This window comes from Micromonospora sp. NBC_01655 (genome assembly GCF_026339755.1).
Classification (GTDB): domain Bacteria; phylum Actinomycetota; class Actinomycetes; order Mycobacteriales; family Micromonosporaceae; genus Micromonospora.
This window is the reverse complement of sequence record NZ_JAPEQF010000001.1, coordinates 1904751-2012500: the sequence shown is the minus strand read 5'-3', so window position 1 is coordinate 2012500 and position 107750 is coordinate 1904751. Positions and strand designations below refer to the sequence as shown.

Annotated in this window: 117 protein-coding genes and 3 tRNA genes (1 of these 120 only partly in view); 70 read left to right on the top strand and 50 right to left on the bottom strand. The window is 73.2% G+C overall.

Features of this window, described 5'->3' with window-relative positions; all coding sequences use genetic code 11:
- Positions 1-453 precede the first annotated feature (453 nt).
- Positions 454-681, top strand: a complete 228-nt coding sequence (locus tag OOK41_RS09660; RefSeq protein ID WP_117670964.1) for a hypothetical protein — start codon at positions 454-456, stop codon at positions 679-681.
- Between the two features lie 35 nt (positions 682-716).
- On the opposite strand, the gene OOK41_RS09655 is transcribed toward OOK41_RS09660, so the two are convergent.
- The 6 genes from OOK41_RS09655 to OOK41_RS09630 all read right to left on the bottom strand — a co-directional run bounded on the left by OOK41_RS09655 (position 717) and on the right by OOK41_RS09630 (position 6186).
- Positions 717-1514 (bottom strand): carbon-nitrogen hydrolase family protein, encoded by a 798-nt coding sequence (locus tag OOK41_RS09655; RefSeq protein ID WP_117670962.1) that lies wholly within the window; start codon positions 1512-1514, stop codon positions 717-719.
- A 97-nt stretch (positions 1515-1611) separates the two neighbouring features.
- On the bottom strand, positions 1612-2916 hold the full coding sequence (clpX, locus tag OOK41_RS09650) for an ATP-dependent Clp protease ATP-binding subunit ClpX (protein WP_117670959.1): 1305 nt from the start codon (positions 2914-2916) through the stop codon (positions 1612-1614).
- A gap of 210 nt (positions 2917-3126) precedes the next feature.
- The gene (locus OOK41_RS09645) at positions 3127-3789 is read right to left on the bottom strand and encodes an ATP-dependent Clp protease proteolytic subunit (protein ID WP_117670958.1); all 663 of its coding nucleotides are present in this window, start codon (positions 3787-3789) and stop codon (positions 3127-3129) included.
- A 14-nt stretch (positions 3790-3803) separates the two neighbouring features.
- Positions 3804-4445 carry an ATP-dependent Clp protease proteolytic subunit gene (locus tag OOK41_RS09640; protein WP_117670956.1) on the bottom strand — a complete coding sequence of 214 codons (642 nt, stop codon included), beginning with the start codon at positions 4443-4445 and terminating at the stop codon, positions 3804-3806.
- 170 nt (positions 4446-4615) lie between these two features.
- Positions 4616-5968, bottom strand: coding sequence for a trigger factor (gene tig / locus OOK41_RS09635; RefSeq protein WP_117670954.1), 1353 nt, complete (start codon positions 5966-5968; stop codon positions 4616-4618).
- Between the two features lie 144 nt (positions 5969-6112).
- Positions 6113-6186, bottom strand: a tRNA-Pro gene (locus OOK41_RS09630).
- A gap of 381 nt (positions 6187-6567) precedes the next feature.
- On the opposite strand from OOK41_RS09630, the gene OOK41_RS09625 reads away from it, so the two are divergent.
- The 4 genes from OOK41_RS09625 (at position 6568) to OOK41_RS09610 (ending at position 9312) form a co-directional block, all read left to right on the top strand.
- Positions 6568-6641, top strand: a tRNA-Gly gene (locus tag OOK41_RS09625).
- Positions 6642-7032: 391 nt separating this feature from the next.
- Complete coding sequence (locus OOK41_RS09620) at positions 7033-7548, top strand: hypothetical protein (protein ID WP_266264056.1); 516 nt, start codon at positions 7033-7035, stop codon at positions 7546-7548.
- Positions 7549-7913: 365 nt separating this feature from the next.
- The gene (locus OOK41_RS09615; protein WP_266264054.1) at positions 7914-8315 is read left to right on the top strand and encodes a hypothetical protein; all 402 of its coding nucleotides are present in this window, start codon (positions 7914-7916) and stop codon (positions 8313-8315) included.
- On the top strand, positions 8299-9312 hold the full coding sequence (locus tag OOK41_RS09610) for a caspase family protein (RefSeq protein WP_266264052.1): 1014 nt from the start codon (positions 8299-8301) through the stop codon (positions 9310-9312). Before OOK41_RS09615 ends, OOK41_RS09610 begins: the two co-directional genes overlap by 17 nt.
- 37 nt (positions 9313-9349) lie before the next feature.
- Here the strand turns inward: OOK41_RS09610 and OOK41_RS09605 are convergent, their stop codons facing one another.
- Both OOK41_RS09605 and OOK41_RS09600 read right to left on the bottom strand, forming a co-directional pair.
- Positions 9350-10816, bottom strand: a complete 1467-nt coding sequence (locus OOK41_RS09605; RefSeq protein ID WP_266264050.1) for an ATP-binding protein — start codon at positions 10814-10816, stop codon at positions 9350-9352.
- Between the two features lie 11 nt (positions 10817-10827).
- Positions 10828-15366, bottom strand: coding sequence for a hypothetical protein (locus OOK41_RS09600; protein WP_266264048.1), 4539 nt, complete (start codon positions 15364-15366; stop codon positions 10828-10830).
- Positions 15367-15603: 237 nt separating this feature from the next.
- Here OOK41_RS09600 and OOK41_RS09595 point away from each other — a divergent pair, with 237 nt between their 5' ends.
- Complete coding sequence (locus tag OOK41_RS09595; protein ID WP_266264046.1) at positions 15604-18312, top strand: Hsp70 family protein; 2709 nt, start codon at positions 15604-15606, stop codon at positions 18310-18312.
- 159 nt (positions 18313-18471) lie between these two features.
- On the opposite strand, the gene OOK41_RS09590 is transcribed toward OOK41_RS09595, so the two are convergent.
- Both OOK41_RS09590 and OOK41_RS09585 read right to left on the bottom strand, forming a co-directional pair.
- On the bottom strand, positions 18472-20352 hold the full coding sequence (locus OOK41_RS09590; protein WP_266264045.1) for a propionyl-CoA synthetase: 1881 nt from the start codon (positions 20350-20352) through the stop codon (positions 18472-18474).
- Between the two features lie 270 nt (positions 20353-20622).
- A complete protein-coding gene (locus OOK41_RS09585; protein ID WP_117670940.1) occupies positions 20623-21171 on the bottom strand; it encodes a hypothetical protein in 549 nt (182 codons plus the stop codon).
- 111 nt (positions 21172-21282) lie between these two features.
- Between OOK41_RS09585 and OOK41_RS09580 the strand changes: the two genes are divergently transcribed.
- On the top strand, positions 21283-22515 hold the full coding sequence (locus OOK41_RS09580; RefSeq protein WP_266264042.1) for a GNAT family N-acetyltransferase: 1233 nt from the start codon (positions 21283-21285) through the stop codon (positions 22513-22515).
- Positions 22516-22587: 72 nt separating this feature from the next.
- Positions 22588-22911: a hypothetical protein gene (locus OOK41_RS09575; RefSeq protein ID WP_266264040.1), complete on the top strand. Its 324-nt coding sequence runs from the start codon at positions 22588-22590 to the stop codon at positions 22909-22911.
- 33 nt (positions 22912-22944) lie between these two features.
- Here OOK41_RS09575 and OOK41_RS09570 read toward each other — a convergent pair whose 3' ends face one another.
- The 4 genes from OOK41_RS09570 to OOK41_RS09555 all read right to left on the bottom strand — a co-directional run bounded on the left by OOK41_RS09570 (position 22945) and on the right by OOK41_RS09555 (position 25803).
- A complete protein-coding gene (locus tag OOK41_RS09570) occupies positions 22945-23412 on the bottom strand; it encodes a ribose-5-phosphate isomerase (protein WP_117670934.1) in 468 nt (155 codons plus the stop codon).
- Positions 23413-23533: 121 nt separating this feature from the next.
- Positions 23534-24733 (bottom strand): DUF1015 family protein, encoded by a 1200-nt coding sequence (locus OOK41_RS09565; protein ID WP_117670932.1) that lies wholly within the window; start codon positions 24731-24733, stop codon positions 23534-23536.
- Between the two features lie 11 nt (positions 24734-24744).
- The gene (locus OOK41_RS09560) at positions 24745-24996 is read right to left on the bottom strand and encodes a hypothetical protein (RefSeq protein ID WP_243639992.1); all 252 of its coding nucleotides are present in this window, start codon (positions 24994-24996) and stop codon (positions 24745-24747) included.
- A 183-nt stretch (positions 24997-25179) separates the two neighbouring features.
- The gene (locus OOK41_RS09555) at positions 25180-25803 is read right to left on the bottom strand and encodes a disulfide bond formation protein DsbA (protein ID WP_266264037.1); all 624 of its coding nucleotides are present in this window, start codon (positions 25801-25803) and stop codon (positions 25180-25182) included.
- A 224-nt stretch (positions 25804-26027) separates the two neighbouring features.
- On the opposite strand from OOK41_RS09555, the gene pepN reads away from it, so the two are divergent.
- Complete coding sequence (gene pepN / locus OOK41_RS09550) at positions 26028-28577, top strand: aminopeptidase N (RefSeq protein ID WP_266264035.1); 2550 nt, start codon at positions 26028-26030, stop codon at positions 28575-28577.
- 85 nt (positions 28578-28662) lie between these two features.
- Positions 28663-29073, top strand: a complete 411-nt coding sequence (locus OOK41_RS09545; RefSeq protein WP_266264033.1) for a Uma2 family endonuclease — start codon at positions 28663-28665, stop codon at positions 29071-29073.
- 134 nt (positions 29074-29207) lie between these two features.
- Here the strand turns inward: OOK41_RS09545 and OOK41_RS09540 are convergent, their stop codons facing one another.
- The 14 genes from OOK41_RS09540 to OOK41_RS09475 all read right to left on the bottom strand — a co-directional run bounded on the left by OOK41_RS09540 (position 29208) and on the right by OOK41_RS09475 (position 42180).
- Complete coding sequence (locus OOK41_RS09540) at positions 29208-29615, bottom strand: DUF5130 family protein (RefSeq protein ID WP_266264031.1); 408 nt, start codon at positions 29613-29615, stop codon at positions 29208-29210.
- The gene (locus OOK41_RS09535; protein ID WP_266267762.1) at positions 29602-29886 is read right to left on the bottom strand and encodes a hypothetical protein; all 285 of its coding nucleotides are present in this window, start codon (positions 29884-29886) and stop codon (positions 29602-29604) included. The genes OOK41_RS09540 and OOK41_RS09535 overlap by 14 nt, the downstream gene beginning before the upstream one ends.
- A 72-nt stretch (positions 29887-29958) precedes the next feature.
- On the bottom strand, positions 29959-31422 hold the full coding sequence (locus OOK41_RS09530) for an amidase (RefSeq protein WP_266264029.1): 1464 nt from the start codon (positions 31420-31422) through the stop codon (positions 29959-29961).
- A 49-nt stretch (positions 31423-31471) separates the two neighbouring features.
- The gene (locus OOK41_RS09525; protein ID WP_266264028.1) at positions 31472-32569 is read right to left on the bottom strand and encodes an amidohydrolase family protein; all 1098 of its coding nucleotides are present in this window, start codon (positions 32567-32569) and stop codon (positions 31472-31474) included.
- On the bottom strand, positions 32569-33093 hold the full coding sequence (locus OOK41_RS09520; RefSeq protein ID WP_117670920.1) for a 3-hydroxyanthranilate 3,4-dioxygenase: 525 nt from the start codon (positions 33091-33093) through the stop codon (positions 32569-32571). The genes OOK41_RS09525 and OOK41_RS09520 overlap by 1 nt, the downstream gene beginning before the upstream one ends.
- The gene (locus tag OOK41_RS09515; RefSeq protein ID WP_117670918.1) at positions 33090-33512 is read right to left on the bottom strand and encodes a RidA family protein; all 423 of its coding nucleotides are present in this window, start codon (positions 33510-33512) and stop codon (positions 33090-33092) included. Before OOK41_RS09515 ends, OOK41_RS09520 begins: the two co-directional genes overlap by 4 nt.
- Positions 33509-34282 (bottom strand): 2-keto-4-pentenoate hydratase, encoded by a 774-nt coding sequence (locus OOK41_RS09510; RefSeq protein WP_117670916.1) that lies wholly within the window; start codon positions 34280-34282, stop codon positions 33509-33511. The genes OOK41_RS09515 and OOK41_RS09510 overlap by 4 nt, the downstream gene beginning before the upstream one ends.
- Positions 34279-35352 carry a 4-hydroxy-2-oxovalerate aldolase gene (dmpG, locus tag OOK41_RS09505; RefSeq protein ID WP_117670914.1) on the bottom strand — a complete coding sequence of 358 codons (1074 nt, stop codon included), beginning with the start codon at positions 35350-35352 and terminating at the stop codon, positions 34279-34281. The genes OOK41_RS09510 and dmpG overlap by 4 nt, the downstream gene beginning before the upstream one ends.
- Positions 35349-36335, bottom strand: a complete 987-nt coding sequence (locus OOK41_RS09500) for an acetaldehyde dehydrogenase (acetylating) (RefSeq protein WP_266264023.1) — start codon at positions 36333-36335, stop codon at positions 35349-35351. Before OOK41_RS09500 ends, dmpG begins: the two co-directional genes overlap by 4 nt.
- The gene (locus OOK41_RS09495) at positions 36332-37126 is read right to left on the bottom strand and encodes a 2-keto-4-pentenoate hydratase (protein ID WP_266264022.1); all 795 of its coding nucleotides are present in this window, start codon (positions 37124-37126) and stop codon (positions 36332-36334) included. The genes OOK41_RS09500 and OOK41_RS09495 overlap by 4 nt, the downstream gene beginning before the upstream one ends.
- Complete coding sequence (locus tag OOK41_RS09490) at positions 37123-38604, bottom strand: 2-hydroxymuconic semialdehyde dehydrogenase (protein ID WP_117670995.1); 1482 nt, start codon at positions 38602-38604, stop codon at positions 37123-37125. The genes OOK41_RS09495 and OOK41_RS09490 overlap by 4 nt, the downstream gene beginning before the upstream one ends.
- Positions 38605-38627: 23 nt before the next feature.
- A complete protein-coding gene (locus OOK41_RS09485) occupies positions 38628-39965 on the bottom strand; it encodes an NAD(P)/FAD-dependent oxidoreductase (protein ID WP_266264020.1) in 1338 nt (445 codons plus the stop codon).
- Positions 39962-41263, bottom strand: coding sequence for a kynureninase (kynU, locus tag OOK41_RS09480; RefSeq protein ID WP_266264018.1), 1302 nt, complete (start codon positions 41261-41263; stop codon positions 39962-39964). The genes OOK41_RS09485 and kynU overlap by 4 nt, the downstream gene beginning before the upstream one ends.
- Before the next feature lie 14 nt (positions 41264-41277).
- Entirely contained in the window at positions 41278-42180 is a 903-nt protein-coding gene (locus OOK41_RS09475; RefSeq protein ID WP_266264017.1) for a tryptophan 2,3-dioxygenase, read from the bottom strand.
- Between the two features lie 144 nt (positions 42181-42324).
- Between OOK41_RS09475 and OOK41_RS09470 the strand changes: the two genes are divergently transcribed.
- The 3 genes from OOK41_RS09470 (at position 42325) to OOK41_RS09460 (ending at position 44348) form a co-directional block, all read left to right on the top strand.
- A complete protein-coding gene (locus tag OOK41_RS09470; RefSeq protein ID WP_117670905.1) occupies positions 42325-42783 on the top strand; it encodes an Lrp/AsnC family transcriptional regulator in 459 nt (152 codons plus the stop codon).
- Positions 42784-42973: 190 nt separating this feature from the next.
- Positions 42974-43498 (top strand): hypothetical protein, encoded by a 525-nt coding sequence (locus OOK41_RS09465; protein ID WP_117670903.1) that lies wholly within the window; start codon positions 42974-42976, stop codon positions 43496-43498.
- Between the two features lie 10 nt (positions 43499-43508).
- Positions 43509-44348, top strand: a complete 840-nt coding sequence (locus OOK41_RS09460; protein WP_266264014.1) for a class F sortase — start codon at positions 43509-43511, stop codon at positions 44346-44348.
- A gap of 67 nt (positions 44349-44415) precedes the next feature.
- Here OOK41_RS09460 and OOK41_RS09455 read toward each other — a convergent pair whose 3' ends face one another.
- From OOK41_RS09455 to OOK41_RS09445, 3 genes are all read right to left on the bottom strand, one after another.
- Positions 44416-44958 (bottom strand): HNH endonuclease, encoded by a 543-nt coding sequence (locus OOK41_RS09455; RefSeq protein WP_117670991.1) that lies wholly within the window; start codon positions 44956-44958, stop codon positions 44416-44418.
- A 1205-nt stretch (positions 44959-46163) separates the two neighbouring features.
- Entirely contained in the window at positions 46164-46466 is a 303-nt protein-coding gene (locus OOK41_RS09450; protein ID WP_266264011.1) for a DUF6342 family protein, read from the bottom strand.
- Between the two features lie 360 nt (positions 46467-46826).
- Positions 46827-47132, bottom strand: coding sequence for a hypothetical protein (locus OOK41_RS09445; protein ID WP_266264010.1), 306 nt, complete (start codon positions 47130-47132; stop codon positions 46827-46829).
- A gap of 324 nt (positions 47133-47456) precedes the next feature.
- On the opposite strand from OOK41_RS09445, the gene OOK41_RS09440 reads away from it, so the two are divergent.
- The 3 genes from OOK41_RS09440 to OOK41_RS09430 all read left to right on the top strand — a co-directional run bounded on the left by OOK41_RS09440 (position 47457) and on the right by OOK41_RS09430 (position 50675).
- Complete coding sequence (locus tag OOK41_RS09440) at positions 47457-48542, top strand: mechanosensitive ion channel family protein (protein ID WP_266264009.1); 1086 nt, start codon at positions 47457-47459, stop codon at positions 48540-48542.
- 254 nt (positions 48543-48796) lie between these two features.
- Positions 48797-50167 carry an MFS transporter gene (locus OOK41_RS09435; protein WP_117670899.1) on the top strand — a complete coding sequence of 457 codons (1371 nt, stop codon included), beginning with the start codon at positions 48797-48799 and terminating at the stop codon, positions 50165-50167.
- Between the two features lie 85 nt (positions 50168-50252).
- Complete coding sequence (locus tag OOK41_RS09430) at positions 50253-50675, top strand: globin (RefSeq protein WP_117670896.1); 423 nt, start codon at positions 50253-50255, stop codon at positions 50673-50675.
- Positions 50676-50811: 136 nt separating this feature from the next.
- Here the strand turns inward: OOK41_RS09430 and OOK41_RS09425 are convergent, their stop codons facing one another.
- The 4 genes from OOK41_RS09425 to ettA form a co-directional block, all read right to left on the bottom strand.
- Positions 50812-51396, bottom strand: a complete 585-nt coding sequence (locus tag OOK41_RS09425; protein WP_117670894.1) for a YbjN domain-containing protein — start codon at positions 51394-51396, stop codon at positions 50812-50814.
- A gap of 131 nt (positions 51397-51527) precedes the next feature.
- Complete coding sequence (locus OOK41_RS09420; RefSeq protein WP_266264005.1) at positions 51528-52280, bottom strand: hypothetical protein; 753 nt, start codon at positions 52278-52280, stop codon at positions 51528-51530.
- A complete protein-coding gene (locus OOK41_RS09415; RefSeq protein ID WP_117670890.1) occupies positions 52277-52735 on the bottom strand; it encodes a thioesterase family protein in 459 nt (152 codons plus the stop codon). The genes OOK41_RS09420 and OOK41_RS09415 overlap by 4 nt, the downstream gene beginning before the upstream one ends.
- Positions 52728-54404, bottom strand: coding sequence for an energy-dependent translational throttle protein EttA (gene ettA / locus OOK41_RS09410; protein WP_117670888.1), 1677 nt, complete (start codon positions 54402-54404; stop codon positions 52728-52730). Before ettA ends, OOK41_RS09415 begins: the two co-directional genes overlap by 8 nt.
- Positions 54405-54871: 467 nt before the next feature.
- On the opposite strand from ettA, the gene OOK41_RS09405 reads away from it, so the two are divergent.
- Both OOK41_RS09405 and otsB read left to right on the top strand, forming a co-directional pair.
- Positions 54872-56272, top strand: a complete 1401-nt coding sequence (locus OOK41_RS09405) for a trehalose-6-phosphate synthase (RefSeq protein WP_117670886.1) — start codon at positions 54872-54874, stop codon at positions 56270-56272.
- Complete coding sequence (gene otsB / locus OOK41_RS09400) at positions 56269-58875, top strand: trehalose-phosphatase (protein ID WP_117670884.1); 2607 nt, start codon at positions 56269-56271, stop codon at positions 58873-58875. Before OOK41_RS09405 ends, otsB begins: the two co-directional genes overlap by 4 nt.
- A 91-nt stretch (positions 58876-58966) precedes the next feature.
- On the opposite strand, the gene cobA is transcribed toward otsB, so the two are convergent.
- From cobA to cobC, 3 genes are all read right to left on the bottom strand, one after another.
- On the bottom strand, positions 58967-60220 hold the full coding sequence (gene cobA / locus OOK41_RS09395) for a uroporphyrinogen-III C-methyltransferase (RefSeq protein ID WP_117670882.1): 1254 nt from the start codon (positions 60218-60220) through the stop codon (positions 58967-58969).
- 127 nt (positions 60221-60347) lie between these two features.
- Positions 60348-61418 (bottom strand): nicotinate-nucleotide--dimethylbenzimidazole phosphoribosyltransferase, encoded by a 1071-nt coding sequence (gene cobT, locus OOK41_RS09390; RefSeq protein ID WP_266264001.1) that lies wholly within the window; start codon positions 61416-61418, stop codon positions 60348-60350.
- The gene (gene cobC / locus OOK41_RS09385) at positions 61418-62500 is read right to left on the bottom strand and encodes an Rv2231c family pyridoxal phosphate-dependent protein CobC (RefSeq protein WP_266264000.1); all 1083 of its coding nucleotides are present in this window, start codon (positions 62498-62500) and stop codon (positions 61418-61420) included. Before cobC ends, cobT begins: the two co-directional genes overlap by 1 nt.
- Positions 62501-62633: 133 nt before the next feature.
- On the opposite strand from cobC, the gene OOK41_RS09380 reads away from it, so the two are divergent.
- From OOK41_RS09380 to OOK41_RS09370, 3 genes are all read left to right on the top strand, one after another.
- The gene (locus OOK41_RS09380; RefSeq protein ID WP_117670878.1) at positions 62634-64766 is read left to right on the top strand and encodes a transglycosylase domain-containing protein; all 2133 of its coding nucleotides are present in this window, start codon (positions 62634-62636) and stop codon (positions 64764-64766) included.
- A gap of 127 nt (positions 64767-64893) precedes the next feature.
- Positions 64894-65715, top strand: a complete 822-nt coding sequence (locus tag OOK41_RS09375; protein WP_117670876.1) for an SURF1 family protein — start codon at positions 64894-64896, stop codon at positions 65713-65715.
- Positions 65716-65834: 119 nt separating this feature from the next.
- A complete protein-coding gene (locus OOK41_RS09370) occupies positions 65835-66758 on the top strand; it encodes a hypothetical protein (RefSeq protein ID WP_266263998.1) in 924 nt (307 codons plus the stop codon).
- Positions 66759-66828: 70 nt separating this feature from the next.
- On the opposite strand, the gene OOK41_RS09365 is transcribed toward OOK41_RS09370, so the two are convergent.
- The 4 genes from OOK41_RS09365 to OOK41_RS09350 form a co-directional block, all read right to left on the bottom strand.
- Positions 66829-68409, bottom strand: a complete 1581-nt coding sequence (locus tag OOK41_RS09365; protein WP_117670872.1) for an ATP-dependent DNA ligase — start codon at positions 68407-68409, stop codon at positions 66829-66831.
- Positions 68410-68541: 132 nt separating this feature from the next.
- Positions 68542-68748 carry a hypothetical protein gene (locus OOK41_RS09360; protein WP_117670870.1) on the bottom strand — a complete coding sequence of 69 codons (207 nt, stop codon included), beginning with the start codon at positions 68746-68748 and terminating at the stop codon, positions 68542-68544.
- A gap of 77 nt (positions 68749-68825) precedes the next feature.
- On the bottom strand, positions 68826-70178 hold the full coding sequence (locus tag OOK41_RS09355) for a dipeptidase (protein ID WP_266267761.1): 1353 nt from the start codon (positions 70176-70178) through the stop codon (positions 68826-68828).
- Positions 70179-70214: 36 nt separating this feature from the next.
- Positions 70215-70859: a hypothetical protein gene (locus tag OOK41_RS09350; protein ID WP_266263994.1), complete on the bottom strand. Its 645-nt coding sequence runs from the start codon at positions 70857-70859 to the stop codon at positions 70215-70217.
- A 125-nt stretch (positions 70860-70984) separates the two neighbouring features.
- On the opposite strand from OOK41_RS09350, the gene OOK41_RS09345 reads away from it, so the two are divergent.
- Positions 70985-71386: a rhodanese-like domain-containing protein gene (locus OOK41_RS09345; RefSeq protein WP_117670984.1), complete on the top strand. Its 402-nt coding sequence runs from the start codon at positions 70985-70987 to the stop codon at positions 71384-71386.
- A gap of 28 nt (positions 71387-71414) precedes the next feature.
- Here OOK41_RS09345 and OOK41_RS09340 read toward each other — a convergent pair whose 3' ends face one another.
- The 5 genes from OOK41_RS09340 to ssb all read right to left on the bottom strand — a co-directional run bounded on the left by OOK41_RS09340 (position 71415) and on the right by ssb (position 76827).
- Positions 71415-72476, bottom strand: coding sequence for a hypothetical protein (locus OOK41_RS09340; RefSeq protein WP_266263992.1), 1062 nt, complete (start codon positions 72474-72476; stop codon positions 71415-71417).
- 286 nt (positions 72477-72762) lie between these two features.
- Positions 72763-74307 carry a cobyric acid synthase gene (locus tag OOK41_RS09335; protein WP_117670980.1) on the bottom strand — a complete coding sequence of 515 codons (1545 nt, stop codon included), beginning with the start codon at positions 74305-74307 and terminating at the stop codon, positions 72763-72765.
- The gene (locus OOK41_RS09330; RefSeq protein ID WP_266263989.1) at positions 74304-75323 is read right to left on the bottom strand and encodes a cobalamin biosynthesis protein; all 1020 of its coding nucleotides are present in this window, start codon (positions 75321-75323) and stop codon (positions 74304-74306) included. Before OOK41_RS09330 ends, OOK41_RS09335 begins: the two co-directional genes overlap by 4 nt.
- Before the next feature lie 179 nt (positions 75324-75502).
- A complete protein-coding gene (locus tag OOK41_RS09325; RefSeq protein WP_117670862.1) occupies positions 75503-75892 on the bottom strand; it encodes a VOC family protein in 390 nt (129 codons plus the stop codon).
- A gap of 98 nt (positions 75893-75990) precedes the next feature.
- On the bottom strand, positions 75991-76827 hold the full coding sequence (ssb, locus tag OOK41_RS09320; protein WP_266263988.1) for a single-stranded DNA-binding protein: 837 nt from the start codon (positions 76825-76827) through the stop codon (positions 75991-75993).
- A 397-nt stretch (positions 76828-77224) separates the two neighbouring features.
- Here ssb and OOK41_RS09315 point away from each other — a divergent pair, with 397 nt between their 5' ends.
- From OOK41_RS09315 to OOK41_RS09300, 4 genes are all read left to right on the top strand, one after another.
- Positions 77225-77647 (top strand): HPF/RaiA family ribosome-associated protein, encoded by a 423-nt coding sequence (locus OOK41_RS09315; protein WP_117670858.1) that lies wholly within the window; start codon positions 77225-77227, stop codon positions 77645-77647.
- Between the two features lie 96 nt (positions 77648-77743).
- Entirely contained in the window at positions 77744-78793 is a 1050-nt protein-coding gene (locus tag OOK41_RS09310; protein ID WP_266263985.1) for an alpha/beta hydrolase, read from the top strand.
- A gap of 127 nt (positions 78794-78920) precedes the next feature.
- Positions 78921-78996: transfer RNA gene (locus OOK41_RS09305), tRNA-Arg, on the top strand.
- Between the two features lie 110 nt (positions 78997-79106).
- Entirely contained in the window at positions 79107-79994 is an 888-nt protein-coding gene (locus OOK41_RS09300; protein WP_266263983.1) for a tyrosine-type recombinase/integrase, read from the top strand.
- Positions 79995-80025: 31 nt separating this feature from the next.
- Here OOK41_RS09300 and OOK41_RS09295 read toward each other — a convergent pair whose 3' ends face one another.
- Positions 80026-80643 (bottom strand): hypothetical protein, encoded by a 618-nt coding sequence (locus OOK41_RS09295; protein WP_266263981.1) that lies wholly within the window; start codon positions 80641-80643, stop codon positions 80026-80028.
- A 154-nt stretch (positions 80644-80797) separates the two neighbouring features.
- Entirely contained in the window at positions 80798-81250 is a 453-nt protein-coding gene (locus tag OOK41_RS09290) for a helix-turn-helix transcriptional regulator (RefSeq protein WP_266263979.1), read from the bottom strand.
- A 194-nt stretch (positions 81251-81444) separates the two neighbouring features.
- Between OOK41_RS09290 and OOK41_RS09285 the strand changes: the two genes are divergently transcribed.
- From OOK41_RS09285 to OOK41_RS09075, 43 genes are all read left to right on the top strand, one after another.
- Complete coding sequence (locus OOK41_RS09285; protein WP_266263978.1) at positions 81445-81717, top strand: helix-turn-helix domain-containing protein; 273 nt, start codon at positions 81445-81447, stop codon at positions 81715-81717.
- Positions 81714-81947: a hypothetical protein gene (locus OOK41_RS09280; RefSeq protein WP_266263977.1), complete on the top strand. Its 234-nt coding sequence runs from the start codon at positions 81714-81716 to the stop codon at positions 81945-81947. Before OOK41_RS09285 ends, OOK41_RS09280 begins: the two co-directional genes overlap by 4 nt.
- 69 nt (positions 81948-82016) lie before the next feature.
- Positions 82017-82634 (top strand): hypothetical protein, encoded by a 618-nt coding sequence (locus tag OOK41_RS09275; protein ID WP_266263975.1) that lies wholly within the window; start codon positions 82017-82019, stop codon positions 82632-82634.
- Positions 82631-83035, top strand: a complete 405-nt coding sequence (locus OOK41_RS09270) for a hypothetical protein (protein WP_266263973.1) — start codon at positions 82631-82633, stop codon at positions 83033-83035. The genes OOK41_RS09275 and OOK41_RS09270 overlap by 4 nt, the downstream gene beginning before the upstream one ends.
- Positions 83022-83231: a hypothetical protein gene (locus tag OOK41_RS09265; RefSeq protein WP_266263971.1), complete on the top strand. Its 210-nt coding sequence runs from the start codon at positions 83022-83024 to the stop codon at positions 83229-83231. The genes OOK41_RS09270 and OOK41_RS09265 overlap by 14 nt, the downstream gene beginning before the upstream one ends.
- Positions 83231-83557 carry a hypothetical protein gene (locus tag OOK41_RS09260; protein WP_266263969.1) on the top strand — a complete coding sequence of 109 codons (327 nt, stop codon included), beginning with the start codon at positions 83231-83233 and terminating at the stop codon, positions 83555-83557. The genes OOK41_RS09265 and OOK41_RS09260 overlap by 1 nt, the downstream gene beginning before the upstream one ends.
- A complete protein-coding gene (locus OOK41_RS09255; protein WP_266263967.1) occupies positions 83554-84132 on the top strand; it encodes a hypothetical protein in 579 nt (192 codons plus the stop codon). The genes OOK41_RS09260 and OOK41_RS09255 overlap by 4 nt, the downstream gene beginning before the upstream one ends.
- Positions 84129-84617 carry a hypothetical protein gene (locus OOK41_RS09250; protein WP_266263965.1) on the top strand — a complete coding sequence of 163 codons (489 nt, stop codon included), beginning with the start codon at positions 84129-84131 and terminating at the stop codon, positions 84615-84617. Before OOK41_RS09255 ends, OOK41_RS09250 begins: the two co-directional genes overlap by 4 nt.
- Positions 84614-84943, top strand: coding sequence for a hypothetical protein (locus OOK41_RS09245; RefSeq protein WP_266263963.1), 330 nt, complete (start codon positions 84614-84616; stop codon positions 84941-84943). The genes OOK41_RS09250 and OOK41_RS09245 overlap by 4 nt, the downstream gene beginning before the upstream one ends.
- Positions 84940-86271 carry a hypothetical protein gene (locus OOK41_RS09240; RefSeq protein WP_266263962.1) on the top strand — a complete coding sequence of 444 codons (1332 nt, stop codon included), beginning with the start codon at positions 84940-84942 and terminating at the stop codon, positions 86269-86271. Before OOK41_RS09245 ends, OOK41_RS09240 begins: the two co-directional genes overlap by 4 nt.
- Positions 86268-87872 carry a UvrD-helicase domain-containing protein gene (locus OOK41_RS09235; protein WP_266263961.1) on the top strand — a complete coding sequence of 535 codons (1605 nt, stop codon included), beginning with the start codon at positions 86268-86270 and terminating at the stop codon, positions 87870-87872. Before OOK41_RS09240 ends, OOK41_RS09235 begins: the two co-directional genes overlap by 4 nt.
- A complete protein-coding gene (locus OOK41_RS09230) occupies positions 87865-88131 on the top strand; it encodes a hypothetical protein (RefSeq protein WP_266263959.1) in 267 nt (88 codons plus the stop codon). The genes OOK41_RS09235 and OOK41_RS09230 overlap by 8 nt, the downstream gene beginning before the upstream one ends.
- Positions 88131-88349 (top strand): hypothetical protein, encoded by a 219-nt coding sequence (locus OOK41_RS09225; RefSeq protein ID WP_266263957.1) that lies wholly within the window; start codon positions 88131-88133, stop codon positions 88347-88349. The genes OOK41_RS09230 and OOK41_RS09225 overlap by 1 nt, the downstream gene beginning before the upstream one ends.
- On the top strand, positions 88346-89041 hold the full coding sequence (locus OOK41_RS09220) for a hypothetical protein (RefSeq protein ID WP_266263955.1): 696 nt from the start codon (positions 88346-88348) through the stop codon (positions 89039-89041). The genes OOK41_RS09225 and OOK41_RS09220 overlap by 4 nt, the downstream gene beginning before the upstream one ends.
- Positions 89038-89313, top strand: coding sequence for a hypothetical protein (locus tag OOK41_RS09215; protein WP_266263953.1), 276 nt, complete (start codon positions 89038-89040; stop codon positions 89311-89313). Before OOK41_RS09220 ends, OOK41_RS09215 begins: the two co-directional genes overlap by 4 nt.
- Positions 89314-89392: 79 nt before the next feature.
- The gene (locus OOK41_RS09210) at positions 89393-90277 is read left to right on the top strand and encodes a hypothetical protein (RefSeq protein WP_266263951.1); all 885 of its coding nucleotides are present in this window, start codon (positions 89393-89395) and stop codon (positions 90275-90277) included.
- Complete coding sequence (locus OOK41_RS09205) at positions 90274-90471, top strand: hypothetical protein (protein ID WP_266263950.1); 198 nt, start codon at positions 90274-90276, stop codon at positions 90469-90471. The genes OOK41_RS09210 and OOK41_RS09205 overlap by 4 nt, the downstream gene beginning before the upstream one ends.
- Positions 90468-91064: a MazG-like family protein gene (locus OOK41_RS09200; RefSeq protein ID WP_266263948.1), complete on the top strand. Its 597-nt coding sequence runs from the start codon at positions 90468-90470 to the stop codon at positions 91062-91064. The genes OOK41_RS09205 and OOK41_RS09200 overlap by 4 nt, the downstream gene beginning before the upstream one ends.
- A gap of 10 nt (positions 91065-91074) precedes the next feature.
- Complete coding sequence (locus OOK41_RS09195) at positions 91075-91338, top strand: hypothetical protein (protein WP_266263946.1); 264 nt, start codon at positions 91075-91077, stop codon at positions 91336-91338.
- Between the two features lie 15 nt (positions 91339-91353).
- Positions 91354-91953 carry a hypothetical protein gene (locus OOK41_RS09190; protein ID WP_266263944.1) on the top strand — a complete coding sequence of 200 codons (600 nt, stop codon included), beginning with the start codon at positions 91354-91356 and terminating at the stop codon, positions 91951-91953.
- Positions 91950-92117: a hypothetical protein gene (locus OOK41_RS09185; RefSeq protein ID WP_266263942.1), complete on the top strand. Its 168-nt coding sequence runs from the start codon at positions 91950-91952 to the stop codon at positions 92115-92117. Before OOK41_RS09190 ends, OOK41_RS09185 begins: the two co-directional genes overlap by 4 nt.
- On the top strand, positions 92114-92293 hold the full coding sequence (locus OOK41_RS09180; protein ID WP_266263940.1) for a hypothetical protein: 180 nt from the start codon (positions 92114-92116) through the stop codon (positions 92291-92293). The genes OOK41_RS09185 and OOK41_RS09180 overlap by 4 nt, the downstream gene beginning before the upstream one ends.
- Positions 92290-94221, top strand: a complete 1932-nt coding sequence (locus OOK41_RS09175; RefSeq protein ID WP_266263939.1) for a DNA cytosine methyltransferase — start codon at positions 92290-92292, stop codon at positions 94219-94221. The genes OOK41_RS09180 and OOK41_RS09175 overlap by 4 nt, the downstream gene beginning before the upstream one ends.
- Positions 94222-94246: 25 nt before the next feature.
- Positions 94247-94381: a hypothetical protein gene (locus tag OOK41_RS09170; RefSeq protein WP_266263937.1), complete on the top strand. Its 135-nt coding sequence runs from the start codon at positions 94247-94249 to the stop codon at positions 94379-94381.
- Between the two features lie 333 nt (positions 94382-94714).
- Positions 94715-95311: a recombinase family protein gene (locus OOK41_RS09165; protein ID WP_266263935.1), complete on the top strand. Its 597-nt coding sequence runs from the start codon at positions 94715-94717 to the stop codon at positions 95309-95311.
- Between the two features lie 50 nt (positions 95312-95361).
- Positions 95362-95745 carry an endonuclease domain-containing protein gene (locus OOK41_RS09160; RefSeq protein ID WP_266263933.1) on the top strand — a complete coding sequence of 128 codons (384 nt, stop codon included), beginning with the start codon at positions 95362-95364 and terminating at the stop codon, positions 95743-95745.
- Positions 95746-95782: 37 nt separating this feature from the next.
- Positions 95783-96037 (top strand): hypothetical protein, encoded by a 255-nt coding sequence (locus OOK41_RS09155; RefSeq protein ID WP_266263931.1) that lies wholly within the window; start codon positions 95783-95785, stop codon positions 96035-96037.
- Positions 96038-96108: 71 nt separating this feature from the next.
- Positions 96109-96378, top strand: coding sequence for a hypothetical protein (locus OOK41_RS09150; RefSeq protein WP_266267760.1), 270 nt, complete (start codon positions 96109-96111; stop codon positions 96376-96378).
- Positions 96379-96569: 191 nt separating this feature from the next.
- Entirely contained in the window at positions 96570-96842 is a 273-nt protein-coding gene (locus tag OOK41_RS09145; RefSeq protein ID WP_266263930.1) for a hypothetical protein, read from the top strand.
- Positions 96843-97170: 328 nt separating this feature from the next.
- Positions 97171-97356: a hypothetical protein gene (locus tag OOK41_RS09140; RefSeq protein ID WP_266263929.1), complete on the top strand. Its 186-nt coding sequence runs from the start codon at positions 97171-97173 to the stop codon at positions 97354-97356.
- Complete coding sequence (locus tag OOK41_RS09135) at positions 97353-97559, top strand: hypothetical protein (RefSeq protein WP_266263927.1); 207 nt, start codon at positions 97353-97355, stop codon at positions 97557-97559. Before OOK41_RS09140 ends, OOK41_RS09135 begins: the two co-directional genes overlap by 4 nt.
- Before the next feature lie 162 nt (positions 97560-97721).
- On the top strand, positions 97722-98189 hold the full coding sequence (locus tag OOK41_RS09130; protein ID WP_266263926.1) for a hypothetical protein: 468 nt from the start codon (positions 97722-97724) through the stop codon (positions 98187-98189).
- Complete coding sequence (locus OOK41_RS09125; protein ID WP_266263925.1) at positions 98140-99255, top strand: hypothetical protein; 1116 nt, start codon at positions 98140-98142, stop codon at positions 99253-99255. Before OOK41_RS09130 ends, OOK41_RS09125 begins: the two co-directional genes overlap by 50 nt.
- Entirely contained in the window at positions 99252-99833 is a 582-nt protein-coding gene (locus OOK41_RS09120; RefSeq protein ID WP_266263924.1) for a hypothetical protein, read from the top strand. The genes OOK41_RS09125 and OOK41_RS09120 overlap by 4 nt, the downstream gene beginning before the upstream one ends.
- Before the next feature lie 12 nt (positions 99834-99845).
- Entirely contained in the window at positions 99846-101255 is a 1410-nt protein-coding gene (locus OOK41_RS09115) for a phage portal protein (protein WP_266263923.1), read from the top strand.
- The gene (locus tag OOK41_RS09110; RefSeq protein WP_266263922.1) at positions 101239-102918 is read left to right on the top strand and encodes an ADP-ribosyltransferase; all 1680 of its coding nucleotides are present in this window, start codon (positions 101239-101241) and stop codon (positions 102916-102918) included. The genes OOK41_RS09115 and OOK41_RS09110 overlap by 17 nt, the downstream gene beginning before the upstream one ends.
- The gene (locus tag OOK41_RS09105; RefSeq protein ID WP_266263921.1) at positions 102915-103052 is read left to right on the top strand and encodes a hypothetical protein; all 138 of its coding nucleotides are present in this window, start codon (positions 102915-102917) and stop codon (positions 103050-103052) included. Before OOK41_RS09110 ends, OOK41_RS09105 begins: the two co-directional genes overlap by 4 nt.
- A 51-nt stretch (positions 103053-103103) precedes the next feature.
- Positions 103104-103628 carry a hypothetical protein gene (locus OOK41_RS09100; RefSeq protein WP_266263920.1) on the top strand — a complete coding sequence of 175 codons (525 nt, stop codon included), beginning with the start codon at positions 103104-103106 and terminating at the stop codon, positions 103626-103628.
- A gap of 58 nt (positions 103629-103686) precedes the next feature.
- Positions 103687-104409, top strand: a complete 723-nt coding sequence (locus OOK41_RS09095) for a hypothetical protein (protein WP_266263919.1) — start codon at positions 103687-103689, stop codon at positions 104407-104409.
- Positions 104409-105473 carry a major capsid protein gene (locus OOK41_RS09090; protein WP_266263917.1) on the top strand — a complete coding sequence of 355 codons (1065 nt, stop codon included), beginning with the start codon at positions 104409-104411 and terminating at the stop codon, positions 105471-105473. The genes OOK41_RS09095 and OOK41_RS09090 overlap by 1 nt, the downstream gene beginning before the upstream one ends.
- Complete coding sequence (locus OOK41_RS09085; RefSeq protein ID WP_266263915.1) at positions 105473-105805, top strand: hypothetical protein; 333 nt, start codon at positions 105473-105475, stop codon at positions 105803-105805. Before OOK41_RS09090 ends, OOK41_RS09085 begins: the two co-directional genes overlap by 1 nt.
- Before the next feature lie 61 nt (positions 105806-105866).
- Positions 105867-106250 carry a hypothetical protein gene (locus OOK41_RS09080; protein ID WP_266263913.1) on the top strand — a complete coding sequence of 128 codons (384 nt, stop codon included), beginning with the start codon at positions 105867-105869 and terminating at the stop codon, positions 106248-106250.
- 3 nt (positions 106251-106253) lie between these two features.
- Complete coding sequence (locus tag OOK41_RS09075) at positions 106254-106682, top strand: hypothetical protein (protein ID WP_266263911.1); 429 nt, start codon at positions 106254-106256, stop codon at positions 106680-106682.
- On the opposite strand, the gene OOK41_RS09070 is transcribed toward OOK41_RS09075, so the two are convergent.
- Positions 106656-107039 (bottom strand): hypothetical protein, encoded by a 384-nt coding sequence (locus tag OOK41_RS09070; RefSeq protein WP_266263909.1) that lies wholly within the window; start codon positions 107037-107039, stop codon positions 106656-106658. The two genes, OOK41_RS09075 and OOK41_RS09070, sit on opposite strands and share 27 nt — an antisense overlap.
- Before the next feature lie 43 nt (positions 107040-107082).
- Here OOK41_RS09070 and OOK41_RS09065 point away from each other — a divergent pair, with 43 nt between their 5' ends.
- Positions 107083-107750, top strand: the 5' portion of a protein-coding gene (locus OOK41_RS09065) for a hypothetical protein (protein ID WP_266263907.1). Its footprint extends 88 nt past the window's final position; 668 of the gene's 756 nt are visible here — the first part of the coding sequence; the start codon lies at positions 107083-107085; the stop codon falls past the right edge of the window.

The following is a 107750-nucleotide window of genomic DNA, read 5'->3' as shown; positions in this document are numbered from 1 at the left end:
GGGCAACCTCTCCAACTTACCCGATCGATTCTTCGCAGTCAACCTCGTTGCCGAAGTTTTTTGCCGATTCGATCGACCCCACGTCGACGCACGCCGAGACCGGCGGTCGTTGCTGTCGTGGGAAGCCGCAGACCGGCCGATCGCCGCTTCGCGGCCATCCGCCCGGCTCCTGCCGGCTTCAGCACTCTACCCGGCCGGCTTCGCGATCGCAACTCCGTCTCACCGGTGTTGCGTGCACCACCCAGGTTTCCAGCCTCGCTCGGCGTCTCCGCCCCGAGCCTGGTGCCCGCTCTCGGCCGGTTTGTCCGGCCTCCCGCTTGCAGAGAGAAAGTTACGCGTACGGCCAACGGAAGGCAAATCAGTCCCCGTCGATCTCGCGGCGAGGTCGCGTCGCCGGGGACCGTCCGAACGGCTCCCCCGCACACCAGGCACCGGCGTGCCAGAGTGTCTGGCATGGATGACGCTCCCGCCCTCCCGGCGACCACGCTCGCCGAGGAGGCACTGCTCGGCCTGCTGATGCCCTTCTGGCAACTGGTCATCGGCGCCGTCGTACTGGTCGTCATCCTGGTGTCGGTCGGTCGGCTGGCCCGTCGGGGAAGGTCCCGGATGACCACCGCTCTCCTGGTCACCGCCGCCGCCATCGCCGGCCTCACCGTGATCGGCGTCCTGCTCCAGGGCTGACCACCGGACAGGCCCCGGCCGCCCTGGAACTGCCGTCAGAGGCGGCGGTTGGCCAGGCTCGGCAGCTCGGCCCGGATCGTCCGGAGCCGTTCCAGGTCGAGGTCGACGACGGTCAGGCCGGGGCCGTCCGGCACCTGGCCGAGGACCGTTCCCCACGGGTCGACCACCATGCTGCGGCCGAAGCAGGTGCGCCCCGGCTCGTGGTCGCCGGTCTGACCGGCCGCCGCCACGAAGCACTGGTTCTCGATGGCCCGGGCCCGCAGCAGGACCTCCCAGTGGTCCCGCCCCGTGTGCAGCATGAACGCCGCCGGCAGTACCAGCAGCTGCGCGTCCCCGTCCGTGACCAGTTGCCGGTAGAGCTCGGGGAAGCGCAGGTCGTAGCAGATCGACAGGCCGACCCGGACGCCCTCGACGTCGACCACCACGGGCTTCTCTCCGGGTGCGACCGTCGCCGACTCCAGATAGGAGACCCGCCCGGGAATCTCCACGTCGTACAGGTGGATCTTTCGGTAGCCGGCGACCAGCGTGCCGGACCGGTCGAAGACCAGCGACGTGTTGAAGGTGTGTTCCGGATCCGGGCCCACCTCGTGGAAGGACCCCGCGACCAGCCAGATCCCGAGCCGGCGGGCCACGTCGGCGAAGAACCGGCCCACCGTGCCGTCGACCGGCTCCGGCGCGGGCAGACCGGCGGCGGGGCCCAGGTAGTCGACGTACTCCGGGAGGACGGCCAGGTCCGCGCCGGCCGCTGCGGCGCGGACCAGCAGGGCCTCCGCCGCCGCGAGGTTGGCCGCCCGGTCGTCGCGGGCGTTGAGCTGGCAGACGGCGACACGCATGGCCCTCAGCGTACGGCCGGAAGAGCCCCCGCGACAGCCTCGGACTGCTCCGGGGCCGCCGCGGGAACGCCGCTCCCCCGATCCGGGGGAGGATGAGTCAGGCGGACTTCTCCTCGCGGTCCCCGCGGTCCCGCCGGGCCCGGCGGCCGTTGAACTCCCGCGGCACGATCGTCGGGTTGACGTTCTCCAGGACCACCTCGCGGGTGATCAGCACCCGGGCGGCGTCGGGGTTGCTCGGCACCTCGTACATCGCGGAGAGCAGAACCTCCTCGATGATGGCGCGTAGGCCACGGGCGCCGGTGCCGCGCAGCATCGCCTGGTCGGCGATCGCCTCCAGGGCCGGCTCGTCGAACTCCAGCTCGACGCCGTCCAGCTCGAAGAGGCGCTGGTACTGCTTGACCAGGGCGTTGCGCGGCTCGGTGAGGATCCGCACCAGGGCCGTCCGGTCGAGGCTGCGCACGTTCGTGATCACCGGAAGCCGGCCGACGAACTCGGGGATCAGCCCGAACTTCAGCATGTCCTCCGGCATCACCTGGCTGAAGATGTCGTCGGTCGACCGGTCGGAGATCGACCGAAGCCGGGCGCCGAAGCCGGTGCCGCCGTGGCCGGTGCGGGCCTCGATGATCTGGTCGAGACCGGCGAAGGCGCCACCGCAGATGAACAGCACGTTGGTGGTGTCGATCTGGATGAACTCCTGGTGCGGGTGCTTCCGGCCGCCCTGCGGCGGCACGTTGGCCACCGTGCCCTCCAGCATCTTCAGCAGGGCCTGCTGGACGCCCTCGCCGGAGACGTCCCGGGTGATCGACGGGTTCTCCGACTTACGGGCGATCTTGTCGACCTCGTCGATGTAGATGATGCCGGTCTCGGCGCGCTTGATGTCGTAGTCGGCGGCCTGGATCAGCTTGAGGAGGATGTTCTCCACGTCCTCGCCGACGTAGCCGGCCTCGGTCAGCGCGGTGGCGTCCGCGATGGCGAAGGGGACGTTCAGCATCCGCGCGAGGGTCTGTGCCAGGTGGGTCTTGCCGCAGCCGGTCGGCCCGAGCAGCAGGATGTTCGACTTGGCCAACTCGACGGCGTCGCTGCCGGAGCCCGGCGCGCCGGCCGCCTCGGCCTGGATGCGCTTGTAGTGGTTGTAGACCGCGACCGCGAGCGCCTTCTTGGCCTGGTCCTGGCCGACCACGTAGTTGTCGAGGAACTGGCAGATCTCCATCGGCTTGGGAAGCTCTTCCCACTTCACCTCGCCGGACTCGGCCAGCTCCTCCTCGATGATCTCGTTGCAGAGATCGATGCACTCGTCGCAGATGTAGACCCCTGGGCCCGCGATGAGCTTCTTGACCTGCTTCTGCGACTTGCCGCAGAAGGAGCATTTGAGTAGGTCGCCGCCGTCACCGATCCGTGCCACCTACGTTCTCCCTGCACTCATCGGCCGGTGCACCGGCCATGACTTGCGGACGCTGCGCTCCGTCCGTCTCTGTTCGCCCGCCGGACCGACCCGACGCAGCGGTACCGATCCGACGTTACCCGCTGGCGGGGGTTTCTCCGACCCCCAAAACGGGCGTGTCAGAGGCCGGCCGGGAACCCGCCCGGCCGGCCTCCGACCCCGATGCTGGCCTCAGCCGGCCGCGTTGGCGGCCAGCAGGCCCTTCTTGCGGCTGGTGAGGATCGTGTCGACCAGCCCGTACTCGCGGGACTCCTCGGCCGTCATGATCTTGTCACGGTCGATGTCCTTGCGAACCTTGTCGACCGGCTGGTTGCAGTGCCGGGAGAGCATGTCCTCCAGCTGCGTCCGCATCCGCAGGATCTCCCGGGCCTGGATCTCGATGTCCGAGCCCTGCCCGTAGCCGCCCTCGGTGGCCGGCTGGTGGATGATGATCCGCGAGTTCGGCAGCGCCATCCGCTTGCCCGGCGTACCGGCGGACAGCAGCACGGCGGCCGCGCTGGCGGCCTGGCCGAGGCAGACCGTCTGGATGTCCGGCCGGACGTACTGCATGGTGTCGTAGATCGCCGTCATGGCGGTGAACGAGCCACCGGGCGAGTTGATGTACATGATGATGTCGCGGTCCGGATCGGTGCCCTCAAGCGTCAGCAGCTGCGCCATCACGTCGTTGGCGGACGCGTCGTCCACCTGGACGCCGAGGAAGATGATCCGGTCCTCGAAGAGCTTGTTGTACGGGTTGGACTCCTTCACCCCGTACGACGTGCGCTCGACGAACGACGGCAGGACGTAGCGGTTGTGCACGGCCGCGAACTGGGGCGGCAGGCTCAGGTCGGTCATCGTCAGCTCCTCGCTCAGCTCAGGGTCCCGGCGCCTTCCGGAACCTGCGTGGCCCCGGTGATCACCTTGTCGATGAAGCCGTAGTCCATGGCCTCCTGGGCGGTGAACCAGCGGTCGCGGTCCGAGTCCGACTCGATCTGCGCCTGGGTCTGGCCGGTGTGGTGCGCGACCCGCTCCTGGAACATCCGCTTGGTGTAGAGCATCTGCTCCGCCTGGATGGCGATGTCGGAGGCGGTGCCGCCCATGCCGCCGGACGGCTGGTGCATCATGATCCGCGCGTGGGGCAGGGCGTACCGCTTGCCCTTGGTGCCCGCGCAGAGCAGAAGCTGGCCCATCGAGGCCGCCATGCCCATCGCCACGGTCGACACGTCGTTGTCGATGAACTGCATGGTGTCGTAGATCGCCATGCCGGAGTAGACCGAGCCACCCGGCGAGTTGATCCAGAGGTTGATGTCGCGGTCCGGGTCCTCCGCGGCGAGCAGCAGCAGCTGCGCGCAGATGCGGTTGGCGACCTGGTCGGTCACCTCGCTGCCCAGGAAGATGATCCGCTCCTTGAGCAACCGGTTGTAGACCGAGTCGTCGAGGTTGCCAATGTTGTCGCCACCGCGGGCCTCGATCGCCCGGAGCGGCTTCGCTGGGATGTGCATGTCGGTCATGGCAGCCCTTCGCTCTCCGTACCGTCTTCACCGACACTAACCGCTCGCCCGGGTGGCATAGTCCCGGTCGGGGCGCTTTTCGCTCTCAGCGCAGCCCCTCGCAGACGTACCCGGAAAAGGGTTTCGGCCGCCGCCCACCGGGACCGGTGGACGGCGGCCTCACCCGACGATCAGTGCTCGTGGTCGTGGTCGTGCGCCCCGTCGCTCTCCGCGCGGATCGCGTCGAGGCTCACCTCGTTGCCCGCCGAGTCCTTGATCTTGATGCGCTCCATCACCGAGGCCAGCGCCTTGCCCCGCCGAACGTCGCCGAAGACGGCACCCGCCGCGCCGGAGCGGACGAGCTGGTCGTAGTACTGCTGCGGGGCCATCCCGGCGCGCTGGGCGCGGTGGACGATCTCGTGGCCGAACTCGTCGTCGGAGACCTGGACGTCCTCGGCGTCGGCCAGGGTGTCCAGCAGCAGTTGGATCTTGACCCCGTCGGTCGCCGCCTCGTTCAGCTCGGCGTCGATCTGCTCCTCGGTCTTCTCCTCGGCGGCGAGGTACTCCTCCAGGGAGGCGCCGATCCGCTCGAGCTGGTCGATCATGGCCTGCTTGCGGCTCTCGACCTCCTCGCGGATGACGCCCTCCGGCGCCGGCACCTCGGCGGCCTCGACGAGCTGCTCGAGGGCCTTGTCCCGGGCCGCGTAGATCTGCTCGACGCGCTTGCCCCGGGTGACCTTCTCGCGCAGGTCGTCGCGCAGCTCCTGGATGGTGTCGAACTCGCTCGCCAGCTGCGCGAAGTCGTCGTCGAGCTCGGGCAGCTCCTTCTCCTTGACCGTGCGCACGGTCACCGCCACCTCGGCGTCCCGGCCGGCGAAGTCGCCGCCGACGAGCTGGGTGGTGAAGGTGGTGCTCTCGCCGGCGGCGAGGCCGACGACGGCCTCGTCCAGGCCCGGCAGGAGCTGCTTGCTGCCGACCTCGTGGGAGATGTTGGTCGCCGAACCGCCCGGGACGTCCTCGCCGTCGACGGTGGCGTTCAGGTCGATCTGGACGTAGTCGCCCTCCTGGGCGGCCCGCTCCACGGTCTTCAGGGTGGCGAACCGCTCGCGCAGGTTCTTCACCTGCTCGTCGATCTCGCTGTCGTCGATCTGGAGCTCGTCGACGGTGACCTCGACGGTGTCCAGGTCCGGCAGGGTGATCTCGGGCCGGACGTCGACCTCGGCGGTGAAGTTCAGCGAGTCACCGTCGTTGAACTCGGTGATCTCGACCTCGGGGCGGCCGAGGGTCTTCAGGTCGTGCTCACGGACGGCGGCGAGGATGTTCTGCGGGATCGCCTCCTGCACCGCCTCGTTGAGGACGGTGCCCCGGCCCACCCGCTGGTCGATCACGGCGGCCGGCACCTTGCCCCGGCGGAAGCCGGGCACCTGCACCTGCGAACCGATCTCCCGGTACGCCTTCTTGAGGCTCGGCTCGAGCTCGACGAACGGCACCTCGATGGCGAGCCGCACGCGCGTCGGGCTCAGAGTCTCGACGGTGCTCTTCACAGGCGTACTCCTTGACGGATCTCAGTTGAGTCTGGGCGTGATTCAGCCCATCGAGTGTAGGCGAGCCGGCGCGGCCCTCCGGCAGCGCCCGGGGGACCGCGCGGAATACGGCGGCTCCCGGGGCGCCCCGGCCGCGGACGACAGTCGGGGTGGCGGGATTTGAACCCACGGCCCCTCGCTCCCAAAGCGAGTGCGCTACCAAGCTGCGCCACACCCCGTGGCGACGAGAAGTGTATGCCTTGGCCGCCTGCCCGGAGTGCCGGGGCGTCACCCGACACCCCGAACCACCCCGACGTGCCACCGGCACCCCGATCAACGTACGCCGCCCCGCCACCCGTCACCCGCCACCTGCGGCCCGCCACGGGTCACCCGGCGGGCCATCGGGTGAGCACCGCCGTCCCGTGGTCTCCCCCCGAAACCCGACCACCGATGCTGCCGAAACGCCACCGCGCCCCGGTGACGACGCACGCGCCTCAACGCGACCCGCGACGCCGCGCCCCCGCGACCGGGTGGGGACAGTGAGGTGAGGTGAGATACGGATGCGCGGCGGGCGCGGGCACCGGGTAGGCTGTCGGCGCGCCACGTACACCGGGGCGCACGCGGGCGTAGCTCAATGGCAGAGCTTCAGTCTTCCAAACTGACGGTGCGGGTTCGATTCCCGTCGCCCGCTCCACACCTTCCGGCCCAGGTCAGCGGCGTGATCGCCGGGCCTCTCCTGCTCAGGTGGGTAGGGCGAATGGGTGACCGCGGCCGGGTTTGCGTCACGTGCCCTAGGGTCACGCAGGCGCGCACCGCGACTCGGCGTCCAGGGCGGTGAGCTTCCCGCCGGATCGCCGCGGCCAAGCGACTACGACTGGTGCGAGGCCGCCTGGCCGCCTGCTGATCAGCACCGGCCAGCTATTCCCCTGCCGCGGTACGGGCCGGTTCGAAGTCAACCACCGTCGCGTCGTCGTGTTTCCTCCCGCGCTGCTCAGCGTCGGCCGGGCCACCTCGATCCAGCACGGCTTCGCCGGCCGTCGACTCGAAGTTGGTCACGATTCGGGCATCGGCTAGCGTGCGCGCTCGTGAAGCGTTTTCGGGCTACCTGCGCTCTGTTGACCTGCGCCTCCCTGCTGGCTCTCGCCGCGTGTGGCGGGGAGGACACCGCGAGCACGGCCGGGTCCGCGCCGTCCGCCTCCACGGCAGCCCCCTCTGCGGCCACCTCCGTCTCCTCGGCGCCGTCCTCGACTGCTGCGGCCGGCACCACGGGCGGCGCGAGCGACAAGAAGCTCTGCGAGGCCGCGAAGAAGGCCGGGGACGCCATGAAGGCGGAACTCGTCGCCGCCCTGCGGTCCGGCAGCGAACCGTCGCCGGCCACGTTCAAGAAGATCCTGACCGGTCTGGACGAGAAAATGACCACGTTGGCCTCCACCGGGGGCGACAGCAAGGTGGCCACCGCGCTGAGGAAGTTCGGTGCGGAGGCCACCAAGGCGGCATCGGCCACGAACCCGGCGGACGCCGCCGACAACCCCGCCTTCGAGAAGGCCGGCGCGGACGTCACCGCCGCCTGCAAGGCCGCCGGCGTCAGCGTCGACTTCTGACGGCACGGCCCTCAGCGGCCGGTCCGCCACCGTCGCGGCTGTCGCCGCAGGACCTCCGGGACGCGCGGTGGCGAATCGGCGAGCACGTCGTTTCCGGCGCGCCGACCGGCGAGGTCCCGACCGGGACGGACGAACGCTCGGCAGGCCCAGATCCGGGTCCGACTCTGTCGCCCGTTCCATACTCGACCAACGTCGTCGCTCGGCGGAACGCGGCGGCCGAAGGCTTTTCTTCTCGGCGCGCCGCAACCGACGCGACGAGAGTCGGAGATCAGTCACTCGGCCCGGTCTCCCACGGCCTTCGGAACTGCCACCGTTGGTCGGCCTCGGCTAGCCTGGATCACACGTGGTCGAAGCCGGGAGGCGCGATGGAACTGTGGCTCAGAATCGACAACGATCCGGCCGGGACCGCGGCGACGACGCTCTATCGTTGGCTCGCCCGCGACCGGCAACTCGCCCGGAACGTGCGGCTCTCGCCGACGACCGGGGAACCGGCGGACGGGGAGATGACCGGCGGCTCGTTGGAAACGATCAACGTCGTTCTCTCCAACAGCATCGCACTGGCCAGCCTGATCACCTCGATCGTGGCGTTCCGCAAGGCGCAGAAGCAGCAGCGGGACAGCTCCGGGAACCCGATCGTCGTGTTGCTGGAGCGGCCGGGCAGGTCCGTCGCCATCGACGACGACTCCACGGCCGAGGACGTGGGCGAACTGCTCGACGCGGCGGATCCCGCCGCGGCCGGGGTGGCCTCCGATGGCGACGCTCGCTGACCCGACCGCCTCCCGCGCCGTTCTGGTGGGAGTGCCGGAGTACCGCTCGCTGCCGCCCCTGCCGGCCGTGGGCGAGAACGTCAGCGCGCTGCGCCGGCTGCTCGCCGACCCGGCGGTGTGGGGGTTGCCCACCGAGAACATTCTCGTGCCGGACCTGTCCGGGCCGGACCCGCTCGACGCCGTGCTGGGCGGGCTGCGCTCGGCCGCCAGGGAGGCCACGGACACCCTGCTCGTCTACTACGCCGGTCACGGCCTGACGAACCCCCTGACCGGGGAGCTCATCCTCGCCCTGCCCGGCGCCGAGGACCTCGACCGGTACTGGCGGGTGCTGCTCTTCGACCACATCCGGCGCGAGCTCACGGACCCCACCCTGGCCGCCACCCGCCGGGTGGTCGTCCTGGACTGCTGCTACTCGGCGCTGGCCCTGGCCGGTGACATGGGACCGGCGCCGGACCACACCGACGTGGCCGAACTCACCGAGGTCAACGGCGCCTTCGTGCTGACCGCCTGCGCCGAGTCGGAGACGGCGAAGGCGCCGCCCGGCGCGCGGTACACCGCCTTCACCGGTGAGCTGATCACCGCCCTGGAGGACGGTGTCGCCGACGGTCCCGAGCTGCTCGACCTGCACACGCTCTACCGACACCTCGCCACGGTCCTGGCTGGGAAGCGCTGGCCGGTGCCCCAGCAGCGCAGCCGCAACTCGATCGGGGACCTGGCCCTGGCCCGCAACCGGGCCTGGTCGGCTCCCGCTGCCGCCCCCGTCGAGGGGAACGACGCGGGGCGGGGCGGACCCGTCCGCCGGAGTCTCGCCGTCCCGGCGACCGAGCGCGCCCGCCTGCTGCAGCGCGTGGGCAACTTCCCGGGTGCGGCGGCGGCACTTCGCGAGGCCGCGGTCGACCAGGAGCCCGAGGCGCTACGCCAGCACATCAGGCAACTCCGTCGCGCGAATCGGCACTCGGAGGCCGCCGCGCTGTGGCGGCTCACCGAGGGCGTGTAGGGCGACGAGGGCACGCTCGCCGGGCCGGCGGGCCCGGTCAGGCCGACGGTAGCCCGTCGAGGCTGCGTTCGGCCCGGCGGCGCAGGTCCGCGTCCAGCGGAGTGCCGCGATCGGCGGCCTGCCGGGCCTGCGTCACCGCTTCCGCGCGTTCCTTCCAGGCGGCCGGGTCACCGCCGAGATGGGACTCGAACAGGTTCCAGTTCAGCAGCACGAGTCCGATGACTTCGGCGGTGTCGAGGCGGTCGAGCGGGTCGAGCAGGTCGACCGGGACGAGCGGGACGCCCTCCGGCCCGCCGTGCCAGCGCCCGGCGTCGACCGTGGCGCTCCCGGCCCGACGGCTCAGCTCCGCGCCCCAGTCCTCACCCCACGAGCGGGTCAGCCGTTCGCGGACGTGGGCGCGCAGCGCCAGGTCCCGGTCGATCCACCAGCCGTGCAGCGTCCCGGTCAGCACCATGCGGCGTACCTGCTGGGCGAATTCCGGGGACAGCAGCGCCACCGTGGCCCCGTCGGGGCGGATCAGGCCCAGCCGGCGCAGCAGCGCGACGTCCTGCGAGTCGATCGTCAGGTAGGTCCGGGTGAGCACCTGGTACAGCAGGTCTCCCCCGCGTCCGCCGGTGTCGGCGTTGAGGTTCGTGATGGAACGGGTGAACTGGTCGCGGAACTGCGATTCCACCTGCTCCCAGGCCAGCCCCACGTCCAGCCGATCGGTCAGGTGCGTCTCCACGAGTTCGTGGCAGAACAACTCGATCAGGTACGGGTGGTTCCCGGCCCGCTTGACGATCTCGGTCCGCAGGCCGGTGAGGTCGACGCCGGCGTCGCCGGCGCGGGCCAGCATCGCGGCGACCTCGTCGTCCCGGAAGGGGCCGACCGGCCGCCGCATCCCCATCACCCCGTCGAGCGTCGAGTGGGCCACGGCGGCCAGCTCGATCGACTTGATCGACCGGCGGGACAGGGTCACCAGCCCGGCGGAGTAGTTCTTCTCGCTGACCAGGTCCCGTAGGAGCTGGAACTCGACGCGCCGGAAGGCCTCCGCCTGGTCGAACTCGTCGAGGATGACCCCGACCCCGACGCCGGCGCGGTACAGGGCGGTGAAGAACGCCTCGAAGCACTCCTTCAGGTCCAGCCACTCGGTGCTGCTGTGCACCGACAGCTCGATGTCGTTGAGGCCGGCGAGCCAGTCGGGCGCCGCGCCGTCCCCCGGCTGGTTGAGCCGCTCGGCCTCCTGGCGCACCCGGGCGACGACGGCCCGGAACACGTCGGCGCCGCTCTCGTACGCGGCGACGCTGAGGTAGACCACGAGCAGGTCGGGCCGATCGACCGCGAACAGTTCCTGGGCGCGGCGGACCACGCTGCTCTTGCCCATCCGGTGGTTGCCCTGAAGGCTCAGGTTGGCCGGGCGCGAGCCCCGCCAGGAGTTCTCCAGCAGTCGCAGCAGGTCCCGCCGGCCCACGAACCGTTCGGCGGTGGCCACCTGCCCGACGCCGAGGTACGGATTGACCGTCATGGCTGCCGACCCTAGCGCCCCAGCTCGATGGACGCCCCGACATGGTGCATCAGCAGCCAGTCCTGGTAGAGACGGACGACGATCCGGTACGCGCCTCCCTCCTTGCGGACCACGTCCCGGATCACCAGGTCGTTGAGCAGCTCGGTGAGGTTACCCGTGCCGAGGTAGCTGGCCTGTACCCGTTCGATGGTGGCCAGTCCCTGGCGGGAGGCGACCGCCACGGCCAGCAGGACGGGGCGGAAGTGTTCGGCGGTGGGGGCGTCCGGTTCGGTGTAGCCGGCGGTCTCCAGGTTGTCGAAGTCCTCCTCGCCGAGGGAGTCCAGCAGTTGCTCCCGGACGAGTTCCACGTCGGCCTCGGTGACCAGCGGGGCCCGGTTGAGGTTCATCTGCTCGACCAGGGAGAAACAGAACTTCTGGATGTAGAAGGCGCTGCCGCCGGTCAGCTCGACTATCCGGTCCACGGCGTGCTGCCGGTACCGGCTGTGCCCGTCCCGGCCCCCGATGAGGATGGGCCGTTCGATCAGCTTCCGGGCGTTGATGTCGTCGAGGTAGGTTACCCGCTCCCGGGCGAACACCACGAAGACGTTGGCGTGCTCGCGGATCACCCGTTCCAGCGCGTCCTGGCCCACCACGACGAGGTGGAAGACGCGCCGCTCGATGATCGCCTTCAGCGCCTGCATGAACGACTGCGGCAGCAGGCCCTTGCGGATCCACTCGTCGAAGTACTGGAACTCGTCGATCAGGACGACGATGTGTGGTGGCCGGTCGAGCGTGGCGAAATAGTCCTCGATGATGGAGATGAAGTCCACCACCGGCTGCGGGCTGGCGGCGAACTGTTCCCGGGTGATGTGCTCGGCCAGGCGGGGCCGGCCGGCGCCGGCCGGGTCCTCGAGCAGTTTGCGGCCCGTCCGCTTGAGGATCTCCCAGAGCAGCTCGCCGAGCAGGGCGTGCGCGCCGCGGCCGAGGTGGCCGACCTCGGGGTTGAAGCTGCCGATGTTGCCGAGGTCGACCACGATGAGGTTGTTGGACTCCCGCCGCTCGCTGAGCCGGTCGATCAGCCGGAACCGGATGGAGGACTTGCCGGCCCGCTTCTGGCCGAAGATCGCCACGCCGGTGCCCGGCACCGGGGCGAGCCGGAGCCGGCGTTCGATGTTGTCGAGCAGTTCCTCCCGGCCGAAGAACATCTCCGGGTCCTGCACCGGGGCGCCCGTGGAGCCCTGGAAGAACGGGTTGTGGATCTCCTCGAACTTCGACGGGTCGGCGAGCTGGACGGCCAGGCTCGCCTCCACCTGGTCGTACTCGTCGTCGGAGCGGGACCGGTAGAGGAGGGTCACCGGCAGCGAGAACGCGCCGGCCCGGACCCCGCTGTCGCTGACCCGCAGCTTCACCACCAGCACCCGGTGCTGCCCGCCGCTGACCGCGCTGGTCAGCCGCAGCACCTCGTCCTGGGGGATGAACAGGTCCGGCTCGCTGCGGATCCGCAGCTCCCCGGACTCCAGCGGGGCCATGCCCTCCTTGTTGCGGATCTCGATCTGCACCGTGACCAGCCCGTGCTGGTCGCGGTTGCTCTCGGCCAGTGCGAGCGCCAGTTCGGGCTTGGGGCGGCGCTCGGCCAGCAGGTGGTCCTGCGCCTGCTCCACCAGCGAGGCGATGCGGACGGCGATCGGGTCGACGCCCTCGACCGCGAAGCTGGTGGGTGCCTTCGCCACCTCGCTGCGTACCCCCTTCATGGTGTCCGTCACCCGGCGCAGCGAGGCGTCGCGCTCCTCGAAGGACTCGGCGTAGATGAACTGGAGCAGCTCGCGCAGGGCGTCTTCGATCCGGCTGAGGCTCTCGCTGTCCGAGTCGACCTCCGGGCGCACCTCGGAGAGCCGGACCAGGGCGGTCTTGATGACGTCCTCGGCGATCGTCAGTTCGTGCAGGGGCGCCAGGGCGGCGACCATCCGTCGCTGCTCCCGCCCCCAGGCGGCGCCGTACCGCTGCCACGCCTCACGCATCACCTCGAAGGTCGGCCGGCCCGACGGGTGCTCGTCGGACCAGTCCTCAAGCAGGTCCCCGTCGAGGTAGCCGCGGTCGCCGAGGTGCCTGACCGCGGCGGTGCGCAGCTCCGGGTCGTCGTGGATGACCGCGGTGACCCGCTCGGCCGCCACGTCCGTCTGGGCGACGAGCTGCGCCACCAGCGGGAAGATGGCGTTGCCGTGCTGGTCGAGCTGTTTGCGCAGGATCGGCGCGATGACCTCGTCGAGCGGCGCGCCGTCGGGGGTGGAGTCGCGGCGCCAGCTCAGCGCCGGCCGCCCGTCGAGGGAGAGGAAGAACCGGCCGATGGCCAGCCGGGCGTCGCCGCCCCGGGCGGGGTTGCGCAGCCGCTCGGAGGCGGCCAGCGCCTCGCAGTACAGGTCCCGGGCGGCCTCGCTGGCCTGGCGGTCCAGCACCAGGTCGGCCAGCGCGGTGAGGCCGCTGCACAGCCAGCCGTGCAGCTGGTCCTCGTCGTCGTCGCGCCCGTTGGCGCCGTACTCCCGCAGGATGGCGGCGGCGGAGATGTAGCCGTCGGCGCTGTTCTCCCGCTGGTACCCCCGCGAGTGCCCGGCGTTATCGGCCAGCCGCATCGCGTCCCGGAAGATGGGCTGCTTGTTCTCCCGCTTGCGCTGGTCCTTGATCCCGGCCGCCTGCTCGGAGTACCGGTCCATCACGTAGGCCACCAGGGCCGAGGTGAACAGGCGGTCGATGAACTTGGGCGTGCTGAGGGACAGCTCGTTGCCCTGGCGGATTGCGGCGACCTGGCGGCGGATGTCGTCCGCCCGCTCCGTGCTGTCGTCGCGGATCAGGTTCTCGGCCTCGTCCAGGCTCGCCGAGGTCCGCTGCTGCACGTACGCCATCGCCAGGCCGCGGCGGACCGCGGGGTTCGCCGGGGTGGCGTCGAGCAACGTCTTCCACTCGGGGATCGAGTCCTGCCCGGCGGAGAACTTCACGAACGCGATCTGGTGGAGCAGGTGCCGTCCCTTGGAGCTGGACGGGTCGCGGGAGGCGAGCTGGCGGTGCAACGCCTCCAGCGCGTCGCGGTACCTCCCGGCGGCGATGTAGAAGTCGATCAGGATGTTGTCCAGGGAGTCGCCGGGCGGCACCACCCCGGGGAACTCGACCTCCAGGATCCGCAGCGCGGCCTCCGCGCCGTCGAGCCGTTTGGTCAGCCAGGCGAGGTCCTTCACCGCGCTCTCGCGCTTCGGCCCGCCCGACCGGATCTCCTCCCGGTACGCGTCCTTCGCCCCCTCGAAGTCGCGCTTCTTCTTGTTCAGGTGGTCGGCGCGGGCGAAGTGGTCGCTGGTCGACCGCGCGGGGGCGGCGGGTGCCCGGGGCGCGGGATCGGTCGGCTTCTCCACGGTGCCGCGCGGGGTGGGCAGGAGCCGGCCGGGTGTGCCGAGGCGCCCCGGCGCACCCGGCCGGACGGCCGGTGGGAAGCCCGCGGCCCGGAACCGGATCGGACGCGGCTGCGCCCCCTCGGGGCGCGCGCGGGGCTCCGGTGTCACGCCGCCGGGGCAGGCCTCCTCCACCGCCCGCCGGGTGATGGGCGGCAGGTTGGGGGCGAGGAGCAGGTCACCCAGGGGCGCCCGGGAGCCCGCTGCGTCCAGCACGCCCAGCAACGCGTGCCAGGCCGCCGAATCGATCATCGGGGTGATGTTCCGGAAATACCGGAGCAGGGCGTACACCACGGCGTCGCGGTCCGCGTGCTTCGCCGCGGCGACGGCCAGCAGCCGCCAGCTCTCCGGGTCGGCGGTGAGGTCCGCCGCCGTGGCGAAGTACTGCTGGGCGGTTGCCGGGGCGGCGTTGAGCAGCTCGATGACCCCGATCAGGTGGTAGAGGTCGCCGTTGACCGGGTCCGCGGTGAGGATCCGGCGCAGGCCCGTCGCGATCTGGCCCAGCCGGCCGAACTTGGGCGCCAGCTCGTTGATGTTCGCCGCGTTGCGGTACCGCTGGTACTCGGCGTGCAGGCCGCTGTACTGGTCCCGGGGGACGTCGATGTCGAAGGACACCTCCACCGGCAACGAGGCCACGGCGCGCAGGGCCAGGTCCGAGGTGACCGCGGTGGAGGCGGCCGGCACCTCGACCGGGACGACCGGCGGGTCACTCCCGGGCGCGGGCATCGCCGGCTGCGGGGGTTGCTCGACCGCCGCCGCCGGGACGGGATCGTCGGCGGCCGGTGGCGGCTGCGGGGCCGGTGCCGGCGGCTCGGCCGGCGGCGGAGCCACCGGAGCGGCCTCGGCCGGAGCGGCCGCCGCCGGAGCGGCCTCGGCCGGCGGGGCCGGCGGGGCCGGCGCGACGGGACCGGCCGGCGGCGCCGCCGGGGCCGGCTCGGCCGGGGGCGTCCCGACCAGGGTTCGCAGCCCGAGAATGCCCGCGAGGGCCAGGACGGTCCGCCCACCGTCCGCTTGCTGGAGTACGAGCCGGTTGAGCGTCAGCTCCACGAGCTGACCGACGAACGGGTCGCCGGTGATGAGACGGACCTCGACATGGTCGCCGACCCGCGCGACCGACTGGACAAAATCAGCGTCCATCACACTCCATTGTCGAATCGCGGCCCGGCGGATGATCCGTCTATCAGCTAGCCGGACCACGGCGGCGGCGTCAAGCGCAAAGCCGACAGTAGGTCGCGGGCGGCCGGGACCCTTCGGTCGGCCCCGGCGCGGACGCCCGCCAGGGGTCCCCCGGCGCACGGTGCCGGCCGGGCGGGTGTTGCGCCTGCGTACGATGCGGGGCCGGACATTCCCTCGGCCCGGCGGAGGTAGCGGCAGATGGCAGGCCAGCACGAGGGCTTCGCCCTCGGCGTCGACCTCGGCACGTCCAACACCGTGGCCGTGCTCCGCTGGCCGGACGGGCGGACCCGGCCGCTGCTGGTCGACGGGCAGCCGGTCGTCCCCTCCGGGGTGTACGCCGACACCGACGGGCGCCTGCACGTCGGCCGGGACGCCCAGCGGCTGGCGCAGGCCGACCCGGGCCGCTACGAGCCGAACCCGAAGCGTCGGATCGACTCCCGGGCCGTGCCGCTCGGCGACCGCGAGTACGCCCCCGCCGACCTGCTGGCCGCGATCCTGCACGCGGTGGGCCAGACGGCGGTGGCCGCGGTCGGCTTCCTGCCTCCGGCGGTGCTGACCTGCCCCGCGTCCTGGGACGACGCCCGGCGTCAGGTCCTCGCCGACGCGCTGCTGCGCGCCGGCTGGCCCCAGGCCGCCGAGCACACCCTCTCCGGCCCCACCCCGCTGGGCACCCGGCTGCTGCGCGAGCCGGTCGCCGCCGCCCGCTACTACGCCCAGGTGCTGCGCCGGCCGGTGCCGGTCGGCGGCTCGATCGCCGTGTTCGACCTGGGCGGGGGCACCCTCGACGTGGCGGTGCTGCGCAACGAGGGCGCCGACCCGTGGGGCGACTCCGGCTTCACCGTGACCGCCACCGGGGGCGTGCCCGACCTCGGCGGGCTCGACCTGGACGCCGCCCTGACGGGCCGGCTCGGCGAGCTGGTGTCCGCGACCGATCCGGCGCAGTGGGACCGGCTGACCCGGCCGGCCGACGCCGGGCAGTGGCGGGACCGGCACCGCCTGTGGGAGGGCGTCCGCGAGGCGCGGGAGATGCTGTCCCGGGCCCCGGTCGCGCCGGTGGTCGTGCCGGGGTCGCAGCAGGTCGTCCAGCTCACCCGGGACGACCTGGAGCAGGTGGCCACCCCGCTGCTGGCCCGGGCCGTGGCCGAGACCGGGCGGGTGATCGCCGCCGCCGGCCTCACCCCCGACCGGCTCGCCGGCCTGTTCCTGGTGGGCGGCCCGACCCGGATGCCGCTGGTGGCCCGGATGCTGCACGCCGAGTTGGGCGTCGCGCCGACCGTGCTGGAGCAGCCGGAGCTGCCGGTGGCCGAGGGCGCGCTGACGGACCTGCCGGCTCCCCGGCCGCCGCAGCAGGCGTCGCCGGCCGCGCCGGCCGGCGTACCACCGACCGTGCCGGCGGTGGCCGGGGCCGGCGGCCTCCCACCCACCCGGGCGGACGGCCCGCCGGGGTCGCCGCCAACCGTGCCCGCCGGGTCGCCCGGGATGCCGGCCACCGCGTGGGGCGGACCCGTCTCCGGTACGCCGGCGCCGCCGGCCCCACCGCGGCGGCGGCGGGCGCTCTGGATCTCGGTCGCGGCGGCCCTCGCCCTCGCCGGGGTGGCCGGCGGCGGCGCCCTGTGGTACACCCGGGACCGCTACCCGGGGCTGGAGTTCCAGAAGACCCTGACCGAGGTCAAGCGCGTCCCCGCCGGGACGGACCGGCCGGCGGAGACCTTCACCGCGCTGCTCGGCGACACCGGCTACGCGGCGTACCCGCTGCCGGACGACCGGCTGGAGATCGTGGCGGTCGACGCGGCGACCGGCGCGCAGCGGTGGCGCAAGCAGACGACGCAGACGTCGCAGCGGTGGCGGTCGCTCGTCGCCGTACCCGGGGCGGTGGCGGCCTTCTCCGACGCCTTCGGCGACGGCGGCTCCCGCGAGGTGATGGTGCGCGACGCCTCCTCCGGCGAGCAGCGGTGGTCCCGGACGATCCAGGACGACGACCAGGTGTTCTTCGGCGAGGATGTGGCGGTGCTCGTCGACCGGGACGGCAACCGGCTGGTCGGCCTGCGGATGCGGGACGGCACGCAGGTGTGGGAGCGACCCAACCCGCGCGACGGGTCGGACGACGCCCGCAGCACCGTGCTGCGCGTCGAGACCGCCGAGGGGGCCGGCGGGCCGGCGTACGCCGACGGGGCGCCCCGCGACCCGTGGCGCGGGAAGGTCGACCGGCTCGTGCAGATCGGCGCGGACCGCTCGGCCCGGCTGATCGACCTGGACACCGGGTCGGTGCTGCGCACCTGGACCGGGGTCGCGGACCGCGACGACCTCCTGGTCGCCCGGGACGACCGGCTGTACGTGGTCGACGACTCCACCGTCGGCCGGTACCGGCTGCTCGGTTACGACCTGACCCGGGTGGCCCAGCCGACGGTCCTGCACAGCGCCACGGACGACGGGCGGCGGGCGGAGGCGCTGGTGGCCTGCGGCGAGCATCGGGCGTGCGTGCTGGAGGTGCCGACCGGCGACGCGGACCGCGCGGAGGTGGTGGTGGCCGCCGAGGGCGCGAGCCCCCGGCGCTGGGCGGCGCCGGGGGCGAAGGACCTGGTGCCGGTCGGCGAGCACCTGCTCGTGCGGCGCCAGTACCCGGAGCCGACGTCGACCCTGTTCGACCCGGAGGGCAGGGCGGTGCTGCGGGACCGGGACGGGGTGGCGGTCCGGCTGGACGCCGGCAACATCCTGGTCTTCGCCGACAGGATGAGCGGCAGCGAGTCGGACCCCAGCGTCGCCGGGATGGCGGTCGGCTCCCCCGAGCCGGCCGAGCTGGGCCGGGCCAAGGACGTGCGCGGGGAGTCCTGCTCGTGGAACACCAGCGTGCTGTTCTGCGGCGCGGCGAAGGACTTCGTGCTGTACCGCTTCGCCCCCACCCCCTGACCGGCCCCACGCCCTGACCGGCCCCACGCCCTGACCGGCCATTCTCCCCAACCGGCCATTCTCGCCCGACCGGTCCGGACACCCTGCCCCAGCCGCCACGGCCGGCGAGCGCCGCCCGGCCCCGACCGTCGGTGCGGTGCGGTCGGGGCCGGGCGGACGTCAGTCGGCGGCGGCCAGGTCCCGGAAGACGCCGAGTGTCGCGGGGTCGTCGATGGTGGCCGGGACCGGCTCGTCGCGCCCCTCCACCAGCCCGCGCATCGTCCGGCGCAGGATCTTGCCGGACCGGGTCTTCGGCAGGGCCGGCACGACGGTCACCCGGCGGAACGCGGCGACCGGGCCGATCCGCTCCCGCACCCGGGCGACCAGTTCGGCGGCGAGGGCGGCCGGCTCCACCTCGACGCCCGCCTTGAGCACCACGTAGCCGCTGGGCACCTGGCCCTTGAGCTGGTCCGACACGCCGATGACGGCGCACTCGGCCACCGCCGGGTGGCCGGCCAGCACCTCCTCCATCGCCCCGGTGGAGAGCCGGTGCCCGGCCACGTTGATCACGTCGTCGGTGCGGCCCATCACGTACAGGTAGCCGTCGTCGTCGAACCGGCCGCCGTCGCCGGTCAGGTAGTGGCCGGGGAAGGTGCTCAGGTAGGACCGGACGTAGCGCTCGTCGTCGCCCCAGAGGGTGGGCAGACAGCCCGGGGGCAGCGGCAACCTGATCACGATCGAGCCGTCGACGCCCGCCGGCACCTGCGCGCCCCGCGGGTCGACCACCCGCACGTCGTACCCGGGGACGGGCACCGACGGCGAGCCGGCCTTGATCGGCAGCGGCTCCAGCCCGCGCGGGTTCGCCGCCACCGGCCAGCCGGTCTCGGTCTGCCACCAGTTGTCCACCACGGGCACGTCCAGCCGGGCGCCGGCCCAGGCGAAGGTGTCCGGGTCGAGGCGCTCGCCGGCCAGGAACAGCGTCCGGAGGCTGGACAGGTCGTACCGGCCGATCCGGGTGCCGTCCGGGTCCTGCCGGCGGATCGCCCGGATGGCGGTGGGGGCGGTGAACAGGGCGGCGACCCGGTGCTGCGACACGACCCGCCAGAACGCGCCCGCGTCCGGGGTGCCGACCGGCTTGCCCTCGTAGAGCACCGTCGTCGCCCCGGTGAGCAGCGGGCCGTACACGATGTAGGAGTGGCCGACCACCCAGCCGACGTCGGAGGCGGCCCAGAACACGTCGCCGGGCCCGATGCCGAAGACGTTGGTCATCGACCAACGCAGCGCCACCGCGTGGCCGCCGTTGTCCCGGACCACGCCCTTCGGCCGGCCCGTCGTGCCGGAGGTGTAGAGGACGTACAGCGGGTCGGTGGCGGCGACCGGGACGCAGTCGGCCGGCTCGGCGCCGTCGAGGGCCTCGTCCCAGGTCAGGTCCCGGCCGGGGGTGAGCGGCGCGGGGTGCTGGGGGCGCTGCACGATGACGCAGCGCTCCGGGGCGTGCTCGGCCTCCGCCAGCGCCGCGTCGAGGATCGGGTGGTAGGGCACGACCCGGTCCGCCTCGATCCCGCACGAGGTGGCCACCACCACCTTCGGCCGGGCGTCGTCGACGCGGACCGCCAGCTCGTGGGCGGCGAAGCCGCCGAACACCACGGAGTGCACCGCGCCGATCCGGGCGCAGGCCAGCATGGCGACCACCGCCTCGGGGACCATCGCCAGGTAGAGCAGCACCCGGTCGCCCCGGCCGACCCCGAGCCGGCGCAGGGCCCCGGCGAACCGGGCGGTCGCGTCGCGCAGCTCGGCGTACGTGTACGTGCGGGTCGTGCCGGTGACCGGGCTGTCGTGGATCAACGCGGCCTGGTCGCCGCGGCCCGCCGCCACGTGCCGGTCCAGGGCGTTGTGGCAGGTGTTCAGCTCCCCGTCGGGGAACCAGCGGTACAGCGGGGCCCGGCCGTCGTCGAGGATCCGTTCCGGCGGCCGGTGCCAGTCGATGTCCGCCGCCGCGTCCCGCCAGAAGGCGGTCGGGTCGGCGATGCTCCGCTCGTACGCTGCTCGATACGCGCCCATCCCGCCATGGTGCGTCGTGTTGCCCGGCGGGCAGAACGGCCGGACCGCTCCGGTGCGCCGGACGCACCTGCCGGGTCGCCGAACGGTGGGCCGGACTGGCGAACGCCCGCGTCCGCCACGGATGAAGGTCCGCGGGGCGGGTAAGCAGAGCCGCCTGGTGAGGAACGGCCGGCGTCGCGGCGGACCGCGACTCCGACGCCCGGGCGGGACGGCGAGCCGCCCCGCCCGGGCGCATCACCGTCGCACCGGTGCGGTCCCGGCCCGACCGGGTCAGTTGCCGGTGACCCAGTTCCAGGCGGACATTACCCACTCGGTCTGCTGGAGGTAGGCGACCCCCAGGCCCACCAGGAAGATCGCCGTCACGATGTGGGCGCCCCGCGCGCTGCGCCGGACCCGCCCGAGCTGCCGCTCCCAGATCACCCGGCCGAGCAGCCGGGACAGCCCGAACAGGCCGGCCGCCACCAGCAGGCTCAGCACGAAGGTGAGCAGCGGCGCGCCGAGGTCCCCCCGCCCCGAGATGGCCCAGATGCCCCAGCAGACGAAGGCGAAGAGGCCCCCGGCGGCGCTCCACTCCCCGCCGACCCGCAGCCGGGCCAGGTGCCAGCTCAGCGGACGGCGCGGCGCCGGCACGTCGCCGGACCAGAGCCCGTCGTGCCCGCCCTGGTCGACGGTGGGGAACTGCTCGGTACGCGGGGTGCGCGGCTGCCCCACGGAGGCCACTCCCCGGCGGAAGGCGTCGCGCTGCGGCGGCACCCCGACACCCGGTTGCGGCGACACCTCGACGGTCCGCTCCGCCCACGGCTGTGTCTGGTCTGCCATCTCGTGTCCTCCCCATGACGTCGGCGCCGGCACCGGCCGGTCCCCATCTCCGAGGGTAACGAGCCGGCAAATCGGTCGCCCCGCCCGTGTCGCGTCCGGTAGACACGGGCGATGACGAATCCTCCGCCGCCGATCCGGGTCGGCCGGCCCGACGACTTCGACGACATGGCCCGAATGATCGAGATCACGTTCCACACCACCTTCGGCGAGGAGACCCGCGAGGCCGAACGGGGCATCTGGGAGCCGGACCGGAGCCTGCTGATCCGGGACGGCGCGGATCTCGTGGCGCACGTCTCGGCGTTCACCCGGGAGCTGACCGTGCCGGGCGCCACGCTGCCGGCCGCCCACGTGACCATGGTCGGGGTGCTGCCGACGCACCGCCGCCGCGGCCTGCTCACCCGGCTCGTGCGCCGGCAGTTGCGCGACGTCCGGGACGCCGGCCGGGAGCCGGTGGCCGTGCTCTGGGCCAGCGAGGGCCGGATCTACCCCCGGTTCGGCTACGGCCTCGCCGCACAGGAGTACGCCGTCGAGTGCGCCACCACCGAGTTGCGGCTGCCCGCCCCGACCGCCGCCGAGGGCCGGCTGTGCCTGGACCGGCCCGTGGCGCGGCGGGCCGACCTGGCCCGGCTGTACGACCGGCTGCGCGCCGAGCGCCCCGGCTGGTCCGACCGGGACGACCGGTGGTGGCGGTACGTGCTGGCTGACCCGGCCGACGAGCGCGCCGGCGCGACCGAGCGCCGGGTGGTGCTGCACGAGGGCCCGGACGGCGAGGTCGACGGGTACGCGTTGTGGCGCTCGCGCCGGGACTCCGACGCCGCCGGCCCGCGCGGCGTGACGATCGTCGAGGAGCTGGTGGCCGCGGCCCCGGCGGCCCGGCTGGCGCTGTGGCGGCTGTTGCTCTCGCTCGACCTGACCCGCCGGCTCTCCTACCGGGGGCCGGTGGACGATCCGCTGCTGCGCCTGGTCGACGAGCCGCGCCGGCTGGTGGCCCGGCTCTCCGACGCGCTCTGGGTGCGGGTGGTGGACGTGCCGGCCGCGCTGGCCGCCCGCCGGTACGCCGTCGACGTGGACGTCGTCGTCGAGGTCACCGACGAGTTGCTGCCGGAGAACTCGGGGCGCTGGCGGCTGACCGGCGGGCCGGACGACGCCCGGTGCGGGCGCACCGACCGGCCGGCCGACCTGGCCTGCGACGTGCGGGCGCTCGGTGAGCTGTACCTGGGCGGGACGGGGCTGGCGGCGCTGGCCGACGCCGGGCGGGTCCACGAGCGGCGCCCCGGCGCGCTGGCCGCCGCCGGTCCCGCCTTCGCCTGGCACCGGGCCCCGGCGGGGATGGGCATCTTCTGAGCGCCCCCGCCCCGCCGGCCGGCATCCGTAACGGGGCGGGCGCGGCGGCGGGGCGGGCGGTACGGTCGGCTGATGGGTGACGCGGATCGACGGCGACGCCGGCTGAGGCACCACCCCGACGCCGAGGTGCCCACGGTGGCCACGGCCGGGGCGCAGGACGTGGCCGAGCCGCCGCCCCGCCGCCGGAGCGGTCCGGCGGGCGAGGAGCGCGACGGCGAGCGGGGCCTGCGCAGCCTGGTCGGCCCCGGCTCCTCCCAGGTGGGGCCCCTGGCGGCGCTGCGGGCCCGGGACGCGGCCCGCCCGACCGAGGAGGACCTGGCCGAGGCGGAGGCCCGGGTGGTCGTCGTCCGGCGCAACTGGGTGCCCCGCGAGGACCTGCCCCGCTCCGGCCGCTGACCCGGCCGGCCCGCCGACCCCCGGCGCGCCGGCTCAGGGCAGCTCGGGCAGTTCCCGGCTCTGCTCGTACGCGGTGACCTGGTCGATCCGGCGGGCGTGCCGGGGGTTGCCGGAGAACGAGGTGGTCAGGAACGCCTCGACGATGGCGGTGGCCTCGTCCAGGGTGTGCTGGCGGGCGCCGACGGCCACCACGTTGGCGTCGTTGTGCTCCCGGCCGAGCTGGGCGGTGTCGATGCTCCAGGCCAGCGCCGCCCGGACCCCCGCGACCTTGTTGGCGGCGATCTGCTCGCCGTTGCCGGAGCCGCCGATGACCACGCCGAGGCTGCCGGGGTCGGCCACCACCCGGGCCCCGGTGTGCAGGCAGAACGCCGGGTAGTCGTCGTCCGGGTCGAAGGCGTGCGGGCCGACGTCGGCCACCTCGTACCCCTGCTTGGCGAGGTGGCTGGCCAGGTGCACCTTCAGCTCGAAACCGGCGTGGTCGGATCCCAGGTAGACGCGCATACCGCGCAGTCTGTCAGGCCGCCGTCCGCGCCGCCGAGCCGGCGGCGGCGCGGAGCCGGATTCGTCACAGGAATGCAGGTCACGCGGGTGCCCGCCGCGTCGGGCCGGCGCGTCGGGCCGCTCAGCGGGACAGTTCGGCCACCACCAGGCCGCCGCGGGCCTTCGGGGTGAACCAGGTGCTCTTGCGCGGCATCTTCTCCCGGGCCAGGTTGACCGCGACGAAGTCGTCCACGGTCACCGGGGCGATCAGCACCGCCAGCTCGGCCCGGCCCGCCTCGACCTCGCCGGTCAGCCAGCTCGCCGGGTAGTCCCCGCCGACATAGGTGATCCGCTTGTCGCCCGGGTCGAGGCCGAGCGCGTCGCGCAGCAGCACCCGCTCGACCAGCGCGTGGTCGAGGTTCTCCAGCCGGCCGCCGTCGACGTGCGGCAGGCGTACCACGTACCCCTGGCCGGGGAGCCGGAGCGCGACGGTGCCGCCGGTCGTCGGGACCTCGACCGGGCCGTCGACCTCGGTGACCTCGGCGCCCGCGGCGCGGAGCCGGTCGACCAGCTCCGCCGGGGTGACGGTCAACTCGCTGACCAGCCGGTTGTACGGCTGGATGGCGACCGAGGCGGGGGTGGTCACCACGGCCAGGAAGCGGGGCAGGCCACCGGTCTGGGCGGCGAGGCTGCGGTGGTTGCCGTCGGCGACCACCAGCTCGCCGCCGCCGGCCAGCGCGGTCAGCGCGTCCTGCTCCGGGCCGGGGCCGAGCAGCCAGACGGCGTGCGTGCGCCCGGCCTGGTCGGTGTCGGTCGCGGCGGGCGCCCCGGCCGACTCGGTCGCCGCGGCGAGCGCGGCGTGCAGTTCGTCACCCCGGCCGGTCTGGAGCAGCAGCACGGGCGAGAGCAGGTGGCCGAGCGCCCCGGCGAGGGCGACCCGCTCGCGGACCTTCGCGATGAAGACGTCCTCGTTGCGGATGACCAGGCCCGGCTCGTCGGCGCTGGTGGAGATCTGGTCGGTGTCGACCATGGCGAACAGCCCGTACGCGGTCTCCTCCCCCGGCGCGCTGATCCGGTAGAGGACCACCACCTGCTCGGCCGGGGTGTAGCTGCCGTCGGCCTTGGCCTCGGCGAGACGGGCCACGGCGTCGGGAAGCGCGTCGAGGAAGGACTTCCCGAGGCTCTCCGGCGCCCGGTGCGGCATCTCGATGCCGAGGGCACTGTGCGGGTTCGCCCCGATGATCGCGGTGATCTCCGCGTCGTCGGCGAACTCGTCGTAGTTCTGCGCGCCGGTGCCGCCAGTGGTGATCCAGGCCCGGGCGATCGGATGTACGACCGTCATGTCCGCTGACGCTACCGCCGCCCGGTGACCCCGCGCAGCGGGCCCCGTACCCGGTCCACCAGTTGAAAGGCGGCACCCGGCGGGGTCGCCCGGGAGGTGGCCACCACCCGGGCGACGCCGACCACGATCGGCGGCGCCAGCAGGTCGACCATCTCGGCCGGCAGCGTCGGCCGGACCGCCGGCCAGCCGGCGTCCGCCACGGACCAGTACGTCGCACCGGGATCCCCGGTCGCCTCGTCGGACGTACGGCGGTGCTTACCCATCGGATGCCTCCACGAGCTGCCGGGTTCGGCCCTGCGGGCCGTAGGCGGGACATCCGGTGGAACGACCCCCGCGCCGCCCGGTGACGCCCCCACGGCGCGCCGCCGGGGCCGCGTGGGTCCCCGGCGGCGCGGCGGGCAGGGAACCCGGTCCGCCGCAGGCGTGACGCGGGCCCTTCCCCACCCTCAGTCGAAGGTGGGGCCGATCTCGCGGGAGCGCTTCAGCTCGTAGAAGCCGGGCGTGCCGGCGACGAGCAGCACGCCGTCCCAGAGCCGGCCGGCGGCCTCCCCCTTCGGGCGCGGGGTGACCACCGGGCCGAAGAAGGCCACCGGCGTGCCGTCCGGGCCCGGGGCGTGGACGACCGGGGTGCCCACGTCGGTGCCGACCGGCCGCATGCCGGCCTCGTGGCTGGCCCGCAGGGCCTCGTCGTACGCGGTGCTCTCGGCGGCGGCGGCCAGTTCCGGGTCCAGCCCGGCGTCGGTGAGCGCCGCCGCGTACAGTTCCGGGCCCAGGTTCTCCTTGCCGAGGTGGATCCGGGTGCCCAGCGCGGTGTACAACGTGCGGACGGCGTCCTGGCCGTACTTCTGCTCGGCCGCGACGCAGACCCGCACCGGGCCCCAGCCGGTCCGCATCAGTTCCTGGTACTCCTCGGGCAGGTCACGCCCCTCGTTGAGCACCGTCAGGCTCATCACGTGGAAGCGGATGGTCACGTCGCGGACCTGCTCCACCTCCAGCAGCCAACGGGAGGTGATCCACGCCCACGGACAGATCGGGTCGAACCACATGTCGACGGTGGCACGGTCGGTCACGGTGCGGTTCCCTTCGCGACGGGAGGGCCGGGAAGCCGGCACCTCGTCCCCCGATCCTCCACCCCACCCGGCATCGACCGGTACCGGAATGAGAGCGTGACCTCGGCCACCGAGAGGGGCCCGCCCATGGAAGACTCGGATCCGACCGGCCGTCACGAGCGGACGGTGGGCTGGCGCCGCGGCGGCGCAGGGCGAGAGTGGGATGGAGACGAACAGTGCCGGGAGTGCGCAACCTGACCCAGGTCGAGGCCACCGAGCGGGCCCGCCTGCTCGAGATCGCCGGGTACGACATCAGTCTGGACCTGTCGACCGCCGTCCAGGCCGCCGACGCCCGGACCTTCCGGTCGGTGACCGAGGTCCGGTTCCGCTGCGCCGAACCGGGCACGTCCACCTTCATCGAGGCCGCCGCCGAGTCGGTGCGCTCGGCGACGCTCAACGGCGTCCCGGTCGACATCTCCGGCTGGTCGGCGGACCGCGGGCTGACGCTGACCGGGCTGGCCGCGGAGAACATCCTCGTGGTCGACGCCGACTTCGCGTACTCGAACAGCGGGCAGGGGCTGCACCGCACGGTCGACCCGGTCGACGGGGAGACCTACCTCTACAGCCAGTTCGAGACGGCGGACGCCCAGAAGGTCTTCGCCTGCTTCGACCAGCCCGATCTGAAGAGCGTCTACACCTGGCACGCCACCGTCGCGGAACACTGGCGGGTGGTGTCCAACATGCCGGTCGAGCGCGAGGAGCCGGCCGGCGAGGGGTTCAAGACCGTCCACTTCGTCCCCTCGGTGCGGATGAGCACCTACATCACCGCGCTCTGCGCCGGCCCGTACCACGAGGTGCGGGACAGCCACGACGGCATCGACCTGGGGGTCTACTGCCGGGCCTCGATGGCGCAGTACCTCGACTCGGACGACCTGTTCCTGATCACCAAGCAGGGCTTCGACTTCTTCCACCAGCAGTTCGGGGTGCGTTACCCGCTGCCCAAGTACGACCAGCTCTGGGTGCCGGACTTCAACGCCGGCGCGATGGAGAACTTCGGCTGCGTCACCCACGCCGAGTCGCACTACATCTTCCGCTCCCAGGTCACCGACTTCGAGTACGAGCAGCGGGCCAACACGATCCTGCACGAGCTGGCCCACATGTGGTTCGGTGACCTGGTCACCATGCGCTGGTGGAACGACCTGTGGCTGAACGAGTCGTTCGCCGAGTGGGCCAGCCACTGGTGCAACGCCAACGCCACCCGGTTCTCCGACGCCTGGACGACCTTCCTGTCCATCCGGAAGAACTGGGGCTACCGGCAGGACCAGCTCTCCTCCACCCACCCGGTGTACTGCGAGATGCCGGACCTGGAGGCGGTCGAGGTCAACTTCGACGGCATCACGTACGCCAAGGGCGCGAGCGTGCTCAAGCAGCTCGTCGCGTACGTCGGCGAGGAGCCGTTCCTGGCCGGGCTGCGGGCCTACTTCGGCAAGCACGCCTGGGGCAACGCCACCTTCGACGACCTGCTGTCGGAGCTGGAGACGGCCTCCGGCCGGGAGCTGCGCAAGTTCGCCGCCCAGTGGCTGGAGACCGCCCAGGTCAACACCCTGCGCCCCGAGGTGACGATCGCCGCCGACGGCGGCTACCAGCGGGTGGTGGTGCGGCAGGAGGCGCCAGCCGGGCACCCGACCCTGCGCACCCACCGCATCGGCGTGGGCCTGTACGACCTGACCGACGGCCGGCTGGTCCGCCGGGAGCGGATCGAGGTCGACGTGACCGGCGAGCTGACCGAGCTGACCGACCTGCACGGCGTGCGGGCGGCCGACGTGCTGCTGCTCAACGACGACGACCTGACGTACACGAAGCTGCGCCTGGACGAGCGGTCGATGGCCACGGTGGTGCAGCACATCGCCGGCTTCGAGTCGTCGCTGTCGCGCGCCCTGTGCTGGACGGCCGCGTGGGACATGGTCCGCGACGCCGAGCTGTCGGCCCGCGACTACGTGTCGCTGGTGCTGGCCGGGCTGCCCGCGGAGACCGACATCAACCTGGTCACCGCCACCCTCCGCCAGGCCACCACCACGCTGGTCTACTACGCCGACCCGGCCTGGGCGCCGACCGGCTGGGCCGAGCTGTACCGGACGGCGAGGGCCACGCTGGCCGCCGCCGAGCCGGGCAGCGGGTTCCAGCTCGCCTGGGCCCGCGCCGTCACCTCGGCGGCCCGCTCCGACGAGGGCCTGGCGACGCTGCGGGGCTGGCTGTCCGGCACCGACGTGCCGGCCGGGCTGACCGTCGACACCGAGCTGCGCTGGACGATCCTCCAGCAGCTCGTGGCCAACGGGGCCGCCGGCCCCGAGGAGATCGAGGCCGAGCTGGCCGGCGACCGCACCGCCAGCGGCGAGCGGGAGGCCGCGTACGCGCACGCGCTGGTGCCGACGGAGGAGAACAAGGCCGCCGTCTGGGCCCAGCTCACCGGTCCGGACGCGCTGTCGAACTGGCGCAACCGGGCGCTGTTGCAGGGCTTCGCCCCGTCCGTGCAGGCGGAGCTGGTCGCCCCGTACGGGGAGAAGTACTTCGCCGTGGTGGACCAGATCTGGGCGCAGCGGGACAGCGAGCCGGCGCAGGAGTTCGTCCAGCTCGCGTACCCGGACCAGCAGGTCTCCGAGGAGACCGTCGCCGCCACCGACGCGTGGCTGGCCGCCGGCGGGCAGCCGGCACCGCTGCGCCGGCTGGTCGCCGAGGGCCGCGACGCCGTCGTCCGCGCGCTGCGGGCCCGCGCCCGGGACGCCCACAGCGCCTGAGGTGAGTGTTACCCGGCCCGGGGCTGGCGTGGGCGAACTGTCCCGCCGGCCCCGGCCGTCATGGTTGGGCAGGGAGGCGGACGTGATGGCACAGCCGACGTACGAGTGGCACCCACCGGAGCGGGGTTGGCGCGAGCAGGACCTGTTCGACCTACCCGAGGACGGGAACCGCTACGAGACCATCGACGGAAGCCTGCACGTGACGCCACCGGCTGGTTACGCCCACCACGAGCTGGCGGACGAGATCCGGCTGACACTGCGCGCCGCGGCCCCGAAGGGGTGGCGGGTGATCCGTGGAGCCGGGCTCAGGGCGCCGGGCAGCAACCTGATCCCGGACCTGACGGTGTTGACGCCGGGCGCTCCGGCGGACGGCATGTGGATCGAGCCGTCCGACGTGGCGCTCGTCGTCGAGGTGGAGTCGCCCAGCAGCCGACGGCACGACCGGTTCACGAAGCCTTGGCCGATGACGCTCGACCCGAGCGCCTGGCCGCGCTGAGCGCGCCCTCCGGTCGACCCGCCCCCGAACGCACCGACACCCGGGCCGCCGTCGCGGACCGGGTGTCGTCGTCGTGCGGGCAGGCTCCTGCGGCGCAGGCGTCGTCCCTGCCGCTCAGCCCCCCGGCCGGGGGCTCAGCCCTTGCCGGCGTGGCTGGCGAGCTGGTCGAGGCCGTTGATGATGCCGCCGGCCAGGTCGCCGCCGCCGAAGGCCGCCACCATGGAGAGCGCGGCCAGCTTGGCGTACGTGTCGGGGATGCGCTTGCGGGCGTGCCGGCCGGTGACGACCTCCAGCTGGCGCTGGTTGGGCGACACCGCGATCAGGACCGACCGGTCGGGGTCGGCGAGCTGCCGGTGCAGCCGCTGGGCGTGCTCGCGGATCGGGTCGTCGAGGCCGCCGACGTAGACCGAGAAGACCAGCCCGGTCCCCTGGTCGGCCAGGCGGAGCGCCTCGTCGATGCGCAGTAGCTGACGGGTCGAGAAGGGCCCGTCGAGCACCTCGGGCGGTGTTCCCGTGCCGGCCTGCATCTCACCAACGGTCACTTGCGCCTCCGGTTCCCCCGGCCGGCGCCTCGATGCCGGCTTTCTCAAGCTTGTGGCTGGTCAGCGCCGGCGCCTGCGCGCCCGCGGTCAGCACGGTGCCGGCCGAGTCGGCCAGCTGCTCCGGACGGCCCAGGAACCAGACCGGAGTGAAGTCGAAGGGCCGGCCCGGCCGGTAGCGCCGGACGGCGCCGCCCCTGCCCGGGCCGCCGGCGAACGCCAGCGCGGTGATCACCAGCACCACGGCCGCCGGGATGCCGACGAAGATCAGCAACGTCTCGGTAACAGACAATCCCAACGCCCCCAGGCGGAAAGAGAGACCAGGAATTCCGGGTCGGGTGGACGATCATGACACCGACCGCCCGACTCCGCTCGTATTCACGTTAGCGGAGTCGACGGCCAGCCAGATTGCGGGGTGGCGATCCCACCCGTCACTGGCGTGCTCAAGCTGCGCGGCGGCCTCGATCAGAGTGGCGTCGGCACCGTACCGGCCGGTGAGCAGGACACCCACCGGCAGGCCCCCGGCGGTGCGACCGAGCGGCAGGGAAACCGACGGTTCGCCCGTGACGTTGAACACGGCGCAGTACGGCGAGAACCGCCGCTGCCGGTCGAAGTCGCGCTCCGGGTCGCCGTCGGCGGTGAACCAGCCGACCGGCGCCTGCGGCGCGGCCAGGGTCGGGCAGAGCAGCAGGTCGCACCCGGCGGTGCGGCGGGCACCCCGGCGCACCTGGGCCTGTAGTTCCCCGAGGGCGCCCATCAGCGCACCGGCGGAGACGGCCGCGCCCCGGGCCCGCAGGAACCGGGTCAGCGGCAGCAGTCGGCTCTCCCGCTCCGGCGTCACCGGGGTGAGCGCCAGGACGTACCAGACGGTCTCGAACAGCGGCCACGCCTCGGGGCCGAACGGCGCGGGGACCTCGACCACCTCGTGGCCGGCCTCGGCGAGCAGCGCGGCGGCCCGGTCGACGGCGGCCACGCAGTCGGGGTGCACCGGCTCGTCGGCGAGCATCGGGGTGGTGAACCGGCCGATCCGCAGCGGGCCGGGCGCAGCCCGCCGGGCCGCGCCGAGGTAGCCGCCGTCGGGCGCGGCCGGCGGCAGGTACGGCTCGCCGGGCACCGGCGCGGCCATGACGTCGAGCAGCGCGGCGACGTCGGCGACGGTGCGCCCCAGCGGCCCGTTGACCGGCAGGCCGAACGCGCCGAAGCCGAGCGGCCCACCGGGCACCGCGCCCCGGCTGGGTTTGTAGCCCACCAGCCCGCACAGGGAGGCGGGGATGCGCAGGGAGCCGCCGCCGTCGGAGCCCTGGGCCACCGGGACCAGCCCGGCGGCCACCGCCGCCGCCGCGCCGCCGCTGGACCCGCCGGCCGTGTACGCCAGGTCCCACGGGTTGCGGGCCGGCGGCGCGACCAGCCCCTCGGAGTACAGCGAGCAGCCCAGCTCGCTGGTGGTGGTCTTACCGAGGCTGACCAGCCCGGCGGCGCGCATCAGCCGGACCACGTCGGCGTCGAGCGGGGGCACCAGGTCGGCGAAGGCCGCCGAGCCGAAGGTGGTGCGCACCCCGGCGGTGAGGGTCAGGTCCTTGACCGCCGTGGGCACCCCGTGCAGCGGGCCCCGCCCCTCGACGGGCACCGCGTCGGCGGCCCGCGCCGCGTCCCGGGCCAGCTCGGGCGTGACGGTGACGAACGCGCCGACGGTGTCGCCGAGCGCGTCGACCCGGGCCAGGTGGTGCGCGACGAGCTCCAGGCTGGACAGCTCGCCGCGCGCGATCGCGGCGCCCTGCTCCAGCGCGGTCAGGTCGTGCAGCTCAGCCACCCCGCCATCCTGCCCTGTCCGGGCACCGGGCGCCGTCCGACACGGCCGGTCAACGCGCCGGGGACCGGTCGTCGTCGGGCGCGCCGGCCCGGTCGCGGCCGACCGGCGGCAGCTCCCGGGCGGCCACCCGCCGGTCGATGCCGAGGAAGCGCAGGGCGTTGGCGGACAGCAGCTTGTCGCGCTGCCGCGCCGTGAGGAAGTCCGCCTCGCGGACCACCCGCCCGGCCGGGCGCTCCCCCAGCGGGTACGGGTAGTCGCTGCCGACCAGCACCCGGTCCTCGCCCATGGTGTCCACCAGCAGCCGCAGCGCCGCCGGTTCGAACACCACCGAGTCCACACAGAACCGGTCGACGTACCCGCTGGGCGGCGCGGCGGACGCGCCCCGGACCAGGTCGCCCCGGCGGTGCCAGGCGTTGTCGGCACGACCCAGCCAGAACGGGAAGCTCCCGCCACCGTGCGCGAAGCAGATCCGCAGCGACTCCGGCACCCGGTCGAACACGCCGCCGAGGATCAGCGCCAGCACCGACAGGTGCGTCTCGGCGGGCATCCCGGTCAGCCAGCGGGCCATCCACCGGTCCAGCCGGGGCCCGCCCGGCATGTCCCAGGGGTGCACGAAGACCGGCGCGCCGACCTCGGCGCAGTGCTGGAGGAAGGTGACCACGCCCGCGTCGTCGAGGTCCCGGTCGCCGACGTGGTTGCCGATCTCCACCCCGACGTGCCCGGCCGCGAGGCAGCGGTCCAGTTCGGCGCAGGCCGCGTCCGGGTCCTGCAACGGCACCTGGCAGAACGGCACCAGCCGGTCGCCGCCGGCGGCGGTGACCTCCAGGGTGAGGTCGTTGAAGATCCGGGCCACCTTCACCGCCTGGTCGGCGGGGCGGTCGTAGCTGAAGAAGACCGGGGTCGGGGACACCACCTGCACGTCGATCCCGTCGGCGGCCATGTCGGCCAGCCGGCTCGGCGCGTCCCAGCACTGCGCGCCGACCGGCCGGAACTCCGTCTCCCCCACCATGATCATGGCGGCCCGCTCGGAGTCGACCCGCAGCCAGGGCCAGCCGGACCCGCCGCACGCCGCGCCGAGGTCCGGCCACCCCTTCGGTACGACGTGCGTGTGCACGTCCACCACCGGCCGCCCGGCGGACGCCCCCATCAGCCCTTGCCCGGGTGCAGCGTGCCGCACTCGCCGCAGGTGCGGGCGGCCTCGTCGGCGTAGAACGCGCCGAACACCGGGGGCAGGTCGGCGGCGATGTCGCGGACCTGCAACTCCACCTCGTGCACCTTGTGCCCGCACTCCGGGCAGTACCACTGGAACTTCTCCAGCGTGCCCTCCTCGCGGACCCGTTCGACCACCACGCCGATCGAGCCGGCCTCGGGACGCTGCGGCGAGTGCGGGGTGTCGCGCGGCAGCATCCACATCTGGCCCTCGCGCACGTGCACCGTACGCGGCCCCTGCGGGGTCATCAGGTTGATGTGCATGTTGCCCTTGACCTGGTAGAAGAACTCCTCGTACGGGTCGACGTGGAAGTCGGTGCGCTGGTTCGGCCCGCCCACCACCATCACGATGAAGTCGTCCCCGCCGGGGAACATCTCCCGGTTGCCCACCGGCGGCTTCAGCAGGTGCTGGTTCTCGGCGACCCACCCGGGGAAGCTGAACGGCTCGGCGATCTCACTCACGACTGACCTCCCGGCGGAAGAAGTGCCACGGCTTGCATCTCGACGAGCAGGTGTGGGTGCGGAAGCTGGTGCACCGCGACGGTCGTCCGGGTCGGCCCGGTGGCGTCGAAGAACTCCGCCCACACCTCGTTGTAGCCACCGAAGTCGTTCATGTTGACCAGGTACGACGTCACCTGCACCAGGTCGGGCAGGTCGGCGCCGACCGACCGCAGCACGTCCCGGATGTTCCCGATCACGGCCCGGGTCTGCGCCCGGATGTCGAGGTCGGTCGTGCCGAACTCGTCCACCGACACGCCGGCGAAGGTGTTGTCCGGCCGCCGGGACGACGTACCGGAGACGAAGACGAACCCGCCCGCGACCTTGACGTGCGGAAACGCCCCGCGCGGCACGGCCTTGCCGGCGACCACGCGGGCGGTCACGACGACGCCCGCAGCGACGCGGTGCCGAGCTTCTCCACCACGGCGCGGACGTGGGCGCCGGGGCGTAGCGGCACGGCGGCGGTGGCGGCTCCGGCCAGGAAGACCCAGCCGGAGCGGAGCCGCACGCCGTGCCGGCCGGCGAGGCGGAGCCCCTCGTCGAGGGTCCGGCGGGGGTCGCCGAGGATCGCGGCGGTCGAGCCGACCTGGGCGACCCGGCCGTCGATCTCAAGGAGCACGCCGAGGTTGTCCAGCCCGTCCGGGACCGGCGACCAGGCTCCGACGGTGAACGCGGCGGCGGAGGCGTTGTCGGCGATGACGTCGGGCAGGGAGAAGGTGAAGTCGGCGTACCGGGAGTCGATCAGCTCGATCGCCGGGGCCACCGCGCGTACCGCGTCGGTGAACGCGCCGACCGGCTCGCCCGGCTCGGGCAGCCGGTCCAGCAGGAACGCCACCTCCGGCTCGACCCGGGGGTGGATGAAGTCGGCGACATCGACGGCGCCGCCGTCGGGGACCCGCATCACGTCGGTGAGCCGGCCCCAGATCACCTCGTCCACCCCGACCTGGGCCATCTTCGCCCGGCTGGTCAGCCCCATCTTCAGCCCGACCAGGCGCTCGCCCCGGTCCAGCCGGCGCTGCACGAGCGCGGTCTGCACCGCGTACGCGCCGTCGGCGTCCAGGCCGATCTCGGCGGCGAGCTGCGGTATCGCGGTGGCCGTGTCGGCCGCCGTCCCCAGCCGGCCGGCGACGCCGGCGGTGTCCACCCCGATCACGCGACCTCCTCCTGCCCACGCCGGCCCGCGAGGTCCAACGCCACGTCCACGATCATGTCCTCCTGGCCGCCGACCATCCGCCGCCGGCCCAACTCCACCAGGATCGACCGGACGTCCACCCCGTACTTCGCCGAGGCACGCTCGGCGTGCCGCAGGAAGCTGGAGTAGACCCCCGCGTACCCGAGGGAGAGCGTCTCCCGGTCGACCTGGACCGGCCGGTCCTGGAGCGGCCGGACGATCTCGTCGGCCGCGTCCATCAACGCGAACACGTCGCAGCCGTGCTTCCAGCCGTGCAGCTCGGCGACCGCGACGAACACCTCCAGCGGCGCGTTGCCGGCCCCGGCGCCCATCCCGGCCAGGGACGCGTCCACCCGCACCGTGCGCCCGTGCGGGGCGTCCGGGCCGGCCGGGGCGGCACCGGCGATCCGGCCGTGCTCGACGGCGACCACGCTGTTGGCCACCCCCAACGACAGGTTGTGGTGGGCGTGGATGCCGATCTGCGTCTCCGGTTCGAGGACCTGCCGGTACGCGTCGATCCGCTCGGCCACGTCGGACATCAGCAACCGGCCGCCGGAGTCGGTCACGTAGACGCAGTGCGCGCCGTACGACTCCATCAGCCTGGCCTGGGCGGCCAGCCCGGCCGGGTCGTTCATGTGCGACATCATCAGGAACCCGGACACGTCCATGCCGTTCTCCCGGGCCCAGGAGATGTGCTGGGCGGAGATGTCGGCCTCGGTGCAGTGGGTGGCGATCCGGACGCTGGTCACCCCCAGCGCCTTCGCCGCCCTCAGGTCGGCGATGGTGCCGATCCCGGGCAGCAGCAGGGTGGTCAGCCGCGCGCTGGTCAGCACCTCGGCGGCGGCGGAGATCCAGTCGGCGTCGCTGGCCGCGCCGTGGCCGTAGTTGACGCTGGACCCGGCCAGCCCGTCGCCGTGCGCCACCTCGATCGCGGCCACCCCGGCCGCGTCGAGCGCGGCGGCGATGGTGCGCACCTGGTCGACGGTGTACCGGTGGGCGACGGCGTGCATGCCGTCGCGTAGGGTCACGTCCTGCACGTACAGGTCGGTCATGCGGTCACCACCTTGCGCAGGGCGACCAGCCGCTCGGCGGTGCGCAGCGCGGCCGAGGTCATGATGTCCAGGTTCCCGGCGTACGCCGGAAGGTGGTGCCCGGCCCCGGACACCTCCAGGAACACCGACACCTGGAGCCCGGTGAGGTGCCGGCCCAGCGCCGGCACGTACGCGTCGACCGGGTCGAACTGCACGTCCTGCTTGAGCCGGTACCCCGGGACGTACTCCTGCACCGTCGCCACCATCTGCGCCACCGATCCGGCGATCGCATCCCGGTCGGCGTCGGCGTCCGGGCACAGGCAGTAGACCGTGTCCCGCATCATCAGCGGCGGGTCGGCCGGATTCAGCACGATGATCGCCTTCCCCCGCCCCGCGCCACCGACCACCTCGATCGCCCGCGCGGTCGTCTCGGTGAACTCGTCGATGTTGGCCCGGGTGCCCGGTCCGGCCGACTTCGAGGCGATCGAGGCGACGATCTCGCCGTATGCCACCGCCGTCACCCGACCGACCGCGGCCACGATCGGCACGGTGGCCTGACCGCCGCAGGTCACCATGTTCACGTTGGGTTCGTGCAGGTGCTCGTCCAGGTTGACCGGCGGCACCACGTACGGGCCGATCGCCGCCGGGGTCAGGTCCACCACCGTCCGGCCGAGGGCGCGCAGCACCTCGTCGTGGCGCCGGTGCGCGCCGGCCGACGTGGCGTCGAAGACCAACTCCACGTCCGCGAACCCGGGCAGCGCCACCAGGCCGTCGACGCCCTCGGCGGTGGTCGCCACGCCGAGCCGGCGGGCCCGGGCCAGCCCCTCGGAGTCCGGGTCGATACCGGCCATCGCCACCATCCGCAGGCTCCCCGGGGAGGGCGCGGAACGCGGCGAAGCGGAGTCCCGCAGCGGCCCGTCAGGGCTGCCGCTGCGCCGCAACACCTTGATCATCAAGTCGGTCCCGATGTTGCCGGAACCGAGCACCGCCACCCCGACGCTCATGCCGCGTCCCCCTTCGAGAAACAGGCCCGGACCGAACCGAGCCCGGAGATCCGCGCCTCGTACGAGGCGCCGGGAGTGACCGGCACCATCGGGCCGAGCGCTCCCGAGAGCACCACGTCCCCGGTCCGCAGCGGGTCACCGGATCGGGCCATGGTCTGCGCGAGCCAGGCCACCGCGTGCAGTGGGTTGCCCATGCAGGCCGCCGCGGCGCCGACCGAGACCGGTTCCCCGGCGTGTTCGAGGACCATGCCGGCCAGCCGCAGGTCCACGTCGGCCAGCCGGCGGGGCGTGGTGCCGAGCACGAACAGGCCGCTGGAGGCGTTGTCGGCGACGGTGTCCACGATGGAGATGTCCCAGCCCGCGACCCGGGAGTCGACGATCTCGATGGCCGGCAGCAGGTGGTCGACCGCCCGAATGACGTCGACGGTGGTGACCCGCTCCTCGGGCAGGTCCGCACCGAGCACGAAGGCGATCTCCGCCTCGACCCGGGGCTGGAGCAGCCGGTCCGTCGCGATCTCGTCACCGTCGGGCACCGCCATGCTGTCCAGCAGCACCCCGAAGTCGGGCTGGTGCACCCCGAGGTTCTCCTGCACCGCCCGAGAGGTCAGGCCGATCTTCGCGCCGGTCCGGCGGTGCCCGGCGTCCAGCCACCGCCGGACCTGGTGCTGCTGCACCCGGTACGCCGAGGCGACGTCCCCCTCGGGCAGCAGCCGGCCGCGCAGCGGCGGGCAGGGTTTGCCGGACTCGCGGGCCTGGAGCAGCTCGCCGGCGGCCAACTCGATGTCGGTCATGTCAGGTCCACGCAGACGTTGGTGAGTTCGGAGTAGAAGTCCAGGGAGTGCACGCCGCCCTCCCGACCGATGCCGGACGCCTTCACCCCGCCGAACGGGGTGCGCAGGTCCCGCAAAAACCACGTGTTGACCCAGACGATCCCGGCGTCCAGCCGTGCCCCCGCCCGGTGCGCCCGACCCACGTCCCGGGTCCACACCGTCGCCGCCAGGCCGTACTCCGAGCCGTTGGCCAGCGCGTACGCCTCCTCCTCGACGTCGAACGGAGCCACGTGCACCACCGGCCCGAAGATCTCCTCCCGGTTGGTCCGGGCATCCGGACCGAGGCCGGTGAGCACGGTCGGCCGCACGTACGCGCCACCGTCGCGGGCGTCGCCGAACGTGGGCCGGCCGCCCCCCGCGAGCACCTGCGCGCCCTCGGCGCGGGCCAGGTCGTGGTAGCCGAGCACCTTCCTGCGGTGCTGCTGGGAGATCAGTGGCATGTTCACGGTCGCCTCGTCCGCCGGCCACCCGTACGCCAGGCCGTCGGCGGCCTTCGCCAACCGCTCGACGAACTCGTCGAACACCGGGCGCTGCACGTAGATCCGTTCCGTGCACAGGCAGACCTGGCCGCCGTTGGTGAAGCTCGACCGCACCGAACCCGCGACCGCCGCGTCCAGGTCGGCGTCGGCGAAGACCAGGCCGGCGTTCTTCCCGCCCAGCTCGAACGAGACCGCCTTCACCCCGTCCGCCGCCGCCCGCATGATCGCCCCGCCGGTCGACGACTCACCGGTGAAGGTGATGGCGTCCACCCCCGGGTGCCGGGTCAGGAACTCCCCCGCCGAATCCGGGCCGAACCCGTGCACCAGGTTGAACACCCCGTCCGGCACCCCAGCCGCCGCCATCACCTCGGCCAGCAGGGTCGCCGAAGCGGGCGTCTCCTCACTCGGCTTGACCACCACCGCGTTGCCGCAGGCCAACGCCGGAGCTACCTTCCACGTCAGCAACAGCAGCGGCAGGTTCCACGGCACCACCACCGCGACCACACCCACCGGCTTTCGCACCGCGTAGTTCAACGCCCGCCCGCCGGACGGGGTGACCGTGGTGAACGACTCCGTCGGCGCCGTCGCCACGATCTCCGCGAACGCCCGGAAGTTCGCCGCCCCACGCGGAACGTCCAGCGTCCGGGCCTGCGAGATCGACTTACCCGTGTCCGCCACCTCGGCCGTCACCAGGTCGTCGAACCGGCGCTCCAACTCGTCGGCGACCCGGCGCAGCACCTCGGCGCGCTCCCGCTCACCCATCCGGCCCCACGGCCCACGCAGCGCCGCCCGGGCGGCGGCCACCGCGTCGTCCACCGTCGACCGATCGGCCTCCACCACCTCGAACACCGGCTCCCCCGTCACGGGACTCCGCTTGGTGAACCGCCGGCCGGCGGCGACGAACTCCCCGCCCACGAAGTGCCGCAGCAGCCCCGGCCCGCGGGTCGCCCGCCCGGCCATCAGGCCGGGATCCCAGGTCACGCTCATCGCCGCCACCCCCGGGCGAGTGCCGCGCCGACCGCGCCGACCAGCAGCGTCGCCGCCGTGGCGGCCACCGCGCCGAGCACCGCCTGCTGGCGGCGGACCCGCCGCCGCACCTGCGCGTACGGGGTGGTGGAGAAGGAGACCAGCTCGTACTGCGAGACGTACCGGCCGGGCAGGGCCCGCTCCAGCGTGTGGTCCAGCCCGCGCCGGGCCTGGAACACCGGGGAGGCCACCTTGTCGCGCATCTCCACGAAGTTGGTCAGCGCCATCCGGGCGATCGCCTCCGTGTCGTCCTGCCGCCGCGCCTGGAACAGCGGCAGCGCCGCCGCCCAGTCGTCGCCGCACTCGTCGAGGCAGTGGTCGAGCACCACCACGTCCTCGAAGGCGCAGTTCGCGCCCTGGCCGTAGAAGGGCACGATGGCGTGCGCGGCGTCGCCGACGAGGCCGACCCGCCCGTTCGCCTGCCACGGGGCGCAGCGGACCGTGCCGAGCACCCCGATCGGGTTGTGCTGGTAGTCGTCGACCAGGTTGGGGGCGAGCGGGACCAGGTCCGGGTAGTGGGTGGCGAAGTGCCGCTCGATCGCCGCCGGGCTGCTCAGCGAGGCGAAGCTCGCGGTGCCGTGGGTGGGCCAGAACAGCGTGCAGGTGAAGGAGCGGTCCGGGTTGGGCAGGGCGATCATCATCGAGGTGCCGCGCGGCCAGATGTGCAGCGCCGCCGGGTCGAGGGCGAACTCGCCGCCGAGCGCCGGGATGGTCAGCTCCTTGTAGCCGTAGTCGAGGAAGTCGAGGCTCTCACTCAGCGCCCCGTACGCGAGGAGTTGCCCGCGCACCGCCGAGCCCGCCCCGTCGGCGCCGAGGACGACCGGCGCGGTGGCCGTGACCTTGCCCTGCGGCGTCTCGAAGGCCATCTCCCCGGTGATCGGGTCGAGCCCGACGAGCCGGTGGTCGAACGCGACACGCACCCCGGGCAGCGTGGTGGCGGCGGTGAGCAGGGCGTTGTTCAGCGCGCCCCGGCTGATCGAGTTGATCGCCAGGTCCCCCGCGGCGCTGTACGACTGGAACTGCGGCTCCCCCGCGACCGGGTGGATCATCCGGCCGCGCATCGGCAGCGCGTCCGCCATCACCTGGCCGTCCAGGCCGATCCGGCGCAGCGCGTCGAGCCCGCGCTCGGACAGCGCCAGGTTGATCGAGCGGCCCCGCTCGGCCTTCCCGGTGCGCGGGTCGGGCCGCCGCTCGTAGAGCGCCACCCGGTACCCGCGCCGGGCCAGGAAGCAGGCCAGCAGGCAGCCGGCGAGCCCGGCCCCGACGACGGCGATCTCGTCCCGTTCCGCGTTCATGAATGCCTTTCCACGGTCGCGGCCAGCGCGTCGGCGACCCGCCAGCAGTCGTGGTACGTCGAATACAGCGGCACCGGGGCGAACCGGACGACGTCCGGCTCCCGGGCGTCGGCGATCACGCCGTGCTCGTGCCGCAGCCGCTTGGTCAGCTCGCCCGCACTGCCCGCGCCGATACGCAGCGAGAGCTGGCAGCCCCGGCGCTCCGGCTCGCGCGGGGTGACCACCCGCAGCGGCCGGTCGGCGGTGACCTCGTCGAGCAGCCGCTCCAGGTATCCGGTGAGCCGCACGCTGCGCTCCCGCAGCGCCGGCATGCCGACCGAGTCGAACAGCTCCAGCGAGGTCCGCACCGGGCCCATTGCGAAGATCGGCGGGTTGGAGACCTGCCACGCCTCCGCGGTGGCCGGCGGCCGGGACACCGGGGCCATCTCGAACCGGGTGGCCGCCTCGGTGCTCCACCAGCCCTCGAAGCGGATCAGGTCGGCCCGGCCGAGGTGGCGCTCGTGGACAAAGACGCCGGCCAGCGCGCCCGGGCCGGAGTTGAGGTACTTGTAGGAGCACCAGGCCGCGAAGTCGACGTCCCAGTCGTGCAGCGCCAGTGGGACGTTTCCGGCCGCGTGTGCCAGGTCCCAGCCGACCACCGCCCCGGCGGCCCGGCCCGCGGCGGTGATCGCGGGGATGTCCATCAGCTCGCCGGTGAGGTAGTTGACCCCACCGAGCAGCACCAGCGCGACGGTGTCGCCCTCGGCGGCCAGGAAGTCCAGCACGTCGGCGGTGCGCAGGGTCTCCTCGCCGTCGCGCGGGCGCAGGCGGACCACGGCGGTGTCGGGGTCGAGGCCGTGGAGGCGGGCCTGGCTGCGCACCGCGTAGCTGTCCGAGGGGAAGGCGCTGTCCTCGATGACGATCCGGGTCCGCCTGCCCGCCGGCCGGTAGAAGCCGACCATCAACAGGTGCAGGTTGACCGTGAGGGAGTTCATCACCACGGCCTCCGCGGGCCGGGCGCCGACCAGTCGCGCGACCGGCCCGGTCAACAGCTCGTGGTACGGCAGCCAGGGCCGGTCCGCCTCCAGGTGCCCCTCGACGCCGAGCCGGCCCCACGCGTCCAGGTCGGCGAGCAGCTCGCCCCGGGTGGCCCGGGGTTGCAGGCCGAGCGAGTTGCCGGCCAGGTACGCGGCCTCCGGGTAGCGCCCGCCGTCGGCCGGCGGCACGTGGAACAGCTGCCGGTGCCCGGGATCGGCCTGGTCGAGGCGGTGCGCCTCCTGCTCCGAGGGGCGCGTCGCGTCCCGCTCCTGCGTGTTCATGTCGTGCTCCTCGTTCACATCGCCGTCCGGGCCGACCACAGCTCCGGGAAGACCACCCGGGCCATGCTGCGCTGCAACCAGGCGAGGCCGGCCGAGCCGCCGCTGCCGACCTTGGCGCCCATCGCCCGCTGCACCGCCTTGACGTGGTTCCACCGCCAGTCGCCGAACTGCTCGGCCACCTCGGCCAGCGCCTCGCCGAGCAGGCGCAGGTGGTTGTCCGGGCCGTCGTCGCCGTACACGGCCACCCAGGCGGCCTCCACGGCCGGGTCCGGCCGGTGCTCCTCGGCGACGTCCCGCTCCAGCACCTCGCCGGGGACGTCGAAGCCACGCCGGGCCAGCAGGGCGACCACGTCGTCCCAGACGCTCGGGGCGGCCAGCGTGTCGCGCAGCTCGGCGTGCACCTCGGCCTGCCGGCGGAACGGCCGGATCAGGGTCACGTCGCGCAGGCCGAGCAGGAACTCCAGGTGCCGGTACATCGCCGACTGGAAGCCGGAGCCCTCGCCGAGCAGGTTGCGGAACCGGTTGAAGTCGGCCGGGGTCATCCAGCGCAGCCCCTTCCAGGCCGCGTTGAGCCCTTCCAGGTGCATGGCCGCACGGCGCAGCGGGGCCAGCGCTTCCCAGACCCGGTCGGCGCGCAGGCAGCGCTGCGCCTCGCGCAGCTCGTGGCAGGTCAGCCCGAAGTACAGCTCCATGATCTGGCTGACCATCAGGAAGGACATCTCGCCCGGGTCGTCGCTGAGCGGCTGCTGCAACCCGTGCAGGGTGCTGGCGTGCACATACGCGTCGTAGGGCACCCGCTCGGCGAACTCCAGCGTCGGTTCGCCGCCGTTGCGGGCCGCCCGGGCCGCCCGCTGCTGCGGGGTCGCCGGACGAACCGCCGCGGCCAGCGCGGGGGCCCGCAGGTCCGTCTGCTCCACCTGTCGTCTCCTCCATCAGCCGGGTAACGTCATGGTGCCCTGGTGAAGGGGCGAATGGAATGCCGGATCGACGGCACTACTGGCCTCCGACCTGCGACGACAAAGGCGAACACCCCTTCGGGGTTTCGGGAAGGAAGGTCAGGCGTGGACCACATGGACTGGGCCCTGCTGCGCGAGCTCCAGGCCGACGCCCGGTTGTCGTTCAGCGAGCTGTCCCGCCGGGTACACCTGTCGCCACCGGCGGTGGCCGAGCGGGTCCGCCGGCTGGAGGAGTCGGGGGTGATCACCGGCTACCGCGCCCACGTCGACCTGGCCCGGGCCGGCCGCTCCGTGGTCGCCCTGATCCGGATGTCCTGCTACGGGTCCCGCTGCATCCTGCACGACCCGGAGGTGACGCACTGGCCGGAGATCCTGGAGATCCACCGGATCACCGGCGACGCGTGCAGCATGCTCAAGGTCGCGACCGGGTCGATCGGCGAGTTCGAGCGGGTGATCGACCGGCTCGCCCCGTACGGCCAGCCGTCGAGCACCATGGTGCTGTCCACCCCCCTCGACTGGCACCCCGTCACCCTGCTGGACGGCGAGCCGCCCGCCCAGCGGTAGCGCCCGCCCGCCTATGGAGCTGAGTCGTCTGCGTCATCAGAACCGAGTGGCGCCCCGCGCCCCGGACCGCACCCGGTCGGCATCCCGGCCCGCCGCGCCGCCGACGGCGGGTTTGCCCCGACCCCGTGGGGAATGCAGGACGGACTACCCGGGGGAGGATTCCGGTGCCCGGCACCGGGAGGGGGGAATCATGCGGGGGCTCACCGCGTCACATCGCGTCCTGTCGGCCGTGCTGACCGTGTTCGGCCTGGTCGGAGCGTTCGTCCTGGCCACGGTCGCGCCGGCACGGGCCGGGGAGAACACCTTCGTCGAGGTCACGCCGAACAGCGTGCAGGCCGGCAGCCGGGTCAGCATCCGGGCGAGCTGCGACAACGACAACAACCGGCAGGCGGACGTGCAGTCCGACGCCTTCGGCCGGGTCGTGCTCCGGCCCGACAACGGCTTCCTGACCGGAACGGTCACCGTCCCGGGCAACAAGCAGCCCGGCGACTACCCCGTCGAGCTGCGCTGCCGCAACGGCGGCACCGCGACCACCACACTCAACGTGCTGAACATGGCCCAGCCGAGCAAGGGGCCCAACACCGGTGGCGGCGGCACGGCCGGCGGCGACCGGGGCGCCGGCTCGCTGCTGCTCGTGGGCGGCCTCGCGGTGGCGGCCGTGGCCGCCGGGTTCGGGGCGTTCGGCTCGCGTCGGCGTACCGGGACGCGTTCCTGACGAGGTCGCCATGGCCCGCCGACGTACGCGTGCCGACTCGGCCCGGAGGCCGCGCCGCACCGCCGGCCGGTTCCGGACGGGGGTCCGGCTGGTGGCCCGGGGGTGCGGCCGGGCCGCCCGGGCCGCCGGGCAGGTCTTCTCGGCCAGCGTCGCCACGGTCGACCCGGACACCCGCCCGGTGGCCGTCGCCCCGGGCCGGGGCGGGCCGGGCGCGGCCCGGTGGCGGCTGGCCGGCCGGGGTCCCGGCGCCCCGGTGCTGGTCATCGCCGCCCTGATGGCGCTGATCGTGACCATGCTCGGCGTCGAGCGGGTGACCGGGCACAGCGTGCTGCCGGACCGGTTCGTCGCCGGGCTGCGGCCCCCGCCGAAGAAGTTCCCGGTGCTGCCGGCCAGCCGGCCGGTCGCCATCAGCAGCGACCCGATCGACCTGGACGCCCCGGTGCACGACGTCGGCATCGCAGCGGACGGCAGCATCGGGGTGCCCGACGCCGCCCGCGCCCAGGAGGCCGGCTGGTACGACCAGGGGCCGACCCCCGGCCAGTACGGCCCGGCGGTGATCGTCGGCCACGTCGACACCCGGACCGGGCCGGCGGTCTTCCACGGCCTGAAGGAGCTGCGCCCCGGCGACCGGGTCGAGGTCCACCGGGCGGACCGCTCGGTGGCGGTGTTCGAGGTCGACTCGGTGCACCGCTACGACAAGGACGAACTGCCGGTGGGCGAGGTATACGGCGACTTCACCCGACCCAGGCTGCGCCTGATCACCTGCGGCGGCCGGTGGGTCGGCGGGGAGACCGGATACGCCGACAACGTGGTGGTGTACGCGTCCCTGGTGAAGGCCCGCCACGAGTGAGAGCGCCGCTCAGGCCGCCGTTCCCGGCTCCCGGCCGACGGAGCGCCGTTTCCGGCCCCGGCACCGCTCAGGCCGCAACCTCGGTCTCGGGCTCGCACAGGTCGAGCCAGTCGGCCCAGCGCGGGTCGGGGGTGCGGTGGCCGAGCACCCGCCAGGCCGTCCCCTTCGGGACGGCGGGCGGCGAGTGCAGCCGCCAGCCGAGTTCGGCCGGGGTCTTGTCGCCCTTGGTGTGGTTGCACCGGCCGCACGCCGCCACAACGTTCTCCCAGGCGTGCCGGCCGCCCCGGCTGCGCGGGAACACGTGGTCGATGGTCTCCGCCGGGCCCCGGCAGTACGCGCACCGCCAGCCGTCCCGGGCGAAGATCGCCCGGCGGGAGAGCCCGACGTGGGCACGGTAGGGAACCCGGACGAACCGCGTGAGCCGGACCACCGACGGCACCGGGAGCGCGTTGCGGGCACTGTGCAACACGCCCTCGCCGTCGGCCACGCAGACGGCCTTGGCGGAGAGGACGAGGATCGCGGCGCGACGCACCGACACGACACACAGCGGCTCGTAGGTGGCGTTGAGAACCAGCGCGCCGGAGCCCACCGTGGGTCGTATGTCAGGCATCGAGCTCACCCTCCCGGTCCAGCCGCTCCCACCGCCGGGCGCGCCGGGCGTGCCCGCGCACGGCGGAACCACGTCCGACGCCGGCAGGATCACCGACGTCCGTTGCGCCAATCGTCCCTGATACGACCCCGGATTGCACGTACTAATGTCGGAAGCCGGCTGGGCAACACCCGGAACCGGACCGATCTGACCCCTGAGCAGGGCGGGACCCCTCAGCGCCGCGCGACGTATCACCCCCGTTTTCGATCTCAGTTGTGCTGGATCCGGGCCCGATGATCATGATTATGCATTGAACTTGGTAAACTTGATCAAGTTAACTCAAGATCAATAGTGCCCCGTCATGCTGCCTTGAAGGGGCAAGCCGGGTGCCGGATCTTGGATTCGGTGGCGAATCCGGTGATCAGTTCCATGACGTGGCCGACCCCGACGAGAACAGCGCCACGATCGCCCGCCGCAGCGCTTACCGGATCCTCCTACCCACCGGCCACCGCCCCCCACCGCCTCATGCGTGGGAAGACAGCCTGCCCGACACGTCCTCGACACCCACGGCGGTGGCAAAGATTCGGGCGGGAGCGCTTCGGTCACGGAGTCTGGGGGTTCCTGGCGTGGGCGCCGCTGCACAGCAGGTGTGCCTTCCGGTGCCTATGGAGCTGAGTCGAATACGACATCAGCCACACCCCGCCGCCAGCCACGACCCGACGGGGCGGTGGGTAACCGCGAACGGTGGTGGCCCGACCGACGGTGATGACGTGAACGACTCAGCTCCATAGGCACCACCCCTATGTCATCGACCACCGCCCACAGTTCCGCCTGGGTCACCGTCCCCCTGCCGGCCGGGGACCGCACCCACGACCAGACAAAGGCCCTGCCCCGCGTCACCCTCCAGCCAGGCCACGGCATCGCGTACGCCCAGGTCAGACTAGAGTGCCTGACGCGAAGCGGAAGCCCTCTCGAAGCGCTGGCCATGGGTCCTCCCGCCCCTTCGTCGTCATGGCGGGCACAGCCGCGCCAGCCGCCGCACGTGGGCCAGGCCGCAACCTCGCCCGCCCAAGCCCCGGTGACGAGCTATGGATCGACCGGGAGGCTTCGGTGCAGTTCGCATGGCAGCCCGCGGTTCAAGAACTCCAGCAACTCGACAGACCCGCCCGGCACGGCACGGGAGCACCCGCCGGCGCGGGCGCTCCCGTGGTGTCACGTTTGCGTGGCTATCGGTACTGGAGATTCGTCTGCATTTCCACGACGCGGCCGGCGATCTGCAGATTGCCGTCGGAATCCAGGATGGCTATGATCTTCTTCTGGCTTCCGTGGTAGGTAGTGAAGAAGATCTTGTCGGCCTCCTGGCTGGTGCTGTGGTTCGTGTTCACCGACAGTTCGATGCTGACCGGGGAGCTGATCAGCACGTCCCGCTTGGGTGAGTTCGGGTAGCACTGATTCTGCCGCAGCTTGATTCGCCCATGGGTGTCACCCTCGTCCCAGTCCGTGGCCAGGCCCAAGTCCACATCCGGCATCGGGATCTCCCTTCCATGATTCGCGAGAATTTCCCGCGTCAGGGGGCAAGCCTATGGCGCATATAGTCGGCCGTGAGTGTCGGCTATATTGCCGAGCCGATTAATAGTTTGGCTATCGCCCGGTAAAGGTGATGTAGTCCAGGACCCGATCAGGGGCTCAGGTTAGGTGGCGGGCCACCGGTCGACAACTCGGCGACCCCGCCTCGGCCAGGCCCAGCCGGCCCGACCCCGGCAAACCCGTGCGTCCACTGCCGCGCATCCGGTCGAGGCTGGCGCCGAGCTGCGCGTGCTCCTGGTGGCGATCGACGCCGGCCGGCACATGATCGCGACAACCGCACGGCTCGCGGCATGTGCAGGCGCTCACCGACTGGGGGTGAAGAGGTCGCCGCCGACCACCAAGCACCCGAACATGTCGCCGAGGACAGCCCGTTGGCGTTCTGTGAGCGGATTTACGAACACCGCAACACCGACCCCTGCCGCCCGGCACGCTTGCGCGACTTCGCGCCCGTGCCGGCTCACCACCCGCCCGCCATGGGCCTCCACGGAAGCCGCCAGCACGTCGAGCTTCGCGCCGAACTCGCTATCCCTCCCGGAGAACAGGCCTATGAGCGCCACGTCGGCGCCCGCCAGCATGGAGGTCGGCGGCCCGACCGAATATTGCCGCACGGGACCATGGTGCCAGACGGCACACGGGCATCCGCTCGTCGGCTATGAGCGAGCGGATGTGCTGCCAGCTCGGCCCCCGCAGGTGGCCAATGCGTTACGGCTGATCTCGTATACATCGCTCGATGACATTTGCTGCTGCACCAACTGACAAGCTTTCGGTATCGATTCGCATGTCTGCGATCGGCAAGCGAAGCGTTTGCTCGACAGCCGTAAATTGTTGCCTCCCGGCCCCGGTACCCCGCAACTGGACGCGCTCGCCAAGCACGGCTGGTCCGCCGGGGCCGCGTACCGGATGGTGGGTCCGCCGCGGGCCGTTCGGCGGCCGTGGGGTACGAAGACAGGGTGAGTGCCGCCAGCCTGATGCTCGCCGCCGCGTCCGTGGTGGCCCCGAGCCCTTCCCCGAACGCCACCCCGAGCGCCGACTGCCAGGGCAGCACCTCCTGCGAGTGGGTGTTGGAGACGACCGGGTCGTCGTGGTTCGCCGAGGGCAGCTACTGGATCCTGCTGAAGCCCATGCGGGTGCTGGTGATCCTCGTGCTGGCGTTCGTCGCCCGCTGGGCGCTGCACCGGATGATCAAGCGGCTGGTCCGCACCACCGCCGACGGGGTGCCGACCATGCTGCGCCCGCTGCGGGAGCGGGTGCCGACCGCCGCGCACGAGCCCGGCGAGTTCGTCCCCGAGCGGCGCCGGCAGCGGGCCGAGGCGATCGGGTCGGTGCTGCGCAGCATGGTCACCGCGTTCGTCTTCGGCATAGCGCTGCTGATGATCCTGCGCGAGTTCAGCTTCGACCTGGCGCCGCTGCTGGCCAGCGCGGGCATCGCCGGCGTGGCGCTCGGCTTCGGCGCGCAGAGCCTGGTCAAGGATCTGATCGCCGGCGTGTTCATGCTGGTGGAGGACCAGTACGGCGTCGGCGACACGGTCGACCTGGGCGAGGCGACCGGCGTGGTGGAGTCGGTGGGGCTGCGGGTCACCACGGTCCGGGACAGCCGGGGCGTGCTCTGGTACATCCGCAACGGCGAGATCATCCGGGTGGGCAACAAGAGCCAGGGCTGGGCGCTGGTGGTGGTCGACCTGCCGATCGGGTTCGCCGGCACCGAGGAGGCGACGGCGGTGCTGCGGACCGCCGCGGCCTCGGTGGCGATGGACCCGGACCTGGCCCCGGAGATCGTGGAGCCGCCCGACGTGCTGGGTGTCGAGCAGATGACGGTGGACGGGGCGGTGATCCGAACCGTCGTCAAGACCACCGCGGAGGGGCAGTTCTCGGTGGGCCGGGAGCTGCGCCGGCGGCTCGCCGAGGCGCTGGAGAACTCGGGCATCACGGCGAAGATCGCCGCCGCCCGCCTCTACCCGGGTTTCCCGCCGCGCGCCACTACCGAGGACGGGACGACCGGCCAGGGCGGGGCCACCTGAACCAAGAAGAACCTCGATGACCTGCGGTTCCTCTGACCGAGAATCCAGGGGTCGCGGACCGCACGGCCCCTCGGGTATCGTCCGTTCGTTCAGTCGGAGATGCGACGATCAAACCGTTCGCCCTAGCCAGCTCTCAGACGATCGGGCAGAATCCGGTACGCGCCACCTGCCGGAGCGTGATCACGTCTCGCTGATCCGTAGATCTGACGACGGTTTCCCGGGCAAGCCATCACGAGTGGCCCACCCGGGGAACGATGGAGGCCACGGTGCCCGACGAGCGACCCTCCCAGGAAGGGCCGGCCACCTTCCGTGAGGTGTTCGCCCAACGGGAGTACAGGGCGGTCTTCGCCGCGAGCGCGCTCTCCTGGATCGGCGACTTCGTCGCGAAGGCCGCGGTCACCGTTCTGGTCTACCACGAGACCCAGTCCGTGGCCTACTCGGCCGCCGCGTTCGCGGTCAGCTTCCTGCCCTGGCTCATCGGTGGCCCGCTGCTGGCCACGCTGGCGGAGCGGCACCGCTACCGCTCGGTGATGGTGGCCTGCGACCTGATCCGGATGGCCCTGATGGTGCTGGTCGCCATCCCGGGCAACCCGCCGTGGCTGATCCTCTGCCTGCTCTTCGCGACCACCCTGGCCAACCCGCCGAGCCAGGCCGCCCGGTCCGCGCTGATGCCGCTCATCCTGACCGGCGACCGGCTGGTGGTCGGTCTCTCGCTGAACAGCAGCACCGGCCAGGCCGCCCAGGTGGTCGGCTACCTGATCGGCGCGGCCATCGCGGCGGTCAACCCGACCGCCGCCCTGCTGCTCAACGCGGCCACCTTCGCCCTCTCGGCGGCCCTGGTCCGCTTCGGCATCCGGGACCGGCCGCCGGCGATGAGCGCCGCACACCGCAGCCACCTGCTGCGGGAGACCGGCGAGGGCTTCCGGATCGTCTTCGGCACCCCGGTGCTGCGGGCGATCGCCCTGCTGGTGTTCAGCTCCATGCTCTTCTCGATCGTGCCGGAGGGGCTGGCCGCCGCCTGGGCCCGGGAGGGCGTCGGCGGCGGCCTCGACACCGGCGCGGCCCAGGCCGTCATCATGGCCGCCAACCCGATCGGCTTCATCCTGGGCGGGCTGCTGGTCGGCCGGGCGGTCGCCCCGGCCCGCCGACTGGTCCTGATCCGGCCGCTGGCGGTGCTCGCGCCGCTGGCCCTGGTACCGGCGCTGTTCGACCCGCCGCCGCTGCTGGTGGCCCTGCTGGCCGCCCTCTGCGGCTTCGCGGTCGCCGGGCTGCTCCCGGTCGCCAACGGGCTCTTCGTCCGGGCGCTGCCCAACGGCTACCGGGCCCGCGCGTTCGGGGTGATGGCCACCGGGGTGCAGGTGATCCAGGGCTTCGCCGTGCTGGCCACCGGCCTGCTCGCCGAGCGGTTCTCGATCCCGTTGGTGGTGGGCGCGTGGAGCGCGGCCGGGGTCCTGCTGATGGCGCTCAGCGTCGCCCGCTGGCCCAGCCGGACGACGATCGACGCGGCCATCGAGGCCGCCGGGAACGCCGACGGCCTGGTCCGGCCCCGGCCGACGGGCGACAGCGACGGGCAGTTGGGCGACGTGCCGGGCGAGCGCGGCCGGCGCAGCCACGCGGTGGGCTGACGGGCGGGACCGGTGTGACGAGGTCGGCAGCGACCCCGGCCGGTACGCCTCCGCCGACCCCGGGCGCACCTGGCAGGATGGAACGGTGAATCCCGCAGGTGAGTCCGAGCGTGCCGTGACCCTCTTCGAGGCGGTCGGCGGCGAACCCACCTTCCGCAAGCTGGTGGACGAGTTCTACGCCGGCGTGGCCACCGACCCGCTGCTGCGACCGATGTACCCGGAGGAGGACCTGGGCCCCGCGGCGGACCGGCTGACGCTGTTCCTGATCCAGTACTGGGGCGGCCCGAACACCTACTCCGCCCAGCGGGGGCATCCCCGGCTGCGGATGCGGCACGCCCCGTTCCGGATCGGCGCGGCCGAACGGGACGCCTGGCTGCACCACATGCGCCGGGCCGTCGACCGGCTGGACCTGCCGCCGGAGATCGCCACCGCGCTGTGGGACTACCTGGAACGGGCCGCCTACTTCATGGTGAACGCGATGGACGACCCGGCGGCCGGTCCGGTCTGAGCGGCCGAGACCACGGTCCCGCCCGGCCTGCCACCCGGGCCGGGCGTCCGCGCCCCGCCGGCCTCGCCCTGCCCAGCGCCCCGCCACCCGGCAGCCCGCCCGGGTCCCGCGAGGGCAGCCCGGGCGGGCGTGCGGGTCAGAGCAGCGCGCCCTCGTCGTGCAGCCAGTCCACGAAGGTGGTGGCCACCGCGGCGCCACAGTCGAGCATCTCGACCAGGAGCGCGTCGTGCGTCCCGGCACCGAGGGGCACCTGGAGCTCCGCGTAGATCGGCAGTTGACCCCGCTCGGTGGGATCGCCGATGTACGCCTTGCAGAACCGGCGGGTGTGGTTCCACTCGTTGACCACCCGGTAGGCCCGGTCGGCCCAGTCGGGCGGCACCGTCGCATGTGGACGGGCCCGCATCACCAGGATCTCGTCCTCCGGGCCCTCCAGGGTGACCAGCACCGCGTGCCGCTCCCACATGGCCAGCAGGTTGCCGTCACCGTCGGCCAGGTAGCGCACGTCCAGCAGGTCGAGCGCGTCGCAGACCCGGCGGAGGGTGACCGGCGCGATGGTTGCCGACATGTCGGTGATCACGGCACGGTCGGCGGCCGGGCAGTCGTCGCCCGGTTGACGTGGGGCCGGTGGTCCGACCCGGACGGTGCTGTCCACTGTGATCCCGCTTCGAGTTTCCGGTTCGCCGCCACCGGCGGGACCGGGGCGCCATGACCACCACGGCATCGCTCGCGCACCTCACTCCCCAGCGGATCCAGCCGCCTACGGTGCGTTGGATCCGAGGATGGACGGTACCCGGACAGCCGGGTTGAAGCATCCCCCCAACGGCAGCCCCGGGCCAGAAGAACGACCATGGGTCATACTTTCGGCTGAACCCCGAGCGGCGTGACGGCAAGATCGGCCACCTTCTGCAACCACACGGCTCCGTATGGTCCCACCAGTCCGACCCATCGGCCGACCACCCGCACCTGAACGTCGCCGCCGGCGGTCCCCGGCGCCGCGGTCCCGGTGGCGCTGCCGGGATGGCCCAGGAAGCCCATCCGGACCAGACCCTGAACCAGCCGCTGGGCGATCTCGACCGGCGGACCGGGCGGGTCGTCCGGGGTGACCACCACGGCCACGTGGTCGAGCAGCGCGTCCCGCAGCACCCGCTGCCCCACCGCCCGGCCGGACACCCCGTGCGCGGCGGCCTCGCGCAGCGTCCCCGCCGCCGCCTCGGCGATCCGCCACAGCTCCCCGGCCGGCAGCAGCTCCACCGGCCGGCTCGCCGCCGGCGGCAGGGGCCAGCGCCACTGCGCGTCCCGGCGGGCCGGCAGGGTGTGCCCGCCGGCCGTGAGTTCGGCCAGCAGGTCCCGGGCGGCCACCGTCACGTCCCCGCAGCCCACCCCGGCCACCGTCCGGACGGCCAGCACGCCCCACGGCAGCCGCGCCCAGAGCGCCGTCCGGTCGGCCGGGCCGGCCGGCGACGGGGCGGGACGCAGCCGGGCCAGCGCGGCCCGGTCGAGCCGGACGAGCCGGGCCAGGAACGCGCCCGCGTCGGCCACCCCGGCCAGCCCGTGCCCGCCACCGGCCACGTCGGGGCCCTGAGGGCGGGCCGGGGTGCCGCTCACGCCGGGGCTCCGGCCGCGCTGATGCCCGGGGCGTACGCGAGCAGGAAGGCCCGCTCCTCCTCGGTGATCCGCCGGGGCCGCTTGGCGACCAGGTCGAACGGCACCAGCACCGAGCGGGCCGTGCTGGCCAGCACGTCGGCGTCGTACAGCTCGTAGCCGACGGTGAACCGGGATGCCCGGATCTCCTCGATCCACAGCTCGATCCGCACGGTGGGGGCGGCCGCCGCGGTGGCCCGGCCCAGCGCGTAGTCGACCGGGCGCAGGTAGTCGACCTCGTGCCGGCGGATGACCACCCCGTCGGCGAAGGAGCCCACCCCCCACGCCCGGCCACCGGCGAACATCAACGCCACCCGCGCCTCCTCGTACAGGGTGAGAAAGCGCGAGTTGTTGACGTGCCCGTACGCGTCCAGGTCGGACCAGCGCAGCGTGCAGTGGTAGACGAAGCGGTCAGTCACGGGTGAGCTTGCGGTAGGTCACCCGGTGCGGGCGGGCCGCCTCGGCGCCGAGCCGATCGATCTTGTTCTTCTCGTACGCCTCGAAGTTGCCCTCGAACCAGAACCACTTCGCCGGGTTCTGGTCGTCGCCCTCCCAGGCCAGGATGTGCGTGGCGACCCGGTCCAGGAACATCCGGTCGTGGGAGATGACCACGGCGCAGCCGGGGAACTCCAACAGCGCGTTCTCCAGGCTGGACAGGGTCTCCACGTCCAGGTCGTTGGTCGGCTCGTCGAGCAGGATGACGTTGCCGCCGATCTTCAGGGTCAGCGCCAGGTTGAGCCGGTTGCGCTCGCCGCCGGAGAGCACCTTGGTCGGCTTCTGCTGGTCCGGCCCCTTGAACCCGAACGCCGCGATGTACGCCCGCGACGGCATCTCGACCTTGCCCACCATCAGGTAGTCCAGGCCGTCGGAGACGACCTCCCAGACGCTCTTGTCGCCCTCGAGGCCCTGCCGGTTCTGGTCGACGTACGACAGGGAGACGGTGGGGCCGACCCGGACCTCGCCGCCGGTCGGCTGCTCCAGCCCGACGATGGTCTTGAACAGGGTGGTCTTGCCGACGCCGTTCGGGCCGATGATGCCGACGATGCCGTTGCGCGGCAGCGAGAACGACAGGTTGTCGATCAGCAGCCGGTCGCCGAAGCCCTTGCTCAGGCTCTGCGCCTCGATCACCGTGCTACCCAGGCGCGGGCCCGGCGGGATCTGGATCTCCTCGAAGTCGAGCTTGCGGGTCTTCTCCGCCTCCGTGGCCATCTCGTCGTACCGGTCGAGGCGGGCCTTGGACTTGGTCTGCCGCGCCTTGGCGTTGGAGCGGACCCACTCCAACTCCTCGGTGAGGCGCTTCTTCATCTTGGCGTCGCGGCGCCCCTCGACGGCCAGCCGGGCGGCCTTCTTCTCCAGGTAGGTGGAGTAGTTGCCCTCGTAGCCGATGGCCCGGCCGCGGTCCAGCTCCAGGATCCAGCCGGCGACCTTGTCCAGGAAGTACCGGTCGTGGGTGATCGCCATGACGGTGCCGGCGTACTTGGCCAGGTGCTGCTCCAGCCAGGAGACGCTCTCCGCGTCCAGGTGGTTGGTGGGCTCGTCGAGCAGCAGCAGGTCGGGCGCCTCCAGCAGCAGCTTGCAGAGCGCGACCCGGCGGCGCTCGCCACCGGAGAGCTCGGTGACGTCGGCGTCCGGCGGCGGGCAGCGCAGCGCGTCCATGGCCAGTTCGAGCTTGGAGTCGATGTCCCAGGCGTCGAGGTGGTCCAGCTCCTCCTGGAGCCTGCCCATCTCCTCCATCAGCTCGTCGGAGTAGTCCGTCGCCATCTGCTCGGCGATCTTGTTGAACCGCTCCAGCTTGGCCTTGGTCTCCGCGACCGCCTCCTCGACGTTGCCGAGGACGGTCTTGGCGTCGTTGAGCGGGGGCTCCTGGGCGAGCATGCCGACGGTGTAGCCGGGCATCAGCCGGGCCTCGCCGTTGCTCGGCCGGTCCAGCCCTGCCATGATCTTGAGAAGGCTGGACTTACCGGCGCCGTTCGGGCCGACCACACCGATCTTGGCACCCGGCAGGAAGCTCAGCGTCACGTTGTCGAGCACGACCTTGTCGCCGTGCGCCTTGCGCGCCTTTTCCAGGACGTAGATGTACTGGGCCACGGTGCGGGCTACCTCCGTAGGTTGCGATCTGGGAGCTTGCGGGTGTGGGCTGGCGGGCGCGGGCTCCGGCGCCACTCGGGGGGCTCCGGCGCCACTCGGGCTTGGTGTGCCGCCGGGGCTCCGGGGCCGCTCGCCGCCGCCGGCCGGGAGCCGGCCACAACGCACGCCATCCTCAATCCTGACAGGTACGCCGGGCTTCGCCCACATCACCCCGCCCCGACCGCGCCCCGGCGAGCCACCGACCGGGCGACGGCAGGGGTCGGGACGGACCGGTGGGAGCGCCGGGCGGGCCCGGCGAGGGGTGGCCGACGGCCCACCTCCGGCCGAGGTCGCCCGGGCGTGATCACCTTCACGGTTCGCCGAGCGTGGGACGGGTAGGTTAACTCCGGCACGGGGCATCAGAGGCCGCAGCTACGCTCAGTACGCTCATCGCGGTGGACCCCGTCAGCACCCGGAGGTGGCCGAACGTGACCGTCCGCAGTTCCTTTGTCGTAGTGGCGAACCGACTACCGGTCGACGAGGTGAACACCCCGGAGGGGCGGCAGTGGCGCCGCAGCCCGGGTGGCCTGGTCACGGCGCTGCATCCCGTCCTCGCGGAACACCAGGGCACGTGGGTCGGCTGGGCCGGCGGCACGGGTGCCGCCCCCGAGCCGTTCGACCTGGAGGGGATCCGGCTGCACCCGGTGCCGCTGAGCGCGGACGAGCTGGAACGCTACTACGAGGGTCAGTCGAACGCGACGATCTGGCCGCTCTACCACGACGCGGTGGAGACGCCGGCGTACAAGCGCCGCTGGCGCGAGGCGTACCGGCTGGTCAACGCGCGGTTCGCGGAGGCCGCGGCGGAGGTCGCGGCCGAGGGCGCGACGGTCTGGGTGCAGGACTACCAGCTCCAGCTCGTGCCGGCGATGCTCCGCGAGCTGCGCCCCGACCTGCGGATCGGATTCTTCCTGCACATCCCGTTCCCGCCGATCGAGCTGTTCATGCAGATGCCGTTCCGCACCGAGATCCTGCGCGGGCTGCTCGGGGCGGACCTGGTCGGCTTCCAGCAGCGGCTGGCCGCGCAGAACTTCGTCCGGCTGGCCCGGCACCTGCTCGGGCTGCGCTACGAGGGGCAGATGATCCAGGTCGACGGCCGGCAGGTGAAGGCGGGCGCCTTCCCCATCTCCATCGAGACGAAGGAGATGGAGCGGCTGGCCGAGGACCCGGCGATCCAGGCCCGGGCCAAGCAGATCCGCGAGGAGCTGGGCAACCCGAAGACGATCATCCTGGGCGTCGACCGGCTGGACTACACGAAGGGCATCGAGCTTCGACTCAAGGCCTTCCGGGAGCTGCTGGCTGACGGAAAGTTGACAGTTCCGGACGCGGTTATGGTGCAGGTGGCCACTCCGAGCCGCGAACGGGTGGAGCATTATCAGGCACTACGGGTCAAGGTCGAACGCGAAGTTGGCCGGATTAATGGGGAATTCGGCAGGGTCGGCGTGCCGGCGGTGCATTACCTGCATCAGTCGTACAGTCGCAGTGAACTGGCGGCGATGTATGTTGCCGCCGACGTGATGATGGTGACCCCGCTGCGAGACGGAATGAATCTGGTGGCCAAGGAGTACGTGGCATCGCGCGCCGACCAGGGCGGCGCGCTCGTGCTCAGTGAGTTCGCCGGCGCCGCCACCGAGCTGCGCCAGGCGTTTTTGTGTAACCCGCACGACCCCGACGCGGTCAAGGACGCGTTGCTCAAGGCCGTGCATGTGGAGAAGCCCGAGGCCCGCCGACGCATGCGTGTCATGCAGCGTCACCTGCGCACCCACGACGTGGGTCACTGGGCGAAGTCGTTCCTCACCGAGCTTGGTGTGCCTGATTCGGAGGCTGCGTGAACACGTCCGTCCACGACGGGGCGGCCCCGGCCGCGGGAGTGCTGGATCCCGAGCTTCGGGCGGCCATCGGGCGGATAGCCCGGGTTCCCCAGCTCCTCGTCGCCTGCGACTACGACGGCACCCTCGCGCCGATCGTGGAGGACCCGAGCAAGGCCGTGCCGCTGCCCGAGTCCGTCGCCGCCGTCCGGGCGCTCGCCGCGCTGCCGCAGACCACCGTCGCGGTGGTCTCCGGCCGGGCGCTGCGTGACCTGGCCGCGCTGTCCCGGCTGCCCAGCGAGGTGCACCTGGTCGGCAGCCACGGCTCCGAGTTCGACATCGGCTTCGTCGAGCGGCTCTCCCCCGAGCTGATCGCCGTGCGCACCCGGCTGCGCGACGCGCTGCGCGAGATCGCCAACGCCCATCCGGGCGTCCGGCTGGAGCGCAAGCCGGCCAGCGTCGCGGTGCACACCCGCGGGCTCGACCCGCAGGTCGCCGCCGCGGCCGTCGAGGCGGTCCGCACCGGCCCGGCCACCTGGGACGGCGTCACCGTCACCCAGGGCAAGGAGGTGATCGAGCTGTCGGTGGTGGCGACCCACAAGGGCACCGCCGTCGACCAGCTCCGCACCCAACTCTCGGCGAGCGCGGTGCTGTTCATCGGCGACGACGTCACCGACGAGAACGCCTTCGGCAACCTGCACGGCCCGGACATGGGCATCAAGATCGGCATCGGCGAGACCCGGGCCGACTACCGGGTCGCCGAGCCGATCGAGGCCGCCCGCGCGCTCGGCCTGCTGCTGGAGACCCGGCGGCACTGGCTCTTCGGCGAGCGGGCCGTGCCGATCGAGCGGCACTCGATGCTCGCCAACGGGCGTACCGTCGCCCTGCTCACCCCCGACGCCAAGGTCACCTGGCTCTGCCACCCCAAGCCGGACTCGGCGGCGATCTTCGCCGACCTGGTCGGCGGCAGCCCTGCCGGGCACTTCAGTGTGGCTCCCGAGCGCGGCGGCATCCCGCTCGGCCAGCGTTACCGCTCCGGCACGATGACGGTGGAGACCCGCTGGTCGGGCCTCACCGTCACCGACTGGCTGGACACGCCGGCCCGGGAAACCACACCCGACGGCCCGGTGGTCTTCACCGGCGACTCGACCCTGGTCCGGGTGCTGACCGGCTCCGGGCGGGTCCGGGTGGAGTTCGCTCCCCGGCCCGAGTTCGGCCAGGTGGCCACCCAGCTCCAGCCGGTCGGCGACGGCCTGCTGGTGCTCGGCTCCAACGAGCCGATCGCGCTCTACTCCCCCGGCGTCGAGTGGCAGGTCAGCAACGACGGCGGGTACGAGACGGCCAAGGCCGTCGTGGACCTGTCCGCCGCCGGCGGGCAGGTGGTGTTGGAGCTGCGCTTCGGCACGCACAGCCTGGAACACCACCGGCTGCCGGTCCACGAGCGGCAGGCCGCCGCCGAGCAGCCGTGGAAGGACTGGGTGGCGTCGCTGCGGCTGCCCACCACCGCCCGGGACCTGGTCGCCCGCAGCGCGCTGACCCTGCGCGGGCTCTGCCACGAGGCGACCGGCTCGATCCTCGCCGCGGCGACCACCTCGCTGCCCGAGGAGTTGGGCGGCGTGCGGAACTGGGACTACCGGTACTGCTGGCTGCGCGACGCGTCGATGACCGCGCGGGCACTGGTCGACCTCGGCTCCATCGAGGAGGCCGAGGCGCTGCTGCGCTGGGTGGACGGCTGCATCGACCGCACCGGCGGCCACCCCGAGCGGCTGCACCCGCTCTACACGGTCGACGGGTACGAGCTGGGCGCCGAGGCGGTCATCGACACCCTGCCCGGGTACGCCGGCTCCCGGCCGGTGCGGGTCGGCAACCTCGCCAACCACCAGCTCCAGCTCGACGTGTTCGGCCCGATCGCCGACCTGATCGCGGCCGTGGCCGATGCCCGGGGCTCGGTGCGCGAGGACGAGTGGCGGGTGCTGGAGAACATGGTCGAGGCGGTCCGCCGCCGCTGGCACGAGCCCGACCACGGCATCTGGGAGGCCCGCCTCCCCCCGCGGCACCACATCTTCTCCAAGGTGATGTGCTGGATGACCGTCGACCGGGCGCTGCACGTGGTGCGGCAGCACGGCGGCGAGGACCGGCCGGAGTGGGTGGACCTGCGCGACCGGATCGGCGCCAACGTCCTGGAGTACGGCTGGCACGCCGACGTCGAGGCGTACAGCGTCGCGTACGGCGACGAGGACATGGACGCGTCGTCGCTGTGGATCGGCCTGTCCGGGCTGCTCCCGGGCGACGACCCGCGCTTCCTGTCCACCGTGCTCAGGATCGAGGCGGACCTGCGCAGCGGACCGGTCGTCTACCGGTACCACTGGGACGACGGCCTGCCGGGGCGCGAGGGCGGCTTCCACATCTGCACGGCGTGGCTGATCGAGGCGTACCTGCGCACCGGGCGGCGCACCGACGCGGAGGAGTTGTTCACCCAGATGGTCGACACGGCGGGCCCGACGGGGCTGCTCCCGGAGCAGTACGACCCGCTGGCCGAGCGCGGGCTGGGCAACCATCCGCAGGCGTACAGCCACCTCGGCCTGATCCGCTGCGCCCTGCTGCTGGACAACATGCTCAAGCAGTGACCTGACGCGTGAACGGCGGCCGGAGACTCCGTCTCCGGCCGCCGTTCACGTTCCGGGAACCCGCCGGGCCGGGACGGCGGCGCCCGCCGGCTCAGCCGTCGAGCGCTCCCACCACGTCGCCGACGACCACCACGGCCGGTGGCCGCAGGCCCGCCGCGACCACGTCGGCGGCCACCGCCCCGAGAGTCGACCGGAGGCTGCGCTGGCCACCGGTGGTCCCCTCCTGCACGACGGCCGCCGGGGTCCCGGCGGGGCGGCCGTGGGCGATCAGGGTCTCGGTGATCGCGGCCAGGTTCTTCAGCCCCATCAGGATCACCAGCGTGCCGCGCAGCCCGGCGAGGGCCTCCCAGCGCACCAGGGAGGCCGGCGAGTCGGGCGCGACGTGCCCGGAGACCACGGTGAACTCGTGCGCCACCGCCCGGTGGGTGACCGGGACGCCGGCCGCCGCCGGGGCGGCGATCGAGCTGGTCACCCCGGGGACCACGGTCACCGGCACCCCGGCCGCCGCGCAGGCCAGCAGCTCCTCGCCGCCCCGGCCGAAGACGTACGGGTCGCCGCCCTTGAGTCGGACCACGAACGCGCCGGCCAGCGCCCGGTCGACGAGGATCCGGTTGATCTCCTCCTGGGCCCGGGACGGCCCGTACGGGATCTTCGAGGCGTCCACCAGCTCGACGTCGGGGCGCAGCTCGTCCAGGAGCAGCCCGGGCACCAGCCGGTCGGCGACCACCACGTCGGCCTCGGTGAGCAGCCGCCACCCCTGCACGGTGATCAGCTCCGGGTCGCCCGGCCCGGCCCCGACCAGCGCCACCCGGCCGGCGGCGGGCTCGCGCCCCGGCCCGCTCCGCCGCGAGGTGTCGACAGCGGCCCCCGGGGTCGCCGCCCGGGGCCCCTGGCCGGCACTCAACAGGGCGCGGACGGCGTCGCGGACCGACATGGCCCGGCGGGGATCGCCGCCGCCGAGGACGGCGACGGTGACCGCGCCGTGCCGGGTGACTGCCGGGGTCCAGGCGGTGGCGGCGGCCCGGTCGTCGGCGCGGACGCAGAAGATCCGGCGCTCGTCGGCGGCGGCGCTGACCGCCGCCGCGGCGGCCGGGTCGTCAACGGCGGCCTGGACCAGCCAGGCGCCGTCCAGATCGCTCGGGGCGAAGCGGCGCGGCTCCCAGCGCAGCCGGCCGGCGTCGACGTGGGCGCGCAGGGCCGGGGTCAGCTCCGGCGAGACCACCAGGACGTCCGCGCCCGCGTCGAGCAGCGCCGGCACCCGCCGGGTGGCCACCGCGCCCCCGCCCACCACGACCACCCGCCGGCCGGCCAGCCGAAGGCCGAGGGGGTACGGGTTGGCGCTCACGCCGCCGCCCCCGCACCGGGCCGGATCGTCCGCCCGCTGCGTGCCACCGCGACGGACGCCGCGCCGCCGGGCCGGACGGTCCGCTCGCCCCGCCCCGCGGTGGCACGGAACCGGATCGCTCGCCCGCTCACTTCTCGGCCACCCCGGCCGAGTCGAAGGTGGCCACCTCGTGCAGCACCCGGACCGCGCCGGTGACCACCGGCAGGGCGAGCAGCGCGCCGGTGCCCTCGCCGAGGCGCAGCCCGAGGTCGATCAGCGGGTCGAGGCCGAGGTGGCGCAGCGCGGCCGACGCGCCCGGCTCGGCCGAGCGGTGCCCGGCGACCATCGCGCCCACCGCCTCCGGGGCGAACGCGGCGGCGGCGAGCGCCGCGCTGACCGCGATCACCCCGTCGAGCAGCGCCGGCACCCGGCGGGCGGCGGCGCCCAGGATCAGCCCGGCCAGGGCGGCGTGCTCCAGGCCGCCGACGGCGGCGAGCACGCCGAGCGGGTCGGCCGGGTCGGGGGCGTGCCGGGCCAGTGCCGCCCGGACCACGTCGACCTTGCGGGCGTACGTCGGGTCGTCCACCCCGGTGCCCCGACCGGTCGCCTCGGCCGGGGCGATGCCGGTGAACGCGGCGACCAGCACGGCGGCCGGGGTGGTGTTGCCGATGCCCATGTCCCCGGTGAGCAGGATGCCCGCCCCGGCGTCGATCAACTCCCGGGCGACCCGGATGCCGGTCTCCACGGCGGCGCGGGCCTCGTCCCGGGTGAGGGCGGCGGTGACGGCGAGGTCACGGGTGCCGGGGCGTACGTTCGCCGCCACCAGCCGGGGACCACCCGCCGGGACGGGCGGGGCGGGCGGCAGCGGGGTGGCGAGGCCGACGTCGACCACGGTGACCGAGGCGCCGACCTGCCGGGCGAACGCGTTGACCACCGCCCCGCCGGCCAGGAAGTTGCCGACCATCTGCGCGGTGACCTCCTGCGGCCAGGGGGTCACCCCCTGGGCGTGCACGCCGTGGTCGCCGGCGAAGATCGCCACGGCGGCCGGCTCGGGCAGCGGCGGGGGGCAGGCGGCGGCCAGCCCGGCGAGCCGGACGGAGAGTTCCTCCAGGGCGCCCAGCGAGCCGGCCGGCTTGGTGAGCCGGCCGTGCAGCTCCCCGGCGGCCACCATCGCCGGCTCGTCGAGCGGCCGGATCGCCGCGGCCGTGGACTCGAGCATCATGCCTCCAGGATCTCCGCCAGTATCTGGGTGAACGCGTCGGTGGTGGCCCGGTCGCGTACAGCCACCCGCAGCCAGTCGGGGCCGAGGCCGGGGAAGGTGTCGCCCCGGCGTACCGCCCAGCCGCACTGGCGCAGGCGCTGCCGTACCTCGGCCGCGCCGGGCAGGTGGACCAGCACGAACGCGCTGGCCGGGCGGCCCGCGACGCGTACCCCCGGCAGGGCCGACAGGCGGGCGGACAGGTGGTCGCGGTCGGCCGCCAGCGCGGCGGCGATCGCGCGCTCGGCCGCGACGGCGGCCGGGGAGGCGCAGGCGGTGGCGGCGGCGAGCGCCGGGGTGGAGACCGCCCAGAGCGGCTGGGCCGCGGCCAGCCGGGCCAGCAGCCCGGCGTCGCCGAGCAGGTAGCCGATCCGCAGCCCGGCCAGCCCCCAGGTCTTGGTCAGGCTGCGCACCACGACCAGGCCGGGCAGGTCCCGGCGGGCGGCCAGGGACGCCGGTTCACCCGGTACGCCGGGCGCGGCGGTGGTGTCGGCGAACGCCTCGTCGACGACGAGGACGCGGCCGGGGCGGGCCAGCGCGGCGAGATCGGCGGCCGGATGCAGCACCGAGGTGGGGTTGGTCGGGTTGCCGATCATGACGAGGTCGGCGTCGTCCGGCACCCGGGCGGGGTCGAGCCGGAAGTCCTCCGCCGGGTCGAGCAGCACCCGCTCGACCTCGTGCCTGGCGGCCCGCAGCGCGGCCTCCGGCTCGGTGAACTGCGGGTGCACGACCACCGGCCGGCGCATCCCGGTCAGCGCCCGGGCGAGCAGCACGAACCCCTCGGCCGCCCCGGCGGTGAGCAGTACCTCCTCCGGGGGACGCCCGTGCCGGCCGGCGACGGCCGCGCGTGCCGGCCGGGGGTCCGGGTACGCGGCCAGGTCGCCCAGCGCCGCGGTGATCGGGTCGGCCAGCCAGTCCGGCATCGGGGCCCGCCGCACGTTGACCGCGAGGTCGACCAGGCCGTCGCCGACCTCGGCGTCCCCGTGGTGGCCGAGGTCCGGCTCATCCCGGGTGGGGGTCGTCGATGCCGGCTGAGCACGCATGTCCGCGATCCTGCCGGGAAGCCGCCGTGCGGGACAGCGCATCCCGGGGTGGGCCGCGTCACCACCCGCCGACCCACCTTCCCGTTTATGAATTCTTCTCATTTCCGAATCGGAAATGTCATAGCTTGACCCTGTGAGCAACCGACCCCTTGCTGGCGCTGGTCGTCTCGTCCCTCTCCTACGTGCCGGGCTGATCGCGGGCATCGTGCTCGCCGGAGCCCTCTACCCGCTGGCCGCCTTCACCGGGCTCGGCGCCAAGGCCACCGCGCACGCCGTGGAGCAGAAGACGAACATCCTGCGCACCGCGCTGCCCGCCGAGACCTCCTACCTGTACGCGCCCGACGGCAAGACCGTGCTGACGATGTTCTACGAGGAGTACCGGCGCTACACGAAGCTGTCGGACATGTCCCCGAACATCCAGCAGGCCATCGTGGCCGCCGAGGACAGCCGCTTCTACCAACACCACGGCGTCGACCCGAAGGGCGTCGCCCGGGCCTTCGTGGCCAACTCCCGCTCCGGCGGGGTGTCCCAGGGCGCGTCGACCCTGACCATGCAGTTCGTCCGGATGGCCCTGCGCGACAGCGCCCGGACCCCGAAGGAGGTCCAGGAGGCCACCCAGCAGACCAGCCTGCGCAAGGTCAAGGAGATGCGGATGGCCCTGGACGTGGAGAAGGAGCTGAGCAAGGAGCAGATCCTGGAGCGCTACCTGAACTCCGCGTACTTCGGCCACCGGGCGTACGGCATCTACGCCGCCGCGCAGATCTTCTTCTCCAAGACGCCGGCCACCCTCACCCCGGCCGAGTCGGCCACCCTCGCCGGCCTGGTCAAGTCCCCGTCGGAGTACGACCCGGTCACCTCCGACCAGAAGGACGCCACCGGGCGACGCAACTACGTGCTCGACCGGATGGCCCAGCTCGGCTACCTCTCGCCGGACGACGCCACGGCGGCGAAGGCCGAGCCGATCCAGCTACGGCTGACCAACCCGCCGAACGACTGCGCCTCGCTGCCGGAGAAGTACAACAGCTGGGGCTTCGCCTGCGACTACCTCAAGAACTGGTGGAGCGCGCAGCCGGCGTTCGGCGAGAACCGGCTGGAACGGATGGACAAGCTGCGCCGGGGCGGCTACCGGATCGTGCTCAGCATCGACCCGAAGATGCAGGAGGCGGCCGAGAACAACGTCGGGGCCAAGGACAGCACCGGCAGCCCGTTCGCCAACGGCATCGTGCTCGCCGAACCGGGGACCGGGCGGGTGAAGGCGATGGCGGTGAACCGGAACTACTCGCTGGACGTCAGCGAGAACGGGCTCAGCTCGAACCCGGAGGCCGGCCCGAAGGTGAAGGCGAACTACCCGAACACGGTCGCGCCGCTGCTCGGCGGCGGCGATCTGCCCGGGTACCAGGCCGGGTCGACGTTCAAGATGTTCCCGATGCTGGCCGCGCTCAACGCGGGCATGCCGCTGTCCACCGCGTACGACTCGCCGTACAAGTACCAGTCGGCGATCTACGACGGCTGGGCCCCGTCCAACGCGAGCGCCGCGATGACCGGCCGGCAGACCATGTGGTCCGGCTTCGGCAAGTCGGTGAACACCTACTTCGTGCAACTGGAGGAGAAGGTCGGGGCGGACGCCGCGGTCCGGCTCGCCGAGCAGCTCGGGCTGCGCTGGCGCACCGACGTCGACCGGGAGCAGGCGTCACCCGGCAAGGCGAAGAAGTGGGGCGCGTTCACCCTCGGCGTCTCCGACGCCACCCCGCTGGAGATGGCGAACGCCTACGCCGCGATCGCCGCCGACGGGCGGTACTGCGAGGCGATGCCGGTCCAGTCGATCAGCAACCGGGACGGCAATCCGGCGACGTACACCACGGCCGGCGGGATCGAGCGGGAGATCGCCAAGCCGCGCTGCCGACAGGTGGTCAGCGCGGACGCCGCCCGGGCCGCCACCGACGCCGCCCGCTGCCCCACCGGGGACACCCCGGCGAAGGGTGGCTGCGGGGGCTGGTCGACGGCGGACAGCGTGCGGGGCACCGTGGGACGGCCGGTGGCCGGCAAGACGGGCACCACGGACAGCACCCGGTCGGCCTGGTTCGTCGGGTACACCCCGGAGCTGGCGGCGGCGAGCTTCATCGCCGACCCGGACAATCCGTTCAACGCGGTGGGCGACGGCCAGTCCCAGATCCCGGTCAACGCGGTCGCCCAGACCCTCCACGACGCCCTCAAGGGCCAACCCACCCGCCAGTTCACCCCACCCTCCGACGCAATAGTCGGCTGACCCACCACCCACCCGAGCACCGCCCGGTGCTCCTTGTAGCCCGCCTACGCCCGGCCCGGCCGGCGGCTGCGGGGCCGTGGTGGCCCGCCGCGGCCAGTGGTGGCCGTCATACGGGTAGCCTCGACGCGTGTACCGGTTCCTCCTGACGCCACGCTGGCTGGGCATCCTCGCACTGACCCTGGTCGCTGCGGCCGTGATGGTGCTGCTCGGCAACTGGCAGCTGGACCGCTACCGGGGCCGGACGGCGATCAACGAGCGGATCGACGCCGGGGAGCGGATGGCCCCGGTGCCGCTGCGGGACGCCGTGCCCGCGCCGAGCGGGGGCGCCGGCACCGCCGGCCCGGCCCCCGCCGACGAGGCCACCTGGACCCGGGTCACCGCGACCGGGCGGTACGACCCGGCGAACGTCGTCCTGGTGCGCGGCCGGACGGTCGACAACCGGGTCGGCTTCGAGGTGGTCACCCCGCTGGTCCTCGCCGACGGCACGGCCGTACTCGTCGACCAGGGCTGGGTGCCGCCGGCGCCCGGCGGCGCGATGGCCCAGCCGCAGCTTCCGCCGGTGCCGCAGGGCGAGGTGACCGTGGTGGGTCGGGTGCACCCGACCGAGAGCGGCGGCGGGGCCGTCGACCGGCGCGCGGGCCGGCTGGAGACCCGTCGGATCGCCGTCCCCCGGCTGGCCGGCGAACTGCCGTACCCGGTGCACGGCGCATACGTCCTGCTGGACGAGCAGACGCCGGCCGCCGACCCGCTGTTCCAGGCGGTGCCGATCGGGCACACCAACAACTGGCAGAACTTCGGGTACGTGGTGCAGTGGTGGCTGTTCGCCGCCATGACGCTCTTCGGCTACGGCTGGGTGGCCCGGCGGGAGGCCCGCCGGATGGCCGGGCTGGACGAGCCGCGCAAGCCGGTCGACCGGGCCGCCGAGCCCATCCCGACCACCCCGGCCTGACACCTGCGGGCTCGACGATTCGGAGGGGAACTCCGGCCAGCCGCCGGACGATCGGCGGGCCCGCGACACGGCGGAACGTTGTAGTGTCCGCAGGTGATCAACTTCCGTGGGGGGTCACGGTGACCCCTGATCCCACGCCACCGCCGCACCCGGAGCCGCCGCACCCGGAGCCGCCGCCCCTGGCGCATCCGTCGGAGCCGGTGACGACGACGCACCCGTCGACCGATCCCTGGGCGGTCACGCCCCGGTCGACGACGTACTCGACCCCGCCGGCCGGATTCCCGGCCACGGCCAACCCGTTCGCCGCTCCCCCGCCCGTCGCACTGCCCGCCGCACTGCCCGCCACGCGGCCGTTCCCCGCCCCACCTGCCGACCAGTTCCCGGCAGCCCCGGCAGCCGCCCAGTACTCGGCACCGCCGGACCAGTACTCGGCACCGCCGGACCAGTACTCGGCACCGCCGGACCAGTACTCGGCACCGCCCGCCCCGTACTCCGCGCCGCCGGTTCACTACTCGGCACCGCCCGCCCCGTACTCCGCGCCGCCGGCCCAGTACTCCGCACCGCCGGACCCGTACTCGGCACCGCCGGTTCAGTACTCCCTACCGCCGGCCGCCGGTCGGCCCGGGCCGCACCCGCCCGTGATGGCGCCGCCGACCATGGCCCCGGGCGGCGGCCCGCAGTACGGGGCGCCGTCCGCCGTGGCGGTGCAGATCGGCGAGATCATGGTGACGCCGCCGGAGATCCGTACGCCGGCCGGCGTGCTGCCCCTGGCCGGGGCGCAGTGGCACGTCGCCGACTACTGGCAGAAGGAGGAGAAGATCGCCCCCTGGGCGATCGTCTGCGCCATCCTCGGGTTCTTCTGCCTCACCATCTTCAGCCTGCTCTTCCTGTTGATCAAGGAGACCCGGCACCACGGCACCGTGCAGGTCACGGTCACCAGCGGGCCCCGGCAGTACGTGGCCCGCATCCCCGTCACCGACCAGGGGCAGGTCATGCACGTCAACAACCAGGTCAACTACGCCCGGTCGCTGTCGATGCGCTGACCCCGACGCCGCCGGCCCGGGGCCCTCCGTCACGGGACGCGCCCGCCGACGGGGTGGCCCCGGGGGCCGGTCAGGACCGGCGACCGGCGTGGATGGCCCGGACCGCGTCGATCGTGTCTGCCTCGGCGGCGGTCTTGTCGCTGCGGTAACGGACCACGCGGGCGAAGCGCAGCGCCAGCCCGCCCGGGTAGCGGGAGCTGGTCTGGACGCCGTCGAAGGCGATCTCCACGACCTGCTCGGGCCGGACCCGGACCACCCAGTCGCCCCGCTCCACGGCGAGGGCGAGGAACCGCTCGGTCTGCCAGCGCAGCAACTCGTCGGTGAGCCCCTTGAACGTCTTGCCGAGCATGACGAACTCGCCGCTGCCCGAGGCCCGCGCGCCGAGGTGCAGGTTCGACAGCCACCCGCTGCGCCGGCCGCTGCCCCACTCCACCGCGAGCACCACCAGGTCGAGGGTGTGCCGGGGTTTCACCTTCACCCAGGCCGCGCCGCGCCGCCCGGCGTCGTAGGGGGCGTCGAGGGACTTGACCACCACCCCCTCCTGGCCGGCGTCCAGGGCCGCGGCGAAGGCCGCCCCGGCCGGCTCCGGCCCGTCGACCTCCAACCGGCCGACCAGCAGCCTCGGGTCGACGGCCCCGGCCAGCGCCGCCCACCGCTCCCGGCCCGGCCGGTCGACCAGGTCCTCCCCGTCGAGGTGCAGCAGGTCGAAGAAGTACGGCGTCAGCACGGCCTCGCCGGTGGTCCCGGCGGCGGCGAGGACCGCCGGGGCGACCGGGGCGGGGCCGGCGGTGCTCGGCGTGGTGCGCCGGGCGGCCCGGCTGGCCGTCTGCTGGAACGGCAGCGGCCGGCCGGTGGCGTCCAACCCGATCGCCTCGCCGTCGAGCACCAACTCCCGGGCGGGCAGCGCCCGGACGGCGGCGACCACCTCGGGCACCCGGGCGGTGATCTCGTCCAGGCTGCGGGTGAAGACCGCGATGTCGGAGCCCGCGCGGTGCACCTGGATGCGGATGCCGTCGAGCTTCACGTCGACCACGGCGGGGACGCCGGTCGCGGCCAGCGCCTCGTCGACCGAGGGGGCGCTCTGGGCCAGCATCGGGGCGAGCGGCCGGCCTACCTGGAGCCCGAAGTCGGCCAGCGCGACGGCGCCGCCGCGCAGGGCGGCCACCGCGACCGCGCGCAGGTCGCCGGCGAGCAGCAGGGCCCGGCGGACGGCGCCCAGCGGCACGTCGGCGGCCCGGGCGACCGCGTCGGCGAGCAGCCCCGCCTGGGCGCCCTGGCGCAGCTCGCCGCTGAACAGCCCGCGCAGCATGCGCTGCTCGTCGGCGGTGGCCCCGGCGAAGAGGGCATCGAGCAGCGCCCGGCGCCGGGCCTGGGAGCCGGGGCCGCGCACCGCCGCGATCTCGTCGATCGCGGCGTCGACCGCGGCGACGGTCAGGGTCGGTTCGGCGGCCGGCGGCGGCAGGTCACGCAGGCCGGCCCAGCCCACTCCGGTCTGGCGTTGCCGCAACTCGCCGGCGAGCCAGCCGGCCCCCGCCGGCACCTCGGCCGGGTCGAGCGACTTCAGGGCGGCGGCGAGCAGCTCCACCTTGGCCCGCCGGCCGCTGGTGGCGCCCACGGCGGCGGAGGTGGCCGCCAGGTCCAGGAACCGCACGCTCCCATCCTGCCAGCCACCCCCGACACCGCTGGGGATACGCGGCGGACGCCCGGAAGTTGCCGCTTCCGGGCGCTCAGCCGCCCCCCGACGCCGGGCCACTCCCCCCAGACCGGCCCGGCGACGACCTGATCAGGCCGGAACGGGCTCCTCGATGCGCAGGCCACGGGCGCGCACCTCGTCGGCGACCCGGGAGAGCATCGCGTCGAGCGCGACCAGGGCGGTGGAGAGATCACCGATCCGGTCCTTGAGCGTGTCCTCGGGCCACGCGGAGACGTCGACGTCCCCCAGAGCGCTGACGGCGGCCTCAAGCCGGGCCATCACCTCGTTCGTACTCATGTTCGAAAGGCTATAACAGCTCCGCTCCCGACACGCCGAGAACATCCACCTGAACTGCCACGTTACCGTTTCGTCACCTAACTCCGGTTCGTGCCGGCGGCGGCCACCTTGGCCAGCAGCAACGCCTCGGCCCGGCAGACCCGGGCGAACTCGCCCAGGTGCAGACTCTCGTTCGGCCCGTGCGCCCGGGCGTGCGGGTCCTCGACGCCGGTCACCAGGATCGCGGCCTGCGGGAACATCTCCTGGAAGGTGGCGATGAACGGGATCGAGCCGCCGATGCCGATGTCCACCGGCTCGGTCCCGTCCCAGGCGGTACGGAAGGCGTCCCGCGCCGCGTCGAACATCGGCCCGGACGCGTCGATGACGCACGGATCGCCATCGTGCTCGAACGTCACCGTCACCCGGGCGCCCCACGGCGCGTGCTTGGCGAGGTGCTCCTGGAGCGCCGTGTACGCCCGCTTCCGGTCGTCGCCCGGCGCCAGCCGTACGCTGAGCTTGGCCTTGGCCGCCGGGACCAGGGCGTTGGGGGCCTCGCCGGTGGCCGGGGCGTCGATGCCCAGCACCGCGAGCGCCGGCTTGGTCCACAGCCGGTCGGTGATCCGGCCGGTGCCGATGAACGACACCCCCTCGGCCAGCCCGGCCTCGGCCCGGAACCGGCCCTCCGGGTAGTCGACGGACGCCCCCTCCCGGCCGGCCAGCCCGGCCACGGCCACGTCCCCGGCGTCGTCGTGCAGGGTGGCCAGCAGCCGGGCCAGCGCGGTCAGCGCGTCCGGCACCGGGCCGCCGAACATGCCGCTGTGCACCGGGTGGTCCAGGGTGCGGACCTCGACGAAGCAGTTGACGATGCCACGCAGCGAGGTGGTCAGCGCCGGCACGCCGACGTCCCAGTTGGCGGAGTCGGCGATCACGATGACGTCCGAGGCGAGCTCGTCGCGGTGCTCGGCGAGCAGCCGCTCCAGCGAGTCCGAACCGTACTCCTCCTCGCCCTCGATGAAGAGCACCACGCCGACCGGGAGCCGGTCGCCGAACGCGCGCAGCGCCGCGACGTGCGCCATGATGCCGGCCTTGTCGTCGGCCGCGCCCCGCCCGTAGAGGCGGCCGTCGCGCTCGACCGGCTCGAACGGGTCGGACTCCCACAGCGACAGGTCGCCGACCGGCTGCACGTCGTGGTGGGCGTAGAGCAGCACGGTCGGCGCGCCGGGCGGGGCGGCCCTCGTCCCGATCACCGCCGGCTGCCCGCCCGAGCGCACGATCCGCACGTCGAGGTCGCAGCCGCGCAGCAGCTCCGCCACGGCCTCGGCCGAGCGCTCCACGTGCGAGTGGTCGAAGCCCTCGAAGGCGATGCCGGGGATGCGGACGAGTCGTTCCAGGTCGGCGCGGACGCCGGGCAGTTCCCGCTCGACGGCGGCCCGCACCTCGGCGTCGGACATGATCGGTGAGGTCATGACCGGCATCGTATGCCGGCCTTACCTCCACCGGCCGCCCGCGGCCCGGAGGCGGACGTACTCCCGATCGGGATCGTGCGGCGCGGCCGGGGCGCCGTCGACCACCAGGTCCACCGCGTCGGCCGTGCCGTCGGCGTCGAAGTGCGCCCGCTCGCCGGCGTGCCAGCGGCGCAGCTCCGGCAGGATCCCCGGCCCGTCCCGGGCCACCGCCCGGGCCAGCCGCAGCGCGGCGGGCGCGGTGACCAGGACCGACAGGGTCAGCTCCGGCCGGACCACGGCCCGCGCCGCGCTGACCCCCTCGACCAGCACCACGGGGGCGGGCGGCACCGGCACCTCGCGGGGCAGGAAGGACCTGCGCGCCCAGCTGTACCGCTGGTACCCGCCCGGCCGGCCGGCGCGCAGCGGCGCGAGCACCCGCGCCTCCAGCCGGGGCCAGAAGGTGAGCTGGTCGGACCAGCCGTCGAGCAGGTCGTCGGTGTGCACCACCGGCGGTCGCCCGCCGCCGGGCAGCGCGGCGAGGGCGTCCGCGAGGCGCGCGGCGAAGACGCTCTTCCCCGCGCCGCTGCACCCGTCGACCGCCACCAGTCGGGTACGCCCCAACCGCGCCGGCCCGGCCAGCACCCGCCGGCCCAGTTCGGCGTACGTCTCGACGACCGGCACCACCACGGGCCCGACGCTAGCCGCCCGGGGCGCCCCGATCCTGGCGGGTACGTCGTCCGGTCGAACCGGGGCGGTTTCATTGCGCGGACCACGCGGGCGGTGGGCATGATCGTGCCGTGCGCCACAACGTGATGAGCCCGGGCGTCGACGCCCTGCTGGAACAGGCCCGCTCCGGGGTCCGCCGGCTGACCCCGCACGAGACCGTCGAGGCGGTACGCCTCGGCGCGCTGCTCGTCGACACCCGAACCGAGGCGCAGCGCCGGGAACAGGGCGAGCTGCCCGGCGCGGTCGTCATCGACCGGACGGTGCTGGAGTGGCGGCTGGACCCGGCCAGCGACTGGCGCGTCCCCGAGGCCACCGGGTACGACCGGGAGATCGTGCTGGTGTGCCGCCAGGGCTACAGCTCCAGCCTCGCCGTGGCCAGCCTGCGCACGCTCGGCCTGCACTGCGCCACCGACATGGTCGGCGGGGTGGAGGCGTGGCGGGAGGCAGGGCTGCCGATGTCCGACCGCCCCGCCGACGTCCGCTACTGATCGCCGACTGCGGTCAGGCCGACTGCGGTCAGGCCGGCTCGGCCACCCGGGCCAGCCAGTCCGCCGCCTCGGCCGGGGTGAGCGCCCCGTCCACGACCAACGCCGCGGACATCAGCGGGAACCGCCTGATGTTGTTCCAGCTCCGCTGGTACGGCGGCGGGTCCAGGACCACGACGCGGGTGTCGTCGAAGAGCGGGATGTCCGCCGGGGCGCCCTCGTTCCAGATCCACTTGCCGTGCCCGTCGACCAGGTTGAAGCTGCCGACGACCGTGCCGCCGAACCGGTCCTCCGGCGCGTCGGTGGCCACCGCGACCCAGGACGGGTCGACGGCCAGCCCCTCGATCAGCCCCCGCTCGGCCGGCCCGGCGAGCGCCCCGGCCAGCAGGGTGTGCAACTGGAAGTTGTCGGCGACGCCGTCGATGGTGACCCGCCAGCCCCGGCCGGTCTCCCGGTGCAGCACGAGCAGCCGCTCGCCGTCGAGCACCCGCAGCAGCCCGAGGACGCAGTCCAGGTCGGGCCGCTCGCCGGCCAGCTCCGCCCCGACCGCGAGCAGCCGCTCCCGGTGCGGGAACGTGGCCCGCACGGCGGCGGACTGCTGCAACAGGGTGATCGCGGGCATCGCCCAGGTGCCGGCCGCGTACCAGCCCTGGACCGCGTCGAAGGCGGCCTGCTCGTCGTCGTACGCCTCGGTCAGCACGCCGATCGCCGCGTCCATGGTGGCGGGATCGTCGGGGTCGGGCGGCGCGTCGTCGCCGCGTACCCGCTGCCAGCCGGACCGGAACCGGTGCGCGCCGGTGAGGGCGGCGGAGAACCCGTCGGCCACCGGGGCGACCAGCGGGTCGGGGCGGGCGCCCAGCTCGACCAGCGCCCCGCACAGGACGGAGAACTGGCCCCCGGCCCCGGTGCCGAGCTGCGGCAGCAGCGCCACGCACCGGGGCAGCACGGCGTCCAGTTCCGCGACGGACGCCTGCTGCGCCACCTGCCAGACCCTCGGCACGGCCCTGGTCATGGCGGTGCCGTCGCGCTCGCGTACGGCCGCCTCGACGTCGGCGATCCGGTCCGCCAGCTTCCCCCTGCGATTGAAGATCATCGGCGCAGCCTAGCGAGCACGCCTGCCCCCGCACGGCCCATTCCCCGGGCCCGTGAGCACCCGGTGCGGCCAGCCAGGCACTGTCCAAAAATGTGCGACGCGCCACTACCCCCACCCCACCCGCCCCCACCCACCCCGCCCCGCCGCCGCCCCGCCTCACCCCCGTCAGCCGCGCAGATTCAGAGAATGTGTGGCCTTTCGGCGCTCCATGACCACACATTCTCTGAATTTGCGCCGATCGAGGGCGGGGGACGGGGGCGGGCGGGGTGGGGTGGGGTGGGGTGGGTCAGTTGGGTGCGCCGGGTGGGATGAACGGCAGCCCGGCGGGTGGGCCGGACTCGATCAGCCGCCACAGGGCCTCGGTGTCCAGGTGCTCCTCGACCAGGTCGCCGAGCAGGTCCAGGGACCGCTCGCGGGCGGCGGCGAACGCGGTGTCCGGGGCGGCCCGGAAGCCGGTGCGGCCGGCGAGCCGCGCCGCCTCGGTCAGGAACCGGCGGCGGAACCCGTCGGACTCGAAGGCCCCGTGCCAGTGGGTGCCGTGCACCGCGCCGAGCACCGCCCCCTCCCCCGTGCCGTCGTCGTACGTCAGCAGGGGCGGCAGCGCCGGGTCGGCCGACGAGACGTACCCGTGGTGGATCTCGTACCCCCGGACCGGGACGCCCGGGTCGGCGGCGGCGGTGCCGGCCGACTGCCGGACGGTCTTGCGCTCCTCGAAGGTGACCTCGACCGGCAGCAGGCCCAGCCCCGGGACGCTGCCCGCGCGGCTCTCCACCGGGTCGTGCACGGCCCGGCCCAGCATCTGGAAGCCGCCGCAGATGCCCAGCAGCGGCTTCCCGGCCGCCACGTGGGCCGCCACGGCGTCGGCCAGCCCGGTCTCCCGCAGCCAGGCCAGGTCGGCCACCGTGGACTTGGAGCCGGGGAGCACGACCAGGTCGGCGGCGGCCAGCTCGGCGGGCTCCACGGTCAGCCGGACCCGGACGCCGGGCTCGGTGGCCAGCGCCTCGACGTCGGTGGCGTTGCTGATCCTGGGCAGCCGGACCACCGCCACGTCCAGCCAGTCGGTGCCGTGCGGGGCCGCCGGCCGGCCGAGCACCCGGCCGTACGCGAGGGAGTCCTCGGCGTCGAGCCACAGGTCCAGGTGCCAGGGCAACACCCCGTACGCGGGGCGGCCGGTGACCCGGCGCAGCATGTCCAGCCCCGGCTGGAGCAGGCCGAGGTCGCCCCGGAACTTGTTGATCACGAAGCCGGCGATCAACGCCTGGTCGGCAGGGTCGAGCAGGGCGACCGTGCCGAACATCGAGGCGAACACCCCGCCCCGGTCGATGTCGCCCACCACGATCGTGGGCAACCCGGCGTGCCGGGCCAGCCCCATGTTCACGTAGTCGCCGGCCCGCAGGTTGATCTCCGCCGGGCTGCCGGCCCCCTCGCAGACCACCACCTCGTACGCCTCGCGCAGCTCGGCGAGCGCGGCGAAGGCCGCCTCGGCGAGCCGGGGCCGCAGGGCGCGGTAGTTGCCGGCGGTGACCGTGTCGACGGCCTCGCCGAGCAGCACCACCTGGCTGGACCGGTCGCTGCCCGGCTTGAGCAGCACCGGATTGAACCGCAGGTCGGGGGCGATCCCGCAGGCCGCCGCCTGCATCGCCTGGGCCCGGCCGATCTCGCCGCCCCGGCCGTCCGGGCCGAGGACCACCGCCGAGTTGTTGGACATGTTCTGCGCCTTGAACGGCGCGACCTTCACCCCGCGCCGGTGCAGCCACCGGCAGATCCCGGCGGTGAGCACGCTCTTGCCCGCGTCGGAGGTGGTCCCCGCGACCAGCAGCCCCCCGCTCACCGCCCCTCCCCCGCCCCGCGCGCCCGGGCGGCCACGGCCCGCCAACCCGTCCTCGCCACCGCGCCGACCAGCCGACCCGCGGTGACCGGGTACGCGGCGGCCACGCCGAGCGCGGCCAGCCCGACCGTGCCGGAGATCCTCGCGGCCCGCTTCAGGTGCCGCGCCTCGGGGCGGGGCCCGTCGCCCAGGTACGGCCGCACCTCCGACCGCCCGAAGTAGACGTTGCGCCCGCCGAGCCGTACGCCGAGCGCCCCGGCCATCGCCGCCTCGCACTGCCCGGCGTTCGGGCTGGGATGGTCGTTGCGATCCCGCAGCCAGACCCGCCACGCCCGACTCCGGTCGCCGTGCGCGGTCGGGGCGAGGGCGATCGTGAGCAGCCCGGTCAGCCGGGCCGGGGCGAGATTGAGCACGTCGTCGAGGCGGGCCGCCGGGGTGCCGAACCGGGCGTACCGGGGCGACCGGTGGCCGACCATCGCGTCGAGCGTGTTGGCCGCGCGGTAGCCGAGCAGGCCGGGCAGGCCGGCGACCGCCCCCCACAGCAGCGGCGCCACCACCGCGTCGGAGGTGTTCTCGGCGACCGACTCGACAGTGGCGCGGGCCAGCTCCCGCTCGTCGAGCGTCGACGGGTCCCGCCCGCACAGGTGCCCCAGGCGGCGGCGGGCCTTCGGCAGGTCCCCGCCGCGCAGCGCCCGGCCCATGACCTTCGCCTCGTGGCGCAGGGTGCGCCCGCCGAGCACCGTCCAGGTGGCGGCGGCCATCAGCACGGCCCGGCCGACCGGCCGGTGCCGGGTGGCCACCGTCGCCGCCGCGCCGACCAGCACCGGCACGCCGACCGCGAGCGCGGTGAACACCACCCCGGCGGTACGGTCCGGCCGGTACACGCGCTGTTCCAGCGCCCCGGCCGCCCGGCCGAAGCCGGCCACGGGATGCCACCGCCGGGGGTCACCGAGGAGAGAGTCGAGGGCGTACCCCGCCACCAGACCTGCCGCGTTAGCCACGGCGACCGACTGCCGCACCTGCCACCACCTCCGGCCGGCCAGCCTAGCCGCGGTGATTGACGAAAACCCCGCACCGGTCGGATTTCCCACGCGCAGCGCCTCCCCCGGGCGGGGCCACGCTCGGCCGCCACGGCCGCTATGCCGACCTCACGCCCGAGGCCATGTCGGGCCGTCTGATCGACCGCCACGGCCGGCCGTCACTGGTAGCTGATCAGTTCGAGCAGAGTTCCGTCGGGATCGCGGAAGTAGACACTCCGGCCGTGGCCACGCCCGCCGTCGCGGTCGACCGGCCCGGTCTCCACGGCGACGGCGTGCCGCTGGAGATGGTCGAGAATCTCGTCCACCGTCCCGGGCCAGGAGAAACACAGATCGCTGCCGCCGGGGGCGACAGGAAGACGAGCGACCAGCGTCCCGACGTCCAGGCCGGGGCCGTGAACATTGAGCTGCTGGTCGCCGAACCGGTACGCGACCCGGCCGCCGGGATGCCCGACGACCTCGGCACCGAGCACATCCCGGTAGAAGGTCGCAGACCTGTCCCAGTCGCTCACCGCGATCACGCAATGATCGAGCCTGATCTCCCCGCGCACGGCCCGAACGCTAACAGCACGGCAGGTCCGGGGGAATCGGAACGGACGACGCTCGACGGGCTGCCCCGTGCCAGCCCGTCGAGCGCCCCGGCCGATCGTCAGGCGGGCACCGGGACCCGTCCACGGCCCCGCCGGCCCCGGCGGTCGGGCGTCACCCCGTCCGGCTCACCGCCGGGCGGTTCCGGGTCGTCGTGACCGCCCTGGGCCGACAGGCCGACCTCACCGGCCCTGGCGACATCGCCGGAGGGTGCCTCGCCGTCAGGCAACGGGGACAGGTCGTCCCCGCCGTCGACGCCCAACTCCGTCAGCTCGTCGTCGGCGGGATCGGCCCGGTCGTCGAAGGGGTCCCCCGCCAGGTTCTCGAAGTCGGGGCCACCGGCCGGGTCCCGCCCTGCGTGCGGGGCGTCGAACGAGCCCCGGGCCGGATCGAAGCCGCCCGGCTCGAAGTCCTCGTCGAGGGGACGGTCGGCCGCCGAGGCGGGCGCCTGCCCCCGCGGGACCCGCTCGGTCGGCTCCCCGTGCACCCGGCTTTCCGCCTCGGCGTCCTCGACGGCGCTCGTGGCCATGCTCGGCCGGTTGCGCAGGAACCGCCCCCGCCCCCGGGCCAGGTCGTGCCCGACCGCGACCGCCTCCATCTCGTAGAGGGTGCGGTGGTTGCCGGCCTCGTCGGTCCAGTCCCGGGTGTAGAGGCGGCCGGCCACCACGACCGGGTCGCCGACCATCACCGAGGAGGCGACCCCCTCGGCCAGCTTGCGCCAGCAGTTGACGCGGACCCGAAGGCTGTTGCCGTCGACCCACCGGCCGCTGTCCCGATCGAGCCGGCGGGCGGTGGAGGCGACCTTGAAGTTGGCCACCAGCGTGTTGCTCTGGGTGGTGCGCCGCCACTCGGGCGCGGTTAAGATATTTCCGACAATTGTTACGTAGGTGTCGAACATCGTCCCTCCAGGGGAGAACCGGGGACTTGCCATGCGAGTCGACTCACCGCCGAGCCTGGCCGCCCCGGCCGCCCGTCGCCATCGGCCGGTCGCCACCTGTGGACAACGGGGCGGCCTGTGGACAACAGCCTGATCAAGGTCCCGGTGTGCTATGTCCCCTGGTGGGGTCAACGTCCTCGGCCGGCGGCCGGCGGCCGGCGGCCGGTCGCCGGGTCGCGTAGAGCCGGGGCGTTTCCGGACGGACCGTTACTGGGTACAGCCTTGATCAACCGAGCACCACCGACGGCACGCCGGCCGACGACAGGCGACCCGCCGTCCGATCAGAAGGGCCACGGAAGATGACTCTCTGCCGACTCCGTACGACCGGTTCCGTCCGTACCGAGGGCGAGGTGCGCCGATGAGCGCCGTGGCGAACCCCGCGACCGTGTCCGAGTGTCTGCGCGTCGGCACCGGGTTCTCCCGGGGCGACCGGAACTGGATCGCCGAGCAGTTCGCCACCCTCGACGCCCGGCTGGCCGGCTTCCACGCCGACGCCACCGAGCTGGAGGTCTCGGTGAAGGACCGGGAGGTCCGGGGGCAGAAGGTCACTCTGGAGTGCTGGATCGCCGGCCGGCAGAAGATCGTCACCACCTCGACGGAGGAGGACCTGCACGCCGCGCTCAACGACGTGCGCGACGACCTGCGCCGCCGGCTCAACGACGCCAAGACCCGGCAGGAGCCCCGGCACAACAAGCACCTGCGCGACACCGGCCAGGCCGAGGCGGGACCGGACGAGGTCGCTCTCGACGACGTCGTCCGGGTCGACGCCGAGCCGGCCTGATCGGAAACCGGACCTGACCGGCGGGAGGGTGGGACGCGTCCCACCCTCCCGCTTCGGGGCTACCGCCTGGTAGGTTCCCGGCGTACCGTCGCGGTCGTGGAACCGGACGTGCTGGGGCCGCCGTACGAGCGGCAGACGATCGACCTGGGCACCGACGACGAGGGTCCGGTCGTCGCGACCCTGGTCCGCCGCCGGGCCGAGCGCCCCACCGGGCGGGCCGTGCTGTACGTGCACGGCTACGTCGACTACTTCTTCCAGACCCACGTGGCCGACTTCTTCGCCGCGCGCGGCTGGGACTTCTACGCCCTCGACCTGCGCAAGTACGGCCGCAGCCTGCTGCCGCACCAGACCCCGAACTTCTGCCTCGACCTCGGCGACTACTTCCCCGAACTGGACGCCGCTGCGAAGATCGTCCGGGACGACGACGGCCACGGCACCCTGCTCGCCATGGGCCACTCCACGGGCGGCCTGGTCATCTCGCTGTGGGCGGACGCCCGGCGCGACGCCGGCATCGTCGACGGGCTCGTCCTCAACAGCCCCTTCTTCGACATCAACGCCCCCTGGGTGGTGCGCAGACCCCTCGCCGCCGCCGTCTCCCGCCTGGCCCGCCGGGCGCCGCGCCGCATCCTCCCCGCCGGCCTCGGCTCGGTGTACGGCGAGAGCCTGCACGCCGAGCGGCGCGGCGAGTGGACGTACGACCTGGCGTGGAAGCCGCTCGCCGGGTTCCCCGTCCGGGCCGGCTGGCTGTCGGCGGTCCGCGCCGGCCAGCGGAAGCTGCGGGCCGGCCTCGACATCGGCGTACCGGTGCTGTTGGCCTGCTCCACCCGCAGCTTCCGGGGCACGAAGTGGCACGAGTCGGCCGCGCTCGCCGACGCCGTGCTGGACGTGGAGCACATGGTCCGCTGGGCGCCCCGCCTGGGCCGGCACGTGACCCTGGCCCGCTTCGACGGCGGGATGCACGACCTGACCCTCTCCGGCCCCGCCGTACGGGAGAAGGTCTTCGCCGAGGTGGGCCGCTGGGCGGAGGCGTTCCTCGGCGCCGGGCCGACGCCCTCGGCCCCAACGAGCCGTCAGCCGGCGGAGGGCGTTGTCGGGCAGCGAGCGGGCGTCGTCGGGCAGGGTGCGGAGGCGATTGCGCAGAGCTGACGGGGGAACAAACTGGGGTGCCCGGCGCGGGCGGGTCGTGCGACCCTGGCAGGAGGTCGACGCCCTGCCCCGTCGCACCCGCTCCCGCAGGTGCGGCGGTACCCTTCTGGCGCGACACCCACCACGCGCGCCCGTAGCTCAGCGGATAGAGCAGGGGACTTCTAATCCCAAGGCCGCAGGTTCGAATCCTGCCGGGCGCACCACCTGCACAAACAGAGATCAGGCAGGCCCTCCCGAGTTGCTACAGCGATACCAGTGCAGAGTATTCTCACTGCATCGCCGTAGCGCTGTAGCAACTCGGGAGGACCGCCGCATGGACGTGAACGAGCTGCACCTGGCGTCGTACGAGCGGTACCACCGCACCAAGCGCACCTCCCCCGACACCGTGAAGAGCTACCGGATCACCCTCCAGCAGCTCGCCGACTTCCGGCCCGGACGCCCGATCGTTGACCTCGGCCGCGAAGACCTGGAGGAGTTCCTCATCGCCGCCGCTACGGTCAACGCCTCCGCCACCGTGCACAAGAAGTTCCGCAACCTGCGCGCGTTCTACCGCTGGTGCGAAGCCGAAGAGATCATCGACAAGTCCCCGATGACCCGCATCGCCGAACCGAACGTCACCAGCAAGCCCGTGCCGATCGTGCCCGACGACCAGATCGCGGCCCTCCTGAAGGCATGCAGCGGCAAGGAGTTCGGCGACCGCCGCGACACCGCGATGATTCGCCTGTGGTGCGAGGCCGGCTCCCCGCGGGTGTCGGAGATGGTCGGCATCCGCCTCGATGACCTCGACATGCGGCACGACCACGTCACCCTCCACGGCAAAGGCGACAAGATCCGCACTATCCCGTTCGGCGCGAAGACCGGACAGGCCATCGACCGGTACCTGCGTGTCCGGGCCCGCCACAAGGACGCCAACAAGCTGAGTTCCCTGTGGCTCGGCCAGCTCGGCGGAGCGCTCACCACCTCCGGCGCCTACCGACTCCTCGAGCGCCGATGCCGGGAGGCAGGCATCCCCCGCATCCATCCGCACAAGCTGCGGCATCTGGCCGCGCACCTGTGGGCGGACGCCGGCGGCAGCGAGGGCGACGCGATGGCCCTGTTCGGCTGGAGCAGCGCGGAGATGCCGCGCCGGTACGGCCGGTCAGCGCAGGTCGAGCGCGCACATAGAGCGGCCCGCCGGGTTTCCCAGGCGGACCGCTTCTAATTCTCGGCCACAATGTGACCGAACTTGCCTGTCAGTTCTCCGGCGGCACGACGTACAGCCCGCCGCCTGGCAGGCGGTGGTTGTCGTTGACGGCCTGGCGCAGCTGTAGTTCGGCGTCAGCGTCGGCCACACCGATGACGTCGGCCATCTCGCGGCGGACGGCGGCCACATTGGCGGCGATCTGTCGCATGAGCTGCATCTGTTCGGCCTGCCGGTTGGCGAGGTCGATCTGGTGGTGAGATAGGGCGTCTTGCCGGACGGACAGTTCCTGGTTTCGGGCGAGGATCCTCTCGCCGCCGCTGAGCAGGGCCTGGTGGTCGCGGTGCATTCGGTCGCGCACGATCACGATGAACACCGCAATCCATGAGGTGGCGGCACCGGTGGCCAACAGCAGCATGGTGGTGGGGGTGACGACTGGCGCGTTGCGTGTCTCTTCGATGGCGGCGAGGGCGACGGTGGCCGTGAGGATGACGGTGGCGATGCACATGATGGTGGCGAGCAGCCCGGACATGCCGCTGGGCGGGTTGCTGGTGGTGCAGTAGAGGCCGGCTTTGGAGACGATGGGGAGCTGGATCTGGCTGGTATCGCCGTCGATGACAGTGGGTGCGTGTTCGCCGGGGTCCGGAGGGGTTCCCGAGACGGTTGTCATGCTGGCCCTCCCTGAGGGATGGGTTCGTACGTATGTACGACTCAGGATCGTTGATTAGCGAAACCTTAACGGTGATCTTTCCCGCACGAAAGGTGACCACGGGATAAAATTCCCACGGGCACCAATCCCACCCGTATGGACAACTGCGGATGCGTCACGCAGTGTTGCGACGACCTCGGGACCTTAGCCGCGCCGACCGGCGGTAGGGCTCAAGGTACTGGTCCAGGAACGCCGCGATGGACCGCCGCTCCACCTCGGGCAGCGGCGAACCGTCGGCCAGGAGTGTGTCCAGCTCCCGGGCCAGCGGGTGACCGACCATCTTGGGCGGCTCGGGCGCCGACTCCAGGCCGAGATCCTCGGGCCTCACGCGGCAGGCGAGTACGAGTAGGTCGCGCAGCGGGGCCTTGATCACGGGGGCCAGCTTCTCCAGGCTCTTCACGCTGGGCTGCTCGGCCCCGGAGAACCACTTGGAGTAGACGCCTGGCTTGATCTGGGTAGCGCGGGCCAGGTCAGCGACGCTTTCGATGCGCGCGTTGGCGTTGGCTGCCATCCGTAGCACGTACGAGCGGAAGGCTGCTCCGGCCTCGGGGCCCCACGTGGTGCTCACGGGCACGAACCCTATGGCATTTCGTGGACGAAAGCGAGTAACCCGTCTGCCGACTGACCGATAGGCGACTGCCTGTCCGTCTACTGCTTCGATCATGAACGTAACCCTATATGGAAGTTTCGTGCGCGAAAGTCATCCGAACGGATGACCCCCCGCATGTTGCTTTCGCGAAGCTACAGCGTTAGCGTCGTTTCGTGCTCGAAACACAAGGCCGGCAGACCCCTGACCAGCCGCGCGTTCGACTCCGCCTCGACCAGATCGACCGGATAACCACAGCGCTCGGCCACACCACCGACTCCGACCGCGCCGCGTTCCTCGGCATCAGCCCCGCCGCTCTGTCGAAGATCCGAAACGGCGTCAACGCCCCCAGCGAGAAGACCATCGCCGCCATCTGCTCAGCGCTCCCCCGGGTGCCCTTCGAGCGGCTCTTCGCCATCACGACCACCGAAACGGAGGAGAAGGGATGAACCACGCAACCGCAGGCCGCATCGGCGCCCACAAGCGGTGGGGCAAGACCCCCGACCGCCGGGCCGCCACCGAGCCGGCCCGCAAGGCCGCCGCCGACAAGTGGCTCCGCGAGATCCAGGTCGAGTTCCCGAACCTCGACTTGGCCACCCAGCAGCAGATGGCCGACAGCCGGCGACGCGAACACATGATCCGCATCGCCCAGCTGCCCCGCCGCCGCAAGGCCGCCTGAACGAAACGAGCCCCCGCTGCAACGGGGGCTCCACACCCGGACACGCCAACCGCGAAGCAAGGAGTCCAGATGCACCCGAACCCTATCCCGACCGAGCAGCCGCGCACGATCAAGGCCCGGTACCTGGCGGCCGGCATGGCCGTCGTCGTCGAGGGGGCCGGCGAGCCCCTGACCGCGGGCACCGTCCACCGGTACGCCGATGACACCGTCCTCGTCTACTTCGACGGCGTCCCCACCCCCACCTCTTACGGCGTCGAGGAGGGCGTCACCGTCGTCGGCGAGCGGACCGAGCCGGACGCCACCACCCCGGCCGAGCCGGACTCGGTCCGAGCCCGCCACGGCCAGGCCATCGCCGAGCACCTGGAGCACATCGCCGCCCTGATCCGCGACGCCCACCTCGGCGAACTGCCCGGCCAGGTCACCATCAACGTCAGCCTGTTCGCCCACGGCTCGGGTACCAACGCCAACCTCGCCACCGTGGACCACTTGGCCCAGCTCACCGGCAAGACGCCGGAGTGGGACGAGTCGGGCGGGCGGTACGGCCAGTACAAGACCGATCTGGCCGGCGGCGTTGCCTGGTCGCTGACCGGCTACGCCTTCGAGCGCCGGCCGGTCAGCACGGAGGAGCAGCTCCGCGCCAAGGTCGCCGAGCTGGAGGCGCAGATCGCCGCTGGCGGTGCCCTGTGACCGCCCCGGACCTGCCCCCGACGCAGCCCCTCGGGCCGACCCCAGGCACCGGCTCCGGTTCGCGTACCGGCGGCCCCGACTTCGACGCGATGGGCCTGCGCTACGACCGCGGCGACCTGGAGGAGCAGCCCACCGTCGGCGTGCTGCCGGCCGGGGTGGCTGGCTTCTCCGTCACCGGCCGCGCCCGCGCCTCCGCCGACGTGTTCACCGTCCAGCTCAAGCCGTGCTGCGGCGAGGTGCTGCTCGGCGAGTACTGCGACTGCGCGGAGTTCGCCGCCGGCCTCGACCTCGCCCCGGTGATCGTGCTGCCGCCGTTCGACCTGCGCCGGCTCGCCGAGCAGCACGTGACGGCCGCCGAGATGGACCGGCGGGAGCGGGGGGTCGGCCGTGACGCAGCTTGACCGGATCGACGGCGGCGTCAACACCGCCCGTGTGTCCGCCGCCGAGGCCGACCGCATCCACCGCGAGCAGCGGCAGGACTCCGCCCGCAGCTACCTGCTCGCCCGGGGCCTGGACGACGTCGCCGAGATCCTCGGCCTGGTCGAGCCGGCCAGCCCGGCGCCGCGCACCCGGCAGCGGATCGGCGGTGCCAAGTGATGGCCGCCCTGATCGCCATCACCGCCGTGTTCGCCGCCACCGTGGCCGTCCTGGTGCGGCTGCTGGTCCTCGCCGACCGGCAGATCGGCTCCCTGTCGGTCCGGGTGCGGCACCAGGCGGACCGCATCCGGGCGCTGCGGGCGGAGGCCTGGTCCCGCGCGGACGAGGTGGACCTGCTGTCGGCGGCCTGCGACCGGCTGACCGCCCGCAACGAGGCCCTGCGCGACGAGCTGGACGCCCGGCAGGGCCGCCGTCCCTCGCTGACCGACTGGTGGCAGGCGTACGTGGCCGAGCTGCCTCTGACCCACCCGGGAGATGCCCGATGACGACCACCGACACCCCGACCACCGCGCTGGACCTCGACGCCATCCGCCTGCTCGCCAACCGCGCTACCGGCGGCCCGTGGACCCTCATCGAGCGGCAGGACACCGACCGGCGGATCCTCGTCGTCGTCGCCGAGGGCCACGGTTACGAGCACGACGACGCCCTCGTCGCTGAGGTGCCGATGGAGGCCGGCGACGACATCAACGACTGGCGCAACGACGCCGAGTTCATCGCCGGCGCCCGCACCCTCGTGCCTGCCCTGTGCGCCGAGGTGGACCGGCTCCGCGCCGAGCTGGCCGAGATCGCCGACGCGGTGGCCCCCACGGTCACGATCAAGCCGCCCGCCGCCGCCGTCCGGTTCCTCCACCAGCTCTACACGAGCTGGGTCAAGACCGCTCACGAACGCCTGACTCAGATCGACAAGCTGACCACCGAGAACGAGCAGCTTCGCGCCGCCCTGGCCGCCGAGCAGACCCGGACCTCCCGGCTGGAGGACGCGCTGGCCGCCACCGAGCAGCAGGCCGCCTCCATGCGGATCGCCCTCGACCGGGCCGATGCCGAGGCGGAGGGCCGATGAAGACCAGGCTGTTCCTCTTCTCCTCCGGCACCTCGGCCCGGGTCACGTGCAAGCACTGCGGGTGGACCAGCCGGGGGCGCGGCGCCGCGCAGAAGGTCTTCGACCGCTCCAACGCTCACGACTGCGCGGGGGTGGAGAGCTACGCCGCCATGCTGTTGCGCCTCGCCGCCGACGACGCCGAGGCGCAGCCCGAGCCGCAGTACCTGCTCTGGTCCCAGCACCACAAGGCGTGGTGGGGGCCGGGCGGCTCCGGCTACCGCAGCAACCCCGCTGACGCTGGCCGCTACGCCCTCGCCGACACCGAGCAGTGGCTCGGCCGGGGCTGCTACTGCTGCAAGGTCCCCGAGGTGCCGATCCCCGCCGAGAAGGTCGTGGGAGCAACCGACCGGTCGATCCGGGGCGTGATCGTCGCCGCCACCCAGGCCGCCATCAAGGCAGGCAAGGGCAACCGGCACTACTGCGCCGCCGAGGCGGTGGCCCGGTGAGCCGCGCCTACACCGGCCTGCACCGGCCGGACACCGTCCAGGCCGTCGGCCCCGACTACAGCCCGCTGCACCCGGCGGACCGGCTCCGCCTCAACCCGACCACCTGGCAGGACCCGGCCCGGGCGCTGCCCGCCGGCCCGGAGGAGCGCACCGGCGTCATGCCGGCCGTGACCGCCGCCGACACGGCCGTCATCCCCGCGGTGCCGGCGTCCCGTGACGACGTGCTCGCCGAGATGCGCGCCGACCTGGGCGCCCCGGCCGGGCCCCTCGACCAGTGGGCCACCGCCGGCCACCCCACCACCGACACCCGAGAGGAGCAGGCGTGACCGCCCCGCAGCTCAAGACGAGGCAGCCCACCGGACGCGTGCCCTGGCCGCTGATCCTCATCGAGGGCCAGGAGAAGTCCGGCAAAAGCTGGGCCTGCGCCGAGCTTTCCGCCAGCCCCCGCGTCGGCCAGACCTACTGGATCGACCTCGGGGAGGGCTCCGCCGACGAGTACGGCGCGGTGCCCGGCGCCCGCTACCTCATCGTCGAGCACAACGGTTCCTTCGGGCAGATCCTCGCCGCCGTCGAGGCCGTGAAGTCCGAGGCCGCCCGCGCGGCTGCCGCCGGGGAGCCGCCGGTGGTGCTGGTCATCGACTCGATGACCGCCGAGTGGGACCTCCTCAAGGGCATCGCCGACGCCGAGGCCCGCCGACGCCTGGCCAGGAAGGGCAAGCGGCTCGGCCCCGACGAGGAGCCGAAGATCTCGATGGACCTGTGGAACGACATCAACTCCCGGCACCGCCGGCTGATGACCCACCTGATGACCTTCCCCGGCATCGCGGTCATCACGGGCCGCGGCAAGGAGGTGGCCGCCCTCGACAGCGGCGGCCGGCCGATCGAGGGCTCCAAGGAGTACAAGGTCGAGGGTCAGAAAAACGTGGCCTTCGACGCCACGGCGTGGATCCGGGTGTCCCGAGACCACCCGCCGCTGATCATCGGTGCCCGCTCGGTCCACGCCGGCGTCCGTCCGGGCGTGGACCGGCCGACCCCGAAGCCGGGTCTGACCCTGGAGAAGGTCGTCTTCGACATCCTGCGCTGCGACCCGGCTGGGGCGCACGTGCGGGACCTGGTGCAGCCGCAGGTGACCGACGCCGACCTCGGCCAGGACGAGCAGGCCCGGCCGGTGTCCGGGCCGCCGGCCAACCGGCCCACCTCCGGCGCGCCCCGCGGGTACGCCGTCGGAGAGTTCCCGGCGCCGGACGCGCTCAGCGCGCCGGCCACCGGCATCCTCGACGACCTCGCCCAGGCGTTCGACGAGACCGCGATGCGCCGGGTCTGGAAGGCCGCCGGGGAGGCCACCTCGGAGCAGCGGGTCAGCCTCGCCGAGTCGGACTACATCCGCGACCGGTGGGCGGTCCGCAAGGAGCAGCTCTTCCCGTCGAAGCCGGCCACCCCGGCGCAGCACAAGCACATCCACGCCCTGTGCAAGGACGCCGGCCTGGACGACCGGGACACGCGCCTGCTGTTCCTCAGCCAGATCGCCGGGTGGGAGATCGACACCCAGAACCGGCTGAGCGTCGACCAGGCCAAGGCCGCGATCGAGCGGCTCAACACCGCCGCGGACCAAAACAACCCGCCCGCCGACCAGGAAGGCCAGGCCGCCGCATGAGCCACACCCCGACCGAGGAGCAGGCCGCGATCATCGAGGCCGCCCGCACCGGTGACGACCTCACGATTGAGGCGGGCGCCGGCACCGGCAAGACCAGCACCCTGAAGTTGCTCGCCCGGGACCGGGCCGGCCTGCGGGGTGCGTACCTGGCCTACAACAAGTCCATCGCCACCGACGCGGCCCGGGACTTCCCGGCGAGCGTCACCTGCAAGACGGCGCACTCGTTCGCGTTCGGCGCGGTGGGCCGGCAGTACGCCCACCGGCTCAACGGCCCCCGGGTGCCCGCCCGGCAGACCGCGATCATCCTCGGCCTCAACAACCCGGTGAAGCTGGGCGAGCAGATGATCGCCCCGCAGCAGCTCGCCCGACTGGTCACCGAGACCATCCAGCGGTACTGCTACTCCGACGACCGTGAGGTCCAGCGGATGCACGTGCCGCTGGTTAACGGCCTCGACAAGCCGGGCCAGGCGGAGCTGGCGAAGTACCTGGTGCCGATCGCCCAGAAGGCGTGGGACACCGACCTGACCCAGCTCGACGGCTCGCTGAGGTTCACCCACGACTGCTACCTGAAGATGTGGATCCTCACCGACCCGGTGATCCACGCCGACTACGTGCTGCTGGACGAGGCGCAGGACTCCAACCCGGCCGTCGCCGGCCTCGTCTCGCGGCAGCCGGCGCAGCGGATCCTTGTCGGCGACCAGGCGCAGGCCATCTACGGATGGCGTGGGGCGACGGACGCGATGGCCAACTTCGACGGGCGCCGCTTCCAGCTCTCCCAGTCCTTCCGCTTCGGCCAGGCGGTGGCGGACGAGGCCAACAAGTGGCTGTCGCTGCTGCCCAGCACGGACCTGCGGCTGACCGGGTACGACCGGATCCCGTCGCGGGTGGGCCCGGTCGCCACCCCGGACGCCGTGCTGTGCCGCTCCAACGGTGGCGCGATCCACCGCGTCATGGACGCCCTGGACGACGGCCGCCGGCCCGCCCTGGTCGGCGGCGGCACGGACATCCGGCGGATGGCCGAGGCCGCCCAGCGGCTGCAGGCCGGCATCCCGACCGACCACCCGGAGCTGTTCGCCTTCCAGACGTGGGCGGAGGTGCAGGAGTACGTCGAGATGGACTCGGCGGGTTCGGACCTGCGGGTGTTCGTGCGGCTGATCGACAAGCACGGCGCCCGCGAGGTGATGCGGGTGTGTGACGCCCTGGTGGGCGAGGACCGGGCCGACGTCATCGTGTCCACGGCGCACCGCGCGAAGGGCCGGGAGTGGGGGTCGGTGCTGATCGCCGACGACTTCCCGGAGCCGAAGCAGCGGGAGGACGGCTCGTGGCGGATCGCCGCGGACGAGGTGATGCTGGCGTACGTCGCGGTGACCCGAGCGCAGCGGGTACTCGACCGGTACGGGCTGGCGTGGGTTGACCGGTACGCGACCACGGCCGCCCCGGCCCCGGCGAACCTGCCGGACGCGCCGGCCGTCCTCGAGGACCTGGCCGACGAGTTGCCCGGCCCGACTCCGGCCCCCGCGACGCCGCACTGCTTCCTGTGCGACCCGTCGGTCCGTGAGACCTGGCCCGCGCCGCTCGCTGCCGGAGCCAGCCGTGGCTGAGGTCATCCAGTTCCCCGGGGCCGGCGCGACGCCGCCGGCCCCGGCCGGGCCGCCCCGCCCGCTGGCCGACCTCGACGCGATGGGCGAGCGGTACGTGGCGTACTGCGAGGCCCGCGACAGCGGCCGGGAGCGGGAGGCCGACCTCCTCGCCCGGGTGGTCGCCGACGACACCCCGGCCTGGCTCGGCGAGGTCGCCCGCGTGGAGGCGCTCCGCCAGGAGCTGGCCGCCGCGCTGGACCTGCTCACCGGTGGCGCGTGATGGCCCGTACCAGGCCGCGGCCCCGCCGCACCAAGCAGACCCCGAAGTCCCGACTCGCCCCGTGCGTCTACCGGGCCGACGCCACGATGCCCGACCCGGGCGACCCGGACCATCCGCTGTGCGTGTGCGGCCTGGCGTGGCGGCACCCCCGGCACACCCTGCCGGACACGGGCGCCGCCCAGGCAGAGCACGAGCGCCGGATCGGAGGCGACCGGTGAGCCGCCCGGCACGCGACCGGGGCCGCATGAGCCCGGCCTGCCCGGCGACCTTCCACGGCACGGACTCGGCCTACCGGTACGGCTGCCGCTGCCCGCACGCCCGGGAGCACAAGCGCATCCATCAGAAGCGTTGCCGCGAAGGCCGCTCCGCCGCCCGGCTCGCCGACGGCACCGGAACCCGCCGCCGTCTGCGCGCCCTGGCGGCGCTCGGCTGGCGGTGGCAGGACATCGGCGACCGGATGGGTGTAACCGGGTCGGCGGTGGCGATCCTCGCGGCCTCCACCGGCCTGGTGGAGCTGGCCACGGCTGCCCGAGTGCAGATCATCTACCGGGATCTGTCGACCCGCCTGGGCCCGTCCCGGATCACCGCCGACCGGGCCACGGCGAAGGGCTGGCACGGGCCGATGGCCTGGGCTGACATCGACGACCCCACCTGCGAGCCGGACAACGCCAGCCCGGACGTCCCGGACGTCCTCGTCGTCGACGAGTGGGCGGTCGGAGAGGCCATCGCCGGGCGGCTCGCCGCGGACCGGCTGACCGACGTGGACCTGGCCGAGGCGATGCGCCGCCTACTGGCCGACGGGTTGACCCCGGGGCAGGCCCGGTACCGGCTGCGGCTGACCAACGCGCACGCCCGGCGCGTGATCCGGGCGATCAACACACCGACCCATGAGAGGACCCGAGCAGCGTGAACACCTCGACCCTGCCCCGCCTGCCGAAGCCGCTGACCGTCGGCGGCGCCACCGTCGCCGTCCGGCTGCCCTTCGGGCCCAACTCCGTCGCTCACCGGCCGACCTGGACCCGGGTCAACCCGGAGAGCAAGTACGACCTGAGCGCCACCCTGGCCGCCGCCTGCTCGCCGGACGACGGAGAGTGCTCGGCGCTCACCGCCGCGTGGGCGGACCACCAGGGGGCGCAGGCGTGCACCGAGGACGCCTGCTTCCCCGACGCCGAGCCCCGCTGACCGGGCGGGCCGGGCCCCACTTCCCCGGGGCCCGGCCCGCCACCCCCGACAGACCAGCACCAGGAGATCAGGAGCACCGGTGACCGACCGCGAGCTACGCCCCGTGGGCCGCTTCGAGTGGGAGCAGATCATCAATCGCGCCCGCTTCAACGGACTTATCAAGGGCAACGGCAAGGGCACCCGGGGCGGAGTGTCCGGCGCGGCCTTTAAGGCCGTGGCTCTCGTGTGGGCCACCCACGCCGACCCGGACGGCTCCAGCATCTACCCCGGTGACGCCACGGTCGCCGTCGAGGCCGAGGTCGGCCTGAAGGTCGCCCAGGCCGTCAAGCGGAAGATGGTGGAGATCGGCCTCACCGAGAAGGTGCGGTCCCGTGCCCGCCGGCAGCGCCGCGGTGACGAGTACCGGCTGACGCTCCCCACCGACTTGCTCGACCGGGTCGACGTGCTCACCCCGGCCGCCCTGAAGCTGGCCGCGGTCGCTGAGTACGAGAAGCAGCGCGGCAAGCGTGGGGGGTCCACCGGACCCCTCAAGGAACCGATCGGACTGGAGCCCGTGGGGGTTCCGGAGGACCCCCCACGCGACCCGTCGGACGAAATCCGTGGGGGGTCCGATGGACCCACCGATTCCGGTTGTGGGGGGTCCGATGGACCCTCCGTGGGGGGTCCTCCGGACCGCGATACCACCCAGGACCGTGCCAGTAAGAGACCTACCCCCTCTGACGACGAGCCCCGTACGGCCCTAACTGGTCCGCGCGCACGCGAGGCCGCCGAAGACCCGGATTTTGTCGACGAGGTGGAGGAGCGGACCCCCCGCCCCGCCGGGTGCTCCGCACACGGCCGCGCCTTCGCCGCCGGCAACCGCCCGGACGGCAAGCCCGCCTGCCCGCTCTGCCGCCGCGGTGCCCCACCCGCCGCCGCAGGCCTCGCCCCGGTGATTCCGATGACCCGACGGAGCGCCTCGTGACCGCCCAGCACCTGACCCCCGGCATGCGCCGCGCCAGAGCCTCCGCACAGGCCGCCATCGCCCGCGCACGTGCCCACGTACCCCCGCCGCCCGCCGAGGACGACGACGCCGCCCTCGGACGGCAATACCCGTACGTCACCCACGCCCGCGCCCGACAGATCCGCCACGAGATCGAGGAGACCCGCCGCCCATGACCACTGACACCGCCGCCCGCGCCCTGCCCGACCAGCCCGACGGCATCGACGAGTACAGCTCCGACCTGCCCGACTCGCACCGCGCCGCCGAGCGCGTCGGCGAGTGGATCGCCGCCTGGGGCGACGGGCTGATCGACACCGCCGACGGGCACCCGCTGTACGCCCGCGACCTGGAGGCCCTCCGCCGCGCCGTCCCCGCCGCCGACGCCTACGCCACCGCCCGCCGCGTCGCCGCCTGGCTCGCCACCACCAACGGCAGCGGACGCGACCAGCAGACGTTGCAGATCCTCAAGGTCACCGAGGAGGCCGGCGAGGTCGCGAGCGCCTGGATCGGCACCGTCGGCCAGAACCCCCGCAAGGGCATCACCCACACCACCGACGACGTCGCCGACGAACTGGCCGACGTCGTCCTCACCGCTCTGGTCGCCATCGCCGGCCTCGGCCTCGACCCGCAGCGCGTCGTCGGCAACTGCGTCGCGAAGGTCGCCGCCCGCCTCAACGCCGCCGCGCCCAGCCGCCCGCACCGCGACGAGGCGCCGCTCGACCGGCCCGTCGTCGACGTCCACCTGCCCGCCGCCGACATCCCCGCCTGAGGAGACCGCCGTGCCCGAGCAGCTTGACCTCTTCGCCACCACCGCCGAGGCCGACACCGCACCCCCGCTCACGCTCGCCGATCTCGACGAGTGGATCGCCCTCACCCGCAACACGACCAACCCACACGTCGCCGGCCACTACCCGAACGAGTGGGCCCGCGCCGGACTCGGCGAGCTCCTCGGCGAGGAGATCCCACACCGCCGCTGGTCAACGCGAGACCTGCTCGCCGCGCTCACCCGCGCCCGCCAGATCGCCGCCACCCGCCCCGCCTGACCCGGAAGGACCGCCATGACCGCCAGCCCGTACGCCGACCGCACCCCGCTCCGCCCCACGGACTTCCGCAGCGCCCGCACCGCTGGCGTCTTCGCCCCGCCCAGCCCGGCGCCCACCGACGCCGACCGCATCGAGGCCGAGCGCGACGACCTCCGCATCCAGCTCCACCGCGCCGAGGCCGAGACCCGGTCCTGCGACCGGGCCGTACGGGAGCTGACCGCCGAACGGGACCGGGCCCGCGAGACCACCCAGCGCTGCTGGGGCATCGTCAAGGCTGTCGCCGCCGAGCGGGACGAGGCCCTCGACACCATCAGCCAAGCCTGGGCCGCCCTCAACGCCGCTGGCCTCCAGTCGCCCACCGCCTCCGTCGCCGACCTCATCCGCCAACTCGCCGCCGAGCGCGACCAGGCCCGAGACACCGGCTACCGTCACTTCAAAGCCGGCCAAGCCGCCAGCGAACAGCACGCCGCCGAGTGGGCCAACCTCCGCAGCTTCCTCAGCCAGTACGGCGAAGACGGCCGGATCCCCGTATCGGCGATCCGCCAAGCCCTCCGCGACGGACCAACACGCCGCCCCCCGGTTCCGCCCCGGACCGCGCGCAGGGCTGACCGGTGAACGCCCGAGACGCCAAGCGCGAGGCCCACCAGATCGCGGCCTTGCAGATCCGGCAGTTCCTCCGCTCCGCCGACGAGCCGCACGCCGCCGAGCAGGCCGACCACGACCGCATCGAGGCTGCCCTGCTGGAGCTGGCGGAGGCTCACGAACGGCGGGCGTCGTGACGACTCTCCGTCGTCTGCTGGCCGCCCTCGCCGCCGCACTGGTGGCGGGGGTGGCCGCCACCCTCGCCCTCGCCGCCGCAGCCGACGCCTGGACCCGAGACGGGGCACTCGTCCTCGTCGCCGCCTGGACCGGCCAGGCCATCCCGCCGCTCATCCGCACCAGGAGGCACCCGTGATCCTCGACCTGTACGCCGGCGCTGGCGGCTGGGACGAAGGCGCCCGCCACCTCGGCCTCACCACCGTCGGCCTGGAGATCTGGCACGACGCCTGCGTCACCGCCGTCCGCGCCGGCCACCCCCGCATCCGCTGCGACATCGCCACCTACCCCACCGCCCCGTTCACCGGCCGCGTCACCGGCCTCATCGCCTCCCCGCCCTGCCAGGCCTGGTCCATGGCCGGCAAGCGCACCGGCGAGCAGGACAAAGCCCGCGTCCACGAGCTCGTCAACGCGTACGCCGCCGGCAGCGACGACCCCGGCGACGGGTGGGCCGACCCGCGGTCGCACCACGCCGCCCAACCCGTCCGCTGGATCCGCGACCTCCGCCCCGACTGGGTGTGCCTGGAGCAGGTGCCGCCCGTGCTCGACCTGTGGCGCCACATCGGCGACGTCCTCCGCGGCTGGGGCTACTCGGTGTGGGTGGGTGTCCTCAACGCCGCCGACTACGGGGTGCCGCAGACCCGCCGTCGGGCCATCCTCATCGCCTCCCGCGTGCGGCCGGTCCACCAGCCGGAGACGACGCACGAGCAGGACCCGCCCACCGACGCGCTGTTCGGTGCCCGCCGCCCGTGGGTGTCCATGGCGCAGGCGCTCGGCTGGCACGGCGTCGACCGGCCCGCCCGCACCGTCTGCGGCGACCGGTCGCCCCGGTGGGCGTACGGGCAGGGCAACAGCTACGACACCGGCTGGACATTGGTCAACGGCCCTCAGGACAACGCCACTGAGCGAAGCGCCGACGAGCCCGCCGGAACCATCTACTGCTCCCGGCCGGGCAACCTGCGCTGGGCGGTCGACCGCCGAACCCGCAGCAAGGGCCCCGGCGGGTCGATCTACCCGACGCCGTTGGTGTCGGACGACCGGCCCGCACCGACCCTGACGTCCAAGGTCGGCGAGCAGTGGGTGCTGCGGTCGGGCCAGTCAGTGGCCGGTGAGGGCCGTGCCGAGCGGCAGCCGACCGAGGCTGCCGTGACCATCACCGGCCGCGCCGACCTGTGCCAGTGGACCAACGGCGACGACACCCGCCGCGTGGCCGTCCCCGAGGCCGCGATCCTCCAGTCCTTCCCGCCGGACTACCCCCTGGTACGGCAACAAAACCTCCCAGTTCCTCCAGGTCGGCAACGCCGTCCCGCCAGGCCTCGCCGCCTCCGTCATCGCCCAGGCCGCCGGCCTGCCCGCCGCCCACCACACCCTCGCCGCCTGAGGAGCACCGTGACCCCGCACCACCTCCACGCCCTGGCCGCCGCCCACTCCCTCGCGGCGGCCAGGGACCAGCTGCGCGCCGTCGCCCGCGCCGAGCTGGCCCGCACCCCCTGGATCGACCCGCTCCCCGCCGCCCCCGTCCTCCGCTCACCCGGCCACGGCACCCGGCACAGCGTCGGCAGCCACGGCGACCCCGTCAGCGCCACCCTCGTCGCCGACCCGCCCCCGGTGAGGGTGACGACGTGGGCCACCCGGTGGGCGACCGCTGAGCGACGCCTCAGCGGGCTCGCCGCACTCCTCCGCATCACCGACCGCGACCCGCTGCCCCGGATCCTCGCCGCCATCCCCCGCATGCTCCCCGGCACCGCCGCCGTCATCGGCCGGCACCTCGCCGACGAGGACGCTCTCGTGCGCGGCTGGCTTGACCTGCCGCCCGCCCGCCGGCCGCTCGTCGGCGTCGCCTGCCCCCACTGCGGCGCCCGCCTGCTGCACGTCCAGGAGGCCGGCCCCGTCGACGCCTGGACGGTGGTGTGCGACTTCGACGGCGACGACGAGCGCGGGCCGTGCCGCTGCGTCGGCGAGGGCTGCCAGTGCCGGATGGAGGGCGCCGTCGAGGGCGTCGCGCACATCTGGCCCCGGGACGCCGTCATCGGTGCGGTCGCGGGGGCCGCACACGCCCAGACCTGACCCGACCGACCCGAGAGGACCGACCATGCCGGTAGAGATCGCGAAGTGGAAGACCGTCTGCGCCATCTGCCACCACGTCTACGGCGACGAGTGGGACGACGAGGAAGCCGCCCAGGCGCACGACGAGGAGGGCGACGGCGTCTGCGCCGACTGCGCCTGATGACCGTCCCGGCCCGGGGTGCGACCGTGCGCCCCGGGCCACCCCCGACCGGAAGGACCGGCCCGTGAAGCCCCTGCGTTGCCTTCTCAACCGCCACCAGTGGCACGAGTTCCCGATCATGGGCTGGCTGTGCAACCGCTGCGGTTCCGCACGCCCCGACCTACCCCGGGCAGGCACCCGATAACTGTCATTCACGGCGCTCAAGGGGGTGTGCCACTTCCAACGAAGCGGCACATGGTGCGGAGAGTGATCGGCAAGCCCCCTAGGGCCGGACCACAAGTGGTGCCACAATGGGTGGACCACAAAGGAATCACAGAACAGGAAAGAGGCACAATGACCGAGCCGCACGCGGGACTCGAACTCGGGTACGCCCGCGTCTCCACCACCAAGCAACACCTCGACCGGCAGATCGACGCCCTCAACAAGGCCGGCATCCCCGACGAGCGGCTCTACGTCGACAAGCGCACCGGCTCCACCGTCGAGCGCGACGGCCTCAAGGCGCTGCTCAAGTTCGCCCGCCCCGGCGACACCATCGTCGTCTACACCCTCGACCGCCTCGGCCGTAACCTGCGCGAAGTCCTCAACCTCGTCCACGACCTCAACGAACGCGGCGTCGGCGTCCGCTCGCTGGCCGACCCCATGCCCATCGACACCAACGCCACCGGCATGGGCCGCATCGGCTTCCTGCTCCTGGCGCTCATCGCCGAGATGGAACGCGTGTTCACCGCCGAGCGGTCCGCCCACGCCCGCGCCGTGGCCGCCGCCTCCGGGCGCAACATCGGCCGGCCGAGAGCGCACAGCGACGCGCAGATCGAGCACGCCCGGTTGCTACGCAAGCAGGGCGACAGCCTGTCTCAGATCGTGAAGAAGACCCAGATTCCGAAGTCGTCACTGCGCCGCTACCTCGACGCCGCCGAGGCCTCAAAGTGAGCGCCGTTGAACCCGCCTGCTGGGCGTGGCCCGTCCGCCCCGTAGACGAGTTGGCCAACGAGGCCATCAGCGACATCTTCCCCGGCCTGAGCGCCTTCGCCCGAGAGCTGATCCTCGAAGGCCGCGACGAGGGGCTCAGCGCCATCGAGCAGTGGCAGCAGCAGCGTTGCGCCATCTGCGCCGCGCACCAACCCGGCCGCCTCGTGCTCGACCACGACCACACCACCGCGCTTGTGCGCGGCTATCTCTGCCGCTCGTGCAACGTCCGTGAGGCGCACACCTACGGCCCCTTCGAGCTCTACCGGCAGCGCAACCCCGCGACGATCCTCGGCGTGAGCTCCGTCTACGAATCGATCTTCGGGGTTGCCAAGCCCGCCGCCCCAGTCGACCCCGACCTCTGGCGCAAGAACCCCGCCTCCGGCATCGGCCTGTGACCGCCGGCCCGCTCGACCAGTGAAGGAGAATCGGACCATGCCCCAGGGCACCTGGACCACCCACTACTTCGGGATGCTCACCGCCATGGTCCGCCGCGACGGCATCCACCCCGACGGGCCCCGCTGCGCCGACGACGCCCCCTGCCACCGGTGCCGCCCCCTGCTCGACACGATCGCCTACAACCGGGCGCGCACACCTCGGTGGGTGCTCGTCCTGGGCGAGACCGCCGGGCGGGTCACCGAGGCCGTCTACGCCGCCCGGGACCACCTCACCCGCAGGCGCCCGTCGTGATCACCGCCCGCCGCTGCCGGCACTGCGGGTCCGCGCTCGCCCCCACCGGCCGTTGCCCCGGCGACGCGCCCCTGCTGGCGCGCGACGGCGCGGAGTACGGCGGCGCGGCCCAGCTCGCCCACCGGCTCGGCCCCGACATCACCGCCGCCCGGGTGCGCGACTGGGCCCGCCGCTCCCGCCAGCCCGGCAAGCTGAACGGCCTGCTGCCCGCCCACCACCTGCCCGGCCGAGGTCGAGGCACCACGTGGCACCGGCTCGACCAGGCGGCGCACGTCGAATGGCTGACCCGCACCGGGCCGAGCGGGGCGAAGCGGGCCGGCGAGTTGACGCTCACCCGCTGACGCGCGATCATCATTCACACATCCACCCCATAGGTGGGGTGCGCCCACAGCCCGGCCGGTTGACCACTCAGGTCCCGCCGGGCTGCTGCGTATCAAGGGACGGGGACGCAGCACGGGCACGGTGGCGGGCAGGCCTTGGCGGCGGGGCCTGCCCGCACCCACCCAGCCGGCCGCTGACGAAGGAGAGCACCGTGGAGCAGATGCCCAGCGTCGGCAGGATCGTCCACTACGTCAGCCACGGCACCCCGCCGCGTAGCGACGGCACCCAGGCGTTCGCCTCGGAGTGCCGGGCCGCGATCGTCACCGAGGTCACGGTCCACCCGGACGCGGACGGCACGGTCGGACTGGCGGTACTCAACCCCACCGGGATGTTCTTCAACCGCGAGGTTCCGCACGCCGAGGACAAGGCGGCGGGGGATGCGGAGCACCCGGGCGGGACCTGGCACTGGCCCGAGCGCGTCTGACGGGCGACCATGCCCCGCGCGCTGAAGGTCTGCTCACGCCCTGGCTGCCCCACCCTCACACCCGGCGGCCGATGCGGCACGCACACACGCGAGGCAGACCAGGCGCGAGGGAGCAGGCAGCAGCGCGGATACGACGCCACCCACGACCGGGAGCGCGAGCGCTGGCGTCCGGCCGTCGAGCGCGGCGAGGTGGACTGCCAAGCCAAGACCTGCGTCATGCCCGAGCGGCGCATCCAACCGGGCCAGCCGTGGGACCTGGACCACACCGACGACCGGCGCGGCTACCGCGGCCCGGCTCATCGATCTTGCAACCGAGGGTGGAGGCGCAATGACCAGCGATGATGTACGCCGGCTCGCCGACTTCCTCGCTGCCGTCACCGAAGCCACCACCAAGTACGGCGTCGAGATCGGCGCGTACGGCCCCGCCGACATCCGCATCAACGACGACGAGGTCATGCAGATGAGGTGGGACGCCGAGCGCAGCCAGTACGACGCCACCCCGCAGAGCGCATGACCAAGGTCGACATCACCACCGCCGGGCACACGATCATCGTCGAGAGCGACGACGACCTCGACACCGTGGCGGCCAAGGCCCTGGACCTGTGGCGTGCAACCCGCGACCCGAGGCTTGACCGGGCGGCCGGACCGAGCGGGTTCCACATCGAACGCGCCGAGCCGACCGATGGCGGCCTCACCATCGACTTCCCCTCACGCTGAGTCACCGGGGGTGGGGGGTGACCCCCAAGGCCCGCAGGTCAGCGGACCGCCGGGGAGGTGGCTGGATGTCGCGGAGGGTTCAGACGTCCGGGATCAGCCATAGGCCGTCACGCAAGGTGATGGCTGACCGATGCCGCGCAAGGCGGCTGAGGAGTGATCGACATGTCTCGTGGTGGTGCGCGTAACCGGTCGGGGCCGCCGCCGGATCCGATGTCGGGCCGCAGTGACCGGCGGGGGCTGAAGCTGACCGCCCTGCCGTCGGAGGGCTACGCCGGTGAGGTGCCGTCGTTCCCGCTGCCTCGGCCGAAGGCCCGTGAGCTGGAGTTGTGGCGGTGGGCGTGGTCGACGCCGCAGGCCTGCGCGTGGGCGCGGGAGGCGTGGCGGTGGCAGGCGGTGGCGATGTGGGTGCGTACGTCGGCGATCTGTGAGAGCGCGAAGGCGACGGCGGCGGACAAGAACGCGTTGCACCGGTTCGCCGACCAGATCGGGCTGACGCCGGCGGGGTTGAAGGAGAACGGCTGGGCGATCGCGGCGGACCAGTTGGCGGAGAAGCGCGCGGACGTGCCGGACGAGCCGGCTGATGACGTGCGCGGGCGCCTGGCGGTCGTTCCGCATGCCGCCGGCGGTTGACCGGTACGTCGTCGACTTCCCCACCCTGTGGGTGGTGCCGGCCTGGATCGAGCGGCACTGCCTCATCCCGGACGGCTTCCGCAAGGGCCGGCCGTTCCGGATGTACGACTGGCAGCTGTGGATCACCGCGAACCACTACCGGGTGCGCCCGCAGGCCCGCCAGGACGAGGCGTTCCTCACGGGTGACCCGGATGCGATTCCGATCCGCTCGGAGGCGTTCCACTTCCGGCGGTCGCAGGTCATCGCTCCGCAGAAGACGGGGAAGGGCCCGTGGTCGGCGGCGCTGGTGTGCGCGGAGGCGCTCGCGCCGGTGCTGTTCTTCGACTGGGCGGGCGACGATGACCGGTTCGTGTGCGCGGACCATGGCTGCGGGTGCGGGTGGGTGTACCGGTATCGGCCGGGTGAGCCGATGGGCATGCCGTGGCCGACGCCGCTGATCCAGCTGCTGGCCACCTCGGAGGACCAGGTCGACAACGTGTACCGGCCGCTGCAGGCGATGGCCCGCGGCGCGCGGCTGCGGGACCGGATGAAGGTCCGCGAGGGGTTCATCCGGCTGCTGGGTGAGGACGGCGACCCGGACCTGAACCGCATCGACGTGGTGACCAGCTCGGCGCAGTCGCGGCTGGGTAACCCGATTACGTTCTGCCTGCAGGACGAGACGCAGCTGTACAACGCCACGAACAAGCTGATCAAGGTGGCGGAGACGATGCGGCGGGGCGCGGCGGCGATGGGTGGCCGGAGCGTGGAGACGACGAACTGTTTCAACCCGGCGGAGAACTCGGTGGCGCAGCGGACGTTCGAGTCGACGCGGCGCGACATCTTCAAGTTCTACGAGCCGCCGCCGCCGGAGCTGAAGTACCGGCTGAAGGCGGACCGGGCGCGGATCCACGCGTTCAACTACGCGGGCTCGCCGCACGCGGACCGGCACGGCATCGAGGCTGAGGCGGCCGAGCTGATGGAGACCGACCCGCCGCAGGCGGAGCGGTTCTACGGCAACCGGATCGTCTACGCGGCCGGGTCGTGGCTGCCGGATGGGTTGTGGGAGTCGAGGAAGGCCGCGCCGTGAAGCAGGCAATCTGCTTGGGCTTCGACGGGTCCGAGTCGTCGGACTGGACGGCGATCCGGGCGGAGCGCCTGGACGGCTTCCAGTTCACGCCGCGGTACGGGCCGGACCGGCGGCCGACGATCTGGGATCCGGCGCAGTGGGGCGGGCAGATTCCGCGCGGTGAGGTGCACGCGGCCGTGGACGAGCTGTTCGACACCTACCAGGTGCGGATGGCGTACTGCGACCCGCAGGACTGGCGTTCCGAGATCGGCGACTGGGCGCTGCGGCACGGGGCGGAGCACGTCGCGGAGTGGTCGACGAACCGGATCACCCAGATGCACGAGGCGCTGAAGCGGTTCCTGACGGACCTGACGACCGGGGCGATCACCCACGACGGGTGCCCCATCACTGAGGTGCACGTGGCGAACGCCCGGAAAGTCGCGAAGCCGGGTCAGAAGTACATCCTCGGCAAGCCGACGGAACACCAAAAGATCGACGCGGCGATGGCCAGCGTGCTGGCGCATGAGGCGGCGGCGGTGCACCGGGCGGCCGGGTGGACCGACGAGCCACCCGACACAACCGTTCTCGTCTTCCGGTGAGGAGAGAAGCCCATGCCCCTCTCCGACGATGAGAAGTCGCTGCTCAACCGCCTGCAGATCAAGGTGCTGCGCACGGAGCGCCGCAACCGGGTGCTGGAGGCGTACTACGAGGGCGAGCAGCGCGTCGAGCAGTTGGGTCTGGCGATCCCGCCGGAGCTGCGCCGGTTCCTCACGATCGCGGCATGGCCGGGGACGTACGCCGACGAGATCGCCGCGCGAACCACCCTTGAGGGGTTCGAGCTGCCGGACGCCACCGAGGCAGACGAGCAGCTGTGGCGGATCTGGCAGGCGAATGGCCTGGATTCCGAGTCGAAGCTGGGCCAGCTGGACGCGATCGTGCGGGGCGGCAGCTTCGTGGCCATCGGGGCCGGCGACGCGGAGACCCCTGATGCCCCTTCACCCGAAGGGGGCGACGACGACCGGGAACGTTCGGCGGAGATCCCGCTGATCACGGTGGAGTCGTCCGACGAGATGGCTGTCGAGCTGTCCCCGCGGACTCGGCATCCGATCGCTGCGGCGAAGTTCTACAGCCAGGACGGCGTTGCGCACGCCACGCTCTACCTGCCGGCTGTGACGATCTGGCTGGAGCGGCGGAACGCCGCCTGGGTCGAGGTCGACCGCGACGAGCACAACCTCGGCGTCGTGCCGGTGGTGCCGCTGGTCCGTGGCGCTCGCCTGTCGAAGCGCGACGGGCGGTCGATCTTCACCCGCATCATCGGCCTGACCGACGCGGCCGCCCGGGCGCTGACCAACGGGCAGGTCGCCACCGAGGCGCTCGCGGTTCCGCAGCGGCACGCCGCCGGGATGAAGCCCGAGGACTTCAGGGACAAGGACGGGAGCCTCCTCCCGACCTGGGAGGCGTACTTCGGCGCCGTCTGGGCGACGTCGAACCCGGACGCCAGATTCGGCAGTTTCAGCGCTGCTGACCTGGCGAACTTCGACACCATCGTCAGCCTGTACGCCAAGCTCGTGTCCGGGGTTTCTGGTCTGCCGATGCGCTATCTCGGCCAGGCCACGACGAACCCGCCGAGCGCGGAGGGCATCCTGGCTGACGAGAGCAGGGTGATCAAGCAGGTCGAGGACTACCAGACCGCCTTGGAGGCGGCCTGGGAGCGCGTGATGAAGATCGCGGTGCGGTTCCGGGATGGCCGGTGGGATCCGCGGATGGAGCAGTTGGAGACGCAGTGGCGGTCGGCGGCGACTCCGACCCGGGCGCAGGCGGCCGACGCTGCGGTGAAGCTCGTGCAGCAGAAGATCATTCCCCGCGAGGCGGCCTGGGTTGACCTCGGCTACTCGGCGGCACGGCGCAAGAAGCTCGCTGAGCTGTTCGCGGCTGAGGAGGCGCGAGATCCTATGGCGGAGATTGCGCGGGGTCTGGCCGGCGCAGACCGGCCGGTGGTGGCTGGTGTCGACGCCGGTTGACCTGGCCGACGACCACGCCAGGTACCGGCGGCGCCTGGCGGTGGCCGCTGCTGGCGAGGCGGGCCGGTTGTGGCGGCTGGTGGACCCGGCCCGGATCGGCGAGTCATGGCTCGGGTCGCTTGCCCGACTGCTGGTGCTGCTGACCGGGGCGCAGCAGGCGGTGGCGGCTCGGGCGGACGGCTACCTCGACGAGGTGCTCGACGCCCAGGGCATGGCGTCGGACGCGGCCGGCCGGGTGTCGGCGCAGGCGCTGGCCGGTGTCGCCTCGGATGGCCGCGATCTGGCGGATCTGCTGTACCGGCCGGTGATCAGCGCGCTGGTGGGCATCAAGCAGGGTGCGACGGTCGAGCGGGCGATGGCCGGTGGTGCGGCGACCCTGGACATGATCGTGCGGACGCAGGTCGCGGATGCGGGTCGGGTCGCGGACCAGGTGGCGATGGTGGCCCGCCCGGCGGCGTCCGGGTACGTGCGGATGCTGGTAGGCCGGTCGTGTTCGCGGTGCGTGGTCCTGGCGGGCCGCCGGTACCGCTGGAACGCCGGCTTCGACCGGCACCCGCGCTGCGACTGCGTGCACGTGCCGGCGGCCGAGGACACGGCCGACGAGATCCGCACGAACCCGCGTGCCTACTTCGACTCGCTGACCGCTGACGAGCAGGACCGGGCGTTCACGAAGGCCGGGGCGGAGGCGATCCGGCTCGGCGGGGACCTGGGCCAGGTGGTCAACGCCCGGCGGGGCGCTCGGGGCCTGTCCACGGCCGGCGCCCGGGTGTCGGGTGATGAGGCGCAGGTCCTGCGCGGTGGCCGTGATCGTGGCCGCCTGGAGGCGGTGGACGTGTACGGCCGGCGGCTGCTCGTGACGACCGAGGGTGTGACGGTGCGCGGCGTGGCCGGCAGGCGGCTGGGTGGGAAGACGCCGCGGCTGATGCCGGAGAGCATCCTCCAGATCGCCGGTGACGACCGTGCTGAGGCGGTCCGCCTGTTGACGAGGTTCGGCTACATCACCGATCGGCCCAGTGCGGCCCCGACGGCGCGCCGAGACCCGGTCCCGGCTCGACCGGCCGCAGCGCCGACGCACGCCGAGCGGTGGGCGGCGGGCGCGACCGGGCAGGACGCCTTGGACGCGGTGCCGGCCGGCCTGGCTCGGCGGGCGGAGCGCGGGGACGTGGTGCTATCGCGGTCGCAGCGGGACGCGCTGCGGGAGTACGAGAGTAGCTACTACGCGGCCATCAACGGGCAGCTCCGCTCCGGCGAGGTCGGCCCGCGAGTGCGACGGATCGTGGACCGGCTCGACGCGGGCATGGCGGCGTCACGGGCCCGTCGGGACCTGGCGGTGTGGCGGGGCATCACCAACGGCCAGCGGCTGTTCGGCGACCGGCTCGACGGGGACCTGGGCGGTTTCGAGTGGCGCGAGGACGCGTACCTGTCCACGTCGGCCGAGGAGCGGGTCGCGAAGGATTTCACCTACCAAGGCGCCGGTGGCGCGAACTCGGTGGTGATGCGGCTGGTGGCACCGGCCAGGGTGGGCGCGATGCACGTCTCCGGGACGCTCGGGTTCGGGCAGGCTGAGGTGCTGCTGGAGCGGGGCCTGCGCCTTCGGGTGGTGCGGGACCGGGGTGTGTCTCCGGCCGGGTACCGGCTGCTGGACGTGGAGGTGCTGCGGTGACCAACCCTGACGAGCGGGACCGGGTGCGGGACCGGATGGACGGCGACTACGAGCCGCCGGTGCTGGCGGAGCCGGACGCTGACCGGCCGGTGCCGGTGTGGGCGGACCCCGGCGAGGACTCGCCAACCAACTGATGACTTCCTGGCCGCGCAAGGCTGCCGGGCTGACCCCGCAACGGAGTCGACGTGAACGACAGCACCACCAGCCCGGAGCAGACCGCCGAGGGCGAGGTAGAGGAGCAGGTGGGCGCCGACCAGCTCGGTGACGCCGGCAAGCAGGCCATCGACCGGATGAAGGCCGAGCGGAACGAGGAGCGCAAGGCTCGTCGGACCTTGGAGGCGAAGCTCGCCGAGTACGAGAAGGCCGAGCAGGCGAAGGCCGACGCCGACAAGACGGAGGCCGAACGGCGGGCCGCCGCCGAGCAGCGCGCCGAGCAGGCGGAGTTGCGGGCGCTGCGCCTGGAGGTGGCCGCTGAGAAGGGGTTGACGCCGGCGCAGGCGAAGCGCCTCGTCGGTGCCACCCGCGAGGAGCTCGAGGCGGACGCCGACGAGATCCGGGAGGCGTTCCCGACCGCGCCGGCCGCGCCGGAGCGGCGGGCCCCGAAGCCGGACCCGTCGCAGGGCGCCCGCGGCGGCACCAAGCCCACGTCTGCCGACCGGGCCGCCAAGCGGCTCGAACGGCTCGGCATCGGCAAGCCCAGCAGGACCTGACCAACTCCCCGGGGCGCACCGCGTCGGGGTCACCACCCAGAGATGAGGGATCACACCCATGTACAGCGATCTTGGGGTGACGAAGACGACCCGGCGTGCCGGCGGCCCGACGTGGGCCGGCGAATTCCCGGTCGACTGTGCACCCATCACCCTCGACGCCGACGCCGTCCTGGCGGTCTACGCCGACGGAATCATCCCGTCCGGGGCCTGCCTCGCGCTGGTCACGGCGACCGGTCGGCACGCGCCGTACGGCGGCAGCACCGAGGAAGTCCAGTCGGTGGCCATCACCGGCACCCCGACCGGCGGCACCTACACCCTGACCTACTCGGGCCAGACGACCGCCGCGATCCCCTACAACGCGACCGCCGCGCAGGTGCGTACCGCCCTGGAGGCGCTGTCGACGATCGGCGCGGGCAACGTCACCACCGCCGGCGGCCCGCACCCGGGCAGCGCGGTCACCGTGACGTTCGTCGGCGCGCTGGCGAACACGAACGTGGCGCAGATGACGGCGAACAGCACGGCGCTCACGGGCGGCACCACCCCGACCGTGACGGTTTCCACCACCACCGGCGGTGGCACGGACACCGGCAGCGGCGGCACCGAGGTCGCGAAGGGCTTCCTGCTCAACGACCGGCAGGTCCGGGCGGGCCGGCACGTCGACGCCGCCCTCTACTACCGCGGCCGGGTCTACGAGGACCTCCTGCCGTCCAACGGCGGGTTCGACGCGCAGGCCCGTGCCGAGCTCGCCCCGACCATCTACTTCGACAAGGTGGGTGCCTGATGGCCACCATGGCTCTCGAACTGACCGACCCGGAGGAGCTAACCCTCGCGGCCCGTCAGATCCCCTTTCCGGCGGGCATCCTGCAGCGGTGGCTGCCGTCGGTGACCCGCCGCGACCACCGGTACCTGTTCCGCCGGTCCGCACGGTCGCTGCGGCGAGCGATCCCGTTTCGGCCGTGGAACACCCCGGCGGTGCCGCTGGACCGAGGGGAGATGACCGAGGTCACCGGCCGGATGCTGCCGCTGTCGGGCATCCTGTGGCTGCTGGAGGAGGACTCCCAGCTGCTCGACGTCGCCCGGGCCGCCGGCGACGAAGACGCGATCGCCGAGGTGTTCGACCAGGACCTGCTGACCCTGACCCGCGGTGCTCTGCAGCGGGTCATGCTGGCCCAGGGTGAGGCGATCTGGTCGGGCAAGGTGACGGTCGGCACGGCCGCGTTGCCGGAGAACCGGCTGCAGCTCGGCGCGGTGGACTTCGGCCTGCCGGCGCAGAACTTCACGACCGCCCCCACGCTGTGGAACGGCGTCACCCCGGATGTCTTCGGCCAGCTCGACGCGCTGACGACCACCTACCGGAACACTACCGGCCAGGAGGTCAACCCGGGCGTCATCCTCATGAGCACCCGGATCAAGAACGTGCTGCTGAAGGATCCGGACTTCCGGAACCTGCTCGGGTCGATGATCGGTGCCCCGCCGTCGATCGGCACCGCGCAGTTGCGGCAGCTGTTCGTCGACCGGGAGCTGCCGCGGCTGATCGTGGACGACACGGCGGTCCCGGACCACACCGGTGTGATGCGTCGGCAGATCCCCGACGACCGGATCGTGATCCTGCCGGAGGAGCCGGGCAACGAGGGCGGCATGCCGGTGGGTCAGACCCAGTGGGGCACCACGGAGGAGGCGAAGAAGCTCGTCCGAGCGCAGGCGCTCGGCGAGGAGAACGCGCCCGGTCTGGTGGCGGTGGCGATGGAGTCGGAGAACCCGGTGCACACCGGGACGCTGGTGGCGGGTATCGCGATGCCGGTTGTCACGGACCCGGACCTGATCATGTCGGTGAAGGTGCTGTGATGGCGACCCTGACCGCGAACACGCTGGTGACGCACCCGGAGACGGGTGAGGTCGTGCTGCTGGCCGTTGGCGGCATCGTGCCGGAGTGGGCGGCCGGCCGCGTCGGCGCGCACCTGCTCGACGGCGGGTCCCCGCGGCCCGTGTCCGCGCCGGCTTCGGCGCCGGCCGGCTCGGGTTCGAGCGAGGGCGACCCGCCGCCGAAGGGTGGCGCCGGGTCGGGTGCCCAGGCGTGGCGGGAGTATGCCGCGGCCAACAACGTCGAGGTGGCGGCGGACGCGTCCCGGGAGGACGTCGTCGCGGCGCTCGACGCGGCCGGTGTGCGGACCGAGTGAGACTCCGGCCGGGTCGGGATGCCACGGCCCGGCCCCGGCCGGACCACGCAGGGGGTGAGCGGTGCCTGACCTGTTCGAGCTGACGCAGCTCGCCTCGTACATGCAGCAGGACCTGGACCAGGCGTCGGCAGAGTTGGCCAGGACGCTGGCGACGGCGCTGATCCGCGCCGAGGTCGGGGCGGCCCGCTACGACGCTCTCACCGACCTGTCGCCGTTCCTGCCGGTGGCGCTGGAGGTGGCCCGGCGGGTGCTGCTCAACCCGGCAGGCATCCGGTCGGAGCAGGTCGACGACTACTCCGTCACGTACGCGGCCGAGGTGCTGGGCGGGGCGGCGTTGACGGAGGCCGAGCGGGCGCGGGTGCTCGCGGCGGCGGGTATCGCCTCGTCGGGGGCGTTCACGATCCGACCGGCGGGCTCGCCGGTGCGGCACTGCGGGAGGTGGTGAGCGGTGGCGAACGGGTACTTCACGGCGCTGGCTGAAGGTCTGATGGACGGGTCGATCGACCTGGACACGGCCACGGTCAAGGTGGCCCTTGTGCGCGGCTACACGTTCTCTGCGGCGCACCGGTTCGTCTCGGATGTGACAGGCACTGGGGGCACGATCAACGGCACGTCGGCGGCCCTGGCCAGCAAGACGGTGACGGGTGGCGTGTTCGACGCCGACGACACCACGATCAGCGCGACGACGAACGCCACGAACCACGGCCTCCTGCTGTTCCAGGCGTCCGCGGCGGCCGGCGGCGCGGACGTGGCGGCGACCGCGCAGCGGCTGATCGCCTGGTACGACACCGGCACGGGCCTGCCGGTCCAGCCGGGCACCGGCATGGTCACGGTGACGTGGCCGAACACGTCACCGCGCATCCTCAAGGTCGGCTGACGAGGGGTTCGCCGTGGCTGTCTCGTACGTCGGCGTGACCTCGGGCAGCAGCGGCTCGGCGACCAGCACCAGCTTCGCGACCTCGCTGCCGTCCGGCTGGGCGGCCGGTGACGTGGCGGTCCTGGTGGGGCATGTCTCGGGCAGCGCGCTGACGATGACGATGCCGGCCGGGTGGACGCCACTGCCGGGGGCGTCGTGGCCGGTGACGGAGGACGCGGCGTCGAGGCTGTACGCGTGGTCGCGGGTGCTCCAGGCCGGCGACACCCCGCCGACGATCGCCAACAGCGGCTCGATGACGGGAGCATGGGAGTGCACCGTGTGCCGGGGCACGTTCGGTGTAGCCCAGGCGGCGACCACGACCGCATCTGGGACCGCGGTAACCCTGCCGACCCTGACCGGGGTGGGTGCCGGGTCGGCACTGGTGGTGGGCGCGCACTGCCGGGTGGCGTCGGGCGCGATCCCGACCGGCCTGGTGCCGGCGGTGGCGTACACGGAGGTCGTCGACCAGGCGACCAGCCGGGCGACGACTAACGCGAACGTACGGGCCGACGCGGCGTACCGACTGGTCGGCTCGGCCGGCAGCTACGGCGGGGAGCAGGTCACCTCGGACGTCGCCGGGTCGATGGTCGGTCTGCTGGTCGAGCTGGCTGCGGCATCGGCGGATGCGGTGACGGCCCCGGACGGCATCGCTGTCCCGGCGGCGGTCGGCGCCCCCTCGGCGGACTGGTCGACGGCCGCCGTCCCGGACGGCATCAGCGTCAGCGTGGCGGTGGGCGGCCCGAGCGCGTCGTGGACGGCCGATATCGCCCCGGTGGGTGTGCCGGTGCCCGTGGCGGTGGGCGGCCCGTCAGCGTCCTGGACGGGCGAGATCGCCCCGGGTGGGCTGTTGGTGCCGGTCGCGGTCGGTGCCCCTGGGGCCGGCTGGTCGGCCGATACCGCCCCGGTGGGTCTGGCTGTGCCCGTTGCGCTGGGAGAGCCGCTGGCGACCTGGTCTGCGCAGTCCGCGCCGGGCGGCATCAGCGTCCCGGTCGAGGTGGGTGCGCCGAGCACGTCGGTGCCGGGCCGGCA

Coding starts and splice junctions, on each gene's coding strand:
- OOK41_RS09450 (WP_266264011.1), bottom strand. CDS start 46,466: ATGCCGGATGTGGACTTGGGCCTGGCCACGGACTGGGACGAGGGTGAC.
- OOK41_RS09355 (WP_266267761.1), bottom strand. CDS start 70,178: ATGTCCGACGCCGAGGTGCGGGCCGCCGTCGAGCGGGAACTGCCCGGC.
- OOK41_RS09490 (WP_117670995.1), bottom strand. CDS start 38,604: ATGGCCGGGCGGGCGACCCGCGGGCCGGGGCTGCTGCGGCACTTCGTG.
- OOK41_RS09200 (WP_266263948.1), top strand. CDS start 90,468: ATGACCACTGACACCGCCGCCCGCGCCCTGCCCGACCAGCCCGACGGC.
- OOK41_RS09155 (WP_266263931.1), top strand. CDS start 95,783: ATGCCCCAGGGCACCTGGACCACCCACTACTTCGGGATGCTCACCGCC.
- OOK41_RS09300 (WP_266263983.1), top strand. CDS start 79,107: ATGGACGTGAACGAGCTGCACCTGGCGTCGTACGAGCGGTACCACCGC.
- OOK41_RS09280 (WP_266263977.1), top strand. CDS start 81,714: ATGAACCACGCAACCGCAGGCCGCATCGGCGCCCACAAGCGGTGGGGC.
- OOK41_RS09190 (WP_266263944.1), top strand. CDS start 91,354: ATGACCGCCAGCCCGTACGCCGACCGCACCCCGCTCCGCCCCACGGAC.
- OOK41_RS09605 (WP_266264050.1), bottom strand. CDS start 10,816: ATGACGGTCAATCCGTACCTCGGCGTCGGGCAGGTGGCCACCGCCGAA.
- OOK41_RS09575 (WP_266264040.1), top strand. CDS start 22,588: ATGGGTGACGCGGATCGACGGCGACGCCGGCTGAGGCACCACCCCGAC.
- OOK41_RS09090 (WP_266263917.1), top strand. CDS start 104,409: ATGGCCACCATGGCTCTCGAACTGACCGACCCGGAGGAGCTAACCCTC.
- OOK41_RS09425 (WP_117670894.1), bottom strand. CDS start 51,396: ATGCCGTGGTGGTCATGGCGCCCCGGTCCCGCCGGTGGCGGCGAACCG.
- OOK41_RS09660 (WP_117670964.1), top strand. CDS start 454: ATGGATGACGCTCCCGCCCTCCCGGCGACCACGCTCGCCGAGGAGGCA.
- OOK41_RS09545 (WP_266264033.1), top strand. CDS start 28,663: ATGGCACAGCCGACGTACGAGTGGCACCCACCGGAGCGGGGTTGGCGC.
- cobC (WP_266264000.1), bottom strand. CDS start 62,500: ATGCGTGCTCAGCCGGCATCGACGACCCCCACCCGGGATGAGCCGGAC.
- OOK41_RS09125 (WP_266263925.1), top strand. CDS start 98,140: ATGACGTGCGCGGGCGCCTGGCGGTCGTTCCGCATGCCGCCGGCGGTT.
- OOK41_RS09500 (WP_266264023.1), bottom strand. CDS start 36,335: ATGAGCGTCGGGGTGGCGGTGCTCGGTTCCGGCAACATCGGGACCGAC.
- OOK41_RS09495 (WP_266264022.1), bottom strand. CDS start 37,126: ATGACCGACATCGAGTTGGCCGCCGGCGAGCTGCTCCAGGCCCGCGAG.
- OOK41_RS09135 (WP_266263927.1), top strand. CDS start 97,353: ATGACCAAGGTCGACATCACCACCGCCGGGCACACGATCATCGTCGAG.
- OOK41_RS09165 (WP_266263935.1), top strand. CDS start 94,715: ATGACCGAGCCGCACGCGGGACTCGAACTCGGGTACGCCCGCGTCTCC.
- OOK41_RS09435 (WP_117670899.1), top strand. CDS start 48,797: ATGGAGGCCACGGTGCCCGACGAGCGACCCTCCCAGGAAGGGCCGGCC.
- OOK41_RS09130 (WP_266263926.1), top strand. CDS start 97,722: ATGTCTCGTGGTGGTGCGCGTAACCGGTCGGGGCCGCCGCCGGATCCG.
- OOK41_RS09345 (WP_117670984.1), top strand. CDS start 70,985: ATGAGCCCGGGCGTCGACGCCCTGCTGGAACAGGCCCGCTCCGGGGTC.
- cobT (WP_266264001.1), bottom strand. CDS start 61,418: ATGCTCGAGTCCACGGCCGCGGCGATCCGGCCGCTCGACGAGCCGGCG.
- OOK41_RS09085 (WP_266263915.1), top strand. CDS start 105,473: ATGGCGACCCTGACCGCGAACACGCTGGTGACGCACCCGGAGACGGGT.
- OOK41_RS09340 (WP_266263992.1), bottom strand. CDS start 72,476: ATGATCTTCAATCGCAGGGGGAAGCTGGCGGACCGGATCGCCGACGTC.
- OOK41_RS09655 (WP_117670962.1), bottom strand. CDS start 1,514: ATGCGTGTCGCCGTCTGCCAGCTCAACGCCCGCGACGACCGGGCGGCC.
- ssb (WP_266263988.1), bottom strand. CDS start 76,827: ATGTTCGACACCTACGTAACAATTGTCGGAAATATCTTAACCGCGCCC.
- OOK41_RS09170 (WP_266263937.1), top strand. CDS start 94,247: ATGCCGGTAGAGATCGCGAAGTGGAAGACCGTCTGCGCCATCTGCCAC.
- OOK41_RS09275 (WP_266263975.1), top strand. CDS start 82,017: ATGCACCCGAACCCTATCCCGACCGAGCAGCCGCGCACGATCAAGGCC.
- OOK41_RS09485 (WP_266264020.1), bottom strand. CDS start 39,965: ATGAACGCGGAACGGGACGAGATCGCCGTCGTCGGGGCCGGGCTCGCC.
- OOK41_RS09250 (WP_266263965.1), top strand. CDS start 84,129: ATGAAGACCAGGCTGTTCCTCTTCTCCTCCGGCACCTCGGCCCGGGTC.
- OOK41_RS09295 (WP_266263981.1), bottom strand. CDS start 80,643: ATGACAACCGTCTCGGGAACCCCTCCGGACCCCGGCGAACACGCACCC.
- OOK41_RS09260 (WP_266263969.1), top strand. CDS start 83,231: ATGGCCGCCCTGATCGCCATCACCGCCGTGTTCGCCGCCACCGTGGCC.
- OOK41_RS09095 (WP_266263919.1), top strand. CDS start 103,687: ATGTACAGCGATCTTGGGGTGACGAAGACGACCCGGCGTGCCGGCGGC.
- OOK41_RS09315 (WP_117670858.1), top strand. CDS start 77,225: ATGAGCGCCGTGGCGAACCCCGCGACCGTGTCCGAGTGTCTGCGCGTC.
- OOK41_RS09645 (WP_117670958.1), bottom strand. CDS start 3,789: ATGACCGACCTGAGCCTGCCGCCCCAGTTCGCGGCCGTGCACAACCGC.
- OOK41_RS09610 (WP_266264052.1), top strand. CDS start 8,299: ATGGCGACGCTCGCTGACCCGACCGCCTCCCGCGCCGTTCTGGTGGGA.
- OOK41_RS09465 (WP_117670903.1), top strand. CDS start 42,974: ATGCGGGGGCTCACCGCGTCACATCGCGTCCTGTCGGCCGTGCTGACC.
- dmpG (WP_117670914.1), bottom strand. CDS start 35,352: ATGACCGACCTGTACGTGCAGGACGTGACCCTACGCGACGGCATGCAC.
- OOK41_RS09455 (WP_117670991.1), bottom strand. CDS start 44,958: ATGCCTGACATACGACCCACGGTGGGCTCCGGCGCGCTGGTTCTCAAC.
- OOK41_RS09615 (WP_266264054.1), top strand. CDS start 7,914: ATGGAACTGTGGCTCAGAATCGACAACGATCCGGCCGGGACCGCGGCG.
- OOK41_RS09235 (WP_266263961.1), top strand. CDS start 86,268: ATGAGCCACACCCCGACCGAGGAGCAGGCCGCGATCATCGAGGCCGCC.
- OOK41_RS09255 (WP_266263967.1), top strand. CDS start 83,554: ATGACGACCACCGACACCCCGACCACCGCGCTGGACCTCGACGCCATC.
- OOK41_RS09570 (WP_117670934.1), bottom strand. CDS start 23,412: ATGCGCGTCTACCTGGGATCCGACCACGCCGGTTTCGAGCTGAAGGTG.
- kynU (WP_266264018.1), bottom strand. CDS start 41,263: ATGAACACGCAGGAGCGGGACGCGACGCGCCCCTCGGAGCAGGAGGCG.
- OOK41_RS09525 (WP_266264028.1), bottom strand. CDS start 32,569: ATGGGGGCGTCCGCCGGGCGGCCGGTGGTGGACGTGCACACGCACGTC.
- OOK41_RS09460 (WP_266264014.1), top strand. CDS start 43,509: ATGGCCCGCCGACGTACGCGTGCCGACTCGGCCCGGAGGCCGCGCCGC.
- OOK41_RS09640 (WP_117670956.1), bottom strand. CDS start 4,445: ATGACCGACATGCACATCCCAGCGAAGCCGCTCCGGGCGATCGAGGCC.
- OOK41_RS09140 (WP_266263929.1), top strand. CDS start 97,171: ATGACCAGCGATGATGTACGCCGGCTCGCCGACTTCCTCGCTGCCGTC.
- OOK41_RS09560 (WP_243639992.1), bottom strand. CDS start 24,996: ATGGGTAAGCACCGCCGTACGTCCGACGAGGCGACCGGGGATCCCGGT.
- OOK41_RS09585 (WP_117670940.1), bottom strand. CDS start 21,171: ATGGCAGACCAGACACAGCCGTGGGCGGAGCGGACCGTCGAGGTGTCG.
- OOK41_RS09595 (WP_266264046.1), top strand. CDS start 15,604: ATGGCAGGCCAGCACGAGGGCTTCGCCCTCGGCGTCGACCTCGGCACG.
- OOK41_RS09580 (WP_266264042.1), top strand. CDS start 21,283: ATGACGAATCCTCCGCCGCCGATCCGGGTCGGCCGGCCCGACGACTTC.
- OOK41_RS09115 (WP_266263923.1), top strand. CDS start 99,846: ATGCCCCTCTCCGACGATGAGAAGTCGCTGCTCAACCGCCTGCAGATC.
- OOK41_RS09600 (WP_266264048.1), bottom strand. CDS start 15,366: ATGGACGCTGATTTTGTCCAGTCGGTCGCGCGGGTCGGCGACCATGTC.
- OOK41_RS09360 (WP_117670870.1), bottom strand. CDS start 68,748: ATGAGTACGAACGAGGTGATGGCCCGGCTTGAGGCCGCCGTCAGCGCT.
- OOK41_RS09565 (WP_117670932.1), bottom strand. CDS start 24,733: ATGACGGTCGTACATCCGATCGCCCGGGCCTGGATCACCACTGGCGGC.
- OOK41_RS09590 (WP_266264045.1), bottom strand. CDS start 20,352: ATGGGCGCGTATCGAGCAGCGTACGAGCGGAGCATCGCCGACCCGACC.
- OOK41_RS09225 (WP_266263957.1), top strand. CDS start 88,131: ATGGCCCGTACCAGGCCGCGGCCCCGCCGCACCAAGCAGACCCCGAAG.